This window comes from Spartinivicinus poritis (genome assembly GCF_028858535.1).
Taxonomy (GTDB): Bacteria; Pseudomonadota; Gammaproteobacteria; order Pseudomonadales; family Zooshikellaceae; genus Spartinivicinus; species Spartinivicinus poritis.
Genome location: NZ_JAPMOU010000018.1, coordinates 1 through 114,052, shown reverse-complemented (window position 1 = coordinate 114,052; position 114,052 = coordinate 1). Strand labels below are relative to the sequence as shown.

Below are 114,052 nucleotides of genomic sequence, written 5' to 3'. Positions count from 1 at the left end.
TTGATAATCCATTATGAATGCTCGAGTATACAGCTTTTTGCCTGCTAACATAGTCCCCCAGGAATCCATATAGAGCCTAAATTTATATTGTACACTTTCATTTTTAGCACATCCTTCAGAAGAATTTGAGCAAGAGCTTAACACTGGTGTAATTAAAGGAATAAAGATAACCAGTGATATGAATATCGTTCGTGGCTATGATGCACAGTCACACCCAGAACTTATTGAAACTCAAATTCGAATGAAAGTAGGTAGAATGGATGTAATAAAGAGTGGAGGTAACTGGAAACACTTGCAGAAAGCTATTAAGTACGCAAATTCACTTGACTCTCCTTTTGTTCGTGTCTCGTTTACTGATGAATCTGGAGCCAGTCATACTGCTACACTAAGTAGTGATACAGAAAATCTTTTAGAGTTAGACAAATATGTTAAAAAAAGAAAGATTGAAGGCTTTGGGAAATCGTTACATACGGCATTCCCAAATATTCATAATGGAATTAGAAACAAAATGCTAGAGTTAGTTAGCAATGATTAATTTTAACCATATAAAATTTGTTATATATCAATTAACCAGGCCTTTTTCTTATTTGAGCATAAAGCATGAAGATAAGTGGTATTATGACTGGCTTACTCCTTTAGTTTTAACTATTTTAACGTTAGCTGTATCAGTTTTTTATATACCTATACAGTCAATAACTGGCTCTGAAGGTTTGGTTAGCGATATTACTTCATTTATTTCTAACTTGCCTGGTTTTTTTATAGCCGCATTGGCAGCTGTAGCTACTTTCAACAAACATGATATCGATCAACCTATGGCTAATCCACCTAAAATAGAAATATTTTATCATGGAAGCTATTTAATGATAGATATGACAAGGCGCAGGTTCCTTTGTGTTCTTTTTTCTTATTTAACCGCTGTAAGCATATTTCTTATTCTTGGGGCAAAAATAGCATTAAAAATTGAAATATCAGAACAATTTAAAATACCTTTGTCATGGGTTGGTTTTGGTATTTTTAATTTTCTTTTATGGCAAATGGTCCTTGCGACAATCCTTGGCCTTTATTATTTGGGTGAGAGATTACACACACCTCAATAATACATTCAAGTACCATCCTATAGAGCTTAATAGTTTTAACTAAGCTCTGTAGTTAATTTCTTTTATCATCCACAACTTTCCCATCTCTAACAAGTAGTTTATAGCTGTAAAAGGAGGCTCTATGTCTAAACCTATCTTTGCCTGGATGGGCGGCAAGCGCCGTTTAGCCAAGCATATCTTACCGTTATTTCCTGATCATACCTGCTATGTTGAGCCATTCTGCGGCGCAGCAGCATTATTTTTTATGAAGGAGCCATCAAAAGCTGAGGTATTAAATGATACATCATCAGATGTGATTAATTTATTTAGGGTAGTACAGCACCACCTTGAAGAGTTTATCCGCCAGTTTAAGTGGGCTTTAGTTAGCCGTCAGCTATTTGAGTGGGTGAATAGTACACCACCAGAGGTATTAACTGACATACAGCGAGCAGCACGCTTTTACTACCTGCAACAGCTAACCTTTGGTGCTAAACCCACCGGCAGAAACTTTGGCACCAGCACTACCACACCATTAAGATTAAATTTAACCAGGCTGGAAGAAACCCTATCACAAGCACATTTAAGACTGGCCAGGGTAACCATTGAACACTTGGACTGGCAGCAATGTGTTAAGCGCTACGATCGAGAACACACCTTGTTTTACCTTGACCCACCTTACTGGGGTACCAGTGACTATGGTGGTGAGTTTGGCTTTGGCCAATATGAAGCCATGGCAGAACTAGCCAAAACCAGCAAAGGCCGATTTGTGATTAGCATTAATGATCATCCTGAAATACGGCAGGTATTTGATGGGCTGAAAATTAATGAGGTCAAAATAAATTACACTGTGGGAGGTAACAACAGAAAGCAATCAAAAGAGTTAATTATTTGTAATTAATCAGCCCAGGTTAAAACCTAGGCTCAATATCACCAGTTCCTACCTCGCCTAAATACCTTAACGCTTTTAGTTCTTCTGGCTCTACAATGCTGACCCCGCCTATTGTTTCAATAACAATACCAGTCTTTTTCGACAAGGCTGTTAGTTCTTTGATGAATTGCTGTAAGCGTTGTTCTTCGGTTGGGGTGGCTGGTTTCATCATGCTCTCCTTGCTGGTGTTTGTTTACATATCCAGACTAACTCTGGTCTAAACACCCAGCAAGCAGAAGTGTTAATTATCTGCGTCTGTGTGGACGAGCAAGGTTAATAGTATTAAACACCAAGATAGAGTAGTATGCGGCGTCTAATTGACTTGTAGTTATTAAGTAAATTTGACGGAGTTACAACGAATCATCTAAAGATGGTTTTCTCTATCGAGTAATTTGTGTGTTTGGTTTTCGATAGTGCCTATCTCTCTCTACCAACACACAAAATAGAGGAAAGTCTATGAAAATGTACGTTGGCAACCTGCCTTATAGTGTAACAACCGATGATTTGAAAGAAGCTTTTTCCGCTTATGGCACAGTAGCAAGTGTGGACCTTATCACTGATCGTCACTCAGGCGAGTCAAAAGGCTTTGGTTTCGTTGAAATGGATAATAACTCCGAAGCTGATGCAGCCATCAAAGGGTTAAATGGCACTTCTTTGCAAGGCCGTAATATCAAAGTAAATCAAGCGCAGCCTAAATCTAATAGCCGTCCTCAACGTAAAAGGTATTAATTTTTAGCTACGCAATCCTCCCTATAGGGAGGATGCCATTGCTTGGAAATTGAATGTCTTAAACAGTGCCTGATGTAAAGGTTTTCCTTATACTTGATAACTACCTATTTAAACAAGCAGATAAATGATCAAAAATTAATTTTGAATGTTGATTAATAAAATAAATATGGTTTCTAATAAAGTTTAATTCTTCTTTTAAAATCACTGCTTTTTTTACCTCCTTAATTGGCTTTAGATATATACCTGTTGGTGTCTGGATAGTATTGTTGTTTTCTCCTTTATTAATACCTTGAGTTGCTATCTTGGCAACTTGTGTTTCTTCTTGAAAATTTCCCCAAGGCTTCACTCTAAAAGACATGTTATATCCTTAAGGCACTAGCTAAGCACTTAAGTCCAAGCTGTTGATAAGAGAAATTACAAGCAATCATATGTGATGTAAATCATATTACCCTGAGCAATAATTAGTCATTTAGAAAAATGCTAAATAGTATGGGCTTATTGCGTTATTTTTTTGGCATTTCGCCAAAACCAGGAGTGAAATTCATAGTAAATATTCGCAATAGGTTCATAATGAAAAAATTATGAAGAGAAGTACCAAAGTAAACCAAGAAGTAAAGGCGATTGGAGATCGACTTAGACATGCCATCAATAACCATTCGCTTTCAATTGAGCAAATAGGACAGCAGGTAGGGCTGAGTTCAACACAAATCTATGATCGAATGAGGTATGGCAACCTTAGACTGCATGAAGCGATAGTGTTGAGTCGACTACTTGGTGTTGACCTGGAGTGGTTGGCTACTGGGCATGAGGAAATACCAAGCCTGGATGGAATTTTGACCAAACTCATCGAGCTTCACGAAACCAAACCGCAAACGACAGAGAGTTTTCTGGTGATGGTTGATCGATTATGGCGAGAGGAAAAGTTTGGTCGGTAGCTATAACGATCTGTAATCCTAAGAGCTGCTTGTATAAAAGTCAGCTATCAAAGAAAGCATATTTGAGGGTGAATTCAGTGCGATTTAGGGGAAATCCAGGGGAAGAATCGGGCCTTAAATATGGGATATTATGACAATTCGATATAGTTTTTGTGAATATGTACTATTGATAAGTAATTGATTTATAAAGAGTTTATGGAAGTTTGAAGAATTTTAAGAAATGTGGAAGTGGTGGAGGCGGCGGGAATTGAACCCGCGTCCGCCAGCTCTCTGCCTTCGGCTCTACATGTTTAGATTCGTCTATTTAGTTAGCTCAAAACAACCCGACGATCAGGATGTAATAAGCGAGCCTGAAAGTTAGTTTAACTGATCCGCCTCAGGCATGCTTCACAGCGATCTTGTTTAAATTGACAGTTGAAACCAGCCAACAAGTAAGCCAATTACAACCGCTAGCTGGGTATTAAGCAGCTAGAGCGCCTTGAGCGCCGAAGTTATCGTCGTTTGCGATTACTATTTTGCAGCTTTTGATTTACGAGATTGGCTGCCATCTCGACATGCACCTGAAGGTTTCGTAACCGTCGTCGAATCCAAATCGCCCCCGAAACCTTAATGGATATTACGTAAGATAAGGGTTTTAACTGTAATTTTCAACCCTAAAATAAAACTAGTGGCGCATAAGTCGTTGCTTTTGTTTCTGCCAGTCTTTTTCTTTTTCTGCTGCTCGTTTGTCATAATCCTTTTTACCCCTGGCAACTGCAATTTCGCACTTAACCAGATGTTTTTTCCAATAAAGAGCAGTACAGATGCAGGTCTGTCCCTTTTGTTGGGTAATAGAAAATAACTTAGCTAGCTCTTTACGATGAAGTAATAATTTTCTGTCTCGCTGCGGGTCTGCTACAACATGGGTGGATACAGTGCTCAATGGAGTAATATTGGCACCTACCAGCCAGGCTTCACCATCCTTTAGTAAGACATAGCTATCCACTAGTTGTACTTTACCTGCACGTAGGCTTTTTAGCTCCCAGCCGGATAAGGCTATCCCCGCCTCAAACCGTTCATCGATATGGTAGTCGTGGCGAGCTTTTTTATTGAGAACAATTGTACTGCTGGACTGACCAGACTTTTTCTGTTTCTTTACCATAGTGGCATATTATACGGTTATATAACAAAATGTGCTATCACTCTGTGGTATATGTTCTTGTTTGACAGGGGTAAATGACTAAAATGCCACATCTTAACCTGTTAAGCATTGCTAGTACTAAGCTCGCTATGCTTTATGGGGGGTAAATACGCCAATTACAACTACAAGAGGTTACACATGGCTGAAGCGCATAAGGCTGTAAGTGGGACTTGGGCCACGCGGTGGACTTTTATTTTGGCTGCTACTGGGTCGGCAGTCGGTTTGGGGAATATCTGGAAATTTCCATATATCACTGGGGAGTACGGGGGAGGTGCTTTTGTTTTAGTTTATTTAGCATGTATTGCTGTGGTGGGAATACCCATCATGATGTCAGAAGTATTAATTGGTCGTCATGCTCGTCGTAACCCTATTAATGCGATGGGTGATCTCGCAGTAGAGTCTGGATCAACTAGGGCATGGAGCTTAGTTGGTTGGATGGGCGTGCTGGCTGGCTTTCTTATTTTATCTTTTTACAGTGTGATTGCAGGCTGGGCGCTCAATTACACTGCTGATATTGGTATGGGGCTATTTAATGGTGTGAATGCCGAACAAACCGGAAAAATGTTTGGTGATCTTACCAGTAATCCGGGCCGATTAATTTTCTGGCATTCCCTGTTTATGATTTTAACGGCCATCATCATTGCCAGAGGTATTCATAAAGGCTTGGAAAACAGTGTCCGCATTATGATGCCTGCACTATTTGTGCTGTTGCTGGTCATGGTTGGGTACAGCGTAACCAGTACTGATAAGTTTGGAGAAGGTTTACAGTTTTTATTTGCCTTTGACTTCAGCAAATTAACTGGTGAAGCGATCTTAGTTGCAATGGGGCATGCCTTTTTTACTTTAAGTTTAGGAATGGGCGCCATTATGACTTATGGAGCCTATATGCCTAAGCAGGCATCAATTGGTGGTACAGTATTAACAATTGCGGTACTGGATACGCTGGTGGCATTAGTTGCTGGTATGGCTATTTTCCCAATTGTATTTGCAAACGGTCTTGAGGCTGGTGCAGGGCCAGGATTGCTGTTTGTTTCGTTACCACAAGCGTTTGGTAGTATGGCTGGTGGACAAATTTTCGGTACGATATTCTTTTTGCTGGTTTCGATTGCAGCACTTAGCTCAGCGATTTCGTTGATTGAGCCAGCGGTTGCTTATATTGTTCAGCAGCATAATGTTTCTCGGCTAACTGCAACAATTTGTTTCAGCTTGATTGTGTGGCTACTTGGCTTAGGTACGGTCTTCTCATTTAATATCTGGTCGGAAGTTAAGCTGTTTGATAAAAACTTCTTTGATCTGTTAGATTTCTTAACAGCCAATATTATGTTGCCATTGGGAGGCTTACTCATTTCCATATTTGCTGGTTGGATCTTAAAACGCTCCGTTGTGTTGAATGAGCTGGCGATGCAGAATTTAGTTCGCTTTAATACTTGGCGGGCTGCCGCTCGAGTGTTTTCACCTTTGGCTGTACTTGTGATATTTGTGACTACGTTGTATAAAGCATTTAGTTAATCACGTATTTATTTGCCAGTAATTATTTGGATTGTCATAAACAATATGACACAAATCAGTCGTTCAGCCCTGGTCCTTTATTCGGCCAGGGCAATGTTTAATCTAGTAAATGATATTAAATCTTATCCTCATTTCCTTCCTTGGTGTGTCGATACCGCCATCCATCAGCAAACTGATGAGTTAGTAGAAGCAACCCTTTATTTAGCAAAAGGCGGACTTAAGCATAACTTTACTACCCGCAATAGGCTTGAGTATGGAAGTGCCATTTATATGGAGTTGGTGGAAGGCCCTTTCAAAAATTTAACTGGGCAGTGGGAGTTCCTTCCTTTAGAAGAGAATGCCTGTAAGGTGTCGTTAAGCCTGCACTTTGAGTTTTCAAGTAAGATGATGGAAGCTACGCTAGGCAGTTTGTTTAACGGAGCTGCTAACACCATGGTAGATGCTTTTTGTAAGCGAGCAAAAGAGTATTATGGCTGAAGAAATTCAAGTAGAGGTGGCCTATGCGTTGCCGCATAAACAAAAGATTGTCGCTATGACTGTCGATAAAGGAACTACAGTCTATGATGCTGCTCGTCAGTCAGGGATAGATCAAACATTTCCTGAAATTGACTGGGAAAGTTGTAAGTTTGGTGTACTAGGTAAAGCAGTAGCCAAGCCTAAAGAAAGAATGCTAGAGCAAGGTGAGCGGGTTGAAATATATCGTCCGTTAATAGCTGACCCGAAGGAAGTCAGGAAAAAGCGCGCTGCTCAAGCTAAGCAAAAGCGAGAGGCGGAGCATTAGTAGTATATCAGTAGTGGCAGGATACATTAACTTGATGGTTTCTAGGCAATGTATCCAGGTCTATCCACACTTTCTTTACTCTACCCAACGGCTTTAAGACTAAATAGCAGTTAAGTTGCAAATAGCTATTCAATAATATCCTTAATAACACCTTCTTCAATCGGCGTTACAGTGGATTCTTCTGTTGACTCAGCTGAAATCTGTGGTTGTTCAATTGCTGGAGGTGGCTCAGGGCGAAAGTCTCCAGTGAAATGACTGAGCTTACCCTCAGAGGAGAAATAAAGGCTTAGCGTTTCTTGTACGCGTGATTTTCCTCCAGGCTGGTAGCTATAAATATAATCCCACCGATCCTGTTGAAATGTATCAACTAATAACGGTGTTCCCATAATGTAACGAACTTGACGTTTAGTCATTCCCGGCCTGAGTTGATTGATCATTTCTTGGGTTACAACATTGCCTTGCTGAATATCAATTTTATGCACGCCAGGAAAACTGATAGTTTGATGTTGGCTGTCGCTAAATAAAGAGCAGGCAGATAAAAATGTTAAGCTTAATAAAGTTATGAGTCGCATTATGGTCTTTTGCATCTTGGATAGACTTCCACTATCTTGGGTCAAAATGTGATAATACCTTACTTCTTGGCATCTGCTAAGTGCACTGTTTATATAGGATAGGGTTGTGGAAAATCAAGAGTTACGAAAAGCGGGCCTCAAAGTTACTTTACCACGTGTAAAAATTTTGCAAATTCTCGAAAGTAATGAACAGCGTCACATGAGTGCAGAAGATGTATATAAAGCACTAATGGATGCTGATGAAGATGTTGGGCTAGCAACTGTTTATCGGGTTTTGACTCAATTTGAAAGTGCTGGCTTGGTGGTCAGGCATAACTTTGATGGTGGCCACTCAGTTTTTGAGTTAGCACATGGGGATCACCATGATCATATGGTTTGTATGGAAACTGGCGAAATTGTTGAGTTTTGTGACAAGGATATCGAACGGCTGCAACATGAAATTGCAGAAAAGCATGGGTTTGAGCTAATCGACCATAGCTTGGTGCTCTATGTTAAGCCAAAAAAATAGCAAAATAGCGTAAGCCTTAATCGATAAAAAAGCCGATGTAAGTCGGCTTTTTTATTTCTTATTAAATGTTAGCTCAATAAATCAATACTGCGGACAGTTTTATAGGTGTTGTATGTTAGTGTTTACGGGGGGAGTGCTCTACTCTCATATACTTTATTGCAAGATAGCCTGAGGCTTAACATGCAATAAACTCCTCCTTCCTATGGTACATGGCCTGTAGAGCAATGTTTTATAATTCAAAAACTGTCTACAGTATTGTAAATACAATAATATTTAAATTAGTTTGTTTGTGCATTAAGTAGCATTTCTTCTGCATAGGCTAGCGTTTGGTCTGTTAGCTTTACTCCGCCTAGTAGACGGGCAATTTCAGATACTTTTCCTGTAGGGGTTAGGGTCTCAATTTGAGTAAATGTCGTATTATTTTTTATTGCCTTTTTTACATTAAAATGATGATGGCCTTGTGACGCTACTTGAGGTAAATGAGTAACACATAGCACTTGCCCTTGATTGCCAATTTGGCGTAATAATGAGCCAACTACTTCAGCGGTAGCGCCGCTAATACCGACGTCAACTTCATCAAAAATGAGTGTTGGAGTTGTGCTGGTTTGCGCGGTGGTTACCTGAATAGCAAGACTAATTCTGGATAACTCACCTCCAGAAGCAACTTTTTGAATGGGTCTTAATGGTTGTCCTGGATTGGCTGTTACTAAAAACTCAATACTATCTAGACCTGAGGCTAAGGGCTTGGTGCTGGATATTGCGTCTATTTTTACCTCAAACTGACCTTGGGGCATACCTAAACGATTGATTTCTGAAGTAACTGCCTTGCTCAGTTTATTTGCAGCTAGTTGCCTTTTTTTTGAGAGTTTTACTGCTAATTGAAAATACTCATCAGCTAACTTTTTGGTTGTCGTTTCCAGCTCTGCAATTAGTTCATCAGAAGCAGCTAAGTGGTTTAACTCATCTTCTAACTGCTGCTGAAATGCGACAAGTTCTGTGGGGTGAATACGATGCTTGCGGGCAATATCGTATATACAGCTCAGCCGATGCTCTATTTCTTGTAAATGTTGTGGGTCAGCTTGTGACTGATGAATGACTTGTTGTAAAGAAGACTCTGCTTCTTCAACTTGAATCTGGGCATTGATTAATAGTTGCTGTGCTTCTAATAATTGTTGATTGTCAGTGTTTAAACTGGAAAGCACTTGTAGTGAATGATTAAGTAATTGCAATAAATTGGCTGATTCGCTTTCGCTGCAAATACCTATCACTTGTTGGCAGCTTTGTTGTAAAGAATCAATATTACTTAACAGCTTTTGCTCTTTTTCTAAGGCGTCTACTTCTCCTTCATGTAACTCAAGAGTCGCCAATTCGCTAAGTTGATATTCAAGTAGTTGTTGCTTGGCCTGCTGCTCTTCAGACTGACGTGTAATAATTTCAAGTTGCTGGGTTTTTCGTTGCCATTTTTTATAGGTGGTAACCAGTTGCTGATAAAGCGGCGTAAGCTGGCCATACTCATCCAGAAGCTGGCGATGACAGTCTTTTTTTAATAGGGAGTGATGAGCATGCTGGCCATGAATTTCCAGTAATAAACTGCCAAGCTCTCGTAAGTCTTGTAGGGGGGATGGGCTGCCATTGATGTAGCTACGTGATCGCCCTTCACGACTGACGACTCGACGTAAAATGCACTCGTTTTCGTATTCACTCTCAAGCTGTTTGGCTTTTAGCCAGGCCTGTGCCTCAAAGCAGTTGCTCAACTCAAATGTGGCAAGAATTTCTGTTTTATCAGCGCCGTTGCGAACTATGGTCGAGTCGGTACGCTCCCCTAAGGCCAACCCTAAGGCATCAAGCATGATAGATTTTCCTGCCCCTGTTTCACCAGTAATTGCAGTCATGCCTGTGGGAATATCAAGTTCTAGCTGATCGACAATGGTAAAGTTTTTTATTACAAGTTGGGTCAGCATGTATATAGCCCTCTGAGCTAATAAAAGCTATATCACTTAAAAAGCCAAGTGTTTGCTTGCTTGAAAGGACATAGGCGTTTATCAAAGAATTGCTAACTGTTTGTTTATACAGTATATACGTTTATACAGGTATTTGTGTCAAGTCGCACGGTGATTTTTTTGGAGAAAGGGTATGACAAAAAAAGAAGCCAGAGCTTGGTTGAAACCTAAACCTTTAACCCCATATAGCACCAGTAAGAGGCTTTAGGGCATAAAACTCATGCGAATGATTACTTTTGAGGAGAACCTGGGATGAGTGAAGAGAAGTCAGTACCGAATGAGCAAGAAGAGGTTGCTAACAATGATCAAGTTAATACCCAGCAAGCTGAGGAGCTAGGTGCCGGTTCTGATGAAATAAGCTCTTTAGATGAACAAACCCAGGATGCAGCTTCTCTTGAAATATTGCAGCAGCAGTTAGACGCAGCGCTGGCAGAAGCTAAGGAAGCAAAAGATCAGGTTTTGCGCGCACAGGCAGAAATGCAGAATGTTCAGCGTAGAGCAAAACAGGATGTTGAAAAAGCACATAAATTTGCCTTGGATAAATTTTCTAATGAGTTGCTACCAGTGGTTGATAGTTTGGAGCGAGCACTAGAAACGGCAGCTCCTACTGGGGAAGAAGCCAGTAAAGCAATGCATGAGGGTATTGAACTAACCCTAAAGATGTTTTTGGACGTGCTTAAGAAATTTAATGTTGAGCAACTTGATCCAGTTGGTGAGCCATTTGATCCTCAGTTTCACGAGGCAATGGCTATGCAAGAGAGTCAAGATGCAGAGCCTGGCACTGTGTTGGCTGCTATTCAAAAAGGTTACACCTTAAATGGCCGCTTAGTTCGCCCAGCAATGGTGGTTGTGTCTAAAGCCAGTGCAACAAAAATTGATGAAAAAGCTTGAAATTAACTAAATAGCACACATATTCAAAAGCAAGATTTAGTGGTTATCACTGGCAAAGTTACCCAACCTGCAAACAGCGATAATCGAGTTAACGCTAGAATATTTCATATCTCTGCTGGTTGGATGGCAGAGAGGGGAGAGCTGAAATGGGCAAAATAATTGGTATTGATTTAGGAACTACAAACTCTTGTGTTGCCATTATGGATGGTGACCCAAAAGTTATTGAAAATGCTGAAGGTGCACGCACAACGCCTTCTATCATTGCATTTACTGATGAAGGTGAAACCTTAGTTGGTCAGCCAGCAAAGCGCCAGGCGGTTACTAACCCTGATAACACTTTATTTGCAATTAAGCGTCTTATAGGCCGTCGTTTTAAAGATGATGTTGTCCAGAAAGACATCAAAATGGTGCCTTATAAAATTGTAGAGGCTGATAACGGTGACGCTTGGGTTGAAGTAAAAGGCGATAAAAAAGCACCGCCGCAAATTTCTGCTGAAGTGTTGAAAAAGATGAAGAAAACAGCAGAAGATTACTTAGGGGAAACCGTAACTGAGGCAGTTATTACGGTTCCTGCATACTTTAATGATTCTCAACGTCAAGCGACTAAAGACGCGGGTCGTATTGCTGGTTTAGAAGTAAAACGGATTATTAATGAGCCAACTGCTGCTGCACTGGCATATGGTTTAGACAAAAAGCGTGGTGATTCAACTATCGCAGTATATGACCTGGGTGGCGGTACCTTTGACGTTTCTATAATTGAAATTGCAGAGGTTGATGGCGAACACCAGTTTGAAGTGTTATCAACTAATGGAGACACCTTCCTGGGTGGTGAAGACTTCGATTTGCGCTTGATCGACTACTTGGCTGATGAATTCAAAAAAGAGTCTGGTATTGACTTACATAATGATCCACTGGCTTTGCAGCGTCTAAAAGAAGCGGCAGAAAAAGCTAAAATTGAGCTTTCTTCCAGCCAGCAAACGGATGTCAACCTACCTTACATTACTGCAGACGCCTCAGGGCCTAAGCACCTTAATGTCAAAGTCACTCGTGCAAAACTAGAGTCTTTAGTTGAAGACTTGGTAGAAAGATCAATTGAGCCATGCCGAATTGCTTTGAAAGACGCTGACTTAGATATCTCTGATATTAACGAAGTTATCTTAGTGGGTGGGCAAACCCGGATGCCTTTGGTTCAAGAGAAGGTAAAAGCTTTCTTCGGTAAAGAAGCACGTAAAGATGTAAACCCTGATGAAGCGGTTGCTATGGGTGCTGCTATTCAGGCGGCTGTATTGGCAGGCGATGTCAAAGATGTCTTGCTACTTGATGTTACACCACTGACTTTAGGTATTGAGACAATGGGTGGAGTGATGACCCCGCTTATTGATAAAAACTCAACTATTCCAACCAAGAAGTCGCAAGTATTCTCAACAGCAGAAGACAACCAGACTGCCGTAACTATTCATGTTTGCCAGGGTGAACGGAAGCGTGCGCAAGAAAACAAGTCACTTGGTCGCTTTGATTTAAGTGATATTCCACCTGCTCCACGTGGTGTGCCACAGGTTGAGGTCAGCTTTGATATTGATGCAAACGGCATTTTACATGTGTCTGCAAAAGATAAGGCAACAAACAAAGAGCAATCTATCGTTATTAAAGCATCTAGCGGTTTGTCAGATGATGAAATTGATAAGATGGTGAGTGATGCCGAAGCGCATGCTGAGGAAGATCGCAAGTTCGAAGAGCTGATTGGTGTGCGTAACACAGCTGACTCCATGATTCATGCAACTCGTAAGACTTTAGAAGAAGCAAAAGATAAAGTCGCTGCGGACGAAAAAGAAAATATTGAAAAAGCCATTAGCGAGCTTGAAGAAGTCGTGAAAGGCGATGATAAAGAAGCGATTGAAGCAAAAACAAAAGCACTAACAGATGCTTCTGCTAACCTGGCACAAAAGCTGTATGCTGAGCAATCAGCTGAAGGTCAGGCGCAGCAGCCGCAAAATGAGGCTGCCGGGGATAAAAAAGCTGAAGATGCTGTTGATGCAGAGTTTGAAGAAGTTAAAGATGACAATAAGTAGTTGCCTTTGGCAAACGTGTTATCTATAGCAGTCTGACCAACGCGGGAGGGATCTCCCGCGTTGTTGTTTCTGTGATAAGGAGACTGCACTGCATTATTATTAACCAGTGAACTAACTGGCAGGTTATTGTTTATGGCCAAGCGTGATTACTATGAAGTGCTCGGGGTCGCCAAAGATGCCTCAGAGCGAGATCTAAAAAAAGCTTATCGCCGGATGGCGATGAAGTACCATCCCGATCGTAACCCTGACGATAAGGATGCTGAAAATAAGTTTAAAGAGGTCAATGAAGCCTTTGAAATCTTATCTGATTCTCAAAAACGGGCTGCATATGATCAGTATGGCCATGCAGGGGTTGATCCTAGTCAAGGTGCCGGAGGATTTGGAGGCTTTGGTGCAGGAGGCGCTGGTAGCTTCAGTGATATTTTTGGTGATGTCTTTGGGGATATTTTTGGTGGAGGCGGTGGTGGTCGTAGCCAAAGTAGTGTTCAGCGTGGCGCTGATTTACGTTACTCCTTGGAGCTAGATCTAGAAGAAGCGGTTAAAGGTGTAAGCAAAAAAATTCGCATTCCCACTCAGGTGGAGTGTGGCACCTGTGATGGATCAGGTGCGAAAAAAGGCTCTAAGCCTGAAACCTGTACAACATGTGGTGGTGTTGGCCAGGTCAGAATGCAACAGGGCTTTTTCTCTGTACAGCAAACCTGTCCTGCCTGTCATGGTAGTGGCAAAGTGATTAAGGATCCATGTCACTCTTGTCACGGCTCTGGAAGAACGGAAGAATATAAAACGCTATCGGTTAAAGTGCCGGCAGGTGTTGATAGTGGTGACAGAATTCGTTTAGCCGGTGAAGGGGAAGCTGGGTTTAATGGAGGCCCTCCTGGTGACTTGTATGTGCAGGTTTATGTTAAGGATCACCCTATCTTTCATCGAGATGGCAAGCATCTTTACTGTGAGGTGCCGATTAGCATCATCGATGCAGCCTTGGGTGGAGAGCTAGAAGTGCCTACCTTGGATGGTCGAGTCAAACTGAAAGTGCCACCCGAAACCCAAACCGGCAAACTGTTCAGATTAAGAAATAAAGGGGTAACACCTGTTCGTGGTGGTTCTCAAGGCGACTTACTGTGTCGAGTTGTGGTAGAAACACCAGTAAATCTTACAACCAAGCAAAAAGAGTTGTTAAAAGAACTGCAAGACTCCTTTGAAGCGGAAGGCCATCATCGTCAGTCGCCAAAAAAGACTTCGTGGTTTGAAAATGTCAAAAACTTCTTTGGTGACATGAAGGTTTAGGGGGAGTGAGCATGACCCGAATAGGGGTGGTAGGTGTATCTGGTCGAATGGGTAAAGCACTGGTAGAAGCTTGCCAGAACGACCAGCAAGTTGAACTTACCCTGGCTGTACAAAGAGCTGGTAGTAGCTTGATTGGTGTTGATGTCGGTGAGTTAGCGGGCGTTGGCAAAGTTGGCCTGACTGTAGTTGATAATCTTGTAGAGCAGATCAGTCAGGTTGATGTGGTAGTCGACTTCACTCGCCCTGATTTTACCTTAGCTAATCTGGAAGTTTGTAAGGCCCATAATAAACCAGTGGTTATAGGCACCACTGGCTTTTCTGAAGAAGAAAAGCAGCAAATTCAGCAGGCAGGAAAGGCTATTCCAGTGGTATTAGCACCCAATACCAGTGTCGGAGTGAATTTGAGCTTGAAGTTGTTGCAACTGGTGGCTCAAGTCATGGGTGATGAGGCTGATATTGAAATTGTGGAAGCCCATCATCGCCATAAAGTGGATGCGCCTTCTGGTACAGCCTTGCGAATGGGTGAAGCCGTTGCAGATGCCCTTGGTCGGGACTTATCCAAATGTGCGGTGTATGGCCGTGAAGGTATCACAGGTGAACGTGACCCTCAAACCATAGGCTTTGCCACTGTACGTGCAGGTGATATTGTGGGTGAGCACACGGTTATGTTTGCAACTGAAGGGGAGCGCCTGGAGATTACCCATAAAGCCAGTAGTCGCCAAACCTTTGCGAAAGGGGCGCTAAGAGCCGCGAAATGGCTTAAGCAGCAACCAGCTGGCTTTTATGATATGCAGGATGTGCTGGCATTAAATTGATTTTTTGCTAGACCAAGCAGGTAGGTTCATATAGAATCCGGTCAATTTGTGCCGACTGAACGGTTTAGGTTTGTAGTAGTTGGTGATTGTTTATAATTAAGTCAGTTGTCGACTATATTTATTTCATTAATTAGTGCAAGCCTTAAAAGCTCTTTATCAATGAGTAAGTTATTTAAAAGGCGATATTAAATATCCCCAGAAAATAGCTACTCGCAGAAAAGCGAGATGAAACATTTGTTTGTTACATCTCGCTTTTTTATGGCCTACAAAAATGTTTGGTTAATTTATTTACAGGGGAGATTTTCATTGGCTAAGGCAGCAATTCTCGCTCTCGAAGATGGCAGTATTTTTCGGGGGGTTGCCATTGGCGCTGATGGTTACGCCAGTGGTGAAGTAGTTTTTAATACTGCAATGACAGGCTATCAAGAAATTCTCACTGATCCCTCCTATGCCCGCCAGCTTGTCACTCTTACTTATCCTCATATTGGAAATACCGGTACTAATCAACAAGATGAAGAATCCTCCCAAATTTGGGCAGGTGGCTTGATTATTCGTGACTTACCGTTATTAGCCAGCAACTGGCGAAATGAGCAGTCTTTATCAGACTACTTAGTTGAGCGAAATATTGTTGCCATAGCTGATATCGATACACGCCGGTTAACTCGTTTATTACGAGAGAAGGGGGCGCAAAATGGCTGTATTATTGCGGGCGATAATCTAGACGATGATAAAGCAATTGCTTTGGCAAAAGACTTTCCTGGCTTAAAAGGAATGGATTTAGCTAAAGAAGTGACTACCAAAGAAAACTACAGCTGGACTGAGGGAACGTGGGAGCTTATTAGTACTGCTCATGTTGCTCACAATACTCAGCCTTACCATGTAGTAGCCTATGACTTTGGTGTTAAGCGCAATATTTTACGGATGTTGGCTGATCGTGGCTGCCGTTTAACTGTTGTGCCAGCAACCACACCTGCTGATGACGTGTTAGCAATGAAACCTGATGGTGTGTTCCTATCTAACGGGCCTGGTGATCCAGAGCCTTGCGAGTATGCAATTGCAGCAATTCAAGCTATTTTGGAAACTGAAATCCCGGTTTTTGGCATTTGCCTTGGGCATCAGCTATTAGCACTAGCTGTTGGTGCTGAAACTGAAAAAATGAAGTTTGGCCATCACGGAGCAAACCATCCAGTTCAGGATTTAACGACTACAAAAGTCATGATCACTAGCCAAAACCATGGGTTTGCAGTAAAAGAAAGCTCCCTCCCTGATAATGTAAAAGTAACTCATAAGTCATTATTTGACGGCTCACTACAGGGAATACACCTAACTGATAAGCCGGCATTTAGCTTTCAGGGGCACCCTGAAGCAAGTCCAGGCCCCCATGATGTAGCGCCACTATTTGACCACTTTATTGAGTTAATTAAAGCCCGGCGTTAATAGGTAGTGGAAGTAGATAGGTAACCCTGACCATTTAGTTTTGTAGTGTAGAGATAGCCATGCCAAAGCGGACTGACATCAAAAGTATTCTGATTTTAGGGGCTGGGCCAATTGTGATTGGCCAAGCTTGTGAGTTTGACTATTCAGGGGCCCAGGCCTGTAAAGCACTTCGGGAGGAGGGGTATCGAGTCATCTTGGTTAACTCCAACCCAGCTACCATTATGACTGATCCTGTGATGGCGGATGCTACCTATATTGAGCCAATCCGTTGGGAAACAGTCGCTAAAATCATCGAAAAGGAAAAACCGGATGCTCTGCTGCCAACTATGGGTGGGCAAACGGCTCTTAACTGCGCGCTGGATTTGCACCGCCATGGTATTTTGGAGCAATTCAAAGTAGAGCTGATAGGTGCTAATCATGATGCTATTGATAAAGCTGAAGATCGCCATCGCTTTGATGAGGCAATGAAGGCTATTGGTTTGGAAACGCCAAAAGCGGGTATTGCCCACAGCATGGAAGAAGCTTATCAAGTGCAGGCTGAGGTTGGCTTTCCTTGTATTATTCGTCCGTCTTTCACTATGGGTGGAACAGGCGGTGGTATTGCCTATAACCGTGAAGAGTTTGAAGAAATTTGTCAGCGAGGCCTGGATTTATCACCAACCAATGAGCTTTTAATTGATGAGTCGCTGATTGGCTGGAAAGAGTACGAAATGGAAGTTGTTCGAGATAAAAACGACAACTGCATTATTGTTTGCTCGATTGAAAACTTTGATCCGATGGGTGTTCATACCGGTGATTCAATAACGGTTGCACCTGCGCAAACGCTGACTGATAAAGAATATCAGTTGATGAGAAATGCATCAGTTGCTGTGCTCCGGGAGATTGGAGTAGAAACTGGAGGGTCTAATGTACAGTTTGGTATAGACCCGAAAAATGGCCGAATGGTTGTCATTGAAATGAACCCAAGGGTTTCTCGTTCCTCTGCGCTGGCCTCTAAAGCAACTGGCTTTCCAATAGCCAAAATAGCGGCAAAGTTAGCAGTGGGTTATACCTTGGATGAGCTGAAAAATGACATCACTGGTGGTGCAACACCTGCTTCTTTTGAGCCAGCTATTGACTATGTGGTAACCAAGATTCCGCGCTTTGCTTTCGAAAAATTCCCTCAGGCAGATGCCCGCCTAACTACACAAATGAAGTCGGTGGGTGAGGTGATGGCAATTGGCCGTAACTTCCAAGAGTCAGTACAAAAAGCATTGCGAGGTTTGGAGGTAGGGGTCGATGGGTTTGATCCCATCCAGGACCTGAATGCTGAAGATGCGCTGCAGACGTTGAAATCTGAGTTGGTTACCCCAAAAGCAGAAAGAATATGGCATGTGGCTGATGCATTTCGGGCTGGGTTATCTATAGATGATGTTTTTGGGTTTACCAAGATTGATCGCTGGTTTTTAGTGCAAATTGAAGACTTGGTTAAGGTTGAGGAAAGTGTTGCCAAGCTGGGGCTTCATGAAATTGATGAAAAGCTGACTTTCCAGCTGAAGCGTAAAGGCTTTTCTGATGCGCGTCTGGCTGAGTTGTTAGGTATTAGTGAAAAAAGCTTCCGAGAACACCGTCAGAAGTTTGGAGTGAGGCCTGTGTATAAAAGGGTGGACACATGTGCAGCCGAATTTGCTTCTTCCACTGCCTACATGTACTCCACCTACGATGAAGAGTGCGAGGCAGCGCCAACCGCTAGACCTAAAATTATGGTGCTGGGTGGCGGACCAAATCGAATTGGCCAAGGTATTGAATTTGACTACTGTTGTGTTCATGCGGCTTTGGCACTCAAAGAAGATGGCTACGAAACCATCATGGTTAACTGTAACCCTGAAACGGTTTCAACAGACTATGATACTTCCGATCGGCTGTACTTTGAGTCAGTCACTTTAGAAGATGTACTGGAGATCGTTGAAGTCGAGCGACCACAAGGAGTGATTGTACATTATGGTGGTCAAACGCCTCTGAAATTGGCTAGAGGTCTTGAGGCCGCTGGTGTGCCCATTATTGGTACTACCCCAGAAGCTATTGATCGTGCAGAAGACCGTGAGCGCTTTCAGCAAATGATTGATCGATTAGGGCTCAAGCAGCCAGCCAACGGTACTGCAAGAAGTACTGATGAGGCGGTCACCATTGCAGCAGAAATTGGTTATCCCTTAGTAGTTCGCCCTTCTTATGTACTTGGTGGTCGAGCAATGGAAATCGTAAGTAATGAAGAAGAGCTGCAAAAATATATGCGGGAAGCGGTTCAGGTTTCCAATGATAGCCCTGTTTTACTAGACTTCTTCTTGAACCGTGCCATTGAGGTAGATGTTGATGCGGTTTGCGATGGTAAAACGGTGGTGATTGGTGCCATTATGCAACACATTGAGCAGGCGGGTGTACACTCAGGTGACTCAGCTTGTTCTCTGCCTCCCTATAGCCTTAGCAAAGATTTTCAGGATCAAATCCGTGAGCAAGTGAAGCGAATGGCGCTTGAGCTGGGTGTAGTCGGTTTAATGAATGTGCAGCTGGCAATTCAGGATGACGAAATTTATGTCATTGAAGTCAACCCAAGGGCTTCACGAACGGTACCATTTGTTTCAAAATGTATTGGCCGCTCGTTAGCAAAAGTAGCAGCGCTGGTAATGGCTGGTAAGTCATTAGCAGAGGTTGGTTTTACCGAGGAAGTAATCCCCCCTTATTTCTGTGTGAAAGAGTCTGTTTTCCCGTTTAATAAGTTTCCGGGAGTAGATCCTATTTTAGGGCCTGAAATGAAATCAACAGGTGAAGTAATGGGGGTGGGTGATAGCTTTGCCGAAGCTTTTGCTAAAGGGCATCTGGCAGCTCATGCTATGCTGCCAACAGAAGGCAAAGTTATTATCAGTGTTAGAGATGAAGATAAGCCACGAGCGGTTGATGTGGCAAAGGTGCTTATTGCTCAAGGCTTTAGTATTTACGCAACCGCTGGCACAGCAAAAGCTTTAGAGTCAGCTGGCCTAGTAATTCAGCAAGCAAATAAAGTGACTGAAGGCCGTCCTCACTTAGTTGACATGATTAAAAATGATGAAATCTCGCTAGTGATCAATACTACTGAGGGGCGTCAAGCTATTGCTGATTCTTATATGATTAGGCGGTCGGCGTTACAGCATAAAGTGCCTTACTCTACTACATTAGCAGGAGCTGAGGCTGTTGCTCAGGCAATTCAGTTTGGTCCTGAGCGAACGGTGCGTCGGCTACAGGATTTGCACAAAGGTATTATGAATGAATAGGGTTCCAATGACTGTCCAGGGTGAACGTGCCCTAAGGGATGAGTTAGAACAGTTAAAAGGGGTTGAGCGCCCAAGAATTATTCAGGCAATTGCCGATGCTCGAGAGCATGGTGATCTTAAAGAAAATGCTGAGTACCATGCAGCGAGAGAGCAGCAAAGCTTCACTGAAGGACGAATTAATGAAATTGAAGCGAAATTATCGAGCGCTCAAGTGATTGATGTTACCAAGATTGCCAAGACGGGTAAGGTGTTTTTTGGTACTACTGTTGCGCTGATTAATTTGGACTCGGATGAAGAGATGGCGTACCAGATAGTAGGCGAGGATGAGGCGGATATTAAAAGCAATAAAATATCCGTTAGTTCTCCCATTGCTCGAGCCTTAATTGGTAAAGAGGAGGGTGATGTTGTTCTGGTTAAGACGCCGGCTGGTGACACTGAGTATGAAGTTGCTGAGGTTAAGCACCTATAAACAGCGTTGCTAATAAATAAAAAAGCCCCTTCGAGTTGGGGCTTTTTTATTTGGGCTTTTGACTGCTTAGCTGCGCAATAAGTTTGATAAAGCTGGATTGGGTTCTTTGGCCGGTTTGTAGATGAGAGCAATGTTGCCTATGGTCTGAATAAGTTCAGCATTAACTTCTTTACAAAGTTCATTAATAAATGCTTTTTTTGCCTCTCTATCTCCCACTGCAAATTTAACCTTGATGAGTTCATGATCAGCTAGAGCGCGAGAAGTTTCTTCTAAAACCCCTGTTGAGAGTCCATTGCTAGCAATGGTAACCACTGGCTTGAGATTGTGGCCGATGGTGCGGAAGCGCTTCTTTTGTGCAGCGGTTAAAGCCATGTAAATGATTCCGTAAAACTTAAGTGATGTCTCATAGTAACTTGGAGGAGCATACTGTAAATAAAAAGCATACACCATTAAAAAGGTCGACGATAATACAAGAACAGTTAGGTTGTTGCATAGTGACTCAAGCGAAATAGTAAGCAAGAGCAAACCAAAAATTTGATAGCATAATCGTTTGGCTGTTAAAGGCCCTCTATTGCTTTTATAATGTTACCATTTATTTATCGATATAATTTTTTAATGAGAATTGTAGGTTATGGGGCGGTCAAAAAGCAGTAATCGTTGGCTACAAGAGCATTTTTCTGATCAGTTTGTAAAACAATCACAAAAAGATGGTTACCGCTCCCGAGCCAGTTATAAATTGCTGGAAATTCAGCAAAAGGATCACTTAATCAAACCTGGTATGACTGTGGTTGATTTAGGGGCAGCCCCTGGGGGGTGGACTCAAGTGGCTGCAGAGTTGGTTGGCGGTAAAGGCAAAGTAGTTGCATCTGATATTTTGCCAATGGACCCAGTTGCTGATGTCAGTTTTGTTCAAGGTGACTTTACTGAGGATGTAGTTTTAGAGGAAATTCTGGCTGCAATTGGTGCTGATAGAGTAGACCTTGTAATTTCTGATATGGCCCCCAATATGAGTGGTATGAAGGCCGTTGATCAGCCTAAAGCTATGTATCTGGCTGAACTAGCACTGGACTTGTCATTGCAAGTGCTGAAACCGAAGGGGTGTTTTTTAACAAAAGTATTCCAAGGTGAAGGATTTGATCAATATTTTAAGGCGATGCGAGAGGCTTTTGCTTCAGTGGTAACTCGAAAACCATTGGCATCAAGATCGCGTTCACGTGAAGTTTATCTGCTTGGAAAGGGGTTTAAAGGTTAATCAGCTTCGGTAATAGAGTTAATAGCGCTAAACTATAGATGAGAAACTGTTTCAAGTAATGGATCTGTAGTAAGGTATAGCACCATAAACTTTGGCTAGTGCTATTGTTTAGCATGCTCGTGGAACGATTGTAAAATAGCGTGCCGCTTTAAAGAGAGGTTCAGTTGTTCATAACCGATATCTTTATCTCAGCCGCATAATTACAAACAGACCGAGTGACTGTTAGGCTTGTTCGCTCGAAGAGGGTAGCCCGTTGAATGATATGGCAAAGAATTTAGTTTTATGGCTAATAATCGCGTTGGTATTGCTGACAGTATTTAAAAACTTCGGCAACATGCAGTCATCAACCAAAGAGCTGACCTACACACAGTTTGTCAACTTGGTGGAAAATAAACAGGTTAGTAAAGTCGTTATTGATGGTTTTACGGTAACGGGCATACTAAATGGCAGTGAGCGTTTTGAGACTAACCTTCCTCCCACTATTCAAGATAACAAATTAATGGATGACTTGTTGTCTAACCAGGTTGAAGTGGTTGCTAAGCCGTTAGAGAAGCAAAGTATTTGGACTCAGCTACTAGTTGCTAGCTTCCCTATTTTAGTCATCATTGCAGTATTTATGTTCTTTATGCGCCAGATGCAAGGTGGCTCGGGAGGTCGTGGTGGCCCAATGAGTTTTGGTAAAAGCAAGGCGCGCTTGCTAGGTGAAGATCAGATTAAAACCACCTTTGCTGATGTAGCAGGTGTTGATGAAGCCAAAGACGATGTTCAAGAGCTGGTAGAGTTCTTACGTGATCCAGGCAAGTTCAAGCGCTTAGGTGGTCGTATTCCTCGTGGCGTATTGATGGTAGGTTCGCCAGGTACAGGTAAGACACTATTAGCTAAAGCTATTGCGGGTGAAGCAAAGGTACCATTCTTTACTATCTCTGGCTCTGACTTTGTTGAAATGTTTGTTGGTGTTGGTGCTTCTCGCGTTCGCGATATGTTTGATCAGGCCAAGAAACAGTCTCCATGTATTATTTTTATTGATGAAATTGATGCAGTTGGTCGTCATCGTGGTGCTGGCCTGGGTGGCGGGCATGATGAAAGAGAGCAAACCCTTAACCAACTGCTAGTCGAAATGGATGGCTTTGAAGGTAATGAAGGTGTGATTGTCATTGCTGCAACAAACCGTCCAGATGTGCTTGATCCAGCGCTATTAAGGCCCGGCCGTTTTGATCGTCAAGTCGTTGTGCCTTTGCCTGATATTCGTGGTCGTGAACAAATCCTGAAAGTTCATATGCGAAAAGTGCCCTTAGCTGATGATGTTAACCCGTCTATTATTGCTCGTGGTACCCCTGGATTTTCAGGAGCTGACTTGGCCAATCTAGTTAATGAAGCTGCTTTATTTGCTGCAAGAGCGAACAGCCGCATCGTCTCAATGAAAGAGTTTGAGTTGGCCAAAGATAAAATCATGATGGGTGCTGAGCGCAAGTCCATGGTGATGAGTGAGAAAGAAAAGCTAAATACCGCTTATCATGAAGCTGGTCACGCGATTGTAGGAAGGTTGGTACCTGAGCATGACCCTGTTTATAAGGTGACTATTATTCCAAGAGGTAGGGCGCTGGGTGTTACCATGTTCCTGCCTGAAGAGGATCGTTATAGTCAAAGTAAGCAGGCACTTACTAGTCAGATATGTAGCTTGTTTGGCGGGCGAATTGCTGAAGAGATAACGCTTGGTGCTAATGGTGTTACTACTGGTGCCTCTAATGATATCCAGCGTGCAACTCAAATTGCTCGCAACATGGTCGCCAAGTGGGGCTTGTCTGAGAAGCTAGGCCCCTTGATGTATGATGAAGATGAAGGTGAAGTCTTTTTAGGGCGCAGCCAAGGTGGTTCTCGACTGAATGTGTCGCCTCAAACTGCAAGTATTATTGATGAGGAAGTGCGTTCTCTGATTGATGAGTGCTATGCAACAGCAGAAAAAATCCTCAAGGAGAACAGAGATAAGCTGGATTTAATGGCTGAAGCGCTGATGCAATATGAAACTATTGATACTCAGCAGATTGATGACATTATGGCTGGTAAAAAACCTCGTCCTCCTGCTGGCTGGCATGATGGAGACTCCTCTGGCGGGGGCGCTGTGACTGATCTTGATAAAAAGCCCGAAGATAAAGGGACTAAAGCACCAGACCCTTCTATAGGTGGACCTGCAGGCGAGCATTAGTGCTCGCCTTTGCTTTTACTTTAAACCTTCCCTCCTAAGTAGCGAATAAACTTCTGAAATTGTGTCATGACTCAGCTATTAGCCTGTGGCAATCGCTCTCTTGATTTAAGACAGCCCCATGTAATGGGGATTCTCAATGTGACGCCAGACTCATTTTATGATGGGGGTGCCTATAAATACTTGGATCAGGCCTTAGTCCAGGCTGAGAGAATGGTAAAAGAAGGGGCTAGCATTATTGATGTTGGAGGTGAGTCAACACGGCCTGGTGCAAAACCTGTCAGTGCCTCAGAGGAGCTGGACAGAGTAATTCCTGTTGTTGAGCAAATTAGTCAGCAATTAGATGTGATTGTATCTGTAGATACCAGTACACCTGCTGTAATTACCGAAGCAGCTAATAACGGGGCAGGGCTAATTAATGATGTGAGGGCTTTACTGCGTGATGGTGCTTTACAAGCTGCAGCTGATACTAATCTGCCAGTTTGCTTAATGCATATGCAGGGTGAGCCTGGGAATATGCAGAGTAACCCGAAATACTTATCAGTAGTTGATGATGTAAAACAGTTTTTGCTGGCTAGAATCAAAGCTTGTGAAACAATTGGAATTAGTCGTTCACGGTTGGTTCTTGATCCAGGCTTTGGCTTTGGAAAAACTGTAGAACATAACTTTAGTTTGGCGAAACATTTAGCAGACTTGAAAAATCTTGAGCTTCCAATATTGATTGGAGTGTCAAGAAAATCCATGATTGGCGCTGCTTTGAATAAGGACGTAGATGAGCGGTTGTATGGTACGTTGGCAGTTAACCTTTGGTGCTACATGCAAGGTGGCAGTATTTTCAGGGTGCATGATGTAGCTGCGACTGTGGATTGTTTGAAGTTAGTCCAGGCTATTCAAGAGGCAAATTAGTATAGGGATCTGTATTTTAACTGTAATTTGTGGCTGCAAAGATGAAAAAAAAATACTTTGGAACTGATGGTATTAGAGGCCAGGTAGGGAAATATCCTATTACTCCAGACTTTATGTTAAAGCTGGGTTGGGCTGCAGGGAAAGTGTTTGCCCAAGAGGGCAAAGGTAAAATTTTAATTGGGAAGGATACGCGTATCTCAGGCTATATGTTTGAGGCAGCACTGGAAGCTGGTTTGTCAGCTGCAGGTGTTGATGTCAGCTTACTTGGTCCTATGCCTACCCCTGCCATTGCTTATTTAACCAGAACCTTTAATGCGCACGCTGGTATTGTTATTAGCGCATCCCACAATCCCTATCAGGATAATGGTATTAAATTTTTTTCCGCCACTGGAACTAAGCTGGGTGATCGTGTTGAGCTAGCTATTGAAGCAATGCTGGAGCAAGAGGTTAAATGTGTTGACTCTGGTTTGCTGGGAAAAGCTACGCGAATTAATGATGCTGCTGGCCGTTATATTGAGTATTGCAAAGGTACCGTGGCAGGTAATCTTGATCTTAGTGGGTTAAAAATTGTTGTCGATGCTGCCAATGGAGCTACCTATCATGTAGGGCCAGCTGTTTTTAGAGAGCTTGGGGCTGAGGTTGTATCAATAGGTGTGGAGCCAAATGGTATCAATATCAACAAGAACGTTGGCTCTACCCACTTAACTGCTTTGCAACAAAAAGTGATAGAAGAAAAAGCCGATCTTGGTATTGCTTTTGATGGTGATGGTGACCGGGTGATGATGGTTGATCATCAAGGGCAGGCTGTAGATGGTGATGAACTGTTATTTATTATTGCAAGCAGCCAGGCTCACCAGCAAGCATTGCATGGTGGGGTGGTCGGTACTTTGATGACTAACTTCGGTATGGAGTTAGCTCTGTCAGAAATGAATATACCTTTTGCCAGGGCCAAAGTAGGCGACCGATATGTAAATGAAATGTTGCTCGCAAAAGGCTGGTATCTGGGAGGAGAGTCTTCTGGTCATATTATTTGCCGAGATGTAGCTACAACTGGAGATGGTATCGTTTCTGCACTGCAGGTTCTAAAGGCACTGCAGTCAAGGCAGTTATCGTTGTTTGAAGTAAAACAGCAGATGTGTAAATTTCCACAGAAAATGGTTAATGTTAAGCTGACAAATAAAGTAGATATTGCCAAGAATACACAGATTCAAGCTGCGGTAAGTGAAGTGGAAGCTGAATTATCAGGAAAAGGACGAGTTTTATTAAGGCCTTCTGGCACAGAGCCAGTGATTAGGGTGATGGTTGAAGGTGAGGATGAGTTAAAAGTCAATACGCTGGTTAGCCAGCTTGCTGATGCAGTTAAAGAGGCGGTTGTGCTTGAGTAGAAAATCTACTGCCTGGCCTAAGCTATAAAGTGCTGAAATAACTTTGTTTATTGTCAGTGGTTGAATCATGGGGTAACATTCCTGCCCCAAAAACAGTGTAGGTATCATGCGAACACCAATTGTAATTGCTAATTGGAAGATGAATGGCAGCCTAGCTGCTAATGCTAACTTGATTAGTCAGCTGAAACAGCAGCTAGTTGGGCGGCGCGTGGCAACTGTTGTGATTTGTCCGCCTGCCCCTTATTTAACGCAAGTTGAGCAACTAATTGAAAGTAGCAATATTCAGTTGGGTGCGCAAAATGCTTCAGAGTATTCAGCAGGTGCCTACACTGGTGAAGTTTCACTTAAAATGTTGCAGGAGTTTGGAGTGCAATATGTCATCATTGGGCACTCTGAACGAAGGGTAATATTTAAAGAGACAGACCAGCAAGTAGCTGAAAAGTGTAAGTCAGTTGTAGCCAGCGGGTTAATACCAGTTATCTGTATTGGTGAGTCACTGGAAGAGCGGCAGCAAGGTAACGCTCAAGCTGTGATAAAAAAACAACTGCAAGCATTGAGTTTGGGGGATTTAAGTGGCCCCTTCATTATTGCCTATGAGCCAATCTGGGCAATAGGGACTGGAGAAACAGCAACACCAGAGCAAGCTCAAGAAATGCACGAGTTTATTCGAACCCAGCTTAGAGAGCTAATTGCTGAGCAGGCTGATAGTATCAAAGTGTTGTATGGTGGCAGTGTGAAGTCAGATAATGCTGGGCAGCTTTTTGCGATGCCTGACATTGATGGTGGTTTAGTTGGTGGTGCCTCATTGCAGGCTGAAGAGTTTTTTGCGATTTGTCGAGCTGCAGGTAATTAAATGGAGACATTAATTTTAATCGGTCATGTGTTGGCTGCGTTGGCCTTGATTGGCTTAATCCTATTACAACAGGGTAAAGGCGCGGAGGCAGGTGCGTCATTTGGTGGCGGGGCGTCGCAAACCATTTTTGGTAGTCAGGGAGCTGGTAACTTTTTAACAAGAGTGACGGCTATTTTGGCAACCGTATTTTTTATCACTAGCTTTTCCCTTGCGTTATTTGCAAAACACAAAGCAGATGAAGGTGTTACTGATCCATTAGAGAATGCAGTGATTAATGAACAGCCTGCAGTTGAAACAGATGTGCCTACTTTGGATGGAAGTGTAGAGAAAAAATCTTCAGAAAACGATGTGCCAGCGCTTGACGTAGAGGGGGCAAATGAAGCAGAATCTACCCCCGCTTCTGAGGGGAGTAATTCTTCAGATAAGGCTGGTGCAGAGCAAGCTGAGTCAAGTAGCACTACAGTTACAGCAGAGCCTACAGAAAACCCTTCATCTGAAGTGAATTCTGAACAGTAAAAGCCGAAGTGGTGGAATTGGTAGACACGCTATCTTGAGGGGGTAGTGGCTTCTAGCCGTGCCGGTTCAAGTCCGGCCTTCGGCACCAGCAGTCCAAGTTTCATATCATATTTTTCAGACGGTTGACCATGAGTTTATAACTGATATAATTTTGGTCGCTATTGCGGGGTGGAGCAGTCTGGTAGCTCGTCGGGCTCATAACCCGAAGGTCGTTGGTTCAAATCCAGCCCCCGCTACCATATTTATAAGAACCCCTTTTTTAAGGGGTTTTTTATTAACTGTAGTAAGTAATGGTTCAGCTCTATAAAAAGCTGACTGCTGCTGTATTTTGAGATTGGGCGCTAGGCCCTTTTTTTATTGCTGCCATGAAGGCCTGCTAAACAGGTATAAAACAGTGAGCAAACAACATGATGCGTTAGCAGAGTTGATCAAGCCTACTATTGAAAGTTTGGGCTTTGAGCTTTGGGGGATAGAATTTTTTTCCCAGGGCAAACACTCTAAACTACGAGTTTTTATTGAAAACGAAGCTGGCATTAGCTTAGAAGACTGTGAACAAGTTAGCCGACAGGTAAGTAGTATTCTTGATGTTGAAGATCCAATTGTTGGTGAGTATACCTTAGAAGTTTCTTCACCTGGGCTTGATCGGCGGTTGTTTGAATTAGCTCATTTTCAACGTTTCACTGGTAGCAAAGTCAGTTTGAAATTAAGTGCTCCTTTTGAGGGGAAGCGTAAGTTTGTTGGCAGGATCAATGGCATAGAAGATGAAGATATCGTGTTGCAAGTTGATGAGCATGAGTATCTATTGCCAATAACTTCAATCGAAAAGGCTAATATTGTTCCTGAGTTTTGATAAAGATTTTCTCTAGTCAGGCGCTACTGGGCAGCTTGGGCAAAATGCGAGGCGTAACATGAGTAAAGAGATTCTGTTAGTTGTCGACTCGGTATCCAATGAAAAAGGGGTACCGCCAGAAGTCATTTTTGAGGCAATTGAGGTTGCTTTGGCAACTGCAACCAAAAAACGCTATGACACTGAGATGGATGTCAGAGTTGCTATTAATCGTGCAACAGGCGACTACGACACTTTTCGTCGTTGGTCTGTTGTGGAAGATGAAGATTTTGACAGTCCAGGCACACAATTAACAGTTGATGAAGCTCAGGAAAAAGACACCTCACTGCATGCTGGTGATTACTGGGAAGAACAAATTGAATCTGTAGAGTTTGGCCGAATCGCTGCCCAAACGGCCAAGCAGGTTATTGTTCAGAAAGTAAGAGAGGCTGAGCGTGCTCAAATTGTTGAGGCCTACCGCGAAAAGTTAGGTGAGCTAGTCAGTGGCACAGTAAAAAAAGTAACTCGTGACAATATTATTGTTGATTTAGGTAATAATGCAGAAGCCTTATTAGCTAGAGATCAATTAATTCCTCGGGAGTCATTTCGGGTTGGTACGCGAGTGAGAGCGTTGCTCTATGATATTCGAAAAGAAAATCGAGGCCCGCAACTAATGCTGAGCAGAGCCTGCTCTGAGATGCTGATTGAGCTATTCAAAATTGAAGTACCTGAAATAGCAGAAGAAGTGATTGAAGTTAAAGGCGCAGCTAGAGATCCAGGTTCCAGAGCGAAAATTGCAGTTAAAACCAATGATGGTCGCATTGACCCTGTCGGTGCTTGTGTGGGTATGCGTGGTGCCAGAGTGCAAGCTGTCTCAGGAGAACTGGGTAATGAGCGGATTGATATCGTGCTTTGGGATGACAACCCAGCTCAGCTAGTTATCAACGCAATGTCTCCTGCAGAGGTGGCGTCGATTATTGTAGATGAAGATACTCACGCAATGGATATCGCTGTAGCAGAAGATAACTTGGCTCAGGCAATTGGTCGTAATGGTCAGAATGTTCGGCTGGCTAGTGAGCTAACTGGTTGGACCCTCAATGTTATGACTGAAGAAGAGGCGAGTAAAAAACAAGCTCAAGAAACCGGTGATATTGTTGGTCAGTTTGTTCAGCAGTTGGATGTGGATCAAGATGTTGCTGAACTATTGGTTGAAGAAGGCTTTACCAGCCTTGAAGAAGTGGCCTATGTGCCGCAGGAAGAAATGTTGGAAATTGATGGTTTTGATGAAGAGATTGTCAACGAGCTGCGTCAACGGGCAAAAGACAAACTACTCACCCAGGCAATTGCTTCTGAAGAACAGCTAGAAAGTGCTCAGCCAGCGCAAGATTTATTAGAAATGGATGGTATGGATAAACACTTGGCTTATGAGTTAGCCAGTAAAGGAATTATCACCATGGAAGATCTTGCTGAACAATCAATTGATGATTTATTAGAGATTGAAGGCATTAATGAGGCACAAGCTGGTGAATTAATTATGACTGCGCGAGCGCCGTGGTTTGAAGACGGGCAGCAACAGTAATAACCACGGGGAGAGGAGATTAGTTGATGGCAGAAGTGACAGTAGAACAACTAGCCTTAGTAGTCGGCGCTCCAGTTGAGCGTTTATTAAAGCAAATGAGTGAGGCTGGATTACCACAAACCAGTCCAGAGCAAGTTGTATCAGATAAAGAAAAGCAAGCTTTATTAGCTTATTTAAAGCAAAGTCATGGTGGTTCTTCCGCAGAGCCGAAAAAAATCACCATCAAGCGTAAAACAGTAAGCCAACTAAAGGTTTCTGGTCAGGGTAAAAGTAAAACAGTTAATGTAGAAGTCCGTAAAAAACGGACCTATGTAAAGCGGAATCTTGTTGCTGAAATTGAGGCAGAAAAAAAGCGTCTTACTGAAGAGGCTGAGCAAGCCAAGGTAGTCGAAGAAAAGCGTCAGCAAGAGAAAAAAGCGAAAGCAGAAGCTGAAGCTAGTAAGAAAAAAGACGGGGGCCGTCAGCAAGAAAGTGGTCGTCAACAAGATGCTAAGTCATCAAGGCCTAAGCGGGAAAAACGCTCTGATTCAGCTCCAGCGGCTGCACCTACAGCAACCCCAGCAGATATAGAAGCCCAGGCTGACGCAGGCCGTGGCAAAGGTAAGGGTAAAAAAGGCAGTGGCCAAGACAAAGTATCTGCACCTGCAGGCAAACGTAAAGGACGTGGCCGTTTTGAGCGGGGAGGAGATAGCTTTGACGATGATGTAGAAGATATAGGACGTAGAAAGCCAGCTGGTCGTCGAGATTCAAAAGGTAAGGCTAAAAAGCCAAAACTGGTTGCCTCAAAGCCAAATGTTCATGGCTTTGCTATGCCAACTCAGCCAGTTATTCATGAAGTTAACTTACCAGAAACGATTACTGTTGCAGAGCTGGCGCAGAAAATGTCCGTGAAGGCAGCAGAAGTAATCAAAGTCATGTTCAAAATGGGCTCAATGGTTACTATTAACCAGGTAGTCGATCAGGATACAGCTGCAGTGGTGGTAGAAGAAATGGGCCACAAAGTGAAACTGGTTAAAGCTGATGCGATTGAGGACAGCCTGGAAGAAGAGCTTAAACAGACTATTGGTGAAGAAGCTAATCGTGCACCAGTAGTTACTGTTATGGGGCACGTCGACCATGGTAAAACCTCGCTGCTTGACTACATTCGTAAGAGCCGGGTTCAGTCAGGTGAAGCAGGTGGTATTACCCAGCACATTGGTGCCTATCATGTGAAGTCAGGTGATAATTTCATTACCTTCCTTGATACCCCAGGTCACGCAGCATTTACAGCGATGCGGGCGCGTGGTGCCAAAGCAACTGATGTTGTTATTTTGGTTGTAGCTGCAGATGACGGTGTGATGCCACAGACAGAGGAAGCCATTCAACACGCGAAAGCGGCAGAAGTGCCAATCGTTGTAGCGATCAACAAAATGGATAAGCCTGATGCTGATCCAGATCGTGTTAAAAATGAGCTTGCGGCGAGAGATGTCATTCCTGAAGACTGGGGTGGTGATACCCAAATGATCCCTGTATCTGCTCATACTGGTGATGGTATTAGTGAGCTATTAGAGGGCGTGCTGCTGCAGTCTGAGTTACTTGAGTTAAAAGCAGCACCTGACTCACCTGGACGTGGTGTAGTTGTTGAGTCTCGTTTGGATAAAGGACGTGGGCCGGTTGCAACTGTACTGGTTCAGAATGGTACTTTGCGCCAAGGTGATAACGTACTGGTAGGCCAGCAGTATGGTCGTGTACGCGCCATGCTAAACGAGGTTGGTGTTCAGGTAAAAGAAGCAGGTCCATCTATTCCAGTCGAAATTTTAGGCCTTGATGGTACTCCAGATGCGGGTGATGAGCTGCTTGTTGTTAAAGATGAGAAAAAAGCGCGTGAAATTGCTTTATTTAGACAAGGTAAGTTCCGTGAAGTGAAGCTGGCTCGTCAACAAGCCGCTAAGCTGGAAAGTATGTTTGCCAGCATGGGTAGTGATGAGAAGAAAGCACTTAATATTGTCCTTAAAGCAGATGTACGAGGTTCGCTGGAAGCGTTAACGTCTGCACTGACTGATTTAGGTAATGAAGAAGTTGAAGTAAAAGTCGTTTCAAGTGGTGTAGGCGGAATCACTGAAACTGATGCCAACTTAGCGCTTGCTTCTAGTGCCGTTATTTTTGGATTTAACGTTCGTGCCGATGCAACTGCAAGAAAAATTGTAGAAACTGAAGAGCTTGATATGCGCTACTACAGTGTTATCTATGACATCATTGATGATGTTAAGAAAGCACTGACAGGTATGCTAAAAGCTGAATTTAGAGAGCAAATTGTTGGTGTAGCAGAAGTAAGAGATATCTTCAGATCACCTAAGTTTGGCTTGATTGCAGGTTGTATGGTGGTTGAAGGTACTGTTTTCCGTAATGAGCGTATCAGGGTATTGCGGGATAACATCGTTATTTATGAAGGAGAGCTTGAATCGCTGCGCCGTTATAAAGATGACGTTAATGAAGTGCGTAATGGTATGGAGTGTGGTATCGGCGTTAAGAACTACACCGATGTTAAAGAAGGCGACAAGATAGAGGTTTATAAGTCTATCGAAGTGGAGCGTTCCTTATAATACCTGGCATATTGGGTATATTTTAAAGTTAGAGAGCATTAGTTGAATGGCAAGAGAATATAGCCGAACCCAACGTGTTTCTGATCAGATTCAGCGAGAGCTGGCCAGTCTGATTCAGCTTGAGATTAAAGATCCTCGTTTGGGTATGGTCACGGTCAGTGCAGTAGAAGTGACTAAAGACTTAGCCTATGCAAAAGTTTATGTCACCTTCTTAGCAATAGATGACCAGCAACCGGTCGATGAAAAGTTAGCGGTATTAAATCATGCGGCAGGCTTCTTGCGTTCAATGCTCGCGAAGTCCATCAAGCTAAGAACAATACCCCAGCTAAGCTTTTATTATGATGACAGTATCAGCCGAGGTCGGTACCTATCTAGTTTAATAGATAAAGCGATGGCTGCTGATAGCCAGCATCACTCAGCTGAACCTAGTCAGCAAGATGATACCAATCAAGAAGCGGAGTAAGTAGTGGGGCGTCGTCGTCAACGGGGCAGGCCTATTAGTGGGATTATTCTAGTTGATAAACCTCAGGGCTTGACCTCCAATCAAGTATTACAGCAAGTGAAGCGTTTATTTGGTGCTGCTAAAGCAGGCCATACAGGTAGTTTAGATCCACTAGCAACAGGGGTACTACCGATTTGTTTGGGTGAAGCCACTAAATATTCGCAGTATTTATTAGATGCTGATAAGGGCTATCGAACCACTGCTACCCTGGGTGCAAAAACCACAACAGGTGATGCAGAAGGTGAAATAATTGAAGAAAAACCAGTAGCTCACATTACTGAAGCAGATATTGACAAGGTGCTGCCTCAGTTTATGGGAGAAATCCAGCAAGTGCCTTCAATGTATTCTGCCATCAAAGTTGATGGACAGCCTCTCTACAAGCTGGCACGTCAAGGGGTCGAAATAGAGCGTAAAGCGCGTACTGTCCGTATTTATTCACTGAAAAAATTACAATACCAGGCTTCTGAGTTAAAACTGGAAGTACTTTGCAGTAAGGGCACCTATATTCGCTCTTTGGTTGAAGATATTGGTGAGCAGCTAGGGTGTGGTGGCTATGTTAGTGAGCTACGCCGCTTTAGTGCTGGGCCTTATGATGAGGAGCAGCTGTATACATTTGAGCAGCTACAACAGGTGCGTGATGACGGTGGTCATCAGGCTTTAGATGAGCTCTTGTTACCCGTTGATACAGCTGTGATGCATTGGCCTGAAATACTCCTTACAGAAACAACAGGCTTTTATGTGCAACAGGGTCAGCCAGTAACAGTGTCTAAGGCTCCGACTAGCGGGTGGGTTCGACTTTATTTAGGTGAGCAGCGGCAGTTTATTGGAATTGGTGAAATTGATGATGAAGGCCGAGTGGCACCTAGGCGGCTGATTAAAACAAAAGTTGAAAACACTGCTGGATAAGAATTGATTCTTTGTTAGAATACGCTCGCCTGGTGTCCACGGTTGCCAGGTAAGCATGTAAGCGGCTGTAAATATGCATGGCTGCTTTTGTAAACGGATGCAACTCAAGCATCAATAAATTGACTACTGCATATTGAGGAAATTGCAATGTTGTCTGCTGAGAAAAAAGCGCAAGTTATTCAAGATTATCAAGTTAAAGAAGGTGATACTGGTTCACCAGAAGTGCAAGTTGCTTTGCTGACTGCAAACATCGAAGGTTTGCAATCTCACTTTCAAACTCACATTCATGATCACCACTCTCGTCGTGGTCTGATTCGTATGGTTAACCAACGTCGTAAGTTACTTGATTACTTAAAAAGAAAAGACGTTGAACGCTACCGTACGTTGATTAAGCGCTTAGGTCTACGCCGGTAATTCAGGCGTAGGTAAAGCTATGCGCCAATCGGCTGCCTATAAAATGAGGCTTAGTCGGTACTATACACCGCTAAAACATTGCTGTTTTAGCGGTGTTTTCGTTTTTAAAAAATAGATTTATCTGACATACCTAAAATCGCCGACGTTGGCTATAACCTCTGCATCCCCGCCAGCATGATTGAGCACCATTACAGAAAGGTCTAGCCAAATGGTATAGACAGAGCTAATAACAACTATTATTAAGAATTTTTAGTATTAGTAAGAATTTTTAGATATTTATAGAAGGATAATCCTGTGAATCCAATAAAGAAAATATTTCAATTTGGTGATCAAACCGTCACCATGGAAACTGGCCGAGTAGCAAGGCAGGCTAGTGGGGCAGTCATGGTCACTATTGGTGAGTTAGCTGTACTTACTACTGTAGTCGCTGCAAAAACAGCAAATGAAGGTCAAGATTTTTTCCCACTGTCTGTTCACTATCAAGAAAAAATGTATGCTGCTGGTAGAATTCCTGGTGGCTTTCATAAGCGTGAAGGACGGCCAAGCGAAAAAGAAACCTTAACGTCTCGCCTAATTGACCGCCCCATTCGCCCGTTATTTCCAAAAGGTTTTATGAATGAAGTACAAGTGATTTGTACTGTCGTCTCTACCGATAAAAAACAAGATCCTGATATTGCCGCAATGATTGGTACTTCTGCTGCGCTAGCACTATCTGGTGTCCCATTCAGTGGCCCTATTGGTGCTGCTCGGGTAGGTTTTCTTGAAGAGCGTGGTTATATTTTAAACCCGAGTTATAAAGATCTTGAGCAATCTGAGCTAGACATGGTGGTTGCGGGTACTTCAGAAGCCGTATTGATGGTTGAGTCTGAAGCGCAAGAGCTAACTGAAGATGAAATGCTTGGAGCTGTACTCTATGCTCACCAAGAATACCAGACTGTTATTCAAGCCATTAAAGAGTTTGCTGAGGAAGCACAGGTAACACCATGGGAGTGGCAACCTGCTGAAGAAAATACTTCTTTAATTGAAGCAGTAAAAGCTGACTTTGGGCAGATGATAATAGACGCTTATAAAGTCACTGAAAAAATGCAGCGCTATGATCGTTTGTCAGGCTTGCGTGATCAAGCAGTAGAAAAATATGTTAATGATGAAGCGGGTGTAACTGCAAACAATGTTGTTGCTGCATTTGGTTCGTTAGAGAAAAAACTGGTCAGACAAAATGTTGTTAATGGCTTACCAAGAATTGATGGTCGTGATACTAAAACAGTACGCCCATTGAATGTTGAAGTAGGTGTATTGCCAAAAACTCATGGTTCTGCCTTATTTACTCGTGGTGAAACCCAAGCGTTGGTGGTAACAACGCTTGGTACGACTAGAGATGCGCAAATTATCGATTTTCTTGAAGGTGAGAGAAAAGATAACTTCTTATTGCACTATAATTTCCCACCTTATTCTGTAGGTGAGTGTGGTCGAATGGGTGGTACTGGGCGTCGTGAAATTGGTCATGGTCGTTTAGCGCGCCGTGGTGTTCAAGCAATGCTTCCAAAAGGTGATGAATTCCCTTATACCGTTCGTGTTGTATCTGAGATTACTGAGTCAAATGGCTCAAGCTCAATGGCTTCTGTGTGCGGTGCCAGCCTGGCATTAATGGATGCAGGTGTACCATTAAAAGCGCCAGTTGCAGGTATTGCAATGGGGTTGGTTAAAGAAGACGACAAGTTTGCAGTATTAACGGATATTCTTGGTGATGAAGATCATCTAGGTGATATGGACTTTAAAGTAGCTGGTACTTCTGAAGGGGTTACTGCGCTGCAAATGGATATTAAAATCCAAGGTATTACTGAAGAAATTATGGAAGTGGCTCTAGAGCAAGCAAGAGATGCTCGCTTACATATTCTTGAAGAAATGAATAAAGTCATCAGCAAGGGTCGAACTGAGTTATCAGAGCATGCACCAACCATGCTAACAATGAAAATTGATTCAGATAAAATCCGTGATGTTATTGGTAAGGGCGGTGCGACTATTCGTTCAATTTGTGAAGACACAGGTGCTTCAGTAGATATCGATGATAGCGGTGAAATAAAAATATTTGCTGAGAATAAAGACGCTGCGAAAAGAGCTGAAGACCGAGTGTTGGAAATTACCTCTGAAGCTGAAATAGGTCAGATTTATCAAGGAAAGGTGACTCGTGTAGTCGACTTTGGCGCATTTGTTAGCGTGTTACCAGGTAAAGAAGGCTTGGTGCATATCTCTCAAATTTCTAACCAGCGCGTAGAGAAAGTGAGTGATTACTTAAAAGAAGGCCAGGAAGTCAATGTTAAAGTAATGGATATTGATAATCGTGGTCGGATTAAGCTCACCATGAAAAATCTCGAAACAGCTTAAGTGAGGGGTCGCAAGACCCTTTTGCTTTTTTAGATTTATACTGAACATGTATTAAGCTAGCCACTCAATTATTTCTGCCTGCTTCCCCTTCAGCGTCGCCTTTACTAATTCAAATGACTACTTTAATGTTCTACATAAGTAGTATAAAAAGGTGTAGTCATTACTGGTAATATTCCTATATCAGCAATAAATTCTTCATTGAATCAATATAATCAGTGAATAAGTTGATATCAGTGTTTTTTGTAGTAGAAAAAGTCTGGGAGTTCGATTATGCCGGCAGCAACACGGCTTGGTGATATTTGTACAGGACATGGCTGCTTTCCGCCTCGCCCTTCTATCACTGGTAGTGCCAATGTTTTAATTAATGGCCGGCCAGCAATAAAAGCAGGTGATATGTATATGCCCCATGGCTGTCCTAATTGTCCTCCTCATCCTGGCTCTTTGGCTGCAGGCTCATCCTCTGTCACTATTAATGGCTCTGCTGCTGGTCGGTGGGGGATAGTATTAGCTGTGGAGGCTCTGTTGCGATGGGAAGTAGTGACGTTTTTATTGGTGGTTAACTTAATACTACTTGTAATTAGTGCTTAACAATAAAAATGAGTGCTAAATAGTCATTTTCCTGATCATGCAGAACTTATCTTTGAATTACTAACTAGTAGCCTTTTTATTACCTTCATTAAGTGGGAGTTTTTGGGAGTGGCAATCGATTAGGATTAAGCCGTCTTGATGGTCTAACCTTTGGAAAGATAGGATACACTACTAGTGATTTATTGGTTAGCGACGTATATGCGTTTACCACAAGTAAGCAAAGAAGACAGAGGATGAATCAGAAAAAGTATGCGTTTTATCAACACATAGTACCGCTGCGAGCTGTTGATCATCATCAGCTTGAGCTGGTTGAAAATAATCAATATGGTTTTGCAAAATCAGTTAATGCAGTCTATCTCGCAGATATTGAGTTTAATCAAGCTTGCAAGTTTTACCCGATAGTATTTGTTCAGCATGAAGATCAGATTCAACCCAGCGCTCTACTAGGCTTAGAGCATCAGGTTAACTTATTTGTTAATGACAAAGGCATCTGGACAGTTAAATATATTCCTGCCTATATCCGACGGTATCCGTTTATTTTGGCAGATGTACCAGAGAATAATAATGAGCTGGTCGTATGTATTGATGATGCTGCGCCTATGTTAACCACAGCTGGTGACACGAAAGGAAAAGGGTTATTTACTGAGCAAGGTGATAGTAGTGAGTACCTGCAAAGTAAAGTTGATTTTTTAAAACACTTTCAACAAGCCAGTGGTTCAACACAAGCTTTTTGTCAGAAATTGAAGACTTTAGATTTATTTGAGCCAATGAACGCTCAAATAAATATGCATAAAGGTGATAATTTATCCCTCACTGGCTTTATGGTTGTCAGTAAGAAAAAACTGCAAACTTTACCTGAATCACAACTTAGAGAATTAATTACAACTAATTATATGCAGTTGATTTATGAACATTTAAGCTCTCTCAGCAATTTAAGTGTATTAGTTGATAAGACCGCAGCGCTAAGGACTATCAGGAAAGCGAAACAAGCTAACAAAGTGAAAGCAGTAAAAGTAACAGAAGCAGTAAAAGAAGCTAAAGGGAATAAAGAGGACTGATAGAGCATGAGCGCGTTGGATGTAGAGAAATTGTTAGCGCTTGCTATTCAACCATTGCCAGCTACTGCACCTCTTGCCAGTGAAGCACGTTATGCTGCCAGTTATGAAATAGCAGAAGGAGAAGTCAGCAAAGTTGGCTCACTGACTGATCAAGGTTCAGCTAATTGGCGTAAAGTAGTTGAAGCTTGTAGTGATCATCTGGCTAACCAATCTAAAGATATTTTAATTGGTTGCTACCTGGCACGGGCGTTGTATGAGCAGCACCAGTTAGCTGGCGTTATAACTGGCTTTAAAGTAGTAGCCACTATGTGTGATTCGTTGTGGGATACTATGTTTCCCCCAAAAAAACGAATGCGTGCCAGAGGGAATGCAATTGAATGGTTAGTCGATGATTTAGTCACACCATTTGAAGCATGGCAGCCTGACCCAACAGATCGGTCTCAATTGAGTGAGCTAGTTGATATTATGCAACAGCTGGAGTCTTCATTACCCGATAAAATGGGTGATCATGCACCAGCCATGGGTGATTTAAGAAGGTTATTGGTTGCTAAGTTGGACTCGTTACCTGAAGAGCCTAAGCCAGCACCAAAACCTGACACACCGCCAGAACAAGCAGCACCCGATAAAACAGAAACGTCAGAATTACCAGAGCAGGCTGCAACCCAGTCAACCTCTTCACAGTCAACCCCTACTAAACCATCACCTGCTCCTGCAACCACTGCCAGTTCTGCTGCTGCGTTAGCGCCAATCACTGGGGATATTGGCAATGATCGAGACTGCCAGAAAGCCATTCGTCAGGTTCAGGATAGAACACGTCAGATAGCGGATTATCTCCGCCAGGCTAAATTGGATAGCCCATTAGCTTATGAGCTTAATCGACAAGCAACTTGGATGAATATCTGGCAATTGCCCCATCATCAAAATGGCCATACCCAGTTAATGCCAGTGCCAAAAGATAAGCGTGAGCAGTATGAGCAAATGCTGGTCAATGGTCAGTTTAGAGAGTTAATTCCTGATATTGAAGTGAGCCTGTCGAAAGCACCATTTTGGTTGGATGGGCATCGTCTGGTTGCAGAGGCCTTGCAACAGCTGGGCTTTTTTGAGGCTAGCCGGGCTGTAGTGATTCAACTAGGCTTATTTTTGGAAAAATACCCAGAGTTGACAGAACTGCAGTTTAAAGATGAAACCCCATTTGCAGATGATGATACCCGAGACTGGATTAAAACAACGGTTGTCAGTGCATTAAGTGGTGGAGGAAATACTGCAAATACAGGCACTTCTCAACAGGAAGCACCATGGCTGACAGCTTATAAAGATGCAAAAGAACTGGTGAAGCAAAAGCAAATTCCAGCAGCATTGAAATTATTTCAGCAAGGTATTCAGCAGTCAGCGTCAGGGCGTGAACGAGCTTATTGGCAGCTGCAGCAAGCACAGTTTTGCTTTGATTTAAAAAAATATGAGCTAGCCTGTCCTTTATTAGAAGCGATTGATCAGCAACTTGCGGAAAACAATCGTTATCACTGGGATAGTGAATTAACCATACAAACGACAGTAATGTTGCTAAAGTGTTATAAAAAACTATCGAATAAAGATTTGGATAAAGCCCGAGTTGATCAGCTGCAAGCACGTTTATGTTGCTTTGATATGGCTGCAGCTTTTGAGTTATAGCCCAAAGTATTTGTGAATTATTAGTAAAGCAATTAGAGGGAAATGAAAGATGGCTAAAGAGGGTTCAGTAGCGCCGAAAGAGCGGATTAATGTCGCTTACAAGCCTGAAACTGGTGATGCCCAAGAAGAAGTCGAATTACCCCTGAAGCTGATGGTGGTAGGTGATTTCACCCATCGTGAAGATGACCGTTTAATTGAAGAGCGTAAGCCCTTCAATGTGGATAAAGATAACTTCAATGATGTATTAAAAAGCCAAAAAATCTCGATTGATTTAGCGGTAGCCAACACCCTGGTTGACAACCCCACTGAGGACGACGAGTTGGGGGTTAATTTACGCTTTGAAAACATGCGTGACTTTGAGCCAGAGAGCATTGTTAGACAAGTACCTGAGCTTAATCAGCTATTGGAACTAAGAAGTGCTTTAGTTGCTTTAAAAGGGCCGTTAGGCAATGTGCCTGCATTTCGTAAAGCAATTCAGGGCGCTTTGGCTGATCCTGCTTCTCGGGAAACCATCTTAAAAGAGTTGGGTATTGACGACACTGCAGAGTAAGTGACTAGTTGGCTAGGAGAGTACAATGGCTGATTCACCAGAAACTAAACAGGAACAAGCAGGCCAAGAGCTGGAAGGTGGCTCATTGCTGGATACTATTGTTCAGCAAACGAAAATGCGCCCAGAAGACGATGGCTATGATGTAGCTAAAAAAGGTGTGAGTGCTTTTATTTCTGAGCTGCTCAAGCCACAAAATAAAGAAGAGCGAGTCAATAAAAATCTAGTTGATCGGATGATTGCAGAAATTGATTCCAAGCTCAGTAAACAGGTTGACCAGGTTTTACACCATGAAGAGTTTCAGTCCATGGAGTCTGCATGGCGAGGCTTGAAGCTGTTAGTTGATCGTACAGATTTTCGTGAAAATGTAAAAATTGAAGTATTAAATGCTTCAAAGCAAGACCTATTTGATGACTTTGAAGATGCACCAGAAATTACTAAATCTGGGTTATATAAATTAGCTTATACGGCAGAATATGGCACATTTGGTGGTCAGCCGGTAGGTGCAATCATCGCTAACTATGAATTTTCTCCCAGCTCTGCGGATGTTAAATTATTGCAAAATGCAGCAAGTGTTTCTGCAATGGCTCATGCGCCCTTTATTGCAGCAGCAGGCCCTAAATTCTTCGGCTTAGATAATTTTGAAGGATTACCTAACCTGAAAGATTTAAAATCTATTTTTGAAGGCCCTCAATTTGCTAAATGGCATAGCTTTCGAGAATCAGAAGACTCTCGTTATGTAGGCTTAACCATGCCTCGGTTCCTGTTGCGCCAGCCTTATGATCCTGAAGATAATCCAGTGAAGGCATTTGAATATAAAGAAGATGTTTCTGCCAGCCATGAAGATTATTTATGGGGTAATACGGCCTACTCATTTGCAACTCGATTAACTGATAGTTTCGCAAAATACCGCTGGTGCCCTAATATTATTGGTCCTCGTAGTGGTGGTGCAGTGGAAGACTTACCCGTCCACCTATATGAATCAATGGGGGACATCGAAATGAAAATTCCCACTGAGGTTTTGATTTCTGATCGGCGGGAATTTGAATTATCTGATGAGGGTTTTATTCCCTTAACCATGCGTAAGGGCAGTGATAATGCTGCCTTTTTCTCAGCAAACTCTGTGCAAAAACCGAAAAACTTTGGAAATAGCCCAGAAGGTAAAGCTGCAGAGCTTAACTATAAGTTAGGTACTCAGCTGCCTTATATGTTTATCATTAACCGCTTAGCGCACTATTTAAAAGTATTACAGCGGGAGCATATTGGTAGCTGGAAAGAGCGTTCTGACCTTGAGCGTGAACTGAATAACTGGATTCGCCAGTATATTGCAGATCAAGAAAATCCATCTCCCGAAGTCAGAAGTCGTCGACCATTACGGGCAGCAAAAGTGACTGTTTCGGATGTTGAAGGTGAACCAGGCTGGTATCGGGTTGGCCTATCAGTTAGACCACACTTTAAGTATATGGGTGCTGATTTTACCCTATCGTTAGTGGGTAAACTGGATAAAACCTAACAGTAGAGTGTTATTTAGTCAGAAAGTAAGATCGGCCTTAGGGCCGTTCTTACTTTCTGGCAATGCTAAATCTGCAGGAATGTATTATGGCCTCAGAACTCCGTTTATTTGAGCGAATCCAAAGTGCCGAGACCAAAAGTCATTACACCATGGCCTTTGATGAGCGCAAGTTGCATCGCTCAGTGCTGGCCCATGTGCAAGAAATGCTAAATGTCCGAGAAGGTAGTGTGATGGCACTACCTGAATATGGGATGCCTGACTTTAATGACTTGGTATCGCAGTTTCCGGATGCAATCAGTGAAATTAAAAAAGCAATTGAAGAGTTTTTAACTGAGTATGAACCAAGGTTATCGTCAATTCGAGTGAAACATTACGATGATCCTGATAACCCGCTGGTGCTGCGTTTTCATATAGTGGCTGATATTCAGTTAGAAGACCAAAAAACTCGAATTACGTTTGAGACGGAGTTAGCAGGGACAGGACATGCGACAGTTAAAGGCTAAATCCTAGTGAAAAAATACGGAATAACAGGCTGGCTCTTGAAGTACCATCCTTGATTCCAGTAGCGCTTTTTTACCCATTAAAGGCGTTACCGCAAGTTTCACAGTAGTAAACTTGCCCATCAAGAGTTATAGAGGAAATAGGTGGGTTAGAATTATGGCGCAATCCAACTTCCCCCTTTTAAAAAGGGGGATTGAGGGGGATTTTTACAAGCAAATACAGCGGAGATGGTGCAAAAACTACGGTCACTTTAAATCCCCCCTAGCCCCCCTTTATCAAAGGGGGGAACAGCTTTCGAAACACCCTGCTTGGGGGAAAAGGCTAGGATAAGGGGTTAATAATGTTTGTACAAAGAACATTGGTAGTAGGCGGTTTGGTTAATAAACAAAATGACTGAAAAAAATAAAAACTTAAAAGTAGACTTCGGACAAAGAGGTTGCTGTGGCTTTTAATAAGTACTTCCAAGATGAGCTGGCTGCTGTTCGGGAACTGGGTAAAGAATTTGCTGAAAAAAATCCACGACTGGCGCCGTTTCTATCTGTGCGAGAGCAAGATCCAGATGTGGAGCGGCTGTTAGAAGGGTTTGCCTTTTTAACTGGCCGACTTCGTCAGAAATTGGATGATGAGCTGCCTGAGTTATCGCACTCAGTTATGAGTTTATTGTGGCCTAACTTTCTTAAGCCGGTGCCATCCATGAGTATTATTCAGTTTCGGCCTGATAGTAGTATATCTGATAAATACCCGATTGAACGGGGAGCCAAAGTTGCTTCTTCTCCCGTGGATGGCACTCGTTGTACCTTTAAAATAGCTTATGATATAGATCTCTACCCCTTTGCGCTGACCAATTTAAACTATCGTCAACAGGCGGTTGGCAGTAGTATTCAACTGGATTTTCAGTTGGCGGGTAATGCGGTATTAAGTGAGATTGACCTTGATTATTTAAGGCTGTTTTTACATGGTGACTTTAATATCAGCTTAACCTTGTATCACTTATTTATCAGGCATGTGACTAAGATCGAATTTGTATTAAAAAATGATGAAGAAACAGTTGCTTTGCAATTAGATAAATCCGCTGTTTACCCGGTGGGGTTTGCTGAAAATGAAGCCTTATTACCTTATTCTGATAATACATTTTTGGGCTATCGTTTAATTCAGGAATACTTTAGTTTACCCGAAAAGTATTCCTTTATTGATATCCGCCAACTGAATAATCTGTATCAAAATGAAAGCATAAGTGACCTATTGCAGCAGGCCAAACAGTTTTCCATTAATGTGTATTTTGATCAAAGTATTGAACGACAAAATGTACCTAAAAAGGAAAATATACAGTTATTCTGTACACCAGTAGTCAACTTATTTAATCATGATGCAACCCCGTTACGGATGGACCAGCGGCGTACAGAGTATCGGGTTCAACCATCAGGCGATAACCCCCTGCATTATGAAATTTATAGTATTGATAAAGTCGTGGGTTGGGGCCATAGTGACCGGTTACGGCGTGATTATAAACCGTTTGAGTCGTTTGATCATGCTACCAGTTTAGGCGGTAGTCAGCAGGACATTTATTATCGAACCCGCCTAAAAAGCTCGGTGACCCTGCATGGTGTAGATACTTATCTGTCGTTTGTTTCCCATAATGATGAAGATTTATCCCCTCAGGCTGAAACTATATCGGTAGACCTAACCTGTAGTAATCGAGATTTACCGCAAAAGCTGTCTATTGGTGATATTAAGCAAACCATGGGAGAAACACCTGAGTTTGCTCCCTTTTCCAATATTACCAAGGTCACCCATTCGTTTACCCCACCACTAGATAAAGGTTTTCACTGGCGGGTCATTTCCAATATGTCGTTGAACTATGTATCCCTGGTTAATGTGGCAGCATTGCGAAGTGTGTTATCCACTTATGATTACCGTAGTTATTACGACCGTCAGTACGCTAAAGTCAGCAAAAGCCGTTTAGAAGGTATTGAAGAAATAGAACATTTTAATATTGACCGACTGTATAAAGGCTTACCGATAAGAGGTATAAAAACCCGCTTGCATTTACGGGAAAGTAAGTTTGCCAATGAAGGGGATATGTACCAGTTTGCGTCAGTATTAAATGAGTTTTTTGCCTTGTATGTATCATTAAACTCATTTCATATGTTAGAAGTGGTTGGAATTGAGAATGGGGAGATTTATCAGTGGGAAGCGAGAATAGGTCAACAACCCATTCTTTAATGGATGACTTACTGGCAAAAGGGAAGCATTACGCTTTCTTTCAAGTGGTGCACTTATTAAATAGTCACTACTTACCAAAAACTGAAAAACAAACTGGTGAAGCGCCACAGTTGCGTTTTCGTGCTAATGCCACTTTAGCTTTTCCACCCAGTGATTTAGCTGAAATAAAACATCATCTTGGTGATTTCGAACATTTTCTACTCACTGTTAATATGATGGGGCTATATGGCCCTGCTTCGCCATTACCTGCTTTTTATAGTGAGCAAATTGTTCAAAATGACCCCGAAAATCACCCTATTCGGGACTTTATGGATGTATTTAATCATCGGTTTATTGAACAGCTTTATCAGTGTTGGAAAAAATACCGTTATTACCTGAACTATGAAAAAGGTGCGCTGGACTCTTTTTCTCAACAAATGTTTTCCCTAATTGGCTTGGGGGATATTGAATTAAGACAACAAACCCATTTGCATTGGCATCGCTTACTACCCTATTTAGGTTTGTTGAGCATGAAGAGTCATTCGGCAGGAATAATGTCAGGTATTATACGGCATTATTTTCGCCATCGGGCAGTCTATATAGAGCAATGTAAATTGCGTGTGGTGAAAATCAGTGATGACCAGCTCAATAGCTTAGGTGCTGCTAACTGTGAAGTGGGTATGAACCTGGTGCTTGGTGCCTCAATCAGAGACCGTTCAGGTAAGTTTCGAGTGGTTATTAAAGATTTATCATTGGATAAATTTGAACGCTTTTTGCCTACAGGTGACTACTATAGACCTTTGCATGAGTTAATTCGGTTTATTCAACGAGATCAGCTTGAATATGACATTAAGCTTGGTTTACGAAAATATGAAGCACCTAAGTTAGAGCTGAAAGAAAGCTCAACTTGCAAACTAGGTTGGTCAACCTGGTTGGGAGAGCATATAGACGATGACAGCCATTATGAAGTGGTTCTGCCTAGTGGTGCATTTTTGCAAGAGAAATAACACTTATTATTGAAATGAAATAATAAGTGCACATAAAGATTTATATAAAGTGCACCACAATTAGAGGTGTACTTTAGTAATCTGCTAGCCTAGAAATGTTACAACTTTTTTTGATTTGAACGAGTCTAAGTAAGGTATTAACTATTATGAAGCTGGATCTCAACATTATCATTTCTGCACTCTCGCCAGAGAGTCGTAATGCAATGGAAAATGCAGCCAGTCGCTGTGTGGCCCGTGAAGGCTACGAGATTACAGCAGAAGATGTACTGCTTGAGTTAATGGCTGAGGAAGAGGGTGAAGTTCAGAAAATTCTAAAGCATTATGAAATTGAGTTAAGCCAGTTAGAAAAAGCCGTACAGCAGGAACAGGATATGCGAGGGGGACATCATGGTCGACCCGTATTGTCACGCTTTTTACAAGACTGGCTGCAAGAGGCGTATATACTGGCTCATGTCGCACTGAAGATGGATGCCATTACCCCTGGTATTTTAATTTGTGCCATTTTAGATAATGAGCTGCGCTTCTCCCGTCATGCTTATTATGATGTGCTAAGAGTGATTCCTGTTGATGAATTAAAGCAGCTGATTCAAGGTCGCTGGGAAGATGAGCACAAGGGTGCTGCTGGTGGGCAAGCAGTCGGTCAGTCTGGTGAGGGAGGTGCTTTAAGCAAATATACCATCAATTTTACGGAACAAGCACAGCATGGAAAAATAGATCCAGTATTCTGTCGTGAGCAAGAAATACGACAAATGGTCGACATCCTGTCACGCCGTCGTAAAAATAATCCCATTTGTGTAGGGGAGCCAGGTGTTGGTAAAACAGCTGTTGTGGAGGGGTTAGCTTTAAAAATAGTTCAAGGTGATGTCCCTTCGGTATTGCAGGATGTCACCCTGTTAGGTTTGGATATGGGGTTACTGCAAGCTGGTGCCAGTGTTAAAGGAGAGTTTGAAAAACGATTAAAAGCAGTTATTAATGAAATTCAGACTTCCGTTAAGCCGATTATTTTATTTATCGATGAAGCCCATACTTTAATTGGGGCTGGCAACCAGGCTGGGGGTGGTGATGCGGCTAACCTGTTGAAACCTGCTTTAGCCAGAGGAGATCTACGTACCGTTGCAGCAACTACTTGGTCAGAATATAAAAAATATTTTGAAAAAGACCCTGCCTTAGCCCGTCGCTTCCAGTTGGTGAAACTAGATGAACCGAATGCCCATCAAGCAGCCATTATTTTACGTGGTTTAAAAGGTATTTATGAACAAACCCATGGGGTTTATGTGCGGGATGATGCTGTGGAAGCAGCTGCCAGATTATCTGACCGTTATGTGTCAGGACGCCAACTACCTGATAAAGCAGTTGATGTATTGGATACCGCCTGTGCTCGCATTAAAGTCAGCTTAGCTTCTAAGCCTGCACAAGTTGAGGATGCAGAATTTAAATTAGCCACACTAGATCGTGAACGTTTAGGTATTGAACGAGATCAGCAGCTGGGAGTGCGTTTAACAGAAGACCGGTTAAGTGAATTGAATGATGAAGTTGCTGACGTTTCAGAGCATTTGACGATGTTAAAAGACCTCTGGCAACAGCAACGGGATAAAGTTAATGAAATTCTGGAGTGGCGAGATAAGCTTTACCAGGCGCAAGAGGCAGAAAAAGCCATAGAGGAAGGAGATGAGCCTGAATTAACAGTAGCTGAAATTACAGCGTCGTTACAGCAAGCTGAAGATGAATTAGCTGAGCTTCAGAAAGAATATCCACTGGTCAATTATGAAGTGAGTCCTCTAGTGATTGCCCAGGTGATTGCAGCCTGGACAGGTATACCTGCCAGTAAAATGTTGGCTGACACCTCTGCTAGTGCATTAAATTTTGTAGAGCAAATGCAACAACGGGTGAAAGGCCAAAATCATGCAGTGGTTGAAATAGACAAGGCACTAAAAGCAGCTAAAGTAGGACTTAATAACCCAGATACCCCGACAGGTGTCTTTTTACTGGTTGGGCCAAGTGGTGTTGGTAAAACTGAAACCGCTTTAAATGTGGCTGACTTGAACTTTGGTGGTGAGCGGTTTATGACCACCATTAACATGTCAGAATTTCAAGAAAAGCACACGGTATCCCGTTTAGTCGGGTCGCCTCCAGGTTATGTGGGATATGGTGAGGGTGGCGTATTAACTGAAGCTGTGCGACAACGACCTTATTCTTTGGTATTGCTTGATGAGGTTGAAAAGGCTGATCTTGAAGTCATGAACCTGTTTTATCAAGTATTTGATAAAGGCACTTTATCAGATGGTGAAGGCAGAGAAATTGACTTTAAAAATACCCTTATTTTTATGACTAGCAACCTGGCTTCTGACATTATTTGTAAATTATGTGAAGGTGGTAATAAGCCAAGCCAAGAAGAGTTGGCTGAAGCAATCAGGCCCACGTTAAGCGCCCATTTTAAACCTGCACTGTTAGCAAGAATGAAAATAGTACCTTTCTTCCCCATTGATCAGGAAGTAATGGAGGAGTTGGTTGTACTTAAACTGAAAAAGCTGGGTAAAAGGTTGCAAGAAAAACAGAAGCTGGAACTAGTGTATAGCGATGACTTTGTTGAACAAATGGCTTCTCGTTGTACAGAGGTAGAGGCGGGAGCCAGAAATATTGATCAGCTGATTAATGGTGCCCTTTTACCAAAAATATCAGATTGCCTGCTAAACCTGTCGAGTGAACATGAACAATATAGCCAATTACAAGTCAGCATTAGTGAAAATAAGGAGTTTATAGTCACCCCACAGTAAAGGTGTATTTACACGCTATTACTCCACTTTCCCCCTTTGGGAAGTGTTGAAAAAGTACTCCAAATCAAGTCCCTTCTCCCCCGTGGGGGAGAAGGTTAGGATGAGGGGGCTAACAATGACTTTTGCGACACCCAATTTAGGAGAGAGGGTATAACTAAGCCGTTTTGCTAATGAGGTATGGAGACCATGCAGTACCATCAAACTCAACTTCAAGCCTTACTTGCTTCAACCACTGCTTTTGCTACTGAGCAAAACATTAATGCACTATTAAAAAAAATTGTTATTCATGCAGGCGAAGTGATTGCTGCAGAAGGTGTGGCCATTTTTGTTTTGGATGTTACAAAAACCTACTTAAACCTAAAAGTAGCTAAATGGCGGGATGAGGTGCGAGAAGTCAATGAAACCGAAGGCATCCCCCTACAATCAGTTGGTCAGTTTAACACTGATAATATTTGTGTATTTGCTGCATTAACTGGTAAACCTCAGCTGATTGATGATATTTATGCAGGGTTTATAGGCTTTGATTTTTCATCCATTTATGAACAAGATAAACGTTATGGTACTAAAACCCACTCATTAATGGTGGTGCCGTTGCGTGATCATGAAGAAAAAACCTTGGGGGTGCTGCTATTAGCCAATGCTAAAAATCAACAGGGTGAACCCTCTTCATTCGTTGCCATGGAAGCGTTAGCGTTATCCTTTGCTGCCCATGCTGCAGTGGCATTAAATAATGCGTATTTAATTGATGCCAATAAAAAGCTGATTGATTTACTGGGTGAATCGAATCAGCAACTTGAAGCAGAAAACAAGCACTTAAAACAAAGCCGCAAACGCTTGAATAATTACCAAATTATTGGTGAAAGTAAAGCGATGCAACAGGCGTATGCTTTAATGGACAAGGTCGTTGCTTCACCTGTTAATGTGTTGCTGCGAGGTGAAACGGGTACTGGTAAAGAAGTGTTTGCTCGAGCTATTCATAATAATAGTGAACGCAGCAATAACCCCTTTATTACTCAAAACTGTGCAGCTGTGCCTGAGCAGTTGCTGGAAAGTGAATTGTTTGGCTACAAAAAAGGCAGCTTTACAGGCGCTACTACTGATAAAAAGGGCTTGTTTGATGAAGCAAATAGTGGCACGTTATTTCTAGATGAAATTGGCGATATGCCATTAAATTTGCAAGCAAAGTTGCTAAGAGTTTTACAAGAAGGGGAAGTACGACCATTAGGTGCCACTCAGTCCCACAAAGTGGATGTGAGAATTATTGCGGCTACCCACTGTGATTTGGAGGAAAAAATAACTGCAGGCAGTTTTAGAGAAGATTTATACTATCGGTTAAGTGTTTTCCCTATTTTCCTCCCTGCATTAAGAGAACGGGGGGATGATGTTATTGTATTAGCAAAGCATTTTATCCGGCTATATGCAAAAAACTACGGTAATTTACCTGCCCGATTAGCTCCATCCACAATTGAAATACTTAAAAGCTACTCATTCCCTGGTAATGTTCGTCAATTGCAGAATATTATAGAGCGAGCAGTATTATTAGTAGATTCCGGTACGGCTATTTTACCAGAGCACTTACCGGAACAAGTCTGCAATGCTGAACCGGCAGAGTCAACTGAAACAAAATCACAGGTATTCTCACTGCAAAATTTACCTGTTAAACAATCCTTAAAAGAAGCAGTTCAGGACTATGAAAGTGCTTTAATTGAACGCTACTTACAAGCCAACAACTGGAACCAAACCCGCACAGCAGAAGTACTTAACATGCCCAGACGAACATTAGTGGAAAAAATTAATCGCTATAAAATAGTGACTAAAGGGAAGCGAAGTCATTAATGTTTTGGTGTCAGATATAAGTCAATAGGATAGTAAAAATTGCTTTGAGTCGATTTTCATGAAATCCCCTTCAGTCTCCCTTTTTCAAAGGGGGATGTTTGTTTCATTGTTCTAATCCCCCCTTTGATAAAGGGGGGGTGTTAAAGGTGCCTTAAAGTGAACCTTCTGCAAAACCAGCTAAGAGTGCTTGGTCTTCAGGTTGAATTTCTGTAAACAACAAGCCTAATTGAAAAGAGTCTTCTTTTGCAATTACATGGCGAACTTCAGCCCTTGTATTGATCACTATTTTTTTGTCTTGGACTAGTGCCTGTATCGTTAATGAAACAACTTGAGGCTTTTTAAAATAGCCTTCTGTTGCTATCAATACACCATGTTTTGAAATGTTAACCGTGATAGCAGGAATTGTTCGGCCTTGCTTGTCATCTTTGAGAGCTACTTGCCATTTAATTTCACGCCTTATCGATTGCCGCTTTTCATGGAAGGACGGAGTACTAATAGCCAGCTCCCTATATCTTTAACAAAGATAAGTTGTTTTTAAAAAATTTTGAAGTTTCACTGGAAAGTATAGCAATACTAGCTTGTGTTGATGTAGTAGTTGATTCATATTGACTTAGCACTCACTCATTTTATGGTTTTGGCTTAACTAGCCTGTGGTAAGCCTCCAGCTCTATGTTCCCTTACTACCTCTATCTGGGGAGATTCGGGCTGGCCCTCTCTAATTCCCATTCATACTTCGGCTATACTCAAAAAACACTGAGTTTTCATTTATTTATTGGAGTAAAGTATATGCAACTATTAAAAATTATCATTCTAATATACTTTACTTTTATTGCTGGGAGGTTCTCTGAAGGGAAAGAGTATATTATAGGTGTAGAAAATACAATGTACTATCCTCATTATAACTTTGCTAAATCTAAGGAAAGTGAGAGCTATGCAAAGGCTGTTTTTGATCTTTTTGCAGAGAAAAAAGGATATAAGTTGAGATATTACTCGCTACCAATTAAACGCTTAAAGGAGAGCTTTTTGGTAGAAAAAACGCTTGATTTTTTATACCCAGACCACCCCTGGTGGACACCAGATATGAAAAAAGATGTTCAGGTTGTCTATAGTCAAACTGTGGTGACTGCTATTGGGGGGACTTTGGTTTTGCCTGAGAATAAAGGGCGTGGAATTGATTCATTCAAAAAGCTAGGAATGATCAGGGGGTTCACTCCTTTTCATTGGAAAGAGTTGATTGAGCAAAAAAAGGTGACAATTTCTCGATCTAGAGATGCGCCTAACCTATTGGAAATGGTCATACTAGGGCGTGTAGATGGGGCTGATATGGAACTTTCAGTAGCAAATTTTCATCTTCAACGCATGGGCAAATTGAAGTCTTTAATAGTCGATCCAGACTTGCCTTATGTGTCAAACCCTTTTCACTTATCGACAATAAAGCACCCTGAAATTATTCAAGAGTTTGATATGTTTTTAAAAGAAAATGAAAAAATACTGACTAGCATAAAACAGAGAATGAACATAATAGAGACAATTGAATAAGGCTCGATACCCTTCAAGTGTCTGATTTATCAATACTACCCGCAAAATTATTATAAGTTATTTTAATTTTTTATTCGCTGTAAATAATAAAGCCAGCTGCATTATAAGTGAAGTTAATCGATAAAGTACGTAAATCCCTAATTAGTAATTATTTTCCTTCATCTGCAGCTTACTTCAATTATAACTGGCAGTGACTTAATCGATCTCAAGAAATAATCAATTAATAGTTGTTTAATTGAATGGTTCGTAGCTTGGTATGGTAAATATTGCAAAACATGACATCGACATTCGAAATACCTCGAGCCACCACGCCAATTCTGTCGCAGTCTGCATTACGGAATTTAATCCAAGCGCGTTGCGAATGTTTTAGTGCATTACGGCTATCTTTTGCGTGAGGCCCATCAAACCCATTTTTCATTAAGCGTTGATATGTCTTATTTAACTCTTTATCGGCCTGCTGAAGTAAATTTTCTGCACATGACCAGTAGCTATCTTGATTACCGTCCTTTTCATATTGCTTGTGACAGGGAGTATCTGAAAATGAAGTGTTAATATCTTTAATAGGGTCAGCTAGTATCACTGAGGGAGCTATTGTTAATGTAGAGAAAATTGTGGCAGAGAATATTTTTTTATGTCAATGAAAGAAGTTATTTTTACCATTTTACTTTCCATTAGATTATCCACCTTACCATCTTAGCTTTATGGAACAAAAACCTACTACTCTAAAAATTACTATTCGTGAAGTTATAACAGAACCCTGCTATTTTCAAGACGTCTTAGTTATTGAATTACAATAATTAGAGGCAGGCATAAAAGTTTGCAGGCTAGGTTATCCTATAATCATTATCACCAAGAGGTAGGCTTAGTTGATGTGTTGGCTATTGACCTGTGTGTTTACCTAGTGATAACTAACCACTATGAATAATACCTTTGACAACCGAATAACAAAAAGTAACAGAACGCCTACATATAAAAATGATTAAGACAATAAAATTGCGCTTTTGACTGAGAAGTAATTAAAGATGAAGTTCTCCAATTTATTATTTGCTAGTATTATTCATGTTGTAGCTATTTCTGGTGTGCAGGCCAATAGCAACCAAAGTGACAGTAATGCAACATCTTCTTCTAGTATTTCATCAAGCAATGGTAACTTTAACCCATGGACAAGCGATATTCGTCTAAAGCAAGATATTCAGCCATTAGAGAATAGCTTGGATAAAGCCAGTCGTCTTAATGGTTATCGTTATTCCTGGCGTCTTGACAGTATACAAGGTCATTTGGCGGGGCAAACTGAATATGGCGTTATTGCACAAGAAGTACAAGCTGAGTTTCCTCAGTTAGTGAAGCAAGATCAACAAGGCTATTTACGTGTTGATTACCGTGGTTTGGTTCCAGTGTTACTAGAGTCTATTAAAGAGCTAAAAGCGCGTGTTGAGGTATTAGAAGCACAACGTTAAAAATAAGTGATAGAAAGGACTCTATGCCCAAACTGTCATATATTATGTAGGATCTAACGCAGTACACTTTACCCTTTTATTGTCGTACAATAAAACCTGCTCAGAGTAAGAAGTTGCTAGTGGTCCATGCGTAAAGTTGTTACCTTATGTTGCGCATGGACCACTAGATAACTATCAGTAATTACTTGCTCTGATTATGGTATTATTTTTTTATGCTTTTATTGGCACTATACGGAACTTAGTCACCATGCCTCAAGCTGTATCATCATTTTCTTCCACTTTTTTCAACAATGTATACCAGCCTACTTATGATTCTAATCATTCACGGCAGGGATTAAGTGAATCTGAAAGTGTAGGTATTCGATATCGACCCAGTCTACATAAAGACTTATCAAGTTTCCTGCACTCTCCTGATTTTTCTAAATTTGAACAAGAGTACCGGCATAATTTGACTGCCCTAAAACAGCTTGCTCAAGATTGGCAAATTGACTGTTATCAGGCGTTTACTACACTAGAAAATCGGTTGTTTGATAACCCGGCTTATTTTGGTTCTATGATTGATACCTTATATGGTTTGGGAAAAGAGTCAATGGATGAACTGGTACGGCTCTTTCAAAATGATCAAATACCTTTGCATACTCGGAAAAACGCCCTGCAAAATTTAGCTCAAGGGGTTACGGTGTGTTCAGAAGGAACGCTATCCAATATTCTCGTTACTGCAAGAGAGCTTGCACTAGCGGCAGGTGGCATAGCAGAGAGCTTACAATATTCAAAAGAAAAATCAATTGAGCAAATAATTGCTAGTTTTGTTAGAAAACAACATAACCCCAAAAAAATTTATGAAATTCACTATGTAAATTCATACATGAATGCTTTAGCTAAACCGTTTGGTTTGAGAGAAATTAAAGATCGTTATACTTCAGAAGTTACTGTAACTTCTGAAAATATCAAAGCAGCTTATCGTGAAGTTTTCGAAAAATTAAGCCCTAGAGTTGTAATTGAGAGCTTACTACAACCTTTAAGTGAAGAAATTGAGTCTGCCTGGCAACAATATAAGACTTTACGAGGTGAGCCTGCTTCAAAACCTATTAGTTTTGAAGACTACAGTGCAGATATTTTTACTACTGATGAGCATACTAGTCTACACCAAAAAATTGAAACTGCTTTAGATCAAATGGATCGTAAGCTTGGGCTGGCTCCTGGTGAAACTCATGTCATTAAGCACGAAGATTTATTTATTTTAAAAGACGATAACCTAAGTCTTCAGTCAGGAACAACATTGGCAGTCTTATCATTAGCACGTTTTTTAGAAACTAAAAACTGGCTATCAGAAACTACAGAGCTTTCTTATTTTCCCCCAAACAAAGCATTGGAGCCAAGCTGGCAACCTAATGCTGAAATTATTCAAAGAGGTGAACTTTTTTTTGTTCAAACTTTCGAGCCTAATAGTCCTCAGCAGGAACGACGATTGTTAACAGTAAAAGATCTGATGGACTTAGTGCCTGACTACTGGCCAACAGGAAGAGAGCACCGGGATGATTGTATTAACCTAGTATCTGAAGCCATTAATAACACACGAAATACAAAGTATTTATTGGATTTACCACCGAAATTCTTAACTGTTTCCAATCAATGGCAACGCTTTTTTGACCGTTTAAACAGCAAGCAGACAAATGACTATATAGATCGCCATACAGACGCTTTAGCGAACATAATAAAGCAGGCTCCACAGGGAACTTTAGCCAGAGGGTTAATGAGCTGGGCATTAAATACCAAAAATTTGAACTGTGTTGAGCATCTGTTAACTATTAATGTGTCGCCTAATACCCGTTTAGAAAAACAGCAAACGCCATTAATGATAGCGGCTAGTGCTGGGCAGTTTGATATAGTTGAAACGCTCTTGGTCGCAGGGGCAGAACTTAATTTGGTTACAATTGATGGTAAAACACCAGCAATGCTGGCAGCTGAATATGGTCATGCAGATATTTTGGATTTATTGCTAACCAACGATAAGCGAAACGTAGAAAGCCGTGACCAAGCAGGAAATACGCCTTTAATGCTGGCTGCTACTCAGGGGCATATCCAAGCTATTAAGGTGCTTTTACAGCACCAAGTGAGGGTTGACTCATCAAGTAGCTATTCACGCCGTACAACACCCTTAATGTTAGCTGCAGAAGCAGGCCACTATAAGGCCGTAGAGCTATTAGTAAAAAACAAGGCAAGCACGGAAAGACTTGATCAATACGGTAATACTCCACTTATGTTAGCTGCTGGAGCTGGTCATCCAGAAGTTGTTAATGCCTTACTGAAGTATGGAGCTGATATTGAGTCCTATACACAACCTCAAGATTATACGCCATTGATGAAAGCAGCAGCTAATGGGGAAGTTGCCATTGTTGCATTACTACTTAGGCATGGTGCAAATCTTCATGCAAAATCGTGGGATGAAAGAACGGCTCTAATGCATGCAGCAACAAATGATCGTGGCGAAGTAATTAGATTATTAGTGGAAAATAAAGCTAAGTTCGAAGCGGAAGATGATGAAGGAAAAACGGCACTTATGATAGCAGCTGAAAAGAACTCTCTTAATGCAGCAAAAGTATTATTAGAATTAGGTGCTAAACCAAATCACTTTGGTTTAAGGAAAACTTGGCATCCATTAACACTAGCGGCCAAAAATGGACATTTAGAAATGATTAAACTGCTATTAGAGAATGGTGCTGATATTAAAGCTCACTCAAAATTACATTCTGCAGAGCATTATGCGAGGAAGCATGGGCATTTAGACGTAGCAGAGTTTTTAGCAAGTTGGAAATAAACATTGGTTTGAAAGTAAGCTATTATTTTTTACTGAAACACCACTTGGTTGTGTATATAGCTATCGGGTGATAATTTTTTGAGATAAGTGTGCTGTAATTCACAGTGAAGTTATTGCCTGTTTATCAATAATGATAGTGCTATTTTTGGTGCCCCTAATATCTCCTCTCTTTTACATTTGTCTAGTGTTTAAATCACTAAAATCAGATTGAATTCTGCTTACCTTCATTGGTTTTTTGTTACATTAGTGAATTATTTTTTTAGTGAGTAGCGTATTTTTTGCGTAATTCATGGGCCAAGTGAATGGTAGATGTGGCTATTGTTTTGGTTTTTGAGTGAATAGGGAGTTAACTGTATGGGTATCATCGGTATCGATTTGGGAACCACTAACAGCTTGATAAGTGTTTGGCAGGATGGGCAAGCTGTTGTTATCCCAAATGTGTTGGGTGATGCTTTAACTCCATCTGTAGTGGGGGTGGATGATAATGGTGAGGTGCTGGTTGGTAAGGCAGCTAAGGAACGTTTATATACACATCCAGCGGTTACAGTTGAGTTATTCAAACGCTATATGGGGAGTGAAAAGGAATACTCGTTAGCTAATCATACATTTAAACCACAGGACTTAGCTTCTTTTGTGTTACGGGCACTTAAAGCGGATGCGGAAGCTTATTTAGGTTGCGAAGTGACAGAAGCAGTTATCAGTGTGCCGGCTTATTTCAATGAACAGCAACGACGTGCTACTCAGTTAGCTGGCCAGCTGGCAGGCTTAAAAGTAGAGCGGCTTATTAGTGAGCCGACTGCTGCAGCATTAGCTTATGGCGTGGTAAGTCCAGATACTGAAAAACATTACATGATTTTTGACTTAGGCGGCGGAACCTTTGATGTATCTGTACTGGAACTGTTTGATGGGGTTATGGAAGTTAATGCCAGTGCTGGTGATAATCACTTGGGTGGAGAAGATTTTCTCGATGTACTTTTAGATTATTTTTGTGAAAAAGTTAACATTAATAAAGAGGTATTAAACCAGGCAGCCTATACCCATTTGCGTCATCAAGTTAATCAAGCCAAACACCAACTCAGCACTCATCATCAAACAATAATACAGTTTAAGTATAATGATAAGCAGGCATTACTTACAATCACTCGAGAAGAATTTGAAAAACTCTGTGAGCCATTAATTAACCGACTTAGGCTGCCAGTAGAGCGAGCACTGCGTGATGCTAAAATAAAACCCGCGGATGTAGATGAATTGATTTTAGTGGGCGGTTCTACTCGGATGGCATTAGTTCGCTCTTTAGTGGCAAAACTGTTTGGCCGACTGCCAAGCTGCTATTTAAATCCAGATCAGGTGGTCGCGATGGGGGCTGCAGTACAGGCTGGGTTAAAACAAAAGGATCAGGCACTAAGGGAAGTTGTCATGACGGATGTATGCCCTTATTCGCTGGGGGTAGAAGTGTCATCTAACCGTGGGGGTTATTATGATTCTGGGCTTTTTAGTCCCATTCTTGAACGTAATACTGCTGTACCAGCTTCACGAGTTGAACGCTTTACAACCTCCTCTGACCAGCAGACAAAAGTAAATATAAAAATCTATCAGGGAGAAAGCCGACGAGTTAAGGATAATATTAAGCTGGGTAATTTAATGATAGAGGTGTCCCCAAAGCCAGCTGGTGAAGAAGCAGTTGATATACGTTTTACCTACGATGTGAATGGTATTTTAGAAGTAGAGGTTAAAGTCGTATCAACTGGGCAACAGGCAACAACTGTTATTGAAGAGTATCCTGGCTTGCTTACTCCGGCAGAAATTGCCACAAAGCTTGCTGCTTTATCTGAAATTAAAATCCACCCACGTGATAGCATGGAAAACCGTTTATTAATGGCTAGGGGAGAGCGTCTTTATGAGCAAGCATTGGGTGAACAGCGAGACTATATTGGTGAGCTGTTAATGGAGTTTGAAACGGTGCTAGCGCAGCAAGATATAAAAAAAATACGGCAGTTGAATAGGGACTTAAACCAGTTATTTGATGAAATAGAAGCAGAATTACATTTATTATGAGTTGTTGGGAAACCCTTGGCATTGAGCCGACAGGCGATCTTAAACAAATTAAGCGTGCCTATGCTACTAAACTAAAACAGCTGGATTTAGCAACCCAGCAGATGTTATTTGAAGAGCTTCGAGGGGCGCTGGAAACAGCAAAATTGAAAGCACAGGCGGGGCTGCTTGATCAACCTCAGTCTATAGAAGCAGAGCCCTTAGCAGCAGAGCTCTCAGAAAGCGGGCCTCTAGAAAAAGAGTCCCTGGAAACAGATCGCAACCAAAAAGATGAGCCGCCGGCTCTTGTCGCGCAACAAGATGACTTTCTTACTCAGTTAGAAGTATTATATGCTGACTTCCCTCGTCGTATTCAACTTGAAGAATGGCAGCAATTATTAGCAAATTTGCCTGATTGGACACTTGATAAAAAACTCCATATCAGTGAGGTTTTATTCGCTTTTTTATTAGAAAATTACTACCTTCCAACGAATATTTTAGCCTACTTGGAAAAACAGTTTGACTGGTATGAACAGTATTTGCAATTAATTAAACAATATGATGAAGCAGACGTTAGACGATTATTTGCTTTAGTTAGGCAACCGTTGGGCTTTCCTGGTTTTGAGTTTTTACAGGACTTACCGAGCAATAAGGCAGATCATTACATAGAGTTGCGTTGGGCTGGTCGTCAGGCACTGGTCAATCATAATACTGATAAAGTATTTGAATACTTATTACAAGCCTACGATTTGTATAAGCAAGATCCTTATTTATTAAGGCTACTAGGCAACGCATTTGAGCGGGTTGATCGTTTTGATAAGGCACTAGACTGTTATTATGCTGGTTTTGAGCTGACAAATGAGGACTATGATTTTTTACTTAGAATAGGACATCTAGAGCAACGTAAACAAAATTGGGAAGCTGCGAGCCGAGCTTTTATGGCTGCGTTAAATATTAATCCAGAGCAGCTTGCTGCTCGTAAAGGGTTAATTGAGTGTGTATTGCATTGTGAGCTAGATAAGGAAACCTTAGATGATATCTATTGCTCACTCAGTCAATTAATTGAACAAAACCCACTGGATATACAGCTGTTGTTCTTGCTGGCAAAAAAAGAGCAGGTTGCTAGGCAAAATCAATTATCAGCAACCTTTAGTACTTACTACTGGCTTATTTTAGCTAAGGCACAAATTTATCAACAAGACTTTGCTGAGGCAGCACAATCTATTGAGCAGGCGGAAAAGCTGGATAAAACTGACAAAGAGCAACAACAACTGCTAGCGGCTAAAGCGAATTTATTTGTTAGTCAGCAACAGTATCAAGAAGCGCTACCTATTTTAAGGCAATTGTCGGGTAATAGATTTGTTACGGCCAATATTTTTTATCAGCTGGCATTTTGTCTTTTAGCAGTAGAAGAGGAAGACTCACATACATGTTTACCCTTTATTAACCAGGCTATCAAGCTAGACCCTAATAACATTGACTATTATGCAGCCAGAGGAAAGTACTATTACGATACGGATCAATATGAAAAATCTGCTCAGGAATATCTACAGGTTGTCGCTCAAGAAGACAATAACAGTGTTTACTGGTTTCGACTGGGGTACAGTCAATATCAACTAGGCCAGTATCAACAGGCGATGAATAGTTATCGTCACTGTGTGGAAATCGATGAGACTAATCAATCTGCTCGGGTTGAAATCTTTGCCTGCTATTTGGCGTTAGGGGAAAATCAAACAGTACTAGCTGAGTTGCAGGTGTTTTTAAAAAACAACCCTGAACATATTCGTGCTTTGTGGCTTCAAGCAGAAACATACCGATACAGTGGTATGATCAATGAGGCAATGGCTGCTTATCGACATGGCTTTAATCAATATCAAATATCTGATATGGGAGCTTGGTTAGCGTATTTGTTGCTAAAAACAAAACAATATTTTTTAGCTCGTAAAATACTCAAACAATTAGCTGAATATAAAGACCATGCGTTTTGGTCATATCTTCAGCTTGGTTTATTAGCGTTGCATTTTAATAAGAAAATAAAAGGGTTTTATTATTTAAATCAGGCTTTTGAAATAGCAGAACAAGAACAATTGGTATATGCCTATGGTGCTTATTTTTTACGTGGTATCAGCCTTTATTACAATGGAGATAAACTAGCTGCTGTTAACTCATTTAAACAAGCGTTAGCAAAAGAACCTGACTGTGCTATGTCTTACGCTTATTTAAGTATTATTCAAAGGGATGTAGGTTTACAAGATGAAGCCTCTCATTCTATTGAGCAAGCATTGGCATTAGAGCCACAAAATAGCCCAAGAAAACAATGGTTGGAAATCTTAGCTTACGCGATAAAAGATCAGGTTAATCAATTAACCTGGTCAGTAAAATGGAAGTACTTTGGGCTTTTTCGCCATAAACCGAGTGCTTTGATTGCAAGCAAAGTCATATTACCTTTTCCCCCTCAGTTGGTTGATAAACCACAGGTGGGTGGTGATACTTGGCACCCTTCTGAATTAGCAGAGCATAAACAGATGCAAGATGCTGCAGCACAAATCAGTGATGAATAAGGAGGCTTGAAATGAAGAAGCCTGGTAATAAGTTAAATACTTATAATCCTGACCAGTTAACAGCAGCAGAACTTTGGGCTATAGGACTATCTAGTATGCTCAGCTGTCAAAATCATGAGCGACTAGACACGCTGTTTGGCTGCGCACAAACAGAAGAAAATATTGAAGCATGGAAGCAGTCTCACCAACGCTATTGGGGAGTAACAGATCATGACAGTTTGCTAGATATGGGTAAGTGGTTAGTTGATGAAGGGGGACATAATGCGGGTTTTATGTCTAGGCTTAACTATTTGCGGTTATTAACCGATAAAGAACAACTGATATATATTGAGCAGTATAAAGAGGATGTAGATGAATATGCCAGGCTGCAGTTGGTATACAACAATATAGGTAAACTAAATGCAGCTGGAATTATGTCATGGGATATGGGACGTTATATTAATATGTTAAAAAAAGGTATTGTCATTGGTTATAGCTGGAAAATCATAAAGTGACATGGCTACTCTCATCATAAAGCGTGCTATCAGTGAGTATAGGGTCATCCATTCTATGCCACATTATAGATTTCCAGCTATATCTCACCTATGAAGAGGGCTGGATAGAAATGTATCGGGTGGCAGGGCTTATCCAGCCACATTTTACTAGTTGGATGGAATATTACCACAGCTACGCTGTTGGTCGACAATATTGGCGTTTTGATATTAGTGAAGAGAATGCTTTACATGGCTTTTATTTAATCGAGCGACTAAAACAAGATCTTAATAGTCCTATCAATAAACTTGCCTGGCAAACTGAATTACCAGAGAGGGATTAAGGGCTATGATAAGCCCTTAATACTTCGCAAAGGGTAAGATTAAATACCGTGTTGATCTCTTACTTGCTGAATTTTCGCGGCTAAATCTACCGGTAATTCATTTTCTTTAATGCGGCCAAAAATATTGCTAAGTACACGCTTTTCATTATTGTCTACTTTGCCATCCCGCAACACAATGTCCATCATTTTATTAAATTCTTCATGATTTAATGTACCATCATTACTAAATGCTTCGGCTGCGTAGGTTGCTAGCTCTAAATAATCACGGCTTTCGTGGTTTGCCATATTTAATCCTCTTTATGTGAAATCTGTTAATAAATTTTATTCGTTACTGATCAAGGTTTTGCTGTTTTTGAGCCTGGCTTAGGTGTCTGGTAGCGTTGTAGACGATGAGTGAGTTCGTTCACCTTACGTAGTATATTTTGGTCAAGCCCAATTTTATGATTCATTGATGTTACTACCGGCATAAAACTTGTTTCGATAGTCATCGCTAAGGTACGGATAATATCCTCCAAGTTTTCACTTGGCTGATTAACAATTTGAATATTAGCTTGTTTTTCGGTAATAGCTTGACTTAATGTCTGTATGCCACTTGCTAATTTAGCACCACTATCTACTTTGGTGAGTTGTTTTCCCACCTGAGTTAATACAGTAACTAATCCATTAACTTGCTTATTTAATATGGCCATGCTTTGATCTTGTTGTTGACTAGACTGTTGCAAGTGTTGGCCAACCGTTTGTAATTGATCAGTTAATTGTTCTAGCCAAGTGCTGGTACCTTGCTGGCTGGCCAGTGTGCTGTTAATGGTTTGAAGGTTGCGGTTAATAGTGACTACTTGGTTAGCCATTTGCATAATACTATCAGCGTCATCGCCTCCCAGTGACTGAATACGCTGGAATTCTTCTTGAATTTGTTGCCAGCGGTTTTTTTCTGTATCAGACAGGCTATTACGTAAAGCGCCAAGTTTAAGTAAGTTTTCTTCTGCTCCACTGGTTAAGGTTTGGGCTTCGCCTAAATAGTGGTCGCCGATTAGTGATTGCAGCTCCTCTTCATTCATAATCGCAACCACTTTTTCAGCCATCTTATTCATATTGCGATAACTGCCTTGTAATTTAAAAGGTGGCTCTGTGCGATACTTATCGGCTGTAGCTGCTGAGCGGATATATTCTTGATTAACTTTAAGCACCACATCCTGGATTTTAAATAACCGCTGCAGTACGGCAACAATTTCATCTAGCTCTGCTGAACTGTATTGATAGCTTAATTCGCTGGAAGACTGTTCTTTACTTTGTGCCATGGCAATTATTTTATAAATGTCAGCCATGTCACGATTAGCAAGTGGCGCTAGCACTGGGTTTGAGGTAAGTGCATTTTCAATATAACTAAGTTTAAACTGCTGATCACTGCCGCTTAATACATCACCCAGGTTATAGATATCAGCCCGGTTGGCTAGCATATCGGGAATCTTAAATACTTCTCCTGATTCGGTATAGGGGTTGCCTGCCATAATCACACAGAACTTTTTCCCGCGCATATCATAGGTTTTGGTTTTGCCTTGCCAAACCCCTTCTATACGACGGGTACCATCGCAAAGGGAGATAAATTTTTGTAAAAATTCAGGATGAGTGTGTTGAATGTCATCTAAGTAAAGCATGACATTATTGCCCATTTCTAAAGCTAAATTGAGCTTTAGCAGCTCTTGGGCAGCAGTGGCATTGGGGGCTTCTTGTGGGTCAAGGGATAATACATTATGGCCTAGGGCAGGGCAGTTGATTTTCATAAAAATCAGTCCTAACCGATTAGCCACATATTCCATGAGGGTAGTCTTACCATATCCGGGTGGTGAAATAAGCAATAACAGCCCCATTAAATCTGTACGCTTATTATCACCTATTGTGCCCATTTGTTTAGCCAGGTTATCCCCAATAATAGGGAAATACACATCATTTATAAGTTTGTTACGTACAAAAGAAGCTAAAGGTTTGGGTTTAAACTCATCTAAACGAAGAGACTCTCGTTGTTCTTCCATTAATTGATGGCGTAGTTCACCAAAACGTTTAAATGCAGGTACATCGGTTAAATTAAAATGCGTGAGTCGATCGTTAAACTCTGCCAGATTAAAATTTAAGGTACTGCTATTAATTAAAGGGTGATCACCTAGCAAGTCATTAATTTGTTGTTCTGCTTGAAAGGCAACGGTCATAAATGAAATGTCGTGCTCTAGCAAAATATAGCTGGTTGCATCTGCCAGAATAATATCAGCATAGTCAGTTGTTTGTTGTTGGCTATAGGCTTCTAACCAGGCATTGACCAGCAGCCACTGTTCTTTTAATTGGTTTTTTAGTTGGGCTAGAGTATCCAGCAGCTGACGGCGATGATTAATTTTCTCAAGAAACTGCATGCACTGTTGAGCAAGTTCAACGCCTTGTTGACTGACTGTAAATTTTAAATCGCTATCCCCCAATGACTCAATTAAATAATTGGCTGCATTATCAATTTCTGAGTCGCTAAAAGCTAATAACTGGTTTTCATTAAATTGTTGTAGTTGCTCGACAATAGCGTTTTTTGCTTGAAGATAAGCTTGGTTGCTGTTCAGGTTTTCAATCAGTAGTTTTGCGGTATAACCTTGGCTTTTTAAGCTGATTTGTTGTTCTTTATCCAAGCCGTATACCCAGAATAACGCTGCGGCAGCACGGGCACGTGCTGAATAGCTAAGACGCTGTTGGGTATCTTTAAGACTGGTATACTTCTGAATAATTTTTACCGCATCGTGGTCATGTACCCCTTTTTCATACCCTTCCTGGTATCGAGGGCTGGCAAAGTCGCGAACGGCTTTTAGCAAGTCTGATTCATTAAGTAATAGCTTTTGCAGCTTTTCATTACTCATGCCTTCTTGTTGTAGTTCAGCGGCCTGTAAAAATTGATAAGCCAGATATTCTGCACGATAAACGCGATCATTTTCAGACACCAGGCTTTGCTGCCAGTAAGTTTTTAACTGGTTTAACCCTTCCGATACAAGTGGTTGATAAAAATTGGTACCGGTCAAGTGTAAGTACAAACCATCCTGACGGGGAAGAATAGCGGTATCTAAGGTTTGGGTGTTAACACTGAATTTATGTTTACCCAGTTTAATGACCTGACCACTTTCTTCATAGATATCCTGTTTGTCTCTCAGGGTTTTTAGCGCTTGATCTTTAATACTCTTTAATGAGGCACTTAGTTCATCGGCTTTTACTGACTCTTTGAGTTCAGCCAGACGTTTGACCAGGTCATGAACTTTTAGAATCATCGTATCTGAAGCAAAGAATGTATTAATTTGCTCTGTATCGTTAAATGTTTGACTGCGCCGTTCAATACCCGTTAATACGCGTTTGGCGGAGTCATAAAGGCTTTGAGCCCGACGTTGGCGCTCTTCTAATAAGGTTTGTTTTCTTGTTTCAAAGGTGTCATACAACTCTTCGCGCTTTTGCAAAATATCAGCAAGAAACTGATCATGCTCGGCAAATTGGGTTTCAATTTCTTCTAATTGGATTGCCAGCTTGGATAATTCTTCATCACAGCGTTCTGGTGTATCAGTCAAGCTTAAGGCATTAGTAATGGACAAAGAAAATAGCCTGAATTGTGCACCAAACTCTGCAACTGATTCTTTGCTGCTTAACTCTTTTAGCCGATTATTGGCTCTGGCTTTAGTTTGATTGAGCTTGGCATAAATTTCTGAAATAGTTTCTAATATTTCAGTGCGTTGTGGAGCATCTTCAACATCCAATGTTGATAACATATTGGTCAATAAATCCAAGCCACTGGCGGTTTCTTCGATAGTGTCTAAGGTTTCTTGTAATGTTTTAACGTTTTCAGCCTGGCCGGCTTTGGTGTCTAATTCCGTGATTTTTTCATGATAAGGGGTTAGTGCTTGGTCTGAACTGATAAATTTTACTGTTGCCTGGCTGATTTCAGCCAACTTACTATCAAGTAGTTCATTAAGCCCTTGTAAGTGTGTTTGATTAATGTAGCGAGTGTCCTGGATTGTTAAAAGATGGCCTTTATGCTTTTTTAAACCATCCAAGGCATTAACAAATAAATCGGGGCTGTTCCAACGCTCTGGGGTCAGGCTACGAATCAGTTCTGTTTGTTTGGTCTCTGCTTCTTCTAAAACCTTTTTAGCTGTTTTTTGGATGTGCTGAACTTTTTCAAACTCATCTAAAACCATCTCTGCTGTTTCAACGATGGTATGGATATCTTTTGCAAGATGATCAACAGCTGCTTCGTCTAGCCAGTAATAATTATCAAACAGTACCTTGCATTGAGCAATTAGTCCTTCATACACATTAGTGCTAGGGCTTAAATGTAAAACCGCTTTAGATATACTAAAAATGTCGGATACAGCACGAACCAGTTCAGCATTACCAATGGTGGCTAGAAATCCACCAGCAGTTTCTTGGGCTGCTGCGTGTTCGTCAGAGGAGTAGGGGGTTTGCCAAACCTGCATCGGATGAATCCGAGTAGGCTCAGTACTGGCTGTAGTAAAAATGACCATTTTGCCATCAGGGTACAAACCGTAACCATGACATTCTATTGGGTTGGCCAGCTCTTTTTGAATTAGGTTATAAGAACAAAGGACGAAGCGGCCTTCTTCAGCTTCATAAAAGACATAAAGTACATCTTCGCCATTGGGGGCTTTTATCGTGCGTTTATACTCTAAGTTATCCGTGTTGATTGAGCTGAAAGTTTTGTGTTCGCCACCGGGCAGGTAATAACCGCCTGGGTAAATAATACCATGGTCTTCAGGTAGTTGGAGACAAGACAGGCCAATTTGATCAATTCTTATCACAGTATCGAGTAGGGCGTTATATACCAGGTAGCGCCATTGCTGCTCACGATAGGGTTTTATTTTTAATAGAATTAACTGGCCTAACTCAGCAAAGTAGACTTCAGCATCATCCAGCGACTGATGTTTATCTTCTACTGGTTCGCTATAAATCCCTTGCCCTGTGTCGGTATTGTCTTCTATTTTTACTGTTAGATCACCATTAATAGTTTCAACAAACAGTTTGTTTAGAATATTGATGTGGGGGTGATCACCAAGTACGTGATCTTCTCGTCCGGTTTTAGTCCATTCAAAGTCGTGGGAAGGGGGAAGGGTAAAATCTCGTTCACCACGGTTATCAACATATTGAATGTGGTCTTTGGTGATTTGCCAGCGAAATACCCGAATATCAGTAATTTTTTTGCCAATTTGAAAAGCGGCCAGCAGGCTGGATTCTGAGACACGCAATTGAATAAGTGTTGCTTGTTTGTAGTAGGTATATAATTCGTTAAAGTCTTCCTGGAATTTAGTGTCGTCTAAAAAGCTGCCCTTAATAGGGACTTCTTCAAGTTGAAATTCATTATTTTCTTCTTTTAACTGATATAACGCAAAAACATCCTCTATACTGGTTTCTTGCTTAAGGCCTATATAAACATTGTAACCAAATAGCAGTTTCTTACCAATGCGAACAATATCCCTGGCAACACAATTATTTTCAGTGCGGGCGCGAGTACGACCAATAACTTCTAATTGAGTTTGACCAAAAGTATTAATGCGTTGCTGGTTGAGGGAAGCCGATTTTTGCTTTAACTGTTCTGCTTGTTCTTCTAACCGCTTGCGTAAAATATCATAGGCACCGTCTTGGCTGACGGCTTGGGCAAGTTGTTGATCTGCTGAGTTGACTTCCACTGTAGAATACCTCTTTGCCATGCAATGGAGATGTTGTAAAAAGACACTATAACAAGGAGAAAAGAGGGCAATGATAATTCACTGCCCTTGATACCTAGTGATTAACTATCATCACCGGGTTGCAGTTTTTCTTTAGCCGCTTCGAGTAGTTTTTTAGCAGCTTCAGTGTCTTTTTTATTGGTTGCATTAGCTAAAAAGTGAGTGAGAATACCCGCCACTTGTTGGATAGTTGAGGACTTCTCTACGGCACCATCAATCGCTTTACCTACCGAAAGTGACTTAACAAACGAGTCGAAGTAATCTCCGCCGCCGCCAACAATATCGATTTTGGCTTGTTTCATAGCCTCAGACAGCACTTGTGCTTGATAGGCTGCGATGTCTTTACTGATATCAATTTCAGCCATTTTCTCAGCATGAGACGTATCCAGCTTCATTCTAAACTCTTCATGATCACGGGCTACGTCACTCATGCTGGTCATCGCATCGAACTTCTCACGTAAGCCATCGGCTTCTGCTTTAAAGCGCTGACGAATAGCTTCAGCTTCGGCGTGGCCTTGTTTTTCAATCGCTTCCGCTTCAGCCACTTTGACTTTCACTTGCACCAAGGCTTGCTTTTCTTCGCTATCAGCATCGGCATCTTTTACTCTTACTTCAGCCATGCCTTGCATTTCCTGACCTTTTGCTTCGGAAGCCATCTTTTCAGCGGTAACTTTCGCTTCTGCAAGCCCAACTTGTTCTGCACCCTGTGCCTCTGCTTGCATTTTTTCTTTCAATACACTGGCTTCTGCTAAGCCGGTTTTTTCTAAAGCCAACGCTTTTGCTTCTTCAACCTCGGCTTGGGCTAGCCCTGGTGCCGCAACTTCTGCTTTAACCCCTTCTGCCAGGCGAACTTTGGCTTGCGCTTCTTTTTCGGAAATTTCCAGTTTAGCTTGGGCTAAGGTGAGCTTTTGTTTAGCTTCATGTTGTGCACATTGTTCTGCCGCTTCAGACGCTTTAATTTGCTTAACTAAGGCTTGCTCTGCTTCCGCTTCAGCATCAGTGACGGTCACTTGTTTTTGTCGATCTGCTTCAGCCACTACCCGTAAGGTTTTTATTTGTTCTTCTTCTTCTGCAACTGTGCGATCAACAGCGACTCTTTCACGTACTACATCAGCAATAGCTTTACGCTCTTCTTCTAAGGCTTTTTCTTTAGCGATGCGCTGCAACTCTACTTCTTTTTCACGGGAAATGACTTCTAATTCTCTGACCCGTTCAACTTTTTCCGTTTCAATGGCTAAAGCTCGCTCGCGGTTTTTTTCGGCAACCTCAACTTCACGCTGCTTGTTTTGTTCTTGGACTTCAATTTCCTGGTTGGTTTCGATACGAGCGCGTTCAGCTTTTAACTGTTCTTCAGCTTGTACTTTATCAATTTCAGCTTGCTCCCGCGCTTTTACTGAAGCGATCTCTCGTTGTTGTTTGGCCTCTGCATCGGCTTGTTGGCGCTCAAGCTCCAAAATCATTTCTTTAGCTTCAACATCTTTCTTTTTAATTTGCATTTCTTCTTCACGCTGCAACTCATTTGTACGAACATGTTGTTGCGCTGTGAGCTCGGTAATTTTTCGAATTCCTTGGGCGTCTAAGATATTGTGATCATCAAGTTGGGTAAGAGGGGTTTGCTCGATGTAATCAATAGCGACATCACTTAAATCGTACCCACCTAAATCATTATCAGGAGGGCTTAATTGTTCAATAATTTGTTCTCTAAATTGGGCACGCTCACGATAGAGATCTTCAAAATCCATTTGCTTGCCCACCGTTTTCAGAGCTTCAGAAAACTTTGCGCTAAACATCTCTTCCAAAGTGGTTTGATCTGATGCTCGATTACAGCCTATTCGTTCTGCTACTTTTAAGACGTCATTAGCATTCTTGTTCACTCTAACAAAAAAAGCGACCACGATATCAGCACGGATATTATCTTTACAAATTAAGCCATCGGTACCTTTACGGCTGATTTCGATGGTTTTAAGTGAAATATCCATAAACTCTTTTTTATGAATAACAGGTAACACCAAACGGCCAGTAAAAGTAACTTCAGGTTCTTTTCGCATGGTGTTAACAATCATGGCAACCCCTTGCTCAACTTTAACGTAGAACTTATTTACGAGTGCAAGTATTGCAAAAATGACTATTACACCAATTCCGATAAATACGAAGATAGGCATTGCGGTTGATAACCAGTCCATTCTTTACTCCTTAATATTGGGGGCTGAATAATTTTTTTGGATTAATCAATTAAATCTAGTTCACTGACAGTGTAGGTGTTGTGTTCTTTGTTATGCTCTAAAATTGTCACCTTGTCTCCTTTTTTTAATGAGTTGGGCTCTTTGTGACGAATATTAATAATCAGCTCAGTACTACCAAGGTCGCAAATAGCCTGACCAAATTTTTCAGTTACTTTGCTGGTGCTAATAACACATTGTCTACCAACCAAGGACTCTTGATGATGATGGCTTTTAAAAAAGGGTTTTAGTGGCCTGATACAGCGTGCGGTTAATATAATGGATAGACCAAAGCTAATTACAATAACACCTGCGCCAACAAGCCACTGCAGCCAATTAAAAGGTAATAATTGTAGTAAAAATAACGATGCAAAATAGGTAAATAGCCAACCCCAAAATACTAAAAATGAAATAATGATAGTAATCGGGACACCAGTTAAGCCAAGAGTAACCATTAGGCCACTAATACCTGCTGTACCATCAATATCACCGTCAGCATCAATATCCATATCACCATCTAAGATATCAATATCCATCATTCCTATCAGTGCAAATAGCCAATAACAAAGAACGATACCTAATAACGTCGTGTAAATAGCAGTTGGAAATGAAATGATGGTGCTTAAAAAGGTTTCCATATATAAATGCCTTGCTATTCGGTTTGGGGTTTAGAAACATGGTCTACTAGTAGTTCAGCAGCTAAATGTTTTATTTCTACTTTATTACCAGGATCGAGATTAAATTTGTCCGCTAGGAATAAAAAATCCTCTTCTGTTAATGAGATAGATAGTCTCAGTCGCTGTGGTTTTCGATGAACGGGCAAACCAAGTATTTGTCTAACTCGATCTGAAGGGTTTATGCCTCTATCGACTGCTTCTCGGCGGATTTGTAACTGAATTTCAGTTCCCAAATCGAAAGCAACCTGTACAGCTTTAAGTGCTTTCTTTTCTTGTTGCCATTTTTCTGGAAGCTTGGTGTCTTTAGTCATAAAAAATGCGTATGTTTGTCAGGTGGATTAATTAAGTTAAGTTTTTGGCTGCATTAACTGACGAATGGTTTTAACCTCGGTGTTTTGGGCTATGTTATGCATAGTGCCATTACACCAGGATGGCTGATTGTTTTTTGTGGTTTTATGTCTTGTTAGCCCTTTGTCTTTTATGCAGCTGGCTGTCACCAGTGGTTGACTGGTTTTTTTTAAATGCTCGGAGACGGCGAGGTTTATCTGGCTAACGCCATCAATATTTGTTTGAATAAGTCGTTCACGTTGTGCTTCTATCAGTGCATGTTCACTTCTTTCAATAGCTTGCCTGGTTTTTTCAATCAGACTAGTTAGATCATTATATTGTGCTTCGATAGCCTCTAACGCAACGGAAAGCGTAGCGCTTTGTTCTGATTTTAATAATGCTTTACTTTCATGTCCGGTTGATAATAAATGATCAATTTCTTTTTCTAAATGTGCCAGCTGTTTGGCTTTATCATTTTTATGTTGCTGTAGCTCCGTTACCAGAGGCTGCTTATTTGCCAGTGTTTGTTTAAGTTTTTTTAGTGTTGCAGCATTTTCTTTAATAATATTATTGATTTCTTCTGCTGAATGAACCGTGGGCTGCTCTAAGCTATTGAGCGACTGTTCTAGTTTGCTTAAAAAAGCTTTAATTAGATTCATAATACACCTTGGTTACACTAAATATTCTGCTAAAGCACTAGTGGCTTCCATGGCATTATCGTGAAGCGTAATAATTTCATGCAATATATCTTCAAAACTGGACTGTAGCGATAAAGCGCCATAAACAAGATACTTGTCGTCTGCTTTAGCAAAAGAAGAAAGTGGCATCGGTACATTAAGCTCTAGTAACGTATTTAATAATGCTTCTTTACTGTCAACTTTAACCTCTTGCTCCGTCCACAAATAAACAATGCATAGTATTTGTTGGCTGGTAATAGTGACATATACCGGTAGTTCATCCAGCTCCTTTACAGTGACTTGTAACACTGGAGGGGCGCCTGGTATAGGCTGACAGTCGAAATGATAGGTGTCGTGATATGACAAAGCGTTAAACTTTTCTGCCAGCTTAGTGACATCCATATGTGTTCCTTACTTCTGATAAAATGCAGTAACTAGCTTATTAGTTAGCTTTTTGTTACTACGTGTATATGATTGAGATATATCGACATAATATGTCAGCATGTGATGTTGTGCAAGTTTATTTTAGACAATAAAAAAGGCGCCGATAGGCGCCCTTGGTTTTAATTTTGAAATAAACAGCGGGTTCTACTCATCCAGGAAGCTTCTGAGGTGGTCAGAGCGAGTAGGGTGGCGTAGTTTACGTAAGGCTTTGGCTTCAATTTGCCTGATCCGTTCACGTGTAACATCAAACTGTTTACCCACTTCTTCTAGCGTGTGGTCAGTGTTCATGTCGATACCGAAGCGCATCCTCAACACTTTGGCTTCTCGTGCTGTTAATCCAGACAGTACTTCTCGTGTTGCTTCTCTTAGGCCACCAATTGTGGCAGAGTCAACCGGTAATTCAATGGTAGCATCTTCGATAAAGTCACCCAGGTGGGAGTCTTCATCGTCACCAATAGGCGTCTCCATTGAAATAGGCTCTTTCGAGATTTTTAGTACTTTGCGGATTTTGTCTTCGGGCATTTCCATTCGCTCAGCCAGTTCCTCCGGTGTTGCTTCTCTACCCATTTCTTGCAGCATTTGTCGTGAAATACGATTTAGCTTATTAATGGTTTCGATCATGTGTACCGGAATACGAATAGTCCGAGCCTGGTCAGCAATCGACCGGGTAATTGCTTGTCGAATCCACCAGGTGGCATAGGTTGAAAACTTATAACCGCGACGGTATTCGAATTTATCAACGGCTTTCATCAAACCAATGTTGCCTTCCTGGATTAAATCAAGGAACTGTAAACCACGGTTGGTGTATTTCTTGGCAATAGAAATTACCAGACGCAAGTTGGCCTCGACCATTTCTTTTTTGGCGCGGCGTGCTCGTGCTTCACCAATGGACATGCGACGATTGATTTCTTTCACTTCAGGAATAGTTAAGGAAAACTCTTCCTCAATAGCCAACAGCTTTTTCTGAGAGCGTTGAATTTCAGGCTTGAATATATCAATGCCTTCAGCGTACTTAGCTTTTTTGCCGATTAATGTATCACACCAATCAAGGTTCGTTTCATTGCCTGGGAAGGCTTTTAAAAACTCCTTACGTGGCATTTTTGCAGAGCGAACACACAAATGCATGATCGCCTTTTCGTTGTAGCGAATTCGCTCTAATGCGTTACGAACTCTAAAAACCAGTAAGTCAAATAGCTTGGGTGTTAGCTTAACTGGCATAAATAAAGCCGCTAACTGCTCCAGTTCTACACCTGCTTCTTTGCTATTTCTGCCATGCTTTTCTGTGGCAGAGATGACTTTTTCCAGTTGCTCTCTTATCTCTGTAAAACGAATTCTGGCCTCTTCTGGATCAGGACCGCTTTCTTTGTCCTCATCATCACTGTCTTCATCGTCTTCGAGATCGGCTATTAGTGCTTCATCTTCCTCTTCTTCTGTTGCAGGAACAGCGGCCTCTGTTTCAGAGTCGGGATCGATGAAACCATTAAATAGGTCGCTTAAGCGGCCTTCTTCTTCTACGATTTTGTCGTATTCGTTTAGAACGTTTAGGACCGAGCCGGGGAAATACGCAAGGGCATTCATTACGTCTCGCGTACCTTCTTCGATACGCTTGGCTATGCTGATCTCACCTTCACGGGTTAGTAGCTCAACTGTTCCCATTTCCCGCATATACATACGTACGGGGTCAGTAGTACGCCCTGCTTCCTGCTCCACAGCTGCCAGTGCGGCAGCAGCTTCTTCAGCAGCTGCTTCGTCTGTGTCTGCTTCATTTAATAGCAGGGTATCTGCGTCGGGCGCAGCTTCATAAACCGTAATTCCCATATCATTGATCATGCGGATTATGTCTTCCACTTGATCTGGATCTGAGATATCCTCTGGTAGGTGGTCATTTACTTCGGCATAAGTAAGATAGCCTTGTTCCTTGCCGCGCGCGATAAGCTCTTTAAGGCGAGATTGTTGCTGCGAATTTTCGGACATAGTTACCCTTTAACAACGAAATCAGATGTGCCGACGGTAAGAGCGAAATTATAGCCCATTTCTAAAGCGCTGTTCTAGCAGTTTAGCTGTATTTTTGCAGTATCGAAAAATAACCTTCATTTTTTCTTCAATCATTATTGCTTTTTTGCTGCCTTAGCTGAGCGAATGCTTTTAAATAATCTGCTTTACTCGTTTCATCGTTGAGTGTGGTGGCCTTGCTAGCCAGCTCATTCAGCTGCTGTTTCGAGGTTGCAGTTGAAAGCTTGGTTTGCACTCGTTTAATACTGTCGATAAATAACTGGTTTGTTTGTTTAGTCGTTTCTGGTGCAGAATTGTTCAAGATTTCTTTGAGTTGATTCCCTGCGCTAGTTCCATAATAGTGACCAATAAACTCGCCTATTGAGTCTTGGGGCAGGCTGTTGCTAAGTAGGCTTTTTTTAAAATAGTGCATGGCATCTATAAGTAATTGGGTTGTCTGATCAGCAACACCTCCTTGGAAATTATCAAGATTTACTTGGCTGACTAGATTTGGCTCAATAAACAGTAATAAAAGTGCTGTTTCTGCAGGTGAGCGGACTGTCTGGGTTGATTGAGGTTGTGAATAAGAAGCGATCTGCTCAGTTGGTTTTGAAGTTGTAATTGGTGTTGAGTGTTGGCTTGAAAGCGCAGAGGGATTGGGGTTACTGGGGGTTATGCCGGTTAGCTCTGCTAAGCGATTTTCAATAAGTTGCTTAAATGTGCTGGGTTTTAAATTGCTGAGGTAAGGAGAAGCCAGCTTTGATAATTTAGCTCTACCTTCCAAGCTATGCAGGTTAACCTGTGCTTCCAGTTGCTGGAAAAAATATTCTGTTAAAGTCAGGCTTTGATTATCAAGGCGCTGTTGAAATTGCTTTGGTCCTTCGCTGCGGATAACAGAGTCTGGATCTTCTCCTTGAGGTAAAAATAAAAACTTTGCACTATAGCCATCTTCCATACTGCTGAAAGAGTTTTCTAGTGCTCGCCATGCTGCTTTTTTACCTGCTTCATCACCATCAAAGCAAAAGATAATTTCATTACTTTGCTTAAATAATTTGCGAACGTGATCGCTTGTAACAGATGTACCTAAAGTGGCTACCGCATGAGTAATGCCATGTTGGGCTAACGCAATGACATCCATATAGCCTTCAACCACAATCAGATTAGAAAGCTGGCGGTTTTGCTGTTTGGCCTCATATAACCCATAAAGCTCTTTGCTTTTTTGAAAAACAGGGGTTTCAGGTGAGTTGAGGTATTTGGGTTTTTCATCAGTAAATACCCTACCGCCAAAAGCAATGACTCGACCCCGCTGATCTCTGATAGGAAACATCAAGCGATTACGAAATCGGTCATAGTAGGACTGTTTTTCAGTTTGGTGAATGACTAATCCTACTTCCTCAAGTTTGGTTAAGTTGCTTTGTTGGGAGGAGAGGGCATTAATAAGGTTATTCCAGCCGGCAGGTGCAAAGCCAAGGCCGTATTGTTGTGAAATGGCATGAGTGACGCCGCGTGATTTAAGATAATCTGTTGCTAATTTGGCTTGAGAGTGCTTAGTCAGTTGTTGTTGGTAGTATTCAGCAGCATTATTCAACAGCTGGTAATAGGCTTGATGGTCTGGTTGTTGATAGTGCTGTTGTTCTCTAGGGACATCTAATCCTAATGAGCGAGCTAATGTTTCAACCGCATCAACAAAGTCTAGGTGTTCAAATTCGCTAATAAATTTTAACGCGTTTCCTGTTGCCCCGCAGCCAAAGCAATAATAAAACTGTTTGCTTGAATTAACTGAAAAAGAGGGTGTTTTTTCGTGATGAAAGGGGCAGAGTGCTGTGTAATTTTTGCCAGTTTTTTTTAACTCAATACGGGAAGCAATCACATCGACAATATCAATGCGAGCTAATAAATCATCAAGAAAAGTGCGAGGAATTAGTCCCGCCATAACGATTACAAAAAATGTTTGAGCTAAGTGTTAAGAGAAGCGGTGGTAGTTTTAAATCTACCGCCGCTGTCAAAGGTAGGCAAGGGTAAGTATATTAACTTAACTTACTTTTGATTAATTTACTCACCTCCCCCATATCTGCACGGCCTTGCACTTTTGATTTAAGAATACCCATTACTTTGCCCATATCCTGCATACTAGCTGCACCAGTGGCAGCGATGGCTTCGGCAATCAACTGATCAAGCTCTGCAGTAGTTAACTGCTCTGGCAGAAACTCTTGAATAATCTCAATTTCAAATGCTTCTTGTTCAGCTAGTTCCTGACGACCTGCCTGTTGATATTGATTGATTGAATCCCGGCGCTGTTTGACCATTTTATCTAGAATGGCAACTGCTCTGGCATCTTCAATCTCAATTCGTTCATCTACTTCAATGCGCTTAAATTCCGCAGAAGCGAGACGTAGGGCAGCTAAGCGAGGTTTATCTTTGGCTCGCATTGCGTCTTTGATGGCTTGAGTTAAGCGATCTTTAATTGAGTTTGCCATGTTGTTGTTTGCTTATATCTGACAGGTTATTGGCAATAGAATGAAAAATTAATATAAACGCTCGCGACGACGCTGTTCTCTTTGTAGCTTCTTAGCGTGACGCTTTACAGCAGCAGCCGCTTTACGCTTGCGAACAGTAGTTGGCTTTTCGTAGTGCTCACGACGACGAACTTCAGCCAAAACACCAGCTTTCTCGCAAGAACGCTTGAAACGACGCAGGGCAATATCAAAAGGCTCGTTTTCTTTTACTTTTACCGCAGGCATGCAGATTACACCTTCCTTTATAAGTCTATGGTTAATTTGAATGTTAAGTGGTCATCACACAGTTTAGACCACGATGAAGGTGGCGAATATTAAAGGGTTCTGTCAAGAAATGCAAAGGGTAGGTTAGCGGCCTTAGAGAATTGCAAAAGTTAAATCGTATTTACAGTGTGGTTATTTTATTATTGGCTTTTGTTTTTTGGTATTAGTACAAGATGATAGTAGTAGGTATAGAAACATCCTGTGATGAAACCGGTGTTGCTGTTTATGATAGTAACCGAGGGTTGCTGGGTGAGGCATTGTTTAGCCAAGTGGCCATGCATGCTGACTATGGTGGTGTGGTGCCTGAATTAGCTTCGCGCGATCATATCCAGCGGCTCGTGCCTTTGTTAGATCAGGTGCTGCAACAGGCATCACTGACTAAACAGGATATAGATGCAGTGGCCTATACCAATGGCCCAGGACTAATCGGTGCCTTGATGGTGGGGGCTACTTTCGCCCGATCACTCAGCTATACCCTTAATATCCCTGCAATAGGGGTGCATCATATGGAGGGTCATCTGTTAGCGCCTATGTTAGAAGAACAGCCACCAGCGTTTCCTTTTGTTGCCTTATTGGTTTCAGGTGGGCATACCCAATTAGTAGATGTTAATGGCATTGGCCAATATGAGCTATTAGGGGACTCGGTTGATGATGCGGCAGGTGAGGCATTTGATAAAGCAGCGAAAATGATGGGGCTGGACTACCCTGGTGGTCCACGAATTGCCAAGCTTGCTGAAAATGGTACACCTGGGCGATTTAAGTTTCCTCGACCGATGACTGACCGGCCTGGTTTGGCTTTTAGTTTTAGTGGGCTTAAAACCTATACCTTAAATACGATTCAAGCCGCAGAGCAAAGCGGTGACTTAAGCCAACAGACTTTAGCTGATATTGCCTATGCTTTTCAGGAGGCTGTTGTTGAAACCTTGGCGATCAAGTGTCGTCGAGCACTGCAAGCGACTCAACATAAGCGCTTGGTCATAGCTGGCGGTGTTAGTGCTAATAAAATGCTGCGAGATAGGTTAACCGACATTGCGGCGAAAGAGTCCGCTACATTGTTTTATCCGCGACCAGCTTTCTGTACTGATAATGGTGCCATGATTGCCTATGCTGGATGCCAGCGACTTTTGGCGGGTGAGCAAGAAGTGAATCCTATACAGCCAAAGCCGCGCTGGCCAATGGAAGCATTAAGTGCAGTAGGTAGTTAGTGCTTTCAGTTGATTGATGTAACTATTTGGTAGATGTGATGAGAGTGGAATGGACAAAGTATTAATTGAGCAGCTTGAGGTTTCTACGGTTATTGGCGTTTATGAATGGGAAAAACAACAGCCTCAGCCACTAACTATCGATCTAGCGATGGATATAGACTGCACTGCTGCAATGCAATCTGATGATTTAACCGATGCGTTGGATTATGCCAGAGTAGCAGAGCTAGTCACTGCATACTGCAACAAAGAGCAGTTTCAGTTACTGGAGAAATTAGCGGGTGAGTTAATTCGACTGATCTTTACTGAGTTTTCGGTTGCTGCCGTTAAAATAAAAATTCGTAAGCCGCAAGCTATTGAAAATGGAATCGCCGCTGTTGAGTGTTTCCGCACCCGTGAGCAGATGAACTAACTAATTGATACTCCCAATGAAGCAAGCAGTATTGCTCGGTATTGGTTGTAATGTGCAGCCAATAACTCAAGTCCCTAAAATTCTTAATGTGCTGGTTGCAAGGTTCGATCAGGTTTGGTTGAGCCGACTGGTAATGACTAAACCGGTAGGTGTAAATAATGCCGCTGATTTTTGTAATGGTGTTTTGTATTTTTATTCAGATTTATCTGAACAGGCTTTAAATGAGTGGTGTAAGCAGTCAGAACAACAAATTGGCAGAGCACCACAAGACTGTAAGTCAAGACAAGTGGCAGACTTGGATTTGTTATGGTGTGGCCCTTCAAGTCAGAGGCTCGACCCTACAGCAATCATTACGGAAAGTTACTACCAGCAGCCTGCTAAAGATGTTTTAACATTAGTGGACAGGTTAGCCTCAAATGCCACCACTTTTGTTTCACAGCCAGTTAATGTTTTGCGAGTCTCAGGCCCTAATAGTGAAGTGGTGGGTGATAAACCAACCACTATTGAGAAACAAGTGTTGCCTTCAAAAATAAAAGGCTTTTAGCTGATCGCTTAACCTAGCTGTCTAACATATTCATATGGCTTTAAGGATACTTAGGCTAGTGCTTTATTGATAATCTCAAGTTGCTGCTGAGCTATTGCCTGGCCCAGCGCTTTACCTTTTTGGCCCTGTGCCTGTAGTTTCTTTATATCAATTTGTTTAAATTGTTGGCTAATACCTAATAATTTATCAGCAGCTACAAGAAGTGGCTGCTGCAACTTGTTTGTGGCAATTTCAATAGCTGTGATGATATGGGTAAATCGCGCTGGCCGTCTTACTGCATCGGCCTGCTTTAAACACTGCCAAACAACTTCCGCTGAAAGTGGTGGGGTGGTTAAAAGAGGTAATAATTGAATACCTGCTTTTGTTATCGCCTTAAACTGATTGGGCAGTTTGAGATTTTCTGCAAACTGCTCAAAATGGCTGATGGCGGTTGGCTGCTGAATTAATTCATTGCTGGAAAACAGGCTGATAATAAATGCTGCAAAACGAACAGTCTCAGGCTGTGTTGTTGTAACTGCTGCATCTAAAGTATTCAAAGCAGCAGTAGGAATTGTTAGTTGGCTGATAGTTAAAGGTGATATTAAAATATTTAGAGCGCCACACTGATGTAGGGTTTGAAAATAAATGGCTGGGTGTGGCTCAGCTAATGCTCGTTCAGTTTCCTGCCATACCCGCTCTGCTACTAAATGACTGGCTTCTCCAGAATTAACCATATCAACCATTAATGACATGGTTTCTGGGGCGATAGTAAAGCCCAAATGATGATACCGGGCAGCAAAACGAGCAACACGTAATATTCTTAAAGGATCTTCAGCAAATGCAGGCGACACATGTCGTAAAATGCCTTGCTTTAAATCCTGGCAACCATGGAATGGGTCAATTAACTCGCCATCCAGAGTTTGGGCAATGGCATTGATAGTTAAGTCTCGCCTTAATAGGTCCTCTTCAAGAGTAACGTCAGGAGCTGCATGACATATAAAGCCTGTGTAGCCTTTTCCCTGCTTACGTTCGGTACGAGCTAATGCATACTCTTCATGGCTTTGAGGATGAAGAAAAACTGGGAAGTCTTTGCCTACTTGTTCAAAGCCATTAGCCAGCATTTCTTCTGGGGTACTGCCTACGACTACCCAGTCTCTATCTTTAACAGGCTTACCTAACAGGTGATCGCGAACGGCGCCACCAACTAAAAATACTTTCATAGGGCTACTAAATAAATACTACTCTTCCACTGTATCGTCGCAAACAGAAGGGTAATCCTGCTGCCAGGCGGTAAAGCCACCATCCATACTGTATACATTGCTGAAACCTTGGTCAGCAAAAAAATGTGCTGCCGCTAAACTGCTATGCCCATGATAGCAATAGATAATAATAGTATCTTCTAATTCTGCATTAGCTAAAAAATCGTGAATGCCTTGATTATCTAAATGAGTAGCGTTGGGGATGTGGGCCTGTTGATAGCTGTTTAAATCGCGAATATCAACAAAGATGGCACCTTGTTGCAAGTGGTTGAAAGCGTCTGCGGTAGAAACTCGTTTAAATTCACTCATTGGGTTTTACATTGGCAGGTGGTGGTTTTTTTAGACTCTACATTCATTAGCGTTAAGTGATTACCCCATACACAGCCTGTATCCAGAGCAAAAACATTATGGCTGTCACTATCGGTTTTGCCTTCTAAAGCAGCCCAGTGGCCAAATAAAATAGTAGTATCTTTAGCTTTACGCTTACTGTGTAAATACCAGGGCTTATAGCCTTTGGGGCCTTCTTTTGGGGAACCTTTAGCAGATAATTCCAGCTCACCAAAGCAATTACAAAATCGCATCCGGGTAAAGTAATTAGTAATCAAGCGTAACCGTGGCCAGCCTTTCAAGTTTTTATCCCAGCGATTGGGCTGGTTACCATACATATTACTTAAAAAATCGATAAAGTGCTCACCTTGTAGTACTTCTTCAACTTCTGCAGCACGAGTTAGTGCTTTTTTTATGGACCATTGTGGAGGGATTCCCGCGTGTACCATAGCCACATTGTTAGTTTCATCATAATAAACTAACCGCTGATGACGTAGCCAATGGAGTAGTTGGTCTCGATCGGGAGCAGCTAAAATATCACTTAATGTGTCTTGCTTTTTATGGGATTGAACCCCGTGAGCAATGGCTAATAAATGTAAGTCATGGTTGCCAAGGACAATTTTGCAGCTGTCACCCAGTTTATAAATATATCGTAGGGTTTCCAGAGAACTTGGTCCTCGGTTAACTAGATCGCCTACAATCCAAAGCCTGTCTTCGGGTGGACTAAATTTAACTTTTTCCAGTACGCACTGTAGCTGATAAAAGCAGCCTTGAATGTCGCCAATTACATAAGTAGCCATCGTTCGCTCGGTATTTATCAGTGAACTATGTTGGGTACCGCTAAAGTAAAAGGAGTTATTGGAGCATTAAATAGCTGACCATCTTTAGCTTGCATTTGGTAGCTGCCATACATGCTGCCAACCGGCGTTGGTAAAATGCAGCCACTACTATAGGTATAGCTGGTACCTGGTGCAATGGAAGGCTGCTGACCAACAACGCCATCTCCTTGGATATGCTCTACTTGGTTTTCTCCGTCAGTAATTATCCAGTGTCTAGATAACAGTTTTATGGTTTGGTTGCTTTCGTTGGTAATTGTGATGGTGTAGCGAAAGACAAATTCAGATTCAGTAGGCTCAGATTCATGGGGCAGGTATTCTGTAACCACGTCGATTTTAACTGGATGAGGGCAAGTGTCTGTCATGATATTAAGTATAGTGTTTTAAATTGTTTAGCGTTTAGCCAAATAATTAGCCAGGCTAATAAATTGCGATAAAGTAATTTGTTCCGGACGAAGGGTAGGGTCAATGGCAAGTTGGTGAAGTTCTTCAGCCGTAAATAATGACTTAAGTGTATTACGAATGGTTTTACGTCGCTGGCTAAAAGCTAGTTTTACTACCTGTTCGAGTTGCTTGATGTCTTCAGCTGGGTGCTCAATGGTTTGATGGGGCGTTAATTTTACAATGGCGGAGTCTACTTTAGGGGCTGGTTTAAATGCACCAGGACTAACTGTAAATAAATAGTCAACCTGACAGAAGTACTGAGCCATTATGCCAAGCCTGCCGTATGCTTTTTCGCCAGGCTGAGCGGCTAATCTTTCTACCACTTCTTTTTGCAGCATAAAATGCATATCACTAATTAGCTCTCGAAAGCTAAATAGATGAAATAATAAAGGAGTGGAAATATTATACGGCAGATTTCCAATTACTCGGATTTTTTGGTTGGGCTCTGTTAGCTGGCTAAAATCGAATTTAAGTGCGTCTCCCTGATGGAGGTGAAAGTTGTTGTAACTAGCGAAACTTGCTAATAATCCTGGCACTAAATCACGATCAAGTTCAATCACATGAGTTTCACCAGCTGATGCTACTAAACTAGCCGTTAAGGCGCCTTGACCAGGGCCTATTTCAACTAAGTGTTGGCCTTGCTGTGGTGCGATGGCGTGAATAATGCGTTGAATAACACCTGCATCATGTAAAAAATTTTGCCCAAAGCGCTTGCGTGCCTTGTGGTGAAAAGTCGGGGGATTAGCCATAAAGAAATAAATAGTTCAGCCTTGTTGAGATTGCGACATATTAATCGCGTACTCAATTGCAGTAAACAAACTTCCTGGGTCGGCTGTCCCTGTACCTGCTAAGTCTAAGGCTGTGCCATGATCAACCGATGTTCTAATAAAGGGGAGGCCTAAGGTGATATTAACTGCATGTCCGAAGCCAGCATATTTAAGTACGGGCAGCCCTTGGTCATGATACATAGCTAAAACAGCATCAGCTTGAGCTAAAGGCTTTTGAGTAAAAGCTGTGTCTGCAGGTAATGGCCCAGTTAGGTTAAAGCCAAATTGTTTGGCTAAGCGATTGAGCGTTGGAGTAATGATTTCAAGCTCTTCTGTGCCTAAATGCCCTCCCTCACCTGCATGAGGGTTTAAGCCGCAAACCAAAATATGTGGCTGTGGGATACCAAATTTTTGTTGAAGGTCTTGGTGTAAAACAGTAATGACTTGTTCAAGTAGTATTGGCGTGATAGCAGATGACACTTTTCTAAGTGGAAGGTGGGTGGTAGCTAATGCCACTCTTAAGTTATCGCTGGCCAGCATCATCACTACTTGTTTTGTGTTCGTTGCTTCGGCTAAGTACTCGGTATGACCACTGAAAGCAACCCCGCTATCATTAATAACTCCTTTATGAATAGGGGCGGTTACCATTGCAGCAAACTCCTGCTGTAAACAACCCTTAATCGCAGAGTCTAACATATTCAGCACATGTCGTGCATTGGCAGAGTTGAGCTGGCCTGGTGCGACTGTATGCTGCGCTTGAGTTGGCAAAATCAATAACTGGTTTAAAGGAGTTGGTTTAGCAGGCTGTTTTGGGTTGTAAGTTTGTAGCTGGATCTCTAGCCCTAATAGCTTGGCTCGTGCTGTAAGGATAGTAGGATCTGCAGCCACCACGAGCTGAGCGTTAAACCGCTGGGCTGCTAATGCAAGGCATAGGTCTGGGCCTATACCTGCAGGTTCTCCGGAGGTGATAATAATCCGGGGACAATAGTGAATCACAGTTTTATTTCTACATAGGCTTCAGCACGAATCTGTCGGAGCCAATTTTGCAGTTCCTCTTCGTACTTGCGGTTCCGTAAAATGATTCGGGCCCTATTTTCTTGAACCAGTTTACTCATATCCTGTTGGCGAGTATCCAGTACCTGTAAAATATGCCAGCCATAGCGGCTTTTAAATGGCTTGCTAATAGTGTTGACAGATACTTCTGGTAACTTGTCCCGGAAAGCTGGGACCATATCGCTTGGATTTACCCAGTCTAAACTGCCACCATTTAAGGCTGAGCCGGAGTCGTCAGAAAAGGCTTTGGCCAGTTGTGTAAAGTCTTCACCATTTTCTAAGCGTAAATAAAGGCGGTCAGCCAGTGCTTTTGTTTGCTGCTCAGAGCGTATTTCGCTGGGTTTAAGCAAAATATGGCGAGCCTTAAACTGGGTTTGCATTAGCTTATCTTGACCACCACGTTTGGCAATCAGTTTAATAATATGAAACCCACTAGGGCTGCGAATAGGCTTACTAGTATCGCCTTTATTCATCGATTGTACTTGGCTGGCAAATAAAGACGGCAGTTGATTAGCTTTACGCCAGCCAAGATCACCACCTTCTAAGGCTTTTTGGCCATCAGATACTGCTACTGCTACCTGGCCAAAATTGGCACCCTGTTTAAGTTTTTGATAAACGGCAGTTGCTTTCTTTTTTGCTTTGTTAATTTGACTTGATGTTGCTGATTCAGGGACAGCTATTAAAATATGCCCTAATCGATAATCTGCGGAAAGCTGGTATTTTCCTTGTTCTGACTGTAGAAAGTTTTTGACTTCTTGCTGAGTCACCTGAATCCTATCTGCTACCCTGCGTTTTCGAACACGATTAATAATTAAATCACGACGAATTTGCTCGCGGGCTTTTTCGAAGGAAATTCCATCCTGAGCTAAGGCTTGCTGAAATTCCCTTAGTGACATGTTATTGCGTTGGGCAATGCGATTAACTGTGTCGCCTAAGGTTTGTTCGCTAATTCGAATATTGGCTCGCTCCCCCATTTGCAACTGTAGGCTTTCGATAATTAGTTTTTCTAAAACCTGTTTGGTGAGGGCGTCCTCTGGAGGAAGCTCAGTACTACGCTGTCTTAGTTTACGGCGCACCATGGCCAGTCGCTCCTGTAGTTGACTGGCTGTTACTACATCGCTATCAACAACTGCAATAATCCGATCAAGGGTTTCTGCGTTTATGTTGACTGGGTTAAATGCCGCCCCAATACAGGCGGCTAAAATAAGTTTTTTATACCACTTCATAGTTATAGCTTGTTGCGCTCTTCCCGTTCACGGTAACCGTCAATCCCTTCTAAGAAACCTTCGACTTTACTGCCAAATAAGTTACCTAAACCTTTCATGACAAACTGAACAAATACACCACTATCGGTTTCTGCATTATCTATATCATCATCACCATCAATCCACTGACGACCAATAAAGCGTATTTTATAACAGCAGCTATCATATTCAGCACCAAACATCGCTTCAAGTCGGCGGCTGTTGGTGACATCATAATTCCAGCGACCTAATGCACTCCAGTTGGATGCTACTGGCCAGATAAACGACAGGTCAGCTTGCTCAATATCGCCATCGGCGAACTGACCGGGAATGGCATTACCATTCTCATCTTTACGAGTACGGTCTACCTGATCGCGGAACCGGTAGCTGAAGTTCAGCAGGCGATTATAGTCAGGATGGTAGCGTAGGCTAGAGGCAAACTCTTCATTGCGACCCTCATTGGTGTTATAGATCCAGTCCTGTTTGAATGAAAGTGCAGAAGTAATATTCCATACCAGCTCAGAGGCCAATGGTGATGTGGATGCTTTTTGGTCATCTAAATAGCGGCGTGTGCTCTCATCAACATTTACATCATTGCTTGGGTTGTTAGCGGTATCAAAGTGATTAGGGTCGAGAAGAACTTCTCGATCTTTAAAGTAGAAAATTTGCCCTGTACCTATCCGGAAGCGCTCAAAGCCGTCATCTTCAATAAAACGTGAAGTAACTCCAAGAGCGATTTGGTTGGCATCGCCTAAACGGTCATAGCCGCTGAAGCGGTTATCTCTCCATAACTGAGCATAACTAAAACTGTTATTTGAGGTATCAAATACAGGGTTTTGCTCTTGATCCCCTCTTTCTGGAGAATAAACATATAAGGCACGAGGCTCTAGGGTTTGCGTGAATTGAGTTTCACCAAACAGAACTTTACGATCAAAGTACAGTCCACTATCTAGGGTGAATACAGGTGTTGTTGTTGAAGGGTTAGTTTCATACCGTAAATTAAAAGGGTTCCTAACTTTATCGCCAGGGATAAAACCCTCTCTATCCAGGTTGGATAACCTATACTGAACGTGCTTGAGTTTTAGGCCAGGAGTAACAAAGGCATAAGGCCATTCAAACTTATATTTTACGCCAGTTTCAGCATAAAACCGGGTGCCTTTGGCATTGGTAAATTCATTGGTTCCTTCACCATAAATACTACGAGTTACATCATTTTCAATATCTTCAGGACTTCGATTTGCGACTTGGCCTTGGTACTGCCAGTCTTTATCCCGAGTGAAGTAGGTAACATCAGTTAGATAATCAAACTCAAAGCCATTATCTGCGAGCAAGTTTCCTTTAAACTCAAACTGAGGGACTTTCTCATAGGAGTCATCGCTGGTGTTGCTCATATTTTGATATTTTTGTACAGCTGTCGTGAAGGTCCAACTATGTTTGCTATCACCACCGTTATAAACAGTTTTAAAGGCTTGATTGAGATTGTCTTGGCTGGAGACTTCTAAGGAGGTGCCAAAATCTCTAAAATAGTCTTTGTCACTGGCTTTAGTGTAATCAATATTAAACTTCCAGCGGTCTGTTAGGCGTTGGTCATGTATCCAGTTAGCATACCAACGATCTTCTCCTGCTTGGCGGTTGCCATCCTTTAAGTCATCACTACCTAGGTAAGCGCCACCTACCTCACCAGAACTATTGGGTGTTAAATAGCGGGACTCGCCTTCAAGCAAAAAGCCTCGCTCAGCCATATAGCGTGGGTAAAGAGTCGCATCGTAATTTGGCGCTAAATTGAAATAGTAAGGGGTCGTAAGATCAAAACCATTATCCCCAGAGGTACCTATCGTTGGCGCTAAGAAACCCGACTGGCGTCGATCATCAATGGGAAAGTAAATATAGGGTGTATAAAAAACGGGGATGCCAGCAACACGAATGGTGGCGTGTTTTGCGGAACCAAATCCGGTGAATTTATTTAACGTGATATCTTTACCCGTTAATGTCCAGGCATTACTGTCTGGGGGGCAGGTTGTATAGTTGGCACTCTCTAAAACAACTAGCTCATCTTCGCGTCGGGTGATCGTTGTTGCTTCTCCACGGCTGTGGTTTTTATGAAAGAGGTAACGCGCACTTTTAATATCCATACGCCCAGACTGAAGGTTGACAGCTGCTTGCTGACCTACCAATAACAGGTTGGGCTCCCTTAAGATAACGTTACCTTCAAACTCTGCTGTATCAGTATTCTGGTGCAAAGTGGCGTTATCGCTTTGTAACTGACGATAGCCCTGGCGAATTAACACCTTGCCAGTAAATTTAGCCGTACCATCCTGATCATACTCAGAGTCCTGTGCTTCGGCATAAATAGGTGCATCGGCAGGGTTACCCTGATAGTCCATACCAAGCCTAAAAGGCTCAATATAGGCACCTGAGCAGTGAGGAGCAACTTGCTGTCGTTGCTCCTCTGTCAGTTGGTCCAGGCTCACCCAATCAAGCTGAGGTAAGACGAGTGGGCCAAAAACCTCATCTTCATGAACTGGGCTTGCACTAGCGGGCTCCTCCTGGCTGGCAAGAGTTACTGGTGAGGTATCAACTGCACTGGCTTTTTTAGGAGGGCGTGGTGCACGCTTGACGGCACTTGGCTGTTTTGACTGGACATTACAATTCCAGCCTTGGCCATTAGCCCCGGGCAGACAGTGCCACTCACTATTCTGACCTCCTTGAGGAGCAGCGTAGAGAGTAAGGCTAGTGGATCCAGCTAACAAACCAGTTGTTAGTAGCCAGTGTATATTGTTTGTGAATTGTAACTTTTTTACTGCCATCGCTATTCAGTCCAGGCTTCCTGTCGGATAAGATTGCCAAGTGACGCAATTCAAGGAAATAACCCAAGAGTTTATAAATGCTATAAATAATAAACAATACATAGCAAAAGCCAATGCGTAATAATTTATGTGTGTTAGCAAGAGCTACCTAATACATAAAAAATTCTGCAATTGAGACCTGAGTTATAGATTTTGTTTTCTAAACTTGGTCTACAGATAAGCTTAATTAACAATCACTAGCAAATTTGTAAATGGTAAAAAGGCTGTATGAATATTAGGCGGCAAGTGCTTTCAAATTGGCTTAAACAGGTGTTGCCGACCATAGAGTGCCAATTTAACTGGCATCACACAAATCATCAAGTATCACTTGTTTTATTATACGGCGATGCGAGTTTTCGAAAATATTACCGAATCCAGCCTGGTACAGATTGTACGCTAATTGCTGTTGATGCGCCTCCAAAGTTTGAAGACTGTAAAGCATTTATCGATATTAGTGAGTATTTATCTAAAAAAAATGTAAAGGTGCCTAAAGTTTATGCACATGACATTAGCAATGGTTTTTTGTTATTGGAAGATTTAGGCGACACATTACTACTAGATCAGCTTAACCAGTCATTAGCAACTGACTTATACCAGCAAGCGGTGACTGAGATGGCAAAGTTTCAAACAGCCCAGGTGCCCAATGGGTTAACCATTCCATCGTATGATGATGCTTTTTTAATGCGAGAGATGGATTTGCTTGAGCCCTGGTTTTTCGAAAAATTACTCAACATCTCTTTAGACCGTGCAACAGTAGAAGCAGTCAATGCTGTTAAGCAGCGCATCATTAGTGAGGTGTTATCTCAGCCAATGACTTGTGTACATAGGGACTATCACAGCCGCAATTTGATGGTGTGGCAGCAACAGCTAGCTGTGATTGATTTTCAGGGGATGGTATGGGGGCCTGCCTGTTATGACTTGGCCTCTTTGTATAAAGACTGCTATATCCGCTGGTCAAGAGAGCAAGTGTTAGCCTGGCTAGAGCAGGCTGCTCAACAACTACCTTTGCTTCAGCCGTACTCCTTTGAGGAAGTAGTTAAGTGGTTCGACTGGACAGGGTTACAGCGTCATTTAAAAGTGTTGGGTTTATTTGCCCGACTAGCGATCAGAGATAAAAAAAATCGCTATTTAACTGACCTGCCAGTGGTTATTGGTTATGTAATGGAAGTGGTAGCCCAATATGAAGAGTTGGCAGCGCTGAAGCAGCTATTTACTGAAATATTGCTCCCTAAACTATTTACGCAGCCCTGGTTCCAGCCAGAAGTATTACAGGAGCCATTAGATATCTCATGAAAGCAATTATTTTGGCTGCAGGGCTTGGTACTCGAATGCGGCCCTTAACCTTAAAAACACCTAAACCGCTACTGCCAGTGTTAGGTAAACCGTTGATTGAGTATCAATTGGAGCGACTGGCTGAAGCAGGTATAAGTCAGTTGGTGATTAACCATGCTTATTTAGGGGAGCAAATAGAGTCTTACTTAAAAGATGGTAGGCGTTGGGGAGTCAATATTAGCTATTCCCCTGAACCTGAACCACTTGAAACGGCAGGTGGCATTGCTCATGCATTATCGTTACTGGGGGATGACCCCTTTATTGCGATTAATAGTGATATATGGTGTAACTATCCCTTGGAACAATTACGCTTGCCCAAAAATAAATTAGCTCACTTGGTGTTGGTGGATAATCCAGGTCACAATGTGATGGGTGATTTTTCATTAATGAATGGTTTGGTGACACTTGAAAGCAAAGCGCAGCGCTTTACTTTTGCTGGTATTAGTGTGTTGAGTCCGGCATTATTTAATAATCTGCCTCAACCTAAATGGCCATTGGCGCCGGTTTTAAAAGAAGCAATTGGCCAAGGGTTAGTGTCAGGCGAGCAGTATCATGGTTATTGGTTGGATGTAGGAACCCCTGAGCGACTTAAACAGTTAGAAAATGACTTGGTGGCCAAAACAGCAATAGTTGAGAAAAGCAGCAGTTGAGAAATAATAGTAACTGAGTGAAATTATAAATGCTTCGTTGGGTTGGGTTATTAATTGCCTTGCTAATAGGTTGGCGCTATGGCGGCTGGCTAGGCGCTTTAATGTTAAGTGGTTTGGTATGGATGTTTAGCCGACAAACCCACTGGCAGGTGTTGCAAGGGGGAAAGCAAGATGGTTCTCCTAAGGCTTCAACCGGTTACCAGAATAATGCACAACAAGTTCAAACTGCTTTCTTTAAAGCGACATTTTTAGTAATGGGAAAGCTGGCCAAAGCAGATGGGCGAGTGTCAGAGCAGGAGATTCAACAAGCAGCATCCATTATGGCTAATATGCGTTTGAGTCAGGAACAGCGTAAAGCAGCCATTGCATTATTTAACCAGGGTAAACAGACTAACAACCAGGTGGTTCAACAGGCACTAGTAGACTTTGCTAGCCAACTAAAAGGCAACCAAAGCTTACTAGATATGTTTATTGAGCTGCAGCTTCAGGCTGCTTATGCAGATGGCCCTATCACTCAATCTGAATGGCAGGTGTTGGAAGATGCGGCAGCGGTATTAAAAATAGGCCCGTTAAAATTGAAGCTGATTCATCAGCGCTTCCTTGCTCAGCAGCAATTTTATCAGCGGCGTAGTAAAACTTCGCTGGGCAAGCAGGTTGATAATGCTTATGCAGTGATGGGTGTTAGTCCAAGTGCAGATGACAAAACGCTAAAGCGTGCATATCGCCGTTTAATGAGTCAGCATCATCCTGATAAGCTACTAGCCAAAGGGCTGCCTGGGGAAATGGTGCAGCTAGCAAAAGAAAAAACCCAAGAAATTCAGATGGCTTATGAGCTGATCAAAAACCACAGAAAAACTATTAACTCTTGATAAAATGCAGTTATAGGTTGTTTATTACTCTTTTTTTGCACGTTTTGAAAGCTCTGTGGTTTTTGCTCGGCGTTTTAACCAACTTTTTACTCGCTTAAATAACCAATCATTTGTGGTCGTTTGACTATTAGGCGCGGCAGGCAAGCGATATTGAAAGTAGTTGTAGTTTTTACTGCGATGAGCTGCTGCAATTCGTTGGTTGGCTTCGGGAGAGGGCCCAGGGTATTGAGTGATATAAATATCAAGAGTCAGTAAATCAGACTTCTCTAGTAGTTGAGGAATAGTTGTTTCTAGTGCCTGGCTAGGTGATGGATTGATTATAATAAGTGCATGGACATTTTCTGGCTTTTGCTCAGCTAGATATGCCAGAGCCCAATGAGCCCCTTCCCGTTGCCCTACTATTACTTGAAAGAGCAATCCTTGTTTAGCTAGGTGACCTAGTCCTTGGTTAATTCGACTGTACATGTCTTTAATGGGGTCGTAGAGTGGAGGCTCTGTTTTTTCAGAAGCTTGGGATTCAGCTTTAGTTTCTTCTGGTTTACTTTTCTCAGGTTGGCCTGTCTTTTGTTCGCTGTCAGCAGTTTGGTCGGTTTCCTTTTTGTCAGTCGAGGTACTCTCCTCTTGTTTAGTCTCCTCACTTGACTTCTCTGTGTCTGATGATGTTGCTGCTTCTACTGTTTGCTGGCCGCTAGCCAAAGTAATGATCCCTTTAGGAAAAAATGTTCTTTCTGGCGGAGGGGGGGGCTTGCTCTCAACAGGCATGATAGCTAATGTATGCCAGCCTGCATTGGGTAATTCTTTTCGTAATGGTAGGATGGTTTTAGGCCAGTTGACATGCTGGCCTTCAGCGGGAATCAGTAAAATCCCTCCTTTGGGAGAGCCTGTGTTTTCCTGTAAATAAGCCGCTAAAAACGTTTCTCCTGCTTTTTCTTTAGGCAGCATTAAGAGTTCGTTCTCAGGTAAATGCTCTGTTAATAACTGAACAAGAGTTTGCTCTGTGGCTGGTAGGTTGGACCTTGTTATCGTTTTTGAGGGGGAGGAATCACTACTGCTACTTTGTTCGGTTGGCTTTGAGTTAGTCGCTGGCTCAGCTTGGTTTTCAGTTGGCTCTTCAGTTTGTTGCTGGGCCAAACAAAAATGGGAAATGCAACCAACAAATAAGCCGAGTGATACAAAGCCAGTTTTCCAGAAAGTTTTTCTAAACACTTATTAGCTCAAATAGGTTGAGAGGTTGCTTCTTTCATGAATTCTAGTTGAGGATCAGTTAAAATTAACTCGCTATGTTGATTTGTCTGGAAACTTAACTAATGAAAGATTTTTTAATTGCTCCCAGTATTCTTTCTGCTGATTTTGCCTGCCTTGGTGAGGAGGTGGACAACGTATTAGTAGCTGGCGCAGATATGGTGCATTTTGATGTGATGGATAATCACTATGTGCCTAACCTGACTATAGGCCCTATGGTGTGTAAAGCGCTGAGAGACTATGGGGTTAAGGCGCCAATTGATGTTCATTTAATGGTGAAACCTGTTGATCGTATTATTGGCGACTTTATTGAGGCTGGGGCAAGTTACATTACCTTTCACCCTGAAGCATCGGAGCATATTGATCGCTCTTTACAAATGATCAAAGCAGGTGGTTGTAAAGCAGGTCTAGTATTTAATCCTGCTACCCGATTAGATCACTTGGAATATGTAATTGATAAAGTTGATATGGTGTTGTTGATGTCGGTTAACCCCGGGTTTGGAGGGCAAAAATTTATCCCACAAACCCTCAACAAAATTCGCCAAGCTCGACAGTTAATTGATGCCAGTGGTTTGGATATTCGCTTAGAAATTGATGGCGGTGTCTCTACAAGCAATATTCGGGAAATAGCTGAGGCGGGGGCTGATACTTTTGTTGCAGGGTCGGCGATTTTTAACACGCCAGACTATAAGGCAGTGATTGATACCATGCGCACTGAGTTGTCTCAGGTCACTGCTTAAGTGCTGTTGACTATACAAAGCAGCAATTAGTATTTGCAGATATTCACTCAAAGTAGCTAGTTTAGAGTGGCTAGCAAAGAGTAAAACCTGTTGTATTTTTTGTTGCTTCTAGCTTGGTACTTTAATAGGGTATGATTAAGTTGAGCAGCTGCATAGTAGCTAACAGATAAAACATTTATTTTTTAATCAGTAAATTGGAGACAAGCGTGAGTCATAGCGGCTTTATTGTTAACCCACGTCTAACTATGTCTGATGACCTTGTACATAGCTGGCGATGGCGTAATTGGTGGCTTGTTTAATACAAAGCAAACTAATCACGATGTTTAACAATAGGAGACACTATGACCCCGGAGCAATTTTCCCGCCTGGCTGCTGCAGGCTATAATCGTATTCCCGTCACCCATGAAGTGCTAGCTGACCTAGATACACCACTTAGTACTTATTTAAAGCTCGCCAACCAACCTTTGAGCTATTTATTAGAGTCTGTTCAAGGAGGTGAAAAATGGGGGCGGTACTCCATTATTGGCTTGCCCGCCAAAGAACAAATTCTGGTAACAGGCTTTGAAATCAAACGGTATGTTAGTGGCCAGCTGGTAGAGACTCGACAAGACCAAAACCCCCTTAATTATATTGCTGACTATCAAGCCCAGTTTAAAGTCCCCCAACTTTCTGGACTGCCACGCTTTTTTGGTGGTTTGGTTGGGTATTTTGCTTACGACACAGTGCGGTATATTGAACCGAAGTTACAAAAAACCACACCTCCTGACGAGTTAAATACCCCTGATATTTTTCTCGTGCTGTCTGAGGAAGTGGTTATCTTTGACAACTTAACAGGCAAAATATTATTTGTAGTTATGGCTGATCCAGGCCAAACAGATAGTTTGAGCTTAGCAAAGCAGCGCCTCCATGAGTTGGTTGAAACACTCCACTCCAAGCCTTTTACCGCGCCAGTGTCTGGACAGAAAAGGGAAGTTACAGAAGTAGACTTTAAATCGTCGGTTGGCCAAGACAAATTTGAAGCGTCAGTTGAGAAAGTTAAAGAATACATTTTAGCGGGTGATGCAATGCAGGTTGTGCTCTCGCAACGGATGCATGTGCCATTTCATTCTCCACCATTAAACTTATATCGAGCTCTACGCTGTCTAAATCCTTCACCTTATATGTACTATCTTGATTTGGGTGATTTCCATGTAGTGGGTTCTTCTCCAGAGATACTCGCCCATTTGGAAGATGGCCAAGTAACTGTGCGGCCAATTGCTGGTACTCGCAAGCGTGGTAAAACCGAGGAGCAGGATCTCGCTTTAGAAAAAGAGTTATTGGCCGACCCTAAAGAGCTGGCTGAGCACCTGATGCTGATCGATTTAGGCCGTAATGATGTTGGTCGAGTTGCTCAAACTGGGACAGTAAAATTAACTGATCAAATGGTAATCGAGCGTTACTCCCATGTGATGCATATAGTGTCCAATGTGATAGGTCAGGTGAAGTCTGAGCTGTCTGCACTGGATGTACTCAAGGCAACATTGCCTGCTGGAACGCTTAGTGGTGCCCCAAAAGTCCGTGCAATGGAAATAATTGATGAGTTAGAAACCACTAAACGAGGTGTTTATGGTGGGGCTGTGGGGTATTTGTCCTGGCATGGCAATATGGATACAGCCATTGCCATTCGAACAGCAGTGATTAAAGATCAGCAGCTTTATATTCAGGCTGGGGCTGGCGTTGTGGCAGATTCAGACCCAAGTTTGGAGTGGAAAGAAACCCTCAATAAAGGGCGTGCCATGTTTAGTGCAGTAGCAATGGCAGAAAAAGGCTTAGTGGAATAATTGGGGGTGTACAATGTTATTGATGATTGATAATTACGACTCATTTACCTACAACATCGTTCAGTATCTAGCAGAGCTTGGGGCTGATGTACAGGTCCATCGAAATGATGAAATTTCGCTTGCTGATATAAAGCAGTTGAACCCGGAAAGAATTGTCGTTTCACCTGGACCATGTACCCCGAATGAAGCAGGTATTTCAATGGCTGTGATCGAGCATTTTGCAGGCAAGCTGCCTATTTTGGGGGTTTGCTTGGGCCATCAAAGTATTGGGCAGGTGTTTGGTGGCAAGGTCATACGAGCTAAGCAAGTGATGCATGGAAAAGTGTCTCCCGTTAAACATGCTAATCAGGGAGTATTTCAAGGGCTGGAAAATCCGTTGCAGTCCACTCGCTATCACTCACTGGTGCTAGAAGCTGATTCACTACCTGACTGCTTGGAAGTTACAGCTTGGACTGAAACAGAGCAAGGCGAGCTGGATGAGATCATGGGGGTTCGCCATAAAACATTAGCTATAGAAGGGGTTCAGTTCCATCCAGAGTCGATTATGACCAGGCAAGGACATGAATTGCTGAATAACTTCCTGCAACAGACCTGCTAAGGTGCCTATTCATGGATATAAAGCAAGCAATAGCAACAGTAATTGATCACCGTGATTTAAGTACCGAAGAAATGGTCTTGGTCATGAGGCAAATCATGACAGGGCAGGCAACCGATGCGCAAATCGCAGCGTTTCTGGTTGGCCTGCGGATGAAAAGTGAAAGCATTGATGAGATAACTGGCGCTGCACAAGTAATGAGGGAATTAGTCACTCCCGTTGAAATTGAAACAGAAAACTTAGTCGATACCTGTGGTACCGGTGGTGATGGAGCTAATATTTTTAATGTATCTACGGCTGCTGCATTTGTAGTTGCTGCTGCAGGAGGCCATGTTGCCAAACATGGTAATCGCTCTGTATCGGGTAAGTCAGGTAGTGCAGACCTGCTAGAAGCTGCTGGAATAAAGTTAGATCTAACCAGTGAACAAATTGCTCGTGCTGTTGAGCATGTAGGGCTAGGATTTATGTTTGCACCTTTGCATCACGGAGCTATGAAGTATGCCATTGGTCCTCGTAAAGAAATGGGGGTTCGAACCCTGTTTAATATGCTTGGGCCAATGACCAATCCAGCAAGAGTTAAGCGGCAAGTGATCGGTGTATTTAGCAAACCGTTAGCTAAGCATATGGCTAATGTGATGAAGCGACTAGGAAGTGAGCATGTCATGGTAGTGCACTCAGCTGATGGTTTGGATGAAATTTCGATTGCTAATCAGACCTATGTCGCTGAGCTTAAAAATGGAGAGGTTAAAGAGTATACAATCAAGCCTGAAGACTTTGGTATTAATAGCCAAAGCTTAATTGGCTTAGAAGTCGCTGGCCCAGAGGAAAGCTATGCGCTGATACAAGATGCTTTGGGTAAACAAAAGGGCTCTAATGCTAGTAAAGCAGCCGATATCATTGCATTAAATGCAGGTGCTGCTATTTATGTAGCTGGGCTGGCAGATGACTTAGCTGAAGGGGTAAAAGATGCACAAGATGCCATCTATAGTGGTTTGGCTAAAGAAAAAATGGCAGAGCTTGCCAGCTTTACCCGTTATGCAACCCAGAAAGATGATGAGTAATTAATGAATACGCCAACTGTGTTAAAGAAAATCCTCGCTCGTAAAGAAGAGGAAATAGCTGAGCGTTTACAAAAAAAACCAATAGAGCAGTTGATTGAGTTAGCTAGTAGTGCTCCTGCTTGTCGAGGCTTCAAGGCTGCTGTTGAGGCTAAAGTACAGGCAAAGCAACCTGCAGTAATTGCAGAGATCAAAAAGGCGTCTCCTAGCAAAGGGGTGATTCGAGAAGCATTTGAGCCGGCAGCAATTGCGAAAAGCTACCAGCAAGGGGGTGCTACTTGTTTATCGGTATTAACAGATCAAGATTTTTTTCAGGGCCATGATAGCTACTTGCAGCAGGCAAGAGCAGCTTGTGATCTACCTGTATTAAGAAAAGACTTCACTATTGATCCTTATCAACTGTATGAGGCTCGATGTCTGGGGGCCGATTGTATCCTTTTGATTGTTTCTGCACTCAGTGATGAGCAGCTGAAAGGCCTTAATCAATTGGCACAAAAGTTAGGCTTGGATGTGCTTGTTGAAGTGCATGATGAAGCTGAGCTTGAGCGGGCACTACAGTTATCTGGGGAGTTTTTACTGGGAATAAATAACCGTAATTTACACACTTTTGATGTGAGCTTGGAAACTACTTTTAAGCTACTCAAGCAGTTGCCTGATAACCGGCTGGTTGTTACTGAGAGTGGAATTCATACAACAAATGATGTCCAGTCTATGCTGGCGCATGATGTCTATGCCTTTTTGGTAGGAGAGGCGTTCATGAAGGCAGATGAGCCTGGTAAGCAGCTAGCTGCACTTTTTATTAATAAATAGGTTAGTAAAATAAAAAGCTAGCAATAAATAAAAAGGCGACTCAATGTCGCCCATTTATTGGATAGGATGTTGGGTTTTTTATTTCGCTGGCTTTGTGCTAACGGGTGCCGTACACCACCATAGTCTTTCCTTTTACTGACACTAAGCCTTGCTCTTCTAGGGTTTTTAATACTCGGCCAACCATTTCTCGAGAACAGCCAACAATGCGGCCAATTTCCTGGCGAGTAATTTTAATTTGCATGCCATCTGGGTGAGTCATTGCATCTGGCTCTTTACATAAATCAAGTAAAGTGCGAGCTACACGTCCAGTCACATCAAGGAAAGCTAAGTCGCCTACTTTGCGAGTAGTATTTCTTAAGCGGCTGGCGATTTGCTTGCCAATAGCAAACAGCATTTCTGGGTCATCATCGCAGTACTCGCGGAACTTGTTGTAGCTGATTTCTGCAACTTCACACTCAGTTTTAGCTCTAACCCAAGCGCTTCTTGAGCTATCTTTTTCGTCAAGAAATAAACCCATTTCACCGAAGAAGTCACCTTCGTTGAGGTAGGCAATAATGATATCTCGACCGTCATCATCCTCAATCAGGATAGTGACCGAGCCTTTAACAATGTAGTATAAAGAATCACTACTATCGCCTGCATATATAATCGTGCTTTTCGCACTGTAACGCCGACGATGGCATAGTGAAAGAAACTTGTCTAAATCTTTAATCTTTGGTGTTGGGGTAATTGCAACCATATAGCGGGTCCAAAAAAATTATCAATAACATCCTATTATTTTTAGTTTTCATTATTACCACAAAATTCGTTTTGTTCTAGTTTGATTAAAGGTTAAGTGTTTAAATTATGATGTTCGTCCATCTTTTTGCGGAGATAGATCATTTCTTTGCCGTGAAACTTAACACTTTACTTAATATGGATGAATTTTTAAGTGGTTCTTTCAATCTCTTTATTATCAAAAGTAGTACGTTAAGGTAGCAAAATGCAAGCAAAAGTAAGATGGATTGATGGTGTAATGTTTTTAGGTGAGTCTGGCAGTGGTCATACGGCTGTTATGGATGGGCCTCCTGATCAAGGTGGACGTAACTTAGGTATTCGCCCAATGGAAATGTTATTGCTAGGGGTGGGGGGCTGTTCTTCCTTTGATGTGATGACAATATTACAAAAATCGAAACAGCAAGTGACTGATTGTTATGTAGATATTAGTGCTGAGCGAGTTGATGAGGTGCCAGCTGTTTTTAGCAAAATTCATTTGCATTTTGTGATTAAGGGAAAAGACCTTAAAGAAGTGCATGTTAAACGAGCTGTTCAGTTATCTGCCGAAAAATATTGCTCAGCTTCAATTATGTTAACTAAAGCAGGTGTTGAAATCAGTCACGATTATGAGATTCAAACGAACGATTGAATCTGCTTGTTAATAAAATGAAGCATCTGAATTGTATTATTTAGATGCTTCAAATGTTTTGTTGGTCTTGTAACAAGCTTTATTTAAAATTTCTTAAAAGCTCAGCAGGACTATTTTTAAATATGATAAGCAGTTTTTGTCATAAGCTTAGAAGTGGCTGTCATAAATAATTTAATGGGCTTAGGGAAATTGATGCCACCAGCCGCAAGTGCTTTTTCTTCATGAGAAGCCTCATCAACCAGCATTTGCTCTACAATTGCTCGGCTTTTGGTGTCTTGAACTGGTAATGACTGAAGATGCCCTGAAAGGTGTTTGCAGACTTGGTTTTCTGTTGCTGCAACGAACCCTAAACTCCACTTGTCGCCAAGTGCTCCTGCAAGTGCACCAATTGAAAAAGATAAACCATACCAAACAGGGTTTAATAAGCTTGGTCGGCTGTTGAGTTGCTCTAATCGCTCTTCACACCAGGCAAGGTGGTCGACTTCTTCTTGGGCTGCCTGTTCCATCTCTTCTCTGACATCAGGTAGCTTTGCAGTAAGCCCTTGGCCTTGATAAAGCGCTTGAGCACATACTTCACCACTGTGGTTAACCCGCATTAGTCCTGCTGCATGACGCTGTTCTAACTCAGATAATGCATCATCTTTGGCTCCAGCCGCGGGAGAGGGTCTTGAAGGCTGGTGAGCATGCCGGTTCAGGGTTCGCAATACTTGATCTGATTGACTGATAAACTTATCAAGAATTGAGAGTCGCCTTGCGTCTTTGGACATACTGCTGCATTCCTATTGTGAGTGTTTAACCGGGAGGCCAGCGCAAAGCTCGACCGCCTAATACATGCAAATGGATATGAAATACTGTCTGACCTGCCTGCTTGTTACAGTTAAATACTGTTCGGTAGCCTTCTTCGGCAAGCCCCATTTCTTTACATAGTTTACTAGCAACCAACTGTATATGGCCAAGTAATGCTTGGTGCTCTGTACCTGCATCATTCAGAGTAGCAATATGTTGTTTAGGTATAATTAAAAAGTGAGTTGGGGCGCCAGGATTAATATCATGAAATGCATATACCTGATCATCTTCATATACTTTATTAGAGGGGATTTCCCCTGCTGCAATTTTGCAGAATAAACAATCCACAGTGATGGGTCCTTGCTATTGTCAAATGTGGTTACTGTCGAGTGTAGCTACAACTGGCTGCCTTAAGTAACTATAACGAGAGGCAGCAGTTTACGACAGTCATTTGGAAACGCAACTGTTGTGTATTATTGATGTTACTAGCGTTATTTAGGAGGGGCACTTGAAAACAGATATCCATGACCTTTGTTTGGTTCTTGATTCAGGAGTAGCTCTGGTAGTCGTTGAATCCTATGAAGAGCCGCGAGTGCTGCAATTGATGACACGGCTTGCTATTAAACGGCAGTTAGCCTTGTTTTCATGGGCAATTACTACAGGTATGCAACGGCTTGGCTTTGGAATTGACCTTGATCAAGATCAAGGGTTTGAAACGCCAGAAGCTGCACTACAGCTGATTAAGCAGTCACCGGATCCAGGGCTATATGTGTTATGTGATTTTCACCCTTATTTGGAAGATGAGCCCAAAAATATTCGGCTACTTAAAGAAATAGCGCTTCAGTATGATCAGCTTAAGCATACTGTAGTGTTTTTAAGCCATCGATTTGAGCTGCCTCCTGAGCTGAAACGTTACGGGGCTCACTTTGAGTTGTCGCTGCCTTCAGATGACCAGCTGCTAAATATTGTTAGGGAGGAAGCTGCTAACTGGTCGAATCAACATCGTGGGCGAAAAGTAAAAACCGATAATAGAACCCTGAAAAAGCTGGTAGCTAATTTACGTGGTCTGTCGGCAGGTGAGGCTCGCCAGTTAGCTCGTGGTGTTATTTTTGATGATGGCGCCATTACTATTGATGACTTGCCTGAAATAAACAAAGCCAAGTTTACCTTGATGGACATGGAGGGCATTTTAAGCTTTGAGTACGACACAGCTAAGTTTTCTGAAGTAGGAGGTTTAGAAAGGTTTAAACAGTGGCTGAAAGATAGACAGAGTGCTTTTTTACAAACTGATCAATCACTAGATCAACCCAAAGGAGTAATGCTGCTAGGTATTCAAGGCAGCGGTAAAAGCCTAGCAGCTAAAGCTGTAGCTGGAGTATGGGGGGTACCATTACTTCGGCTGGACTTTGGTGCTTTGTATAATAAGTATTTTGGCGAAACTGAGCGTAACCTCCGAGAAGCACTTAAATTGGCTGACTTGATGTCACCTTGTGTCTTATGGATGGATGAGATTGAGAAAGGTATTGCTACAGGGCTTAATGATCAAGGTACTTCGCGTCGCGTATTGGGCACTTTATTAACTTGGATGGCTGAGCGAGCCACCAAAGTATTTATTGTTGCTACTTCTAACGATATCTCTCAATTGCCGCCTGAATTAGTCAGAAAAGGCCGATTAGATGAAATATTTTTTGTGGATTTGCCAGGGGTAGAAATTAGGCATTCTATCTTTGAAATACATCTGTCAAAACGAGATCAAGACTGCCAAGAGTTTGATGTTCAGCGGTTAGCTGATATTACGGAAGGCTTTTCTGGTGCTGAAATTGAACAAGCTGTGGTAGGTGCATTATATTCAGCAGCAGCTGAGCAACAACAGCTGCAGATGCATCACTTGGTTGCTGCTATTAAAGGCACTAGTCCGTTGTCTGTGGTGATGGCAGAAGAAATTGAATATTTAAGGGATTGGGCTAATCAGAGAACTGTATTGGCAAACTAACAGTGAGTGGAAGAGGTATTCAAGCTGCTGCTGTTTTATTTGCTTGCTCAGATTGTGCGCTATCAGGGTTCGGGTGTGCTTTTATCCATGCCTCACGTTTTTCGTTAGCGGCCAAAGCTTCAATAAGATACTGGTAATATAACTGAAACTCTCTGTAATTAGTCAGGTGTTTCATCAGTCTATGTTGCTGGGATGCGGCGCATAAGCGGATAAAGTAGTGCTTTTCGAGATTTTTGTTAAAGTAGCTTAATGGTTGAAGTAAGTGAATAAAGCCAAGGCTGCCTTCAATGGTGGTGATGTATTTTTTTAATTCAAGCTCAAGTTGCTCCCTTTTTGCTGTAAGTAATGCAAAACTATTGGCGCCTAACTGATTAGGCAAAAAGCCATCTACGCACGTTAAGCCTAATAAAAATAACCCAACACCAAAAAAACCGCCTATCCACCAAGGAAGAAAGCCTAGTAACGAAAACAAGAACAATACAGTTAAGCTATAACCGCTGATAAACCAGATTACTCGTATGTTCTTGGCTTTTTCTAGCGTTTGATCAGAGGGGATTTGTTTCATACTGAGCAAATCGTAATCTAGCTGTTTGAGAATATGACAGGCGTCATTCAGGCCATCATCGTAAAGCTCTGCAAGCATGGTTGATTGGGTTGTTGAGGGCTCGCTGAGGGCTGTCTCTGGAATTGTTGCTGCAGAATCTGGTTGGGTTGGATGAGTAGTCATAACTGTGCTTGCACCGAATCAGCCCTTAATAGCTATTCCCTTCTCAAATGATTATCTATCATTTTTTTATAGGTTTCTTTTATAGCTTAAGTGTAAAACAAAAATTGCACTTCATTGACTGGGTAAAGAGGTAGGTATTATTCGGGATAGTTTTCGAGAGTGATTATACGCATTATTAATAATAGATATTCTTTATATTGCGTTAACTTATTTTAAAAGGTGAGAGTGAATGGTTAGCTGGTTATGGAAGTCTTGGCTGTTATTGGGATGGTTGGTAATTGCTCCTGTGGGCTGGGGAAGTGAAACTGCAGGGCGATATAAGATTTATACAGAAAGTTCAGTCAAAGAAGGTAAGCCCATAGCGATCAAGCTTGATACTTTTACAGGGGACAGTTGGTTTTTTAACGGTGACTATTGGCAGAAAATGAAAGAAACTGGTGCTAAAAATAATTACCAGCAGCCAAGCTATTTACTTTCAATTTCAGACTCAAAGAGTGGTTTGGTTATTTTCAGGTTTAGCACAGTGAATGGCTCTGGTTGGTCTTATGGTGATAATGGGTGGGAATACATTCATAATGAGGCGCCGAAACAAGAAGAGCCAAATTAGAAAGGATCTGTTTGATACACCAATATAAAACTGTCTAATATTGATACAGTTTATTCTCTACTCTTAGTTGAGCGAATAGTAACAGTTGATAAAATAGCTATATAATTAACCTTCTTTATTATTAATAATCAGAGTAACTGAATGCATTGTTCATAATAAATAGCCCTGTGGATATTTATTCTTATTTAGCCGTTGTTTTTCTTTACAAAAAACACCTTTAGCGATTAAACCTAAATAATGAGCTGTTGAAAATAGCGCAGTCCAAATAGTTGGTGTAATAGCTGCATTGCCCTCTTTAATCTGGAAAAAGCAAGTTATTTCCAGGCTTGGTTCAATGGAGTTATCCGTATTCGTCAGTTAGTTTATAGTGGCAGGGAGCTCCCTTATTAAAGAGGGTTCGCTATGGCAGTCAGTAAATATATAAGTTTTTTACTATTTTGTTTGTTAAGTCCTTTCGCCGTTGGTTATTCCAATTCCATTTTAGATACATTAGTGAGCTTCTCTCCAGAGATTGAAGCACCTCCTGATTTTAGTAAGGCAGATTTATTTGAGCCAGCAGCCCAGCAAACACACTTTAATGAAGTAATTAATGGTTTTTATTTATGGCAGGCAGATCGCTATTTTAGCCAAAATAATACTGTTCAAGCAAAAAAGGCGATTGATAATGTATTGGCAACTTCACCTGACTTGGCTGCAGCTCATGCAGCACTTGGTCGGTATTATTTTTATGTCCATGATTTTCAAATGAGCCTTAAAGAGTTTTTATTAGCACAGTACTTAGACCCAAATTACTTTCCCGCTTATGTTGATGCTGCTGACTTGTATATTAAAGTATTTAAGCGTGCAGACCTGGCAATTGATTCGTATAAAAAGGCGCTAGCAATCAAACCTGATCATGGGCAGGTACACTATGCTTTGGCAGTTGCGTATATTAATGATAATCAATTGGATAAGGCGAAGCTACATTTTTTACAGGCTGCGATTATTGCGCCCTGGTACGCTCAGTCATGGTTGGCAATGGGGCATATTGCTATGGCAGAAGGAAATTTAAGCAAAGCCCAGCAGTTTTTAGATAAGCTGTTGGATTACCAGCCAGAGTTTGCGCCAGCTTATATTTTATTAGGAGATTTATTTAGAAAGAAGCAGCAATATACTAAAGCGCTATCTGCTTATCACCAAGCTATAAGCTTGCAAAATAACTTGTCTACTGCTTGGATGAAAATAGCAACTCTGCATGAACAGCTGGGAGCTGATACACAGGCAATAAATGCTTATCAAAAAATTGTAGCTATTCGTCCAACTGAGGCTGAGGCTTATAATAACTTGGCAAAACTAACCTTGAAAAAAAATCAACTGACGAAAGCAGAAGAGTGGGCAAGGCAAGCGATTTTGCTAGCACCACATAAGTTGATATTTAGACAAACATTAGCCTGGATTTATCAGGCGCAGGGTAAATTTCAAGAAGCGTTAAATTTAATTAAGCAATTTATTGGTCAAGAAGATGATAATGCTGAAATACACTATCAGTTGGGAGTGATTTATAAAAAGTTAGAGCAAGCAGAAAAAGCTAAATTTTTCTTGAAAAGAGCTATATCAATTAACCCTAATTATAATGATGCTCGACAAGTATTAAGAGGGCTTTAATTGAAGTATTTTATGAAACTATCACACAAAGCGAGCAATGCTCGCTTTATTTTTGTGGGTTAGAATGGCTGCATTTCAACAAGTAATATAATACCAATTAGTAATATTACAGGTGCTTCATTAAAAAACCGAAAAAATACGTGATTTTTTCGGTTTTTATCATCACGAAACTGTTTAACAAAGTAGCCACAAGTGAAGTGATAAATGATTAGTAAAATAACTAACGTTAATTTAGCATGCATCCAGCCCACTGACATAAAACCTTGGAAGTTAAAACTTAATAGCCAGATGCCAAGTAATATAGTGGCTATCATAGCTGGTGTGGTGATGCCTCGATAAAGTTTACGCTCCATCACTTTAAAGCGGTCAATACTGGTTTGGTCATCGGCCATAGCATGATAAACGAATAGTCGGGGTAAGTAGAATAACCCTGCAAACCAACAAACCATCGCAATAATATGAAAGGCTTTGATGCCTAGATATAACATGTATTTTATCTCCTGTTAGGGCTATTTTTTAGGTGGTAATAACGCTCGATATCTTCTTTGGTGAGAATGCCATTTATGGGTGAAATAAGCGGGGCACCAACATTTTGAATATATAATGCCTCAACACCTGTCTGTTTGAGTTTTTCTCTGGCTTCTTGGAGTGTTGCTTGAATGTAAAGGGGCGTAATATCTTTTCGTTGACCTGGTAACGCAAGTAAGTCGAGTAAAGCATCATCGTCATCAGGGTTTTCTATTTCAGCTGATTTGCTTGAGCGCTTGGCTTCTAAGTAGCGGGCTAAGTCTGCTGCAAGCAAAATAGCAACAGGCTGCTTTTCGTCAATTACAACCCACATAGGTTTGCTTTCTAGTGCCTGACAAGCGTCGTCGTAATTGCACTGTCTTGGTAAACGAACAAAGCGCCGATCCATCATGCTGGCAACACCAATGCGTCGTAAGGCTTGGCTTAATGGGTCGCTGGTAGGGTCTAGTCCTTGCTCTTTTAATAATGCAGTAAAGATAGAAGGTTGTTTAAATATTTCGCTACTGGTTAAGTTTGCAACTACAATAACGAGCATTGCTGGCAAGATAATATTAGGATTTTGAGTGAGCTCTAATACAGCAATCAATGCAGCGAGAGGTGCTTGTAAAACGGCCCCCATCATTGCCCCCATGCCTAGCATGGCATAAAACCCCTCACTCGCTGTATTGGTTGGAAACAAAGTAAAGCTGGCAACCCCGGTTAAAGCACCAAAAGTAGCGCCTATTAATAGTGAGGGGCCTATAATGCCTCCAGGAATTCCAGTACCACAAACAGCAGCAGTAATAATGAGTTTACAAGGCAGAAGCAGTATCAGTAGTTGCCAGGTCAGATTGCCAACCAGTATCTCATTGACTGTGTCATAACCAATTCCCAATACTTCTGGAATATAAATACCAACAGCACCTGTCACAAAACCAATAGTAAGCATTTTTTGCCACCAGCTAAACTTAAGTTGGTAGAAAAATCGGACCAGCCAAATAAAAGCCGCTGCAAGGGAGCCAATGACAACCGCTTCTAAAATCATTAACGGCAGCTCCGTTAGAGAGCCCATTTGCAACTGGGGAACAATGAAAGCGGGTTCAGCACCGTAGACAAGCTGAGATACTACTGCAGCAGTAACAGAAGCAATAATTACTGGAGTAAAGCCAACAATGGTGTACTCCATCATAATGACTTCCATGGCAAAGATGACGCCTGCCATTGGTGTATTAAAACCTGCGGCAATAGCTGCTGCGCTGCCACAACCCACCAGTGTGCGAATGCTATTGTTAGGCAGCTTTAGCCACTGACCTAGTAAGCTGCTACCTGCCGCCCCTAAGTGAACAGCAGGCCCTTCACGGCCACAAGACTGCCCTGACATTAGAGCAATAACACCACCAAAAAACTGACTAGAGAAATTTTTCCAAGGTAGGTGCCCTTGATGAAAATTAAGTCGTTCAATGACATGAGCAATACCGACTTTACGGTGCTGGGCTGCTAAGCGAGAGAAAAATGCGACTAGCGCAATGATGCCAAGGCAGGGAAGAATGCTGCGCCATAAAGGTGAAATGCCCTCAAAGTTCTCATGGTCTTGAAAAGGAAGGAGCAAGCTAAGAGGAATTTCAACTGCTGCCCGAAATAGTACAATAACAATACCTGTGAATAGCCCTGCAATAAACCCAAGAATGGCCAGTTGAGGAAGGGCATCTACATTTGCTAATTGGTGACGAAATCGTTGTAATAGTCTTTGTAGTAGCGGCTGTTGATTCATAGTGTGAAATAAGCGAATTCATCGCATTGGTTGCCAACGTGTTGGCTGTTATTTGAAATCCTAATTGGGTAATTGGGTTTTGCGTACGAAACCTGTTGTCAGAAAATACTTTAAAATTCTGCTGTAGGCTATATCATGCCAACCAATCATCCATTTCGTAATATGAGGTTGAAGGGGTGTATAAGATAGGTTTGGTTGGTGGAACCGGCTATACAGGCGCTGAATTAATGCGGCTGTTAGTTAATCATCCACAAGTAAAATTACATGCAATTACTTCTCGCACGGAACAAGGCATAGCGGTTGCTGATATGTTTCCTAGTTTGCGAGGTTTTGTTGACTTGTGCTTTACCAATCCTTCAATCGATACATTAGCGGAATGTGACTTGGTCTTTTTTGCCACGCCTAATGGAGTGGCAATGAAACTTGTACCAGAACTGTTAAAAGAAGGTATTAAAATAGTCGACTTAGCTGCTGATTTTCGGCTACATGATCCTGACGTATGGGAGCAGTGGTACGGCTGTGCTCATACATGTCCTGAAGTATTGCAACAAGCTGTTTATGGATTGCCAGAAGTTAATCGAGAATTAATTAAGAAGGCTCAGTTAGTTGCTAATCCTGGTTGTTATCCAACAGCAGTGCAGCTTGGCTTTTTACCACTGATTGAGCAGGGTTTAGCAGACATCAGCTATTTAATTGCTGATGCAAAATCTGGAGTCAGCGGTGCTGGGCGTGGTGTTAAAGTAGGCTCACTACTTTGCGAGGCAAGTGAGAATATGGCGGCTTATGGTGTTACAGGACATCGCCATTTACCAGAGATAAGTCAAGGACTGCAGCAAATGGCGAAGGGTCAACCAGTTGGTTTAACTTTTGTACCTCATCTTACTCCAATGATTCGTGGTATTCATGCTACCTTATATACAAGGGTGATGAATAAACAAACTGACCTGCAAGCTCTTTTTGAGCAGCGCTTTGCGGATGAGCCTTTTGTTGATGTGCTCCCCCAAGGCGAACACCCTCATACTCGTACAGTGAAAGGCACTAATACCTGCAGAATGGCAGTACATCGACCACAAAATGGTGAAATTGTGGTAGTTTTGTCAGCTATTGATAACTTGGTAAAAGGAGCAGCTGGCCAAGCTATCCAGAATATGAATATTATGCTGGGCATTGAGGAGGCACAAAGCTTGCTCGTGCCAGGGTTAATGCCGTAATGAGTGGAGGAGTTTGATGGCCGCAGTTAAAGGGTCTAAGCAGGAAAAGTTAATTGTAGTGCCATATCATCCTGTGCAACGGGTTTTTCAGCGGATTTTATATTGGTTGTTGTTATTTGCTGTAGCAGCTTCATGTTATGTGCTGGGTGCCTTTGTAGGTACAGGCTCTCAGCAGGAAATTATAGCAGAGAGGGATAAGCTACGCTTGGTTGAGCAAGAGCAACGTCTGGATCTTTCTCAATTGCGCCAGCAGGTAGCATCCCTTAATCGAGAAAAGCAGGTTGACCAGGAGCTAGTGAAAGCGCTTAAGGAACAAGTTCGGGAGCTAGAAAATGACAAGCTTGCTCAAGAGCAAGACCTGGCTTTTTACAAAAAAATTATGTCACCAGAAAGTAATGACAAAGGGTTGCAGATAGAAAGGTTTATCTTAAAGCCAACTACGCACCCTCGTCGTTACCAATATAAGATGCTAGTCACCCAAGTGGCAGAAAATAATGCCGTGCTTCAAGGCCATGTCAGCATTACTATTGTTGGAAAAAAATCAGGAAAAACCCAGAAGCTAGCATTAAAAAGTGTTTCAACAGATATTTCTCAGCAAGATATAAAATTAGGTTTTAAATATTTTCAGAATATCCCAGGGCCCGATGATCGTTTCGGTGTGATAGATTTACCTGCTGGCTTCAAGCCTGAATATGTATTGATAACAGGCCGATCGAAGGTGCCTAAGGTAAAAACAGTAACCAAAAGAGTTAAGTGGATTGAGACGGAGACCCAGTTAAATGTGGGGCAAGGCTAAACCTAAAAAAATCAGTGTTGAAAAACATGGTCATACCACCCTGATAGCAAACTGCACGTCAGTAACAGGTGATATTACCTTCTCAGGTATGTTACAAGTGGAGGGCATTATTAAAGGTAATGTTACTTCGACTGAAGGTGAAATTCGCTTGGCTGAGAATGGTGTGATTGAAGGTGAAATTAAAGCACCTAATGTGGTTATCAATGGCAAAGTACATGGCGATGTGTTTGCTAGCGAGCGCCTAGAACTGGCCAGTAAAGCATTGATCGAAGGCAATGTGTTTTACAACCGGGTTGAAATGGTGATGGGCGCTCAAGTCAATGGCAAGTTGGAGCATAAAGCCAACAAAGTGGCTGAGCGACGCAAAGAAAAAGAGAAGCCTGTCGTCACCAGTAAAAAAGACCAGTCAGTTTCATCACCAGCGTTGAAACAGCAGGCAAAAGCGGCATTGGAGTCAACTGGCTAAAGGGCTAAACTCGAAAGTATTGCTTGGCTTTTGGAGTGGTATGTGGATGCAAGGTTGAGCAGTACGTATAGCAATTTTTTAGTTGACCAAATTACTTGGTTACTTGGATAATGGTTACCCAGAAGTGATTTGTCTGACTGGAGTGGAGATGACAGCAGAGACTTTTGATCCTGGTATCCCCCTGACCTTTACGGCCAATGCGGCAGCAAAAGTGAAAAGCCTAATTGAAGAAGAAGGCAATGAGCAGTTGAAGCTGAGAGTGTTTGTTACAGGCGGTGGTTGTTCAGGGTTTCAATATGGCTTTACTTTTGATGAAGATATGGCCGATGATGATACGCAAATAGAACGTGATGGGGTTAAGCTGGTTGTTGATGCATTGAGCTTCCAGTACTTGGTTGGGGCTGAGGTTGACTATGTTGAAGGCCTGCAAGGTTCTCAATTTGTAGTTAATAACCCAAACGCTTCAACCACCTGTGGTTGCGGTTCATCTTTCTCGATTTAAATAATAAAACCTGCTTATATGCAGGTTTTATTGCTTCTGATTTTAGATCCCCAATAACTCAAATGACTGTGCCAGGGTAAATGGCTCCAAGTATTCTTGGTCCAGAGGCATTGGTCACTGATGGTAAGTTGCCAGGAAGGTTGGCTAGTGTTTGCCTGGCAAGCCAGGCAAATGCAGCAGCTTCAACCCAGGCAGGATTTAGACCCAGTTTTTCTGTTGTGGTGACTTGGTAGCTAGCCAAGTGCTGCTTTATCCGACAGGTTAGTTGTTCATTGAAGGCGCCTCCACCACAAAGGTATAGCTCGCCAGCCTCAAAGCCGTGACTTTTAATCGCTTGGGCTAAGCTAATCGCTGTTAGCTCAACTAAAGTTGCTTGCACATCGACAGGCAAAATAGTTGGTACTTTTTGTAAGTGCTGTTCGAGCCAATTTAAATTAAAAAGCTCTCTTCCAGTGCTTTTAGGGGGAGGCTGAAGAAAATACTTATTACTCAGCAGTAAATTTAATAATGAGGTGTCTACATTTCCTTTTGCTGCCCAACTACCTGCTTGGTCAAATGCTTGATCTAAGTGCTTTTTAATCCAAAGATCACATAAAGAATTTGCAGGCCCAGTGTCGAACCCTATTACTGGTAGAGCATTGTCTTTTGGAAGAATGGTGATATTAGCAATTCCCCCAAGATTGGCTATCACTCGGTTAACCTGGCTACTGCGAAAAACACTGGCATGAAATGCGGGTACCAAGGGAGCACCTTCTCCTCCAGCCGCTAAGTCTCGACGGCGAAAGTCAGCAACTGTAGTGACCCCTGTTTTTTCTGCAATGATATTGGGATCGCCAATCTGCCAAGTAAAACCACGTTCTGGATAGTGGCGAATGGTTTGCCCATGAGAACCGATGGCGACAATTGCTTTGTAACTTATATGGCATTTTTTTATTAGCTGTTGGCAGGCTTGGGCAAACAACAAGCCTAGCTCAAGGTCAATTTGAGCTAGGTTGTTTACACTAATATTGCTGCTGTCGGCCAGTAAAGCAATCTGCTGTTTAAGCTGATCACTAATTTCTACATTGTGAGTAGCAACCAGCTTAAACTCTGGCTCAAAGCACACCAGTGCCGCATCTACAGCATCCATGCTGGTGCCAGACATGAGGCCTAAATAGTAGTGAGGTTTGAGTGCTGTCATTTTTTTAAAGCAATTACAGACCCTGCCCCACCATTTTCTAATTTAGCCAGCATTTGCTGGGCAACTAGAATAAATCGAGAGCGCTCTTTTTTGGCTATGGGTAGTGCTTTTGGAAATTTTACCGTTAATGGATTTTTGTGAACGCCATTAACACGGAACTCATAATGCAAATGAGGGCCGGTAGCCAATCCAGACTGCCCTACATAACCGATCACTTGGCCTTGTTTTACCCGTGTACCATTTCTAATGCCTTTCTTAATTCTACTCATATGGCCGTATAAGGTTTTATAGCGTTGACCATGTTGCAGAATAACTGCTCGACCATACCCGCCTTTTCTGCCTGCAAAGTAAACTTTACCATCTCCGCTTGCTTTTATCGGAGTACCAGTAGGAGCTGCATAGTCAACGCCTTTGTGTGAGCGAATTTTATTCAGAATTGGATGGCGTCTACCTGGATTAAAGCGGGAACTAATTCGACTGAATGCGACAGGTGTCCGAATAAAGGCTTTCCTCATGCTTAACCCATCAGGTGTATAGTAGCTGGCGTGATTATCTGAGTCGGTATAGCGAATAGCCTTGAATGTTTCTTCTCGGTTGGTGAACTCGGCAGCTAGAATATTGCCAACCCCAATTTTTTCACCATCTAAAAATTTTTCTTCAATAATGACCTTAAAATGATCACCCTTGCGAATGTCCAAGGCAAAATCGATATCCCATGCAAAAATATTAGCAAGTTGCATCGTTAAGCGGTGGGGTAGACCAGCTCTTTGACTAGCATTGAACAGTGAAGAGTTGATCGTACCTGCTAAGATCTTTTGTCGAATAGCAGGCTTGCGAATAATTTCCTGAGTTTGATAGGTGTTATCTACTTTGGTAATTATTAAGCTTTCGAGGTTGTTGCGAACATACTTAACCTGCTTGAGCTCACCTTCTGGGCTGACAAAAAACGCCAGTTGCTGTCCTGGCATTATATTCGCGAGCCGCTTGGCTTCTTTACTACTGGAGACGATTTTATAGAGCGTTGAGCTACTGAAGCCTTGTTTTTTGAAAATAGTTGAAAGTGACTCGCCTTTTTTCACTGTGTAAGACAGTTTCTTATCTTTAGTTGAATGAGCAAAACTATCTTGGCTGGCTGCTATTGAGCGCTGTGTCGCTTCAAGAGTATTCACAGAGCTAACAGCTAATAAGTGCTTTACAGGCTCATCACTAGGCTCAGTTAAATCTATAGTGGGGGGTAAATCATCTCCTTCAGTAAATGAGGAGTTGGTCGGAGTTTGCTGAATTGAATTATGTTTTACTACTGCTGTTTTTACAGGGGAGTGCTCTGAGGAGATCAGTGGGGCCTGTTCTTTTTCAGATGATTGCACAACTTCTGTATTAGTTAAGCCTTTTTTTGCCGTGTTTGCTTCAGTGCTATTTGCTATAGAGGGGGATGCTTCATTAGTTGTATTTCCATCAATAGTTAAAGAGTAAGTATGTTTCTTGTTGTTGCCAACTTGGGGCTCATCCTCTGCGGGAGCATTTAGTAGCGAAAGTGCTACCCCTAGTGCAACTGTCGAAGCTATTGCCAAGTGAGGCTTAGGGAAGCGCTGCCACTTGCTACGTGCAGAATCAATCTTATTCATGACTTTTTTACAGTGTTTTATGCAAGGGTGGGGCTAAGTGTTTACTCTATAATCAATTTTTCTTTAAGTGATAGAGTAAGACTGCATTTTTATCAAGAAATTCCTGCAGAGTCCAAAAGACTTTCTCACCAACTCCTTTGATTTTTTTGTTACTATTCCGTTCTTCACTCTATTCAAACAAATTTTGATTTAATTAATAGTGCTCGCTTTCCTAGCTAATGTTGTCACAAAACAAACTTATTATTAGGAAAGAAGGGGTGCTCAGTGTTTGTAACTAAGGTATTACAATGGCAGATGGTCAAAATGCGCTGATTAACGACTTGGAACGTAGACAGCTGGTTGCTCAAATGACAGCAGCAGAAGAGCTGGCTGATCATATGAATGAAAAACCAAGAGTTATTTATTGTGGTTTTGACCCAACTGCAGATAGTTTGCATATCGGAAGTTTGGTTCCGTTATTAGCGTTAAAGCGTTTTCAGCAGGCTGGGCATAAACCCATTGCACTGGTCGGTGGTGCAACTGGGTTGATTGGAGATCCTAGCTTTAAAGCAGCAGAGAGAAAACTTAATACACCTGACGTTGTTGCTGGCTGGACAGATAAAATCAAGCAGCAAGTCAGTCAGTTTATAGATTTTGATTGTGGCTGGAATTCGGCAGAAGTCGTGAATAATCTGGATTGGACCCAAAATCTAGATGTCCTGGCTTTTTTAAGAGATATTGGTAAACATTTCTCTGTTAATGCGATGATTGCCAAAGAATCAGTTAAGCAGCGAATAGATCGTGATGGCTCAGGCATATCGTACACCGAATTTACTTACATGATTTTGCAGTCTTATGACTTTGCTGAGTTATACAAGCGGCATAACTGTACGATTCAAATTGGCGGTAGTGATCAGTGGGGAAATATTACTGGGGGTATCGATCTAGCTCGTCGGATGCATCAAGCGCAAACTTATGGCTTGACTCTACCACTAGTTACTAAAGCTGATGGTACTAAGTTTGGTAAAACTGAAACGGGTACTATCTGGTTAGACCCGACAAAAACCTCTCAATATGCTTTTTACCAGTTTTGGATTAACACTGCAGATGCAGATGTGTATCGGTTCTTAAGGTACTTTACTTTTTTATCTGAAGAAGAAATCCAAGCAATAGAAGATGAGGATGCCAAAGTTCAAGGCGCTAAGTCTGCACAACGTATTCTTGCTCAAGAAGTTACTAAGCTGGTTCATGGAGAGGAAGGGGTTGTTGCGGCGAAGCGAATCTCTGATGCGCTTTTTGCTGGCGACATTTCTAACCTATCTGAAAGTGATTTAAGCCAACTGGCGCTTGATGGTATGCCTACTACTGTTATTAATGATGATAGTAAGCCTTTGACAGAGCTATTAGTGGATACTGGTTTGGCTTTGACGCCAAGGGGGCAGGTTACTGTCGGGCAAGCACGTAAATTCATTAAAGAAAATGCCATTAGTGTAAATGGGCAAAAAGTGGCTGATCAGGAAGCGGTTATCTCCAAAACTTCTGGCATGTATGGTAAGTACCATCTATTAAAGAGAGGAAAAAAGGTTTTTCATTTGGTATGTTGGCTGTAACAGATTATACTTAAAATACTGTGCTACAGACTCTTTAATAAGCTCAAAGTTGATGAGCTTTATCAAGTTAAAGAAGCAGTCATCGCCTACCCAGGTGGTGCTTATTTTTCCAGCTAAAAACAATCAGTAGATACATAAATGCTTGCTTATATTGTGTTGAAGCAGGCATTTAAATCTTATCTTTTTGAGCTGAAAAATATTTGAAAGAATAAGCTTGACATAAGGCGGGCAATCAGTAGAATGCACCGCCACTGACTGGAGATGAGCAGGAAAGACAGCAACTGCCGGGAGCTTTTAAAGTTTCTGAGTCGCTGAAAAAACTTTTCAAAATTCTCTTCGGAAAGGGCGAAAAAAATCGCTTGACTTTAAAAGGTTAAACGATAGAATGAGCGCCCTCAGTTAGCGAGCCAAGCGCAGCTAACAAGTTCTTTAACAAGTTAATCAGACAATTCATGTGGGCTTTAGCTGTAATGATGAGACAAAAATTATCATTGCGCTAAAAGTCAAAGAAATTTGAGATTTAGATAACGCGATGAGCCGAAATTAGTTTTGTTAAAAGCGTTTTGCGCTTTGGCAAGACAACCTGATTTAAACTGAAGAGTTTGATCATGGCTCAGATTGAACGCTGGCGGCAGGCCTAACACATGCAAGTCGAGCGGAA

At 41.9% G+C, this 114,052-nt stretch carries 102 protein-coding genes, 2 tRNA genes, 1 rRNA gene and 1 other RNA gene; 69 read left to right on the top strand and 37 right to left on the bottom strand.

What is annotated here, in order from left to right; all coding sequences use genetic code 11:
• The first annotated feature begins 178 nt into the window (after positions 1-178).
• The 3 genes from ORQ98_RS15065 (at position 179) to ORQ98_RS15055 (ending at position 1,974) form a co-directional block, all read left to right on the top strand.
• Positions 179-535: a hypothetical protein gene (locus tag ORQ98_RS15065; protein WP_274689630.1), complete on the top strand. Its 357-nt coding sequence runs from the start codon at positions 179-181 to the stop codon at positions 533-535.
• The gene (locus ORQ98_RS15060) at positions 528-1,097 is read left to right on the top strand and encodes a hypothetical protein (RefSeq protein ID WP_274689629.1); all 570 of its coding nucleotides are present in this window, start codon (positions 528-530) and stop codon (positions 1,095-1,097) included. Before ORQ98_RS15065 ends, ORQ98_RS15060 begins: the two co-directional genes overlap by 8 nt.
• Before the next feature lie 121 nt (positions 1,098-1,218).
• A complete protein-coding gene (locus ORQ98_RS15055) occupies positions 1,219-1,974 on the top strand; it encodes a DNA adenine methylase (protein WP_274689628.1) in 756 nt (251 codons plus the stop codon).
• A gap of 10 nt (positions 1,975-1,984) precedes the next feature.
• Here the strand turns inward: ORQ98_RS15055 and ORQ98_RS15050 are convergent, their stop codons facing one another.
• A complete protein-coding gene (locus ORQ98_RS15050; protein ID WP_274689627.1) occupies positions 1,985-2,176 on the bottom strand; it encodes a hypothetical protein in 192 nt (63 codons plus the stop codon).
• Between the two features lie 284 nt (positions 2,177-2,460).
• On the opposite strand from ORQ98_RS15050, the gene ORQ98_RS15045 reads away from it, so the two are divergent.
• A complete protein-coding gene (locus ORQ98_RS15045; RefSeq protein WP_274689626.1) occupies positions 2,461-2,733 on the top strand; it encodes an RNA recognition motif domain-containing protein in 273 nt (90 codons plus the stop codon).
• A 100-nt stretch (positions 2,734-2,833) separates the two neighbouring features.
• Here ORQ98_RS15045 and ORQ98_RS15040 read toward each other — a convergent pair whose 3' ends face one another.
• Positions 2,834-3,091 (bottom strand): hypothetical protein, encoded by a 258-nt coding sequence (locus ORQ98_RS15040; protein ID WP_274689625.1) that lies wholly within the window; start codon positions 3,089-3,091, stop codon positions 2,834-2,836.
• Between the two features lie 223 nt (positions 3,092-3,314).
• Here ORQ98_RS15040 and ORQ98_RS15035 point away from each other — a divergent pair, with 223 nt between their 5' ends.
• Complete coding sequence (locus tag ORQ98_RS15035) at positions 3,315-3,668, top strand: helix-turn-helix domain-containing protein (protein WP_274689624.1); 354 nt, start codon at positions 3,315-3,317, stop codon at positions 3,666-3,668.
• Between the two features lie 229 nt (positions 3,669-3,897).
• Here the strand turns inward: ORQ98_RS15035 and ssrA are convergent.
• Together ssrA and smpB are read right to left on the bottom strand one after the other, a co-directional pair.
• Positions 3,898-4,268: a transfer-messenger RNA gene (gene ssrA, locus ORQ98_RS15030) on the bottom strand.
• Between the two features lie 64 nt (positions 4,269-4,332).
• Positions 4,333-4,809, bottom strand: coding sequence for an SsrA-binding protein SmpB (smpB, locus tag ORQ98_RS15025; RefSeq protein WP_274689623.1), 477 nt, complete (start codon positions 4,807-4,809; stop codon positions 4,333-4,335).
• A 177-nt stretch (positions 4,810-4,986) separates the two neighbouring features.
• Between smpB and ORQ98_RS15020 the strand changes: the two genes are divergently transcribed.
• Genes ORQ98_RS15020 through ORQ98_RS15010 form a run of 3 tightly spaced genes read left to right on the top strand, consistent with a single transcriptional unit; the run spans position 4,987 to position 7,138 of the window.
• A complete protein-coding gene (locus tag ORQ98_RS15020; protein ID WP_274689622.1) occupies positions 4,987-6,357 on the top strand; it encodes a sodium-dependent transporter in 1,371 nt (456 codons plus the stop codon).
• Between the two features lie 45 nt (positions 6,358-6,402).
• The gene (locus ORQ98_RS15015) at positions 6,403-6,834 is read left to right on the top strand and encodes a type II toxin-antitoxin system RatA family toxin (protein ID WP_274689621.1); all 432 of its coding nucleotides are present in this window, start codon (positions 6,403-6,405) and stop codon (positions 6,832-6,834) included.
• Complete coding sequence (locus tag ORQ98_RS15010) at positions 6,827-7,138, top strand: RnfH family protein (RefSeq protein ID WP_274689620.1); 312 nt, start codon at positions 6,827-6,829, stop codon at positions 7,136-7,138. Before ORQ98_RS15015 ends, ORQ98_RS15010 begins: the two co-directional genes overlap by 8 nt.
• Before the next feature lie 125 nt (positions 7,139-7,263).
• Here ORQ98_RS15010 and ORQ98_RS15005 read toward each other — a convergent pair whose 3' ends face one another.
• Positions 7,264-7,725 (bottom strand): outer membrane protein assembly factor BamE, encoded by a 462-nt coding sequence (locus tag ORQ98_RS15005; protein WP_274689619.1) that lies wholly within the window; start codon positions 7,723-7,725, stop codon positions 7,264-7,266.
• Positions 7,726-7,816: 91 nt separating this feature from the next.
• On the opposite strand from ORQ98_RS15005, the gene fur reads away from it, so the two are divergent.
• Positions 7,817-8,218, top strand: coding sequence for a ferric iron uptake transcriptional regulator (gene fur, locus ORQ98_RS15000; protein ID WP_274689618.1), 402 nt, complete (start codon positions 7,817-7,819; stop codon positions 8,216-8,218).
• Positions 8,219-8,496: 278 nt separating this feature from the next.
• Here the strand turns inward: fur and recN are convergent, their stop codons facing one another.
• Complete coding sequence (recN, locus tag ORQ98_RS14995; protein WP_274689617.1) at positions 8,497-10,179, bottom strand: DNA repair protein RecN; 1,683 nt, start codon at positions 10,177-10,179, stop codon at positions 8,497-8,499.
• Between the two features lie 291 nt (positions 10,180-10,470).
• Here recN and grpE point away from each other — a divergent pair, with 291 nt between their 5' ends.
• The 7 genes from grpE (at position 10,471) to greA (ending at position 20,467) form a co-directional block, all read left to right on the top strand.
• Complete coding sequence (grpE, locus tag ORQ98_RS14990) at positions 10,471-11,109, top strand: nucleotide exchange factor GrpE (protein WP_274689616.1); 639 nt, start codon at positions 10,471-10,473, stop codon at positions 11,107-11,109.
• Between the two features lie 146 nt (positions 11,110-11,255).
• Positions 11,256-13,178, top strand: coding sequence for a molecular chaperone DnaK (gene dnaK / locus ORQ98_RS14985; RefSeq protein ID WP_274689615.1), 1,923 nt, complete (start codon positions 11,256-11,258; stop codon positions 13,176-13,178).
• A 132-nt stretch (positions 13,179-13,310) separates the two neighbouring features.
• Positions 13,311-14,462: a molecular chaperone DnaJ gene (gene dnaJ / locus ORQ98_RS14980; RefSeq protein ID WP_274689614.1), complete on the top strand. Its 1,152-nt coding sequence runs from the start codon at positions 13,311-13,313 to the stop codon at positions 14,460-14,462.
• Positions 14,463-14,473: 11 nt separating this feature from the next.
• Positions 14,474-15,277: a 4-hydroxy-tetrahydrodipicolinate reductase gene (gene dapB, locus ORQ98_RS14975; RefSeq protein ID WP_274689613.1), complete on the top strand. Its 804-nt coding sequence runs from the start codon at positions 14,474-14,476 to the stop codon at positions 15,275-15,277.
• A 306-nt stretch (positions 15,278-15,583) separates the two neighbouring features.
• The gene (gene carA / locus ORQ98_RS14970) at positions 15,584-16,714 is read left to right on the top strand and encodes a glutamine-hydrolyzing carbamoyl-phosphate synthase small subunit (RefSeq protein WP_274689612.1); all 1,131 of its coding nucleotides are present in this window, start codon (positions 15,584-15,586) and stop codon (positions 16,712-16,714) included.
• A 59-nt stretch (positions 16,715-16,773) separates the two neighbouring features.
• On the top strand, positions 16,774-19,998 hold the full coding sequence (gene carB / locus ORQ98_RS14965) for a carbamoyl-phosphate synthase large subunit (protein WP_274689611.1): 3,225 nt from the start codon (positions 16,774-16,776) through the stop codon (positions 19,996-19,998).
• Positions 19,991-20,467, top strand: coding sequence for a transcription elongation factor GreA (gene greA, locus ORQ98_RS14960; RefSeq protein WP_274689610.1), 477 nt, complete (start codon positions 19,991-19,993; stop codon positions 20,465-20,467). Before carB ends, greA begins: the two co-directional genes overlap by 8 nt.
• A 66-nt stretch (positions 20,468-20,533) precedes the next feature.
• On the opposite strand, the gene yhbY is transcribed toward greA, so the two are convergent.
• Positions 20,534-20,839 (bottom strand): ribosome assembly RNA-binding protein YhbY, encoded by a 306-nt coding sequence (gene yhbY / locus ORQ98_RS14955; protein WP_274689609.1) that lies wholly within the window; start codon positions 20,837-20,839, stop codon positions 20,534-20,536.
• Positions 20,840-21,098: 259 nt separating this feature from the next.
• Here yhbY and rlmE point away from each other — a divergent pair, with 259 nt between their 5' ends.
• From rlmE to ORQ98_RS14830, 25 genes are all read left to right on the top strand, one after another.
• On the top strand, positions 21,099-21,719 hold the full coding sequence (gene rlmE / locus ORQ98_RS14950; RefSeq protein ID WP_274689608.1) for a 23S rRNA (uridine(2552)-2'-O)-methyltransferase RlmE: 621 nt from the start codon (positions 21,099-21,101) through the stop codon (positions 21,717-21,719).
• Between the two features lie 262 nt (positions 21,720-21,981).
• Entirely contained in the window at positions 21,982-23,922 is a 1,941-nt protein-coding gene (ftsH, locus tag ORQ98_RS14945; protein ID WP_274689607.1) for an ATP-dependent zinc metalloprotease FtsH, read from the top strand.
• 66 nt (positions 23,923-23,988) lie between these two features.
• A complete protein-coding gene (folP, locus tag ORQ98_RS14940) occupies positions 23,989-24,825 on the top strand; it encodes a dihydropteroate synthase (protein WP_274689606.1) in 837 nt (278 codons plus the stop codon).
• Positions 24,826-24,866: 41 nt separating this feature from the next.
• Positions 24,867-26,210 carry a phosphoglucosamine mutase gene (gene glmM, locus ORQ98_RS14935; RefSeq protein ID WP_274689605.1) on the top strand — a complete coding sequence of 448 codons (1,344 nt, stop codon included), beginning with the start codon at positions 24,867-24,869 and terminating at the stop codon, positions 26,208-26,210.
• Positions 26,211-26,316: 106 nt separating this feature from the next.
• Entirely contained in the window at positions 26,317-27,063 is a 747-nt protein-coding gene (tpiA, locus tag ORQ98_RS14930; protein WP_274689604.1) for a triose-phosphate isomerase, read from the top strand.
• Entirely contained in the window at positions 27,064-27,579 is a 516-nt protein-coding gene (gene secG, locus ORQ98_RS29510) for a preprotein translocase subunit SecG (RefSeq protein ID WP_342455204.1), read from the top strand.
• 2 nt (positions 27,580-27,581) lie between these two features.
• A tRNA-Leu gene (locus ORQ98_RS14920) sits at positions 27,582-27,667 on the top strand.
• 74 nt (positions 27,668-27,741) lie between these two features.
• A tRNA-Met gene (locus ORQ98_RS14915) sits at positions 27,742-27,818 on the top strand.
• Between the two features lie 155 nt (positions 27,819-27,973).
• On the top strand, positions 27,974-28,429 hold the full coding sequence (gene rimP, locus ORQ98_RS14910) for a ribosome maturation factor RimP (protein ID WP_274689603.1): 456 nt from the start codon (positions 27,974-27,976) through the stop codon (positions 28,427-28,429).
• A 58-nt stretch (positions 28,430-28,487) separates the two neighbouring features.
• Positions 28,488-29,984 (top strand): transcription termination factor NusA, encoded by a 1,497-nt coding sequence (gene nusA / locus ORQ98_RS14905; protein ID WP_274689602.1) that lies wholly within the window; start codon positions 28,488-28,490, stop codon positions 29,982-29,984.
• A gap of 26 nt (positions 29,985-30,010) precedes the next feature.
• Entirely contained in the window at positions 30,011-32,566 is a 2,556-nt protein-coding gene (gene infB, locus ORQ98_RS14900) for a translation initiation factor IF-2 (protein ID WP_274689601.1), read from the top strand.
• A 46-nt stretch (positions 32,567-32,612) separates the two neighbouring features.
• Positions 32,613-33,029, top strand: coding sequence for a 30S ribosome-binding factor RbfA (rbfA, locus tag ORQ98_RS14895; RefSeq protein ID WP_274689600.1), 417 nt, complete (start codon positions 32,613-32,615; stop codon positions 33,027-33,029).
• Positions 33,030-33,032: 3 nt separating this feature from the next.
• The gene (gene truB / locus ORQ98_RS14890) at positions 33,033-33,974 is read left to right on the top strand and encodes a tRNA pseudouridine(55) synthase TruB (RefSeq protein ID WP_274689599.1); all 942 of its coding nucleotides are present in this window, start codon (positions 33,033-33,035) and stop codon (positions 33,972-33,974) included.
• A gap of 147 nt (positions 33,975-34,121) precedes the next feature.
• Positions 34,122-34,388, top strand: a complete 267-nt coding sequence (rpsO, locus tag ORQ98_RS14885) for a 30S ribosomal protein S15 (RefSeq protein WP_274689598.1) — start codon at positions 34,122-34,124, stop codon at positions 34,386-34,388.
• Positions 34,389-34,682: 294 nt separating this feature from the next.
• Positions 34,683-36,770 (top strand): polyribonucleotide nucleotidyltransferase, encoded by a 2,088-nt coding sequence (pnp, locus tag ORQ98_RS14880; RefSeq protein WP_274689597.1) that lies wholly within the window; start codon positions 34,683-34,685, stop codon positions 36,768-36,770.
• Between the two features lie 270 nt (positions 36,771-37,040).
• On the top strand, positions 37,041-37,358 hold the full coding sequence (locus ORQ98_RS14875) for a PAAR domain-containing protein (protein WP_274689596.1): 318 nt from the start codon (positions 37,041-37,043) through the stop codon (positions 37,356-37,358).
• A gap of 233 nt (positions 37,359-37,591) precedes the next feature.
• The gene (locus ORQ98_RS14870) at positions 37,592-38,416 is read left to right on the top strand and encodes a SapC family protein (protein ID WP_274689595.1); all 825 of its coding nucleotides are present in this window, start codon (positions 37,592-37,594) and stop codon (positions 38,414-38,416) included.
• Positions 38,417-38,422: 6 nt separating this feature from the next.
• Positions 38,423-40,084 (top strand): type VI secretion system protein TssA, encoded by a 1,662-nt coding sequence (gene tssA, locus ORQ98_RS14865; protein ID WP_274689594.1) that lies wholly within the window; start codon positions 38,423-38,425, stop codon positions 40,082-40,084.
• 49 nt (positions 40,085-40,133) lie between these two features.
• On the top strand, positions 40,134-40,634 hold the full coding sequence (tssB, locus tag ORQ98_RS14860; protein ID WP_274689593.1) for a type VI secretion system contractile sheath small subunit: 501 nt from the start codon (positions 40,134-40,136) through the stop codon (positions 40,632-40,634).
• A gap of 25 nt (positions 40,635-40,659) precedes the next feature.
• Entirely contained in the window at positions 40,660-42,144 is a 1,485-nt protein-coding gene (gene tssC, locus ORQ98_RS14855; RefSeq protein WP_274689592.1) for a type VI secretion system contractile sheath large subunit, read from the top strand.
• A gap of 86 nt (positions 42,145-42,230) precedes the next feature.
• Complete coding sequence (gene tssE / locus ORQ98_RS14850) at positions 42,231-42,647, top strand: type VI secretion system baseplate subunit TssE (protein WP_274689591.1); 417 nt, start codon at positions 42,231-42,233, stop codon at positions 42,645-42,647.
• Between the two features lie 439 nt (positions 42,648-43,086).
• Positions 43,087-44,868: a type VI secretion system baseplate subunit TssF gene (gene tssF / locus ORQ98_RS14845; RefSeq protein WP_274689590.1), complete on the top strand. Its 1,782-nt coding sequence runs from the start codon at positions 43,087-43,089 to the stop codon at positions 44,866-44,868.
• Positions 44,832-45,854, top strand: coding sequence for a type VI secretion system baseplate subunit TssG (gene tssG / locus ORQ98_RS14840; protein WP_274689589.1), 1,023 nt, complete (start codon positions 44,832-44,834; stop codon positions 45,852-45,854). Before tssF ends, tssG begins: the two co-directional genes overlap by 37 nt.
• Before the next feature lie 146 nt (positions 45,855-46,000).
• Positions 46,001-48,628 carry a type VI secretion system ATPase TssH gene (tssH, locus tag ORQ98_RS14835; protein ID WP_274689588.1) on the top strand — a complete coding sequence of 876 codons (2,628 nt, stop codon included), beginning with the start codon at positions 46,001-46,003 and terminating at the stop codon, positions 48,626-48,628.
• Between the two features lie 186 nt (positions 48,629-48,814).
• Complete coding sequence (locus tag ORQ98_RS14830; RefSeq protein WP_274689587.1) at positions 48,815-50,464, top strand: sigma-54-dependent Fis family transcriptional regulator; 1,650 nt, start codon at positions 48,815-48,817, stop codon at positions 50,462-50,464.
• A 151-nt stretch (positions 50,465-50,615) separates the two neighbouring features.
• Here ORQ98_RS14830 and ORQ98_RS14825 read toward each other — a convergent pair whose 3' ends face one another.
• Entirely contained in the window at positions 50,616-50,960 is a 345-nt protein-coding gene (locus ORQ98_RS14825; protein ID WP_274689633.1) for a PilZ domain-containing protein, read from the bottom strand.
• A gap of 290 nt (positions 50,961-51,250) precedes the next feature.
• Between ORQ98_RS14825 and ORQ98_RS14820 the strand changes: the two genes are divergently transcribed.
• On the top strand, positions 51,251-52,003 hold the full coding sequence (locus tag ORQ98_RS14820) for a type 2 periplasmic-binding domain-containing protein (protein WP_274689586.1): 753 nt from the start codon (positions 51,251-51,253) through the stop codon (positions 52,001-52,003).
• Positions 52,004-52,223: 220 nt separating this feature from the next.
• On the opposite strand, the gene ORQ98_RS14815 is transcribed toward ORQ98_RS14820, so the two are convergent.
• Positions 52,224-52,583 (bottom strand): lysozyme inhibitor LprI family protein, encoded by a 360-nt coding sequence (locus ORQ98_RS14815; protein ID WP_274689585.1) that lies wholly within the window; start codon positions 52,581-52,583, stop codon positions 52,224-52,226.
• A gap of 442 nt (positions 52,584-53,025) precedes the next feature.
• Here ORQ98_RS14815 and ORQ98_RS14810 point away from each other — a divergent pair, with 442 nt between their 5' ends.
• From ORQ98_RS14810 to ORQ98_RS14785, 6 genes are all read left to right on the top strand, one after another.
• Entirely contained in the window at positions 53,026-53,460 is a 435-nt protein-coding gene (locus tag ORQ98_RS14810) for a tail fiber domain-containing protein (protein ID WP_274689584.1), read from the top strand.
• A gap of 247 nt (positions 53,461-53,707) precedes the next feature.
• Positions 53,708-56,278: an ankyrin repeat domain-containing protein gene (locus tag ORQ98_RS14805; RefSeq protein ID WP_274689583.1), complete on the top strand. Its 2,571-nt coding sequence runs from the start codon at positions 53,708-53,710 to the stop codon at positions 56,276-56,278.
• 354 nt (positions 56,279-56,632) lie between these two features.
• The gene (locus ORQ98_RS14800) at positions 56,633-58,333 is read left to right on the top strand and encodes an Hsp70 family protein (RefSeq protein WP_274689582.1); all 1,701 of its coding nucleotides are present in this window, start codon (positions 56,633-56,635) and stop codon (positions 58,331-58,333) included.
• The gene (locus tag ORQ98_RS14795; RefSeq protein ID WP_274689581.1) at positions 58,330-60,870 is read left to right on the top strand and encodes a tetratricopeptide repeat protein; all 2,541 of its coding nucleotides are present in this window, start codon (positions 58,330-58,332) and stop codon (positions 60,868-60,870) included. Before ORQ98_RS14800 ends, ORQ98_RS14795 begins: the two co-directional genes overlap by 4 nt.
• 11 nt (positions 60,871-60,881) lie before the next feature.
• A complete protein-coding gene (locus ORQ98_RS14790) occupies positions 60,882-61,364 on the top strand; it encodes a DUF1266 domain-containing protein (RefSeq protein ID WP_274689580.1) in 483 nt (160 codons plus the stop codon).
• A gap of 32 nt (positions 61,365-61,396) precedes the next feature.
• Complete coding sequence (locus tag ORQ98_RS14785; RefSeq protein WP_274689579.1) at positions 61,397-61,684, top strand: DUF1266 domain-containing protein; 288 nt, start codon at positions 61,397-61,399, stop codon at positions 61,682-61,684.
• A 39-nt stretch (positions 61,685-61,723) separates the two neighbouring features.
• On the opposite strand, the gene ORQ98_RS14780 is transcribed toward ORQ98_RS14785, so the two are convergent.
• From ORQ98_RS14780 to rpsU, 11 genes are all read right to left on the bottom strand, one after another.
• The gene (locus ORQ98_RS14780; RefSeq protein ID WP_274689578.1) at positions 61,724-61,969 is read right to left on the bottom strand and encodes a hypothetical protein; all 246 of its coding nucleotides are present in this window, start codon (positions 61,967-61,969) and stop codon (positions 61,724-61,726) included.
• Between the two features lie 50 nt (positions 61,970-62,019).
• On the bottom strand, positions 62,020-67,398 hold the full coding sequence (locus tag ORQ98_RS14775) for a DNA repair ATPase (protein ID WP_274689577.1): 5,379 nt from the start codon (positions 67,396-67,398) through the stop codon (positions 62,020-62,022).
• Positions 67,399-67,499: 101 nt separating this feature from the next.
• Positions 67,500-69,620, bottom strand: coding sequence for a flotillin family protein (locus ORQ98_RS14770; protein ID WP_274689576.1), 2,121 nt, complete (start codon positions 69,618-69,620; stop codon positions 67,500-67,502).
• 41 nt (positions 69,621-69,661) lie between these two features.
• Positions 69,662-70,294, bottom strand: coding sequence for an OB-fold-containig protein (locus ORQ98_RS14765; protein ID WP_274689575.1), 633 nt, complete (start codon positions 70,292-70,294; stop codon positions 69,662-69,664).
• Between the two features lie 14 nt (positions 70,295-70,308).
• On the bottom strand, positions 70,309-70,644 hold the full coding sequence (locus tag ORQ98_RS14760) for a hypothetical protein (protein WP_274689574.1): 336 nt from the start codon (positions 70,642-70,644) through the stop codon (positions 70,309-70,311).
• A 36-nt stretch (positions 70,645-70,680) separates the two neighbouring features.
• Positions 70,681-71,319, bottom strand: a complete 639-nt coding sequence (locus tag ORQ98_RS14755) for a hypothetical protein (protein ID WP_274689573.1) — start codon at positions 71,317-71,319, stop codon at positions 70,681-70,683.
• Between the two features lie 12 nt (positions 71,320-71,331).
• The gene (locus ORQ98_RS14750) at positions 71,332-71,739 is read right to left on the bottom strand and encodes a YjfI family protein (RefSeq protein ID WP_274689572.1); all 408 of its coding nucleotides are present in this window, start codon (positions 71,737-71,739) and stop codon (positions 71,332-71,334) included.
• A 186-nt stretch (positions 71,740-71,925) separates the two neighbouring features.
• Positions 71,926-73,755: an RNA polymerase sigma factor RpoD gene (gene rpoD / locus ORQ98_RS14745; RefSeq protein WP_274689571.1), complete on the bottom strand. Its 1,830-nt coding sequence runs from the start codon at positions 73,753-73,755 to the stop codon at positions 71,926-71,928.
• A 127-nt stretch (positions 73,756-73,882) separates the two neighbouring features.
• Complete coding sequence (gene dnaG / locus ORQ98_RS14740; protein ID WP_274689570.1) at positions 73,883-75,706, bottom strand: DNA primase; 1,824 nt, start codon at positions 75,704-75,706, stop codon at positions 73,883-73,885.
• A 94-nt stretch (positions 75,707-75,800) separates the two neighbouring features.
• On the bottom strand, positions 75,801-76,250 hold the full coding sequence (locus tag ORQ98_RS14735; protein ID WP_274689569.1) for a GatB/YqeY domain-containing protein: 450 nt from the start codon (positions 76,248-76,250) through the stop codon (positions 75,801-75,803).
• Between the two features lie 48 nt (positions 76,251-76,298).
• The gene (gene rpsU / locus ORQ98_RS14730; RefSeq protein ID WP_163832384.1) at positions 76,299-76,514 is read right to left on the bottom strand and encodes a 30S ribosomal protein S21; all 216 of its coding nucleotides are present in this window, start codon (positions 76,512-76,514) and stop codon (positions 76,299-76,301) included.
• 212 nt (positions 76,515-76,726) lie between these two features.
• Here rpsU and tsaD point away from each other — a divergent pair, with 212 nt between their 5' ends.
• Genes tsaD through ORQ98_RS14715 form a run of 3 tightly spaced genes read left to right on the top strand, consistent with a single transcriptional unit; the run spans position 76,727 to position 78,711 of the window.
• Positions 76,727-77,758 (top strand): tRNA (adenosine(37)-N6)-threonylcarbamoyltransferase complex transferase subunit TsaD, encoded by a 1,032-nt coding sequence (tsaD, locus tag ORQ98_RS14725; protein ID WP_274689568.1) that lies wholly within the window; start codon positions 76,727-76,729, stop codon positions 77,756-77,758.
• A 49-nt stretch (positions 77,759-77,807) separates the two neighbouring features.
• On the top strand, positions 77,808-78,167 hold the full coding sequence (folB, locus tag ORQ98_RS14720; protein WP_274689567.1) for a dihydroneopterin aldolase: 360 nt from the start codon (positions 77,808-77,810) through the stop codon (positions 78,165-78,167).
• A 16-nt stretch (positions 78,168-78,183) separates the two neighbouring features.
• On the top strand, positions 78,184-78,711 hold the full coding sequence (locus ORQ98_RS14715) for a 2-amino-4-hydroxy-6-hydroxymethyldihydropteridine diphosphokinase (RefSeq protein WP_274689566.1): 528 nt from the start codon (positions 78,184-78,186) through the stop codon (positions 78,709-78,711).
• Positions 78,712-78,761: 50 nt separating this feature from the next.
• Here the strand turns inward: ORQ98_RS14715 and ORQ98_RS14710 are convergent, their stop codons facing one another.
• From ORQ98_RS14710 to ORQ98_RS14675, 8 genes are read right to left on the bottom strand one after another with little or no spacing between them, the layout of a single operon-like run.
• The gene (locus tag ORQ98_RS14710; RefSeq protein ID WP_274689565.1) at positions 78,762-79,910 is read right to left on the bottom strand and encodes a tRNA nucleotidyltransferase/poly(A) polymerase-related protein; all 1,149 of its coding nucleotides are present in this window, start codon (positions 79,908-79,910) and stop codon (positions 78,762-78,764) included.
• A gap of 18 nt (positions 79,911-79,928) precedes the next feature.
• A complete protein-coding gene (glpE, locus tag ORQ98_RS14705) occupies positions 79,929-80,258 on the bottom strand; it encodes a thiosulfate sulfurtransferase GlpE (RefSeq protein WP_274689564.1) in 330 nt (109 codons plus the stop codon).
• Entirely contained in the window at positions 80,255-81,076 is an 822-nt protein-coding gene (locus ORQ98_RS14700; RefSeq protein WP_274689563.1) for a symmetrical bis(5'-nucleosyl)-tetraphosphatase, read from the bottom strand. Before ORQ98_RS14700 ends, glpE begins: the two co-directional genes overlap by 4 nt.
• 17 nt (positions 81,077-81,093) lie before the next feature.
• Positions 81,094-81,477: a Co2+/Mg2+ efflux protein ApaG gene (gene apaG / locus ORQ98_RS14695; protein WP_274689562.1), complete on the bottom strand. Its 384-nt coding sequence runs from the start codon at positions 81,475-81,477 to the stop codon at positions 81,094-81,096.
• A 27-nt stretch (positions 81,478-81,504) separates the two neighbouring features.
• Positions 81,505-82,305 carry a 16S rRNA (adenine(1518)-N(6)/adenine(1519)-N(6))-dimethyltransferase RsmA gene (gene rsmA, locus ORQ98_RS14690; RefSeq protein ID WP_274689561.1) on the bottom strand — a complete coding sequence of 267 codons (801 nt, stop codon included), beginning with the start codon at positions 82,303-82,305 and terminating at the stop codon, positions 81,505-81,507.
• 15 nt (positions 82,306-82,320) lie between these two features.
• The gene (gene pdxA, locus ORQ98_RS14685; RefSeq protein ID WP_274689632.1) at positions 82,321-83,316 is read right to left on the bottom strand and encodes a 4-hydroxythreonine-4-phosphate dehydrogenase PdxA; all 996 of its coding nucleotides are present in this window, start codon (positions 83,314-83,316) and stop codon (positions 82,321-82,323) included.
• Positions 83,316-84,602, bottom strand: a complete 1,287-nt coding sequence (locus tag ORQ98_RS14680) for a peptidylprolyl isomerase (RefSeq protein ID WP_274689560.1) — start codon at positions 84,600-84,602, stop codon at positions 83,316-83,318. The genes pdxA and ORQ98_RS14680 overlap by 1 nt, the downstream gene beginning before the upstream one ends.
• 2 nt (positions 84,603-84,604) lie before the next feature.
• A complete protein-coding gene (locus ORQ98_RS14675) occupies positions 84,605-87,427 on the bottom strand; it encodes an LPS-assembly protein LptD (RefSeq protein WP_274689559.1) in 2,823 nt (940 codons plus the stop codon).
• Between the two features lie 267 nt (positions 87,428-87,694).
• Here ORQ98_RS14675 and ORQ98_RS14670 point away from each other — a divergent pair, with 267 nt between their 5' ends.
• From ORQ98_RS14670 to djlA, 3 genes are read left to right on the top strand one after another with little or no spacing between them, the layout of a single operon-like run.
• Positions 87,695-88,759, top strand: coding sequence for an aminoglycoside phosphotransferase family protein (locus ORQ98_RS14670; protein WP_274689558.1), 1,065 nt, complete (start codon positions 87,695-87,697; stop codon positions 88,757-88,759).
• On the top strand, positions 88,756-89,448 hold the full coding sequence (murU, locus tag ORQ98_RS14665) for an N-acetylmuramate alpha-1-phosphate uridylyltransferase MurU (protein WP_274689557.1): 693 nt from the start codon (positions 88,756-88,758) through the stop codon (positions 89,446-89,448). The genes ORQ98_RS14670 and murU overlap by 4 nt, the downstream gene beginning before the upstream one ends.
• Before the next feature lie 29 nt (positions 89,449-89,477).
• Positions 89,478-90,317, top strand: coding sequence for a co-chaperone DjlA (gene djlA / locus ORQ98_RS14660; protein ID WP_274689556.1), 840 nt, complete (start codon positions 89,478-89,480; stop codon positions 90,315-90,317).
• A gap of 24 nt (positions 90,318-90,341) precedes the next feature.
• On the opposite strand, the gene ORQ98_RS14655 is transcribed toward djlA, so the two are convergent.
• Positions 90,342-91,523, bottom strand: a complete 1,182-nt coding sequence (locus ORQ98_RS14655) for a DUF3530 family protein (RefSeq protein ID WP_274689555.1) — start codon at positions 91,521-91,523, stop codon at positions 90,342-90,344.
• A 101-nt stretch (positions 91,524-91,624) separates the two neighbouring features.
• Between ORQ98_RS14655 and rpe the strand changes: the two genes are divergently transcribed.
• From rpe to trpC, 5 genes are all read left to right on the top strand, one after another.
• Positions 91,625-92,299, top strand: a complete 675-nt coding sequence (gene rpe / locus ORQ98_RS14650; protein ID WP_274689554.1) for a ribulose-phosphate 3-epimerase — start codon at positions 91,625-91,627, stop codon at positions 92,297-92,299.
• A 341-nt stretch (positions 92,300-92,640) separates the two neighbouring features.
• Positions 92,641-94,119 carry an anthranilate synthase component I gene (gene trpE, locus ORQ98_RS14645; protein ID WP_274689553.1) on the top strand — a complete coding sequence of 493 codons (1,479 nt, stop codon included), beginning with the start codon at positions 92,641-92,643 and terminating at the stop codon, positions 94,117-94,119.
• A 13-nt stretch (positions 94,120-94,132) separates the two neighbouring features.
• Positions 94,133-94,717 (top strand): aminodeoxychorismate/anthranilate synthase component II, encoded by a 585-nt coding sequence (locus ORQ98_RS14640; RefSeq protein WP_274689552.1) that lies wholly within the window; start codon positions 94,133-94,135, stop codon positions 94,715-94,717.
• 11 nt (positions 94,718-94,728) lie between these two features.
• Positions 94,729-95,775 (top strand): anthranilate phosphoribosyltransferase, encoded by a 1,047-nt coding sequence (gene trpD / locus ORQ98_RS14635; RefSeq protein ID WP_274689551.1) that lies wholly within the window; start codon positions 94,729-94,731, stop codon positions 95,773-95,775.
• A gap of 3 nt (positions 95,776-95,778) precedes the next feature.
• Positions 95,779-96,582 carry an indole-3-glycerol phosphate synthase TrpC gene (gene trpC / locus ORQ98_RS14630; RefSeq protein WP_274689550.1) on the top strand — a complete coding sequence of 268 codons (804 nt, stop codon included), beginning with the start codon at positions 95,779-95,781 and terminating at the stop codon, positions 96,580-96,582.
• A 97-nt stretch (positions 96,583-96,679) separates the two neighbouring features.
• Here trpC and crp read toward each other — a convergent pair whose 3' ends face one another.
• Complete coding sequence (gene crp, locus ORQ98_RS14625; protein WP_180570354.1) at positions 96,680-97,321, bottom strand: cAMP-activated global transcriptional regulator CRP; 642 nt, start codon at positions 97,319-97,321, stop codon at positions 96,680-96,682.
• 243 nt (positions 97,322-97,564) lie between these two features.
• On the opposite strand from crp, the gene ORQ98_RS14620 reads away from it, so the two are divergent.
• Positions 97,565-97,987, top strand: a complete 423-nt coding sequence (locus tag ORQ98_RS14620) for an OsmC family protein (RefSeq protein ID WP_274689549.1) — start codon at positions 97,565-97,567, stop codon at positions 97,985-97,987.
• Between the two features lie 116 nt (positions 97,988-98,103).
• On the opposite strand, the gene coq7 is transcribed toward ORQ98_RS14620, so the two are convergent.
• Together coq7 and ORQ98_RS14610 are read right to left on the bottom strand one after the other, a co-directional pair.
• Positions 98,104-98,754 carry a 2-polyprenyl-3-methyl-6-methoxy-1,4-benzoquinone monooxygenase gene (gene coq7, locus ORQ98_RS14615; RefSeq protein ID WP_274689548.1) on the bottom strand — a complete coding sequence of 217 codons (651 nt, stop codon included), beginning with the start codon at positions 98,752-98,754 and terminating at the stop codon, positions 98,104-98,106.
• A 25-nt stretch (positions 98,755-98,779) separates the two neighbouring features.
• On the bottom strand, positions 98,780-99,121 hold the full coding sequence (locus ORQ98_RS14610) for a histidine triad nucleotide-binding protein (RefSeq protein ID WP_274689547.1): 342 nt from the start codon (positions 99,119-99,121) through the stop codon (positions 98,780-98,782).
• Between the two features lie 160 nt (positions 99,122-99,281).
• On the opposite strand from ORQ98_RS14610, the gene ORQ98_RS14605 reads away from it, so the two are divergent.
• Positions 99,282-100,766 (top strand): AAA family ATPase, encoded by a 1,485-nt coding sequence (locus ORQ98_RS14605; RefSeq protein WP_274689546.1) that lies wholly within the window; start codon positions 99,282-99,284, stop codon positions 100,764-100,766.
• Positions 100,767-100,785: 19 nt separating this feature from the next.
• Here ORQ98_RS14605 and ORQ98_RS14600 read toward each other — a convergent pair whose 3' ends face one another.
• Positions 100,786-101,493, bottom strand: coding sequence for a hypothetical protein (locus tag ORQ98_RS14600; RefSeq protein WP_274689545.1), 708 nt, complete (start codon positions 101,491-101,493; stop codon positions 100,786-100,788).
• Positions 101,494-101,722: 229 nt separating this feature from the next.
• Here ORQ98_RS14600 and ORQ98_RS14595 point away from each other — a divergent pair, with 229 nt between their 5' ends.
• Positions 101,723-102,100: a hypothetical protein gene (locus ORQ98_RS14595; protein ID WP_274689544.1), complete on the top strand. Its 378-nt coding sequence runs from the start codon at positions 101,723-101,725 to the stop codon at positions 102,098-102,100.
• 402 nt (positions 102,101-102,502) lie between these two features.
• A complete protein-coding gene (locus ORQ98_RS14590) occupies positions 102,503-103,744 on the top strand; it encodes a tetratricopeptide repeat protein (RefSeq protein ID WP_274689543.1) in 1,242 nt (413 codons plus the stop codon).
• 59 nt (positions 103,745-103,803) lie between these two features.
• Here the strand turns inward: ORQ98_RS14590 and hemJ are convergent, their stop codons facing one another.
• Together hemJ and ORQ98_RS14580 are read right to left on the bottom strand one after the other, a co-directional pair.
• Positions 103,804-104,232 (bottom strand): protoporphyrinogen oxidase HemJ, encoded by a 429-nt coding sequence (gene hemJ / locus ORQ98_RS14585; RefSeq protein WP_274689542.1) that lies wholly within the window; start codon positions 104,230-104,232, stop codon positions 103,804-103,806.
• Between the two features lie 5 nt (positions 104,233-104,237).
• The gene (locus ORQ98_RS14580) at positions 104,238-106,022 is read right to left on the bottom strand and encodes a chloride channel protein (protein ID WP_274689541.1); all 1,785 of its coding nucleotides are present in this window, start codon (positions 106,020-106,022) and stop codon (positions 104,238-104,240) included.
• A 176-nt stretch (positions 106,023-106,198) separates the two neighbouring features.
• On the opposite strand from ORQ98_RS14580, the gene argC reads away from it, so the two are divergent.
• The 4 genes from argC (at position 106,199) to erpA (ending at position 108,997) form a co-directional block, all read left to right on the top strand.
• A complete protein-coding gene (argC, locus tag ORQ98_RS14575) occupies positions 106,199-107,233 on the top strand; it encodes an N-acetyl-gamma-glutamyl-phosphate reductase (RefSeq protein WP_274689540.1) in 1,035 nt (344 codons plus the stop codon).
• Positions 107,234-107,249: 16 nt separating this feature from the next.
• Entirely contained in the window at positions 107,250-108,029 is a 780-nt protein-coding gene (locus ORQ98_RS14570) for a DUF6776 family protein (protein WP_274689539.1), read from the top strand.
• Complete coding sequence (locus tag ORQ98_RS14565) at positions 108,013-108,495, top strand: bactofilin family protein (RefSeq protein ID WP_274689538.1); 483 nt, start codon at positions 108,013-108,015, stop codon at positions 108,493-108,495. Before ORQ98_RS14570 ends, ORQ98_RS14565 begins: the two co-directional genes overlap by 17 nt.
• Before the next feature lie 148 nt (positions 108,496-108,643).
• Positions 108,644-108,997, top strand: coding sequence for an iron-sulfur cluster insertion protein ErpA (erpA, locus tag ORQ98_RS14560; RefSeq protein ID WP_274689631.1), 354 nt, complete (start codon positions 108,644-108,646; stop codon positions 108,995-108,997).
• A gap of 58 nt (positions 108,998-109,055) precedes the next feature.
• On the opposite strand, the gene ORQ98_RS14555 is transcribed toward erpA, so the two are convergent.
• Positions 109,056-110,177, bottom strand: a complete 1,122-nt coding sequence (locus tag ORQ98_RS14555; RefSeq protein WP_274689537.1) for an anhydro-N-acetylmuramic acid kinase — start codon at positions 110,175-110,177, stop codon at positions 109,056-109,058.
• Entirely contained in the window at positions 110,174-111,802 is a 1,629-nt protein-coding gene (locus ORQ98_RS14550; RefSeq protein ID WP_274689536.1) for a peptidoglycan DD-metalloendopeptidase family protein, read from the bottom strand. The genes ORQ98_RS14555 and ORQ98_RS14550 overlap by 4 nt, the downstream gene beginning before the upstream one ends.
• 287 nt (positions 111,803-112,089) lie before the next feature.
• Here ORQ98_RS14550 and tyrS point away from each other — a divergent pair, with 287 nt between their 5' ends.
• Both tyrS and ORQ98_RS14540 read left to right on the top strand, forming a co-directional pair.
• Positions 112,090-113,391 carry a tyrosine--tRNA ligase gene (tyrS, locus tag ORQ98_RS14545; protein ID WP_274689535.1) on the top strand — a complete coding sequence of 434 codons (1,302 nt, stop codon included), beginning with the start codon at positions 112,090-112,092 and terminating at the stop codon, positions 113,389-113,391.
• 590 nt (positions 113,392-113,981) lie between these two features.
• Positions 113,982-114,052: ribosomal RNA gene (locus ORQ98_RS14540) — 16S ribosomal RNA — on the top strand; the annotation flags it as partial.

What these genes read in the sequence shown, in the direction of transcription:
- ORQ98_RS15065 (WP_274689630.1), top strand. Translation starts at nt 179, where the DNA reads ATGAATATCGTTCGTGGCTATGATGCACAGTCACACCCAGAACTTATT.
- ORQ98_RS15060 (WP_274689629.1), top strand. Translation starts at nt 528, where the DNA reads ATGATTAATTTTAACCATATAAAATTTGTTATATATCAATTAACCAGG.
- ORQ98_RS15055 (WP_274689628.1), top strand. Translation starts at nt 1,219, where the DNA reads ATGTCTAAACCTATCTTTGCCTGGATGGGCGGCAAGCGCCGTTTAGCC.
- ORQ98_RS15050 (WP_274689627.1), bottom strand. Translation starts at nt 2,176, where the DNA reads ATGATGAAACCAGCCACCCCAACCGAAGAACAACGCTTACAGCAATTC.
- ORQ98_RS15045 (WP_274689626.1), top strand. Translation starts at nt 2,461, where the DNA reads ATGAAAATGTACGTTGGCAACCTGCCTTATAGTGTAACAACCGATGAT.
- ORQ98_RS15040 (WP_274689625.1), bottom strand. Translation starts at nt 3,091, where the DNA reads ATGTCTTTTAGAGTGAAGCCTTGGGGAAATTTTCAAGAAGAAACACAA.
- ORQ98_RS15035 (WP_274689624.1), top strand. Translation starts at nt 3,315, where the DNA reads ATGAAGAGAAGTACCAAAGTAAACCAAGAAGTAAAGGCGATTGGAGAT.
- smpB (WP_274689623.1), bottom strand. Translation starts at nt 4,809, where the DNA reads ATGGTAAAGAAACAGAAAAAGTCTGGTCAGTCCAGCAGTACAATTGTT.
- ORQ98_RS15020 (WP_274689622.1), top strand. Translation starts at nt 4,987, where the DNA reads ATGGCTGAAGCGCATAAGGCTGTAAGTGGGACTTGGGCCACGCGGTGG.
- ORQ98_RS15015 (WP_274689621.1), top strand. Translation starts at nt 6,403, where the DNA reads ATGACACAAATCAGTCGTTCAGCCCTGGTCCTTTATTCGGCCAGGGCA.
- ORQ98_RS15010 (WP_274689620.1), top strand. Translation starts at nt 6,827, where the DNA reads ATGGCTGAAGAAATTCAAGTAGAGGTGGCCTATGCGTTGCCGCATAAA.
- ORQ98_RS15005 (WP_274689619.1), bottom strand. Translation starts at nt 7,725, where the DNA reads ATGCAAAAGACCATAATGCGACTCATAACTTTATTAAGCTTAACATTT.
- recN (WP_274689617.1), bottom strand. Translation starts at nt 10,179, where the DNA reads ATGCTGACCCAACTTGTAATAAAAAACTTTACCATTGTCGATCAGCTA.
- grpE (WP_274689616.1), top strand. Translation starts at nt 10,471, where the DNA reads ATGAGTGAAGAGAAGTCAGTACCGAATGAGCAAGAAGAGGTTGCTAAC.
- dnaK (WP_274689615.1), top strand. Translation starts at nt 11,256, where the DNA reads ATGGGCAAAATAATTGGTATTGATTTAGGAACTACAAACTCTTGTGTT.
- dnaJ (WP_274689614.1), top strand. Translation starts at nt 13,311, where the DNA reads ATGGCCAAGCGTGATTACTATGAAGTGCTCGGGGTCGCCAAAGATGCC.
- dapB (WP_274689613.1), top strand. Translation starts at nt 14,474, where the DNA reads ATGACCCGAATAGGGGTGGTAGGTGTATCTGGTCGAATGGGTAAAGCA.
- carB (WP_274689611.1), top strand. Translation starts at nt 16,774, where the DNA reads ATGCCAAAGCGGACTGACATCAAAAGTATTCTGATTTTAGGGGCTGGG.
- greA (WP_274689610.1), top strand. Translation starts at nt 19,991, where the DNA reads ATGAATAGGGTTCCAATGACTGTCCAGGGTGAACGTGCCCTAAGGGAT.
- yhbY (WP_274689609.1), bottom strand. Translation starts at nt 20,839, where the DNA reads ATGGCTTTAACCGCTGCACAAAAGAAGCGCTTCCGCACCATCGGCCAC.
- rlmE (WP_274689608.1), top strand. Translation starts at nt 21,099, where the DNA reads ATGGGGCGGTCAAAAAGCAGTAATCGTTGGCTACAAGAGCATTTTTCT.
- ftsH (WP_274689607.1), top strand. Translation starts at nt 21,982, where the DNA reads ATGGCAAAGAATTTAGTTTTATGGCTAATAATCGCGTTGGTATTGCTG.
- folP (WP_274689606.1), top strand. Translation starts at nt 23,989, where the DNA reads ATGACTCAGCTATTAGCCTGTGGCAATCGCTCTCTTGATTTAAGACAG.
- glmM (WP_274689605.1), top strand. Translation starts at nt 24,867, where the DNA reads ATGAAAAAAAAATACTTTGGAACTGATGGTATTAGAGGCCAGGTAGGG.
- tpiA (WP_274689604.1), top strand. Translation starts at nt 26,317, where the DNA reads ATGCGAACACCAATTGTAATTGCTAATTGGAAGATGAATGGCAGCCTA.
- secG (WP_342455204.1), top strand. Translation starts at nt 27,064, where the DNA reads ATGGAGACATTAATTTTAATCGGTCATGTGTTGGCTGCGTTGGCCTTG.
- nusA (WP_274689602.1), top strand. Translation starts at nt 28,488, where the DNA reads ATGAGTAAAGAGATTCTGTTAGTTGTCGACTCGGTATCCAATGAAAAA.
- infB (WP_274689601.1), top strand. Translation starts at nt 30,011, where the DNA reads ATGGCAGAAGTGACAGTAGAACAACTAGCCTTAGTAGTCGGCGCTCCA.
- rbfA (WP_274689600.1), top strand. Translation starts at nt 32,613, where the DNA reads ATGGCAAGAGAATATAGCCGAACCCAACGTGTTTCTGATCAGATTCAG.
- rpsO (WP_274689598.1), top strand. Translation starts at nt 34,122, where the DNA reads ATGTTGTCTGCTGAGAAAAAAGCGCAAGTTATTCAAGATTATCAAGTT.
- ORQ98_RS14875 (WP_274689596.1), top strand. Translation starts at nt 37,041, where the DNA reads ATGCCGGCAGCAACACGGCTTGGTGATATTTGTACAGGACATGGCTGC.
- ORQ98_RS14870 (WP_274689595.1), top strand. Translation starts at nt 37,592, where the DNA reads ATGAATCAGAAAAAGTATGCGTTTTATCAACACATAGTACCGCTGCGA.
- tssA (WP_274689594.1), top strand. Translation starts at nt 38,423, where the DNA reads ATGAGCGCGTTGGATGTAGAGAAATTGTTAGCGCTTGCTATTCAACCA.
- tssB (WP_274689593.1), top strand. Translation starts at nt 40,134, where the DNA reads ATGGCTAAAGAGGGTTCAGTAGCGCCGAAAGAGCGGATTAATGTCGCT.
- tssC (WP_274689592.1), top strand. Translation starts at nt 40,660, where the DNA reads ATGGCTGATTCACCAGAAACTAAACAGGAACAAGCAGGCCAAGAGCTG.
- tssE (WP_274689591.1), top strand. Translation starts at nt 42,231, where the DNA reads ATGGCCTCAGAACTCCGTTTATTTGAGCGAATCCAAAGTGCCGAGACC.
- tssH (WP_274689588.1), top strand. Translation starts at nt 46,001, where the DNA reads ATGAAGCTGGATCTCAACATTATCATTTCTGCACTCTCGCCAGAGAGT.
- ORQ98_RS14830 (WP_274689587.1), top strand. Translation starts at nt 48,815, where the DNA reads ATGCAGTACCATCAAACTCAACTTCAAGCCTTACTTGCTTCAACCACT.
- ORQ98_RS14820 (WP_274689586.1), top strand. Translation starts at nt 51,251, where the DNA reads ATGCAACTATTAAAAATTATCATTCTAATATACTTTACTTTTATTGCT.
- ORQ98_RS14810 (WP_274689584.1), top strand. Translation starts at nt 53,026, where the DNA reads ATGAAGTTCTCCAATTTATTATTTGCTAGTATTATTCATGTTGTAGCT.
- ORQ98_RS14805 (WP_274689583.1), top strand. Translation starts at nt 53,708, where the DNA reads ATGCCTCAAGCTGTATCATCATTTTCTTCCACTTTTTTCAACAATGTA.
- ORQ98_RS14800 (WP_274689582.1), top strand. Translation starts at nt 56,633, where the DNA reads ATGGGTATCATCGGTATCGATTTGGGAACCACTAACAGCTTGATAAGT.
- ORQ98_RS14795 (WP_274689581.1), top strand. Translation starts at nt 58,330, where the DNA reads ATGAGTTGTTGGGAAACCCTTGGCATTGAGCCGACAGGCGATCTTAAA.
- ORQ98_RS14790 (WP_274689580.1), top strand. Translation starts at nt 60,882, where the DNA reads ATGAAGAAGCCTGGTAATAAGTTAAATACTTATAATCCTGACCAGTTA.
- ORQ98_RS14780 (WP_274689578.1), bottom strand. Translation starts at nt 61,969, where the DNA reads ATGGCAAACCACGAAAGCCGTGATTATTTAGAGCTAGCAACCTACGCA.
- ORQ98_RS14770 (WP_274689576.1), bottom strand. Translation starts at nt 69,620, where the DNA reads ATGGACTGGTTATCAACCGCAATGCCTATCTTCGTATTTATCGGAATT.
- ORQ98_RS14765 (WP_274689575.1), bottom strand. Translation starts at nt 70,294, where the DNA reads ATGGAAACCTTTTTAAGCACCATCATTTCATTTCCAACTGCTATTTAC.
- ORQ98_RS14760 (WP_274689574.1), bottom strand. Translation starts at nt 70,644, where the DNA reads ATGACTAAAGACACCAAGCTTCCAGAAAAATGGCAACAAGAAAAGAAA.
- ORQ98_RS14755 (WP_274689573.1), bottom strand. Translation starts at nt 71,319, where the DNA reads ATGAATCTAATTAAAGCTTTTTTAAGCAAACTAGAACAGTCGCTCAAT.
- ORQ98_RS14750 (WP_274689572.1), bottom strand. Translation starts at nt 71,739, where the DNA reads ATGGATGTCACTAAGCTGGCAGAAAAGTTTAACGCTTTGTCATATCAC.
- rpoD (WP_274689571.1), bottom strand. Translation starts at nt 73,755, where the DNA reads ATGTCCGAAAATTCGCAGCAACAATCTCGCCTTAAAGAGCTTATCGCG.
- dnaG (WP_274689570.1), bottom strand. Translation starts at nt 75,706, where the DNA reads ATGGCGGGACTAATTCCTCGCACTTTTCTTGATGATTTATTAGCTCGC.
- ORQ98_RS14735 (WP_274689569.1), bottom strand. Translation starts at nt 76,250, where the DNA reads ATGGCAAACTCAATTAAAGATCGCTTAACTCAAGCCATCAAAGACGCA.
- rpsU (WP_163832384.1), bottom strand. Translation starts at nt 76,514, where the DNA reads ATGCCTGCGGTAAAAGTAAAAGAAAACGAGCCTTTTGATATTGCCCTG.
- tsaD (WP_274689568.1), top strand. Translation starts at nt 76,727, where the DNA reads ATGATAGTAGTAGGTATAGAAACATCCTGTGATGAAACCGGTGTTGCT.
- folB (WP_274689567.1), top strand. Translation starts at nt 77,808, where the DNA reads ATGGACAAAGTATTAATTGAGCAGCTTGAGGTTTCTACGGTTATTGGC.
- ORQ98_RS14715 (WP_274689566.1), top strand. Translation starts at nt 78,184, where the DNA reads ATGAAGCAAGCAGTATTGCTCGGTATTGGTTGTAATGTGCAGCCAATA.
- ORQ98_RS14710 (WP_274689565.1), bottom strand. Translation starts at nt 79,910, where the DNA reads ATGAAAGTATTTTTAGTTGGTGGCGCCGTTCGCGATCACCTGTTAGGT.
- glpE (WP_274689564.1), bottom strand. Translation starts at nt 80,258, where the DNA reads ATGAGTGAATTTAAACGAGTTTCTACCGCAGACGCTTTCAACCACTTG.
- ORQ98_RS14700 (WP_274689563.1), bottom strand. Translation starts at nt 81,076, where the DNA reads ATGGCTACTTATGTAATTGGCGACATTCAAGGCTGCTTTTATCAGCTA.
- apaG (WP_274689562.1), bottom strand. Translation starts at nt 81,477, where the DNA reads ATGACAGACACTTGCCCTCATCCAGTTAAAATCGACGTGGTTACAGAA.
- rsmA (WP_274689561.1), bottom strand. Translation starts at nt 82,305, where the DNA reads ATGGCTAATCCCCCGACTTTTCACCACAAGGCACGCAAGCGCTTTGGG.
- ORQ98_RS14680 (WP_274689560.1), bottom strand. Translation starts at nt 84,602, where the DNA reads ATGAAGTGGTATAAAAAACTTATTTTAGCCGCCTGTATTGGGGCGGCA.
- ORQ98_RS14675 (WP_274689559.1), bottom strand. Translation starts at nt 87,427, where the DNA reads ATGGCAGTAAAAAAGTTACAATTCACAAACAATATACACTGGCTACTA.
- ORQ98_RS14670 (WP_274689558.1), top strand. Translation starts at nt 87,695, where the DNA reads ATGAATATTAGGCGGCAAGTGCTTTCAAATTGGCTTAAACAGGTGTTG.
- murU (WP_274689557.1), top strand. Translation starts at nt 88,756, where the DNA reads ATGAAAGCAATTATTTTGGCTGCAGGGCTTGGTACTCGAATGCGGCCC.
- djlA (WP_274689556.1), top strand. Translation starts at nt 89,478, where the DNA reads ATGCTTCGTTGGGTTGGGTTATTAATTGCCTTGCTAATAGGTTGGCGC.
- rpe (WP_274689554.1), top strand. Translation starts at nt 91,625, where the DNA reads ATGAAAGATTTTTTAATTGCTCCCAGTATTCTTTCTGCTGATTTTGCC.
- trpE (WP_274689553.1), top strand. Translation starts at nt 92,641, where the DNA reads ATGACCCCGGAGCAATTTTCCCGCCTGGCTGCTGCAGGCTATAATCGT.
- ORQ98_RS14640 (WP_274689552.1), top strand. Translation starts at nt 94,133, where the DNA reads ATGTTATTGATGATTGATAATTACGACTCATTTACCTACAACATCGTT.
- trpD (WP_274689551.1), top strand. Translation starts at nt 94,729, where the DNA reads ATGGATATAAAGCAAGCAATAGCAACAGTAATTGATCACCGTGATTTA.
- trpC (WP_274689550.1), top strand. Translation starts at nt 95,779, where the DNA reads ATGAATACGCCAACTGTGTTAAAGAAAATCCTCGCTCGTAAAGAAGAG.
- crp (WP_180570354.1), bottom strand. Translation starts at nt 97,321, where the DNA reads ATGGTTGCAATTACCCCAACACCAAAGATTAAAGATTTAGACAAGTTT.
- ORQ98_RS14620 (WP_274689549.1), top strand. Translation starts at nt 97,565, where the DNA reads ATGCAAGCAAAAGTAAGATGGATTGATGGTGTAATGTTTTTAGGTGAG.
- coq7 (WP_274689548.1), bottom strand. Translation starts at nt 98,754, where the DNA reads ATGTCCAAAGACGCAAGGCGACTCTCAATTCTTGATAAGTTTATCAGT.
- ORQ98_RS14600 (WP_274689545.1), bottom strand. Translation starts at nt 101,493, where the DNA reads ATGACTACTCATCCAACCCAACCAGATTCTGCAGCAACAATTCCAGAG.
- ORQ98_RS14595 (WP_274689544.1), top strand. Translation starts at nt 101,723, where the DNA reads ATGGTTAGCTGGTTATGGAAGTCTTGGCTGTTATTGGGATGGTTGGTA.
- ORQ98_RS14590 (WP_274689543.1), top strand. Translation starts at nt 102,503, where the DNA reads ATGGCAGTCAGTAAATATATAAGTTTTTTACTATTTTGTTTGTTAAGT.
- hemJ (WP_274689542.1), bottom strand. Translation starts at nt 104,232, where the DNA reads ATGTTATATCTAGGCATCAAAGCCTTTCATATTATTGCGATGGTTTGT.
- ORQ98_RS14580 (WP_274689541.1), bottom strand. Translation starts at nt 106,022, where the DNA reads ATGAATCAACAGCCGCTACTACAAAGACTATTACAACGATTTCGTCAC.
- ORQ98_RS14570 (WP_274689539.1), top strand. Translation starts at nt 107,250, where the DNA reads ATGGCCGCAGTTAAAGGGTCTAAGCAGGAAAAGTTAATTGTAGTGCCA.
- ORQ98_RS14565 (WP_274689538.1), top strand. Translation starts at nt 108,013, where the DNA reads ATGTGGGGCAAGGCTAAACCTAAAAAAATCAGTGTTGAAAAACATGGT.
- erpA (WP_274689631.1), top strand. Translation starts at nt 108,644, where the DNA reads ATGACAGCAGAGACTTTTGATCCTGGTATCCCCCTGACCTTTACGGCC.
- ORQ98_RS14555 (WP_274689537.1), bottom strand. Translation starts at nt 110,177, where the DNA reads ATGACAGCACTCAAACCTCACTACTATTTAGGCCTCATGTCTGGCACC.
- ORQ98_RS14550 (WP_274689536.1), bottom strand. Translation starts at nt 111,802, where the DNA reads ATGAATAAGATTGATTCTGCACGTAGCAAGTGGCAGCGCTTCCCTAAG.
- tyrS (WP_274689535.1), top strand. Translation starts at nt 112,090, where the DNA reads ATGGCAGATGGTCAAAATGCGCTGATTAACGACTTGGAACGTAGACAG.